General features: G+C 63.4%; 90 protein-coding genes (2 of these 90 cut by a window edge). 54 read left to right on the top strand and 36 right to left on the bottom strand.

From position 1 onward, the window contains the following. From HV773_RS12740 to HV773_RS12705, 8 genes are all read left to right on the top strand, one after another. On the top strand, positions 1–7,337 hold the 3' portion of the coding sequence (locus HV773_RS12740) for a YDG domain-containing protein (RefSeq protein WP_175195285.1). 3,034 nt of this gene lie to the left of the window's left edge; only the last 7,337 of its 10,371 coding nucleotides appear in the window; its start codon lies beyond the left edge, outside the window; the stop codon is at positions 7,335–7,337. A gap of 85 nt (positions 7,338–7,422) precedes the next feature. Then, positions 7,423–9,129 (top strand): ShlB/FhaC/HecB family hemolysin secretion/activation protein, encoded by a 1,707-nt coding sequence (locus HV773_RS12735; protein ID WP_129564096.1) that lies wholly within the window; start codon positions 7,423–7,425, stop codon positions 9,127–9,129. 402 nt (positions 9,130–9,531) lie between these two features. Next, positions 9,532–11,517 (top strand): alkyl/aryl-sulfatase, encoded by a 1,986-nt coding sequence (locus HV773_RS12730; RefSeq protein WP_129564097.1) that lies wholly within the window; start codon positions 9,532–9,534, stop codon positions 11,515–11,517. Between the two features lie 348 nt (positions 11,518–11,865). Next, positions 11,866–13,815, top strand: coding sequence for an SPFH domain-containing protein (locus HV773_RS12725; protein ID WP_227875449.1), 1,950 nt, complete (start codon positions 11,866–11,868; stop codon positions 13,813–13,815). A 40-nt stretch (positions 13,816–13,855) separates the two neighbouring features. After that, positions 13,856–14,926 carry a protease modulator HflC gene (gene hflC / locus HV773_RS12720; RefSeq protein WP_129564098.1) on the top strand — a complete coding sequence of 357 codons (1,071 nt, stop codon included), beginning with the start codon at positions 13,856–13,858 and terminating at the stop codon, positions 14,924–14,926. Then, on the top strand, positions 14,923–16,065 hold the full coding sequence (locus HV773_RS12715; RefSeq protein ID WP_129564099.1) for an SPFH domain-containing protein: 1,143 nt from the start codon (positions 14,923–14,925) through the stop codon (positions 16,063–16,065). The genes hflC and HV773_RS12715 overlap by 4 nt, the downstream gene beginning before the upstream one ends. Continuing rightward, entirely contained in the window at positions 16,062–18,104 is a 2,043-nt protein-coding gene (locus tag HV773_RS12710) for a heavy metal translocating P-type ATPase (protein WP_227875450.1), read from the top strand. The genes HV773_RS12715 and HV773_RS12710 overlap by 4 nt, the downstream gene beginning before the upstream one ends. Before the next feature lie 51 nt (positions 18,105–18,155). Further along, complete coding sequence (locus HV773_RS12705) at positions 18,156–20,123, top strand: alkyl/aryl-sulfatase (protein ID WP_129564100.1); 1,968 nt, start codon at positions 18,156–18,158, stop codon at positions 20,121–20,123. A gap of 52 nt (positions 20,124–20,175) precedes the next feature. Here HV773_RS12705 and HV773_RS12700 read toward each other — a convergent pair whose 3' ends face one another. The 4 genes from HV773_RS12700 to HV773_RS12685 form a co-directional block, all read right to left on the bottom strand. Next, positions 20,176–21,669, bottom strand: coding sequence for a sensor domain-containing diguanylate cyclase (locus HV773_RS12700; RefSeq protein WP_129564101.1), 1,494 nt, complete (start codon positions 21,667–21,669; stop codon positions 20,176–20,178). A gap of 194 nt (positions 21,670–21,863) precedes the next feature. After that, positions 21,864–22,364 carry a hypothetical protein gene (locus HV773_RS12695; protein WP_129564102.1) on the bottom strand — a complete coding sequence of 167 codons (501 nt, stop codon included), beginning with the start codon at positions 22,362–22,364 and terminating at the stop codon, positions 21,864–21,866. 109 nt (positions 22,365–22,473) lie between these two features. After that, positions 22,474–22,962 carry a hypothetical protein gene (locus HV773_RS12690; protein ID WP_129564103.1) on the bottom strand — a complete coding sequence of 163 codons (489 nt, stop codon included), beginning with the start codon at positions 22,960–22,962 and terminating at the stop codon, positions 22,474–22,476. A 4-nt stretch (positions 22,963–22,966) separates the two neighbouring features. Further along, positions 22,967–23,740, bottom strand: coding sequence for a DUF2092 domain-containing protein (locus tag HV773_RS12685; protein ID WP_129564104.1), 774 nt, complete (start codon positions 23,738–23,740; stop codon positions 22,967–22,969). Positions 23,741–24,183: 443 nt separating this feature from the next. Between HV773_RS12685 and HV773_RS12680 the strand changes: the two genes are divergently transcribed. From HV773_RS12680 to HV773_RS12665, 4 genes are all read left to right on the top strand, one after another. Continuing rightward, positions 24,184–24,531 carry a response regulator gene (locus HV773_RS12680; protein ID WP_246282275.1) on the top strand — a complete coding sequence of 116 codons (348 nt, stop codon included), beginning with the start codon at positions 24,184–24,186 and terminating at the stop codon, positions 24,529–24,531. Between the two features lie 139 nt (positions 24,532–24,670). Next, the gene (locus HV773_RS12675) at positions 24,671–26,350 is read left to right on the top strand and encodes an arylsulfatase (RefSeq protein WP_129564106.1); all 1,680 of its coding nucleotides are present in this window, start codon (positions 24,671–24,673) and stop codon (positions 26,348–26,350) included. Between the two features lie 117 nt (positions 26,351–26,467). Beyond that, positions 26,468–27,544: an HAD family hydrolase gene (locus HV773_RS12670; RefSeq protein ID WP_129564107.1), complete on the top strand. Its 1,077-nt coding sequence runs from the start codon at positions 26,468–26,470 to the stop codon at positions 27,542–27,544. A gap of 219 nt (positions 27,545–27,763) precedes the next feature. After that, positions 27,764–28,942 (top strand): anaerobic sulfatase maturase, encoded by a 1,179-nt coding sequence (locus HV773_RS12665; protein WP_227875451.1) that lies wholly within the window; start codon positions 27,764–27,766, stop codon positions 28,940–28,942. A 78-nt stretch (positions 28,943–29,020) separates the two neighbouring features. Here HV773_RS12665 and HV773_RS12660 read toward each other — a convergent pair whose 3' ends face one another. Then, positions 29,021–30,433: a DUF2252 domain-containing protein gene (locus HV773_RS12660; protein ID WP_129564109.1), complete on the bottom strand. Its 1,413-nt coding sequence runs from the start codon at positions 30,431–30,433 to the stop codon at positions 29,021–29,023. Between the two features lie 236 nt (positions 30,434–30,669). On the opposite strand from HV773_RS12660, the gene HV773_RS12655 reads away from it, so the two are divergent. The 3 genes from HV773_RS12655 to HV773_RS12645 all read left to right on the top strand — a co-directional run bounded on the left by HV773_RS12655 (position 30,670) and on the right by HV773_RS12645 (position 35,529). Continuing rightward, positions 30,670–32,172, top strand: coding sequence for a class I adenylate-forming enzyme family protein (locus HV773_RS12655; RefSeq protein WP_129564110.1), 1,503 nt, complete (start codon positions 30,670–30,672; stop codon positions 32,170–32,172). A 344-nt stretch (positions 32,173–32,516) separates the two neighbouring features. Then, positions 32,517–33,131: a response regulator transcription factor gene (locus HV773_RS12650; protein WP_227875452.1), complete on the top strand. Its 615-nt coding sequence runs from the start codon at positions 32,517–32,519 to the stop codon at positions 33,129–33,131. A 400-nt stretch (positions 33,132–33,531) separates the two neighbouring features. After that, on the top strand, positions 33,532–35,529 hold the full coding sequence (locus HV773_RS12645; RefSeq protein ID WP_129564112.1) for a sensor histidine kinase: 1,998 nt from the start codon (positions 33,532–33,534) through the stop codon (positions 35,527–35,529). 52 nt (positions 35,530–35,581) lie between these two features. On the opposite strand, the gene HV773_RS12640 is transcribed toward HV773_RS12645, so the two are convergent. Further along, entirely contained in the window at positions 35,582–36,313 is a 732-nt protein-coding gene (locus HV773_RS12640) for a TetR/AcrR family transcriptional regulator (RefSeq protein ID WP_129564113.1), read from the bottom strand. Between the two features lie 107 nt (positions 36,314–36,420). Between HV773_RS12640 and HV773_RS12635 the strand changes: the two genes are divergently transcribed. The 4 genes from HV773_RS12635 (at position 36,421) to HV773_RS12620 (ending at position 41,444) form a co-directional block, all read left to right on the top strand. Beyond that, entirely contained in the window at positions 36,421–37,332 is a 912-nt protein-coding gene (locus HV773_RS12635) for a TauD/TfdA dioxygenase family protein (protein WP_129564114.1), read from the top strand. 38 nt (positions 37,333–37,370) lie between these two features. Continuing rightward, complete coding sequence (locus HV773_RS12630) at positions 37,371–38,831, top strand: coniferyl aldehyde dehydrogenase (RefSeq protein ID WP_129564115.1); 1,461 nt, start codon at positions 37,371–37,373, stop codon at positions 38,829–38,831. 73 nt (positions 38,832–38,904) lie between these two features. Further along, positions 38,905–40,191 carry an MFS transporter gene (locus tag HV773_RS12625; RefSeq protein ID WP_129564116.1) on the top strand — a complete coding sequence of 429 codons (1,287 nt, stop codon included), beginning with the start codon at positions 38,905–38,907 and terminating at the stop codon, positions 40,189–40,191. Between the two features lie 110 nt (positions 40,192–40,301). Beyond that, a complete protein-coding gene (locus HV773_RS12620) occupies positions 40,302–41,444 on the top strand; it encodes a porin (protein WP_129564117.1) in 1,143 nt (380 codons plus the stop codon). 100 nt (positions 41,445–41,544) lie between these two features. Here the strand turns inward: HV773_RS12620 and HV773_RS12615 are convergent, their stop codons facing one another. Then, positions 41,545–41,958: an RT0821/Lpp0805 family surface protein gene (locus HV773_RS12615; RefSeq protein WP_129564118.1), complete on the bottom strand. Its 414-nt coding sequence runs from the start codon at positions 41,956–41,958 to the stop codon at positions 41,545–41,547. A 378-nt stretch (positions 41,959–42,336) separates the two neighbouring features. Between HV773_RS12615 and HV773_RS12610 the strand changes: the two genes are divergently transcribed. After that, positions 42,337–42,924, top strand: a complete 588-nt coding sequence (locus tag HV773_RS12610; RefSeq protein WP_129564119.1) for a BPSL1445 family SYLF domain-containing lipoprotein — start codon at positions 42,337–42,339, stop codon at positions 42,922–42,924. Positions 42,925–43,104: 180 nt separating this feature from the next. Continuing rightward, positions 43,105–44,034, top strand: a complete 930-nt coding sequence (locus HV773_RS12605; RefSeq protein WP_343052342.1) for a hypothetical protein — start codon at positions 43,105–43,107, stop codon at positions 44,032–44,034. A gap of 31 nt (positions 44,035–44,065) precedes the next feature. Here the strand turns inward: HV773_RS12605 and HV773_RS12600 are convergent, their stop codons facing one another. Next, positions 44,066–45,832, bottom strand: coding sequence for a sensor domain-containing diguanylate cyclase (locus HV773_RS12600; protein WP_227875454.1), 1,767 nt, complete (start codon positions 45,830–45,832; stop codon positions 44,066–44,068). Positions 45,833–46,045: 213 nt separating this feature from the next. On the opposite strand from HV773_RS12600, the gene HV773_RS12595 reads away from it, so the two are divergent. Then, the gene (locus HV773_RS12595; protein WP_129564121.1) at positions 46,046–46,858 is read left to right on the top strand and encodes a transporter; all 813 of its coding nucleotides are present in this window, start codon (positions 46,046–46,048) and stop codon (positions 46,856–46,858) included. 29 nt (positions 46,859–46,887) lie between these two features. Here the strand turns inward: HV773_RS12595 and HV773_RS12590 are convergent, their stop codons facing one another. Beyond that, positions 46,888–48,099 (bottom strand): BamA/TamA family outer membrane protein, encoded by a 1,212-nt coding sequence (locus tag HV773_RS12590; RefSeq protein WP_227875455.1) that lies wholly within the window; start codon positions 48,097–48,099, stop codon positions 46,888–46,890. A 274-nt stretch (positions 48,100–48,373) separates the two neighbouring features. On the opposite strand from HV773_RS12590, the gene HV773_RS12585 reads away from it, so the two are divergent. The 3 genes from HV773_RS12585 (at position 48,374) to mscS (ending at position 51,498) form a co-directional block, all read left to right on the top strand. Continuing rightward, entirely contained in the window at positions 48,374–49,333 is a 960-nt protein-coding gene (locus HV773_RS12585; protein ID WP_129564123.1) for a hypothetical protein, read from the top strand. 60 nt (positions 49,334–49,393) lie between these two features. Next, the gene (locus HV773_RS12580) at positions 49,394–50,509 is read left to right on the top strand and encodes a transporter substrate-binding domain-containing protein (protein WP_160113497.1); all 1,116 of its coding nucleotides are present in this window, start codon (positions 49,394–49,396) and stop codon (positions 50,507–50,509) included. Positions 50,510–50,628: 119 nt separating this feature from the next. Further along, positions 50,629–51,498, top strand: coding sequence for a small-conductance mechanosensitive channel MscS (gene mscS, locus HV773_RS12575; RefSeq protein WP_129564125.1), 870 nt, complete (start codon positions 50,629–50,631; stop codon positions 51,496–51,498). 171 nt (positions 51,499–51,669) lie between these two features. Here mscS and HV773_RS12570 read toward each other — a convergent pair whose 3' ends face one another. Continuing rightward, positions 51,670–52,590, bottom strand: coding sequence for a LysR family transcriptional regulator (locus HV773_RS12570; protein ID WP_129564126.1), 921 nt, complete (start codon positions 52,588–52,590; stop codon positions 51,670–51,672). 285 nt (positions 52,591–52,875) lie between these two features. On the opposite strand from HV773_RS12570, the gene HV773_RS12565 reads away from it, so the two are divergent. Further along, entirely contained in the window at positions 52,876–54,189 is a 1,314-nt protein-coding gene (locus HV773_RS12565; RefSeq protein WP_129564127.1) for an MFS transporter, read from the top strand. Positions 54,190–54,253: 64 nt separating this feature from the next. Next, positions 54,254–55,729: an amidase gene (locus HV773_RS12560; RefSeq protein ID WP_129564128.1), complete on the top strand. Its 1,476-nt coding sequence runs from the start codon at positions 54,254–54,256 to the stop codon at positions 55,727–55,729. 55 nt (positions 55,730–55,784) lie between these two features. Here HV773_RS12560 and HV773_RS12555 read toward each other — a convergent pair whose 3' ends face one another. Next, complete coding sequence (locus HV773_RS12555; protein WP_129564129.1) at positions 55,785–56,609, bottom strand: IclR family transcriptional regulator; 825 nt, start codon at positions 56,607–56,609, stop codon at positions 55,785–55,787. A 181-nt stretch (positions 56,610–56,790) separates the two neighbouring features. Between HV773_RS12555 and HV773_RS12550 the strand changes: the two genes are divergently transcribed. The 4 genes from HV773_RS12550 to HV773_RS12535 all read left to right on the top strand — a co-directional run bounded on the left by HV773_RS12550 (position 56,791) and on the right by HV773_RS12535 (position 61,816). After that, the gene (locus HV773_RS12550; protein ID WP_227875456.1) at positions 56,791–58,140 is read left to right on the top strand and encodes an MFS transporter; all 1,350 of its coding nucleotides are present in this window, start codon (positions 56,791–56,793) and stop codon (positions 58,138–58,140) included. 50 nt (positions 58,141–58,190) lie between these two features. Continuing rightward, positions 58,191–59,345 carry an acyl-CoA dehydrogenase family protein gene (locus HV773_RS12545; RefSeq protein WP_129564131.1) on the top strand — a complete coding sequence of 385 codons (1,155 nt, stop codon included), beginning with the start codon at positions 58,191–58,193 and terminating at the stop codon, positions 59,343–59,345. A 4-nt stretch (positions 59,346–59,349) separates the two neighbouring features. After that, complete coding sequence (locus HV773_RS12540; protein ID WP_129564132.1) at positions 59,350–60,558, top strand: CaiB/BaiF CoA transferase family protein; 1,209 nt, start codon at positions 59,350–59,352, stop codon at positions 60,556–60,558. 406 nt (positions 60,559–60,964) lie between these two features. Beyond that, on the top strand, positions 60,965–61,816 hold the full coding sequence (locus HV773_RS12535; RefSeq protein ID WP_129564133.1) for a 3-hydroxybutyryl-CoA dehydrogenase: 852 nt from the start codon (positions 60,965–60,967) through the stop codon (positions 61,814–61,816). A 36-nt stretch (positions 61,817–61,852) separates the two neighbouring features. Here the strand turns inward: HV773_RS12535 and HV773_RS12530 are convergent, their stop codons facing one another. Continuing rightward, positions 61,853–62,452 (bottom strand): FMN-dependent NADH-azoreductase, encoded by a 600-nt coding sequence (locus tag HV773_RS12530; protein WP_129564134.1) that lies wholly within the window; start codon positions 62,450–62,452, stop codon positions 61,853–61,855. Positions 62,453–62,589: 137 nt separating this feature from the next. Here HV773_RS12530 and HV773_RS12525 point away from each other — a divergent pair, with 137 nt between their 5' ends. Continuing rightward, the gene (locus tag HV773_RS12525) at positions 62,590–63,507 is read left to right on the top strand and encodes a LysR family transcriptional regulator (RefSeq protein WP_175195281.1); all 918 of its coding nucleotides are present in this window, start codon (positions 62,590–62,592) and stop codon (positions 63,505–63,507) included. A gap of 36 nt (positions 63,508–63,543) precedes the next feature. On the opposite strand, the gene HV773_RS12520 is transcribed toward HV773_RS12525, so the two are convergent. The 3 genes from HV773_RS12520 to HV773_RS12510 all read right to left on the bottom strand — a co-directional run bounded on the left by HV773_RS12520 (position 63,544) and on the right by HV773_RS12510 (position 67,088). Next, complete coding sequence (locus HV773_RS12520; RefSeq protein WP_175195279.1) at positions 63,544–65,034, bottom strand: aldehyde dehydrogenase family protein; 1,491 nt, start codon at positions 65,032–65,034, stop codon at positions 63,544–63,546. A 17-nt stretch (positions 65,035–65,051) separates the two neighbouring features. After that, the gene (gene speB / locus HV773_RS12515; protein WP_129564137.1) at positions 65,052–66,002 is read right to left on the bottom strand and encodes an agmatinase; all 951 of its coding nucleotides are present in this window, start codon (positions 66,000–66,002) and stop codon (positions 65,052–65,054) included. A gap of 240 nt (positions 66,003–66,242) precedes the next feature. After that, complete coding sequence (locus HV773_RS12510; RefSeq protein ID WP_175195277.1) at positions 66,243–67,088, bottom strand: helix-turn-helix transcriptional regulator; 846 nt, start codon at positions 67,086–67,088, stop codon at positions 66,243–66,245. A 160-nt stretch (positions 67,089–67,248) separates the two neighbouring features. Here HV773_RS12510 and HV773_RS12505 point away from each other — a divergent pair, with 160 nt between their 5' ends. The 4 genes from HV773_RS12505 to HV773_RS12490 all read left to right on the top strand — a co-directional run bounded on the left by HV773_RS12505 (position 67,249) and on the right by HV773_RS12490 (position 71,871). Further along, on the top strand, positions 67,249–67,593 hold the full coding sequence (locus HV773_RS12505) for a cupin domain-containing protein (protein WP_175195275.1): 345 nt from the start codon (positions 67,249–67,251) through the stop codon (positions 67,591–67,593). 140 nt (positions 67,594–67,733) lie between these two features. Next, positions 67,734–69,167, top strand: coding sequence for an NAD(P)/FAD-dependent oxidoreductase (locus tag HV773_RS12500; RefSeq protein ID WP_227875531.1), 1,434 nt, complete (start codon positions 67,734–67,736; stop codon positions 69,165–69,167). A gap of 18 nt (positions 69,168–69,185) precedes the next feature. Continuing rightward, positions 69,186–70,118: a LysR family transcriptional regulator gene (locus tag HV773_RS12495; protein ID WP_129564141.1), complete on the top strand. Its 933-nt coding sequence runs from the start codon at positions 69,186–69,188 to the stop codon at positions 70,116–70,118. 163 nt (positions 70,119–70,281) lie between these two features. Further along, complete coding sequence (locus tag HV773_RS12490) at positions 70,282–71,871, top strand: purine-cytosine permease family protein (RefSeq protein ID WP_129564142.1); 1,590 nt, start codon at positions 70,282–70,284, stop codon at positions 71,869–71,871. A 105-nt stretch (positions 71,872–71,976) separates the two neighbouring features. Here the strand turns inward: HV773_RS12490 and HV773_RS12485 are convergent, their stop codons facing one another. The 3 genes from HV773_RS12485 to HV773_RS12475 form a co-directional block, all read right to left on the bottom strand. Next, a complete protein-coding gene (locus tag HV773_RS12485; RefSeq protein WP_227875457.1) occupies positions 71,977–72,612 on the bottom strand; it encodes an outer membrane lipoprotein in 636 nt (211 codons plus the stop codon). A 346-nt stretch (positions 72,613–72,958) separates the two neighbouring features. Then, the gene (locus HV773_RS12480) at positions 72,959–73,576 is read right to left on the bottom strand and encodes a hypothetical protein (protein ID WP_129564143.1); all 618 of its coding nucleotides are present in this window, start codon (positions 73,574–73,576) and stop codon (positions 72,959–72,961) included. A gap of 44 nt (positions 73,577–73,620) precedes the next feature. Further along, positions 73,621–74,871, bottom strand: a complete 1,251-nt coding sequence (locus HV773_RS12475; RefSeq protein WP_129564144.1) for a Zn-dependent hydrolase — start codon at positions 74,869–74,871, stop codon at positions 73,621–73,623. 348 nt (positions 74,872–75,219) lie between these two features. Here HV773_RS12475 and HV773_RS12470 point away from each other — a divergent pair, with 348 nt between their 5' ends. Together HV773_RS12470 and HV773_RS12465 are read left to right on the top strand one after the other, a co-directional pair. Next, positions 75,220–76,536: an MFS transporter gene (locus tag HV773_RS12470; protein ID WP_129564145.1), complete on the top strand. Its 1,317-nt coding sequence runs from the start codon at positions 75,220–75,222 to the stop codon at positions 76,534–76,536. A gap of 45 nt (positions 76,537–76,581) precedes the next feature. Continuing rightward, positions 76,582–77,379 (top strand): class II aldolase/adducin family protein, encoded by a 798-nt coding sequence (locus HV773_RS12465; protein ID WP_129564146.1) that lies wholly within the window; start codon positions 76,582–76,584, stop codon positions 77,377–77,379. A gap of 80 nt (positions 77,380–77,459) precedes the next feature. On the opposite strand, the gene HV773_RS12460 is transcribed toward HV773_RS12465, so the two are convergent. The 5 genes from HV773_RS12460 to HV773_RS12440 are packed head-to-tail and all read right to left on the bottom strand — an operon-like array spanning position 77,460 to position 83,664. After that, on the bottom strand, positions 77,460–78,959 hold the full coding sequence (locus HV773_RS12460) for an aldehyde dehydrogenase (protein ID WP_129564147.1): 1,500 nt from the start codon (positions 78,957–78,959) through the stop codon (positions 77,460–77,462). Positions 78,960–78,988: 29 nt separating this feature from the next. Then, positions 78,989–80,719, bottom strand: a complete 1,731-nt coding sequence (locus HV773_RS12455; protein WP_129564148.1) for a thiamine pyrophosphate-binding protein — start codon at positions 80,717–80,719, stop codon at positions 78,989–78,991. Beyond that, positions 80,716–81,678, bottom strand: coding sequence for an HpcH/HpaI aldolase/citrate lyase family protein (locus tag HV773_RS12450; protein WP_129564149.1), 963 nt, complete (start codon positions 81,676–81,678; stop codon positions 80,716–80,718). The genes HV773_RS12455 and HV773_RS12450 overlap by 4 nt, the downstream gene beginning before the upstream one ends. After that, complete coding sequence (locus HV773_RS12445) at positions 81,675–82,325, bottom strand: RraA family protein (RefSeq protein ID WP_129564150.1); 651 nt, start codon at positions 82,323–82,325, stop codon at positions 81,675–81,677. Before HV773_RS12445 ends, HV773_RS12450 begins: the two co-directional genes overlap by 4 nt. Positions 82,326–82,335: 10 nt before the next feature. Then, a complete protein-coding gene (locus HV773_RS12440) occupies positions 82,336–83,664 on the bottom strand; it encodes an MFS transporter (protein WP_217481908.1) in 1,329 nt (442 codons plus the stop codon). Positions 83,665–83,855: 191 nt separating this feature from the next. Here HV773_RS12440 and HV773_RS12435 point away from each other — a divergent pair, with 191 nt between their 5' ends. Then, positions 83,856–84,821: a LysR family transcriptional regulator gene (locus tag HV773_RS12435; RefSeq protein WP_129564151.1), complete on the top strand. Its 966-nt coding sequence runs from the start codon at positions 83,856–83,858 to the stop codon at positions 84,819–84,821. A 20-nt stretch (positions 84,822–84,841) separates the two neighbouring features. Here HV773_RS12435 and HV773_RS12430 read toward each other — a convergent pair whose 3' ends face one another. Beyond that, entirely contained in the window at positions 84,842–85,474 is a 633-nt protein-coding gene (locus tag HV773_RS12430) for a potassium channel family protein (RefSeq protein WP_227875458.1), read from the bottom strand. 235 nt (positions 85,475–85,709) lie between these two features. On the opposite strand from HV773_RS12430, the gene HV773_RS12425 reads away from it, so the two are divergent. Then, positions 85,710–85,904, top strand: a complete 195-nt coding sequence (locus HV773_RS12425) for a MipA/OmpV family protein (protein WP_484555906.1) — start codon at positions 85,710–85,712, stop codon at positions 85,902–85,904. Positions 85,905–85,917: 13 nt separating this feature from the next. Here the strand turns inward: HV773_RS12425 and HV773_RS12420 are convergent, their stop codons facing one another. Both HV773_RS12420 and HV773_RS12415 read right to left on the bottom strand, forming a co-directional pair. Then, positions 85,918–86,676: an SDR family oxidoreductase gene (locus HV773_RS12420; protein WP_129564152.1), complete on the bottom strand. Its 759-nt coding sequence runs from the start codon at positions 86,674–86,676 to the stop codon at positions 85,918–85,920. Positions 86,677–86,718: 42 nt separating this feature from the next. Further along, positions 86,719–87,120, bottom strand: a complete 402-nt coding sequence (locus HV773_RS12415; RefSeq protein WP_129564153.1) for a nuclear transport factor 2 family protein — start codon at positions 87,118–87,120, stop codon at positions 86,719–86,721. A 199-nt stretch (positions 87,121–87,319) separates the two neighbouring features. Here HV773_RS12415 and HV773_RS12410 point away from each other — a divergent pair, with 199 nt between their 5' ends. Together HV773_RS12410 and HV773_RS12405 are read left to right on the top strand one after the other, a co-directional pair. After that, positions 87,320–87,982 (top strand): TetR/AcrR family transcriptional regulator, encoded by a 663-nt coding sequence (locus HV773_RS12410; protein WP_129564154.1) that lies wholly within the window; start codon positions 87,320–87,322, stop codon positions 87,980–87,982. A 152-nt stretch (positions 87,983–88,134) separates the two neighbouring features. Continuing rightward, positions 88,135–88,515, top strand: coding sequence for a hypothetical protein (locus HV773_RS12405; protein ID WP_162497829.1), 381 nt, complete (start codon positions 88,135–88,137; stop codon positions 88,513–88,515). A 148-nt stretch (positions 88,516–88,663) separates the two neighbouring features. Here HV773_RS12405 and HV773_RS12400 read toward each other — a convergent pair whose 3' ends face one another. Further along, complete coding sequence (locus HV773_RS12400) at positions 88,664–89,014, bottom strand: YgiW/YdeI family stress tolerance OB fold protein (RefSeq protein ID WP_129564157.1); 351 nt, start codon at positions 89,012–89,014, stop codon at positions 88,664–88,666. Positions 89,015–89,202: 188 nt separating this feature from the next. On the opposite strand from HV773_RS12400, the gene HV773_RS12395 reads away from it, so the two are divergent. Genes HV773_RS12395 through HV773_RS12385 form a run of 3 tightly spaced genes read left to right on the top strand, consistent with a single transcriptional unit; the run spans position 89,203 to position 91,900 of the window. After that, positions 89,203–89,865 (top strand): response regulator, encoded by a 663-nt coding sequence (locus HV773_RS12395; RefSeq protein ID WP_129564158.1) that lies wholly within the window; start codon positions 89,203–89,205, stop codon positions 89,863–89,865. Continuing rightward, on the top strand, positions 89,862–91,274 hold the full coding sequence (locus tag HV773_RS12390; RefSeq protein ID WP_129564159.1) for an ATP-binding protein: 1,413 nt from the start codon (positions 89,862–89,864) through the stop codon (positions 91,272–91,274). Before HV773_RS12395 ends, HV773_RS12390 begins: the two co-directional genes overlap by 4 nt. 23 nt (positions 91,275–91,297) lie before the next feature. Further along, positions 91,298–91,900, top strand: a complete 603-nt coding sequence (locus tag HV773_RS12385; RefSeq protein WP_129564160.1) for a phosphatase PAP2 family protein — start codon at positions 91,298–91,300, stop codon at positions 91,898–91,900. Between the two features lie 42 nt (positions 91,901–91,942). On the opposite strand, the gene HV773_RS12380 is transcribed toward HV773_RS12385, so the two are convergent. Further along, entirely contained in the window at positions 91,943–92,230 is a 288-nt protein-coding gene (locus tag HV773_RS12380) for an H-NS histone family protein (RefSeq protein ID WP_129564161.1), read from the bottom strand. Positions 92,231–92,565: 335 nt separating this feature from the next. On the opposite strand from HV773_RS12380, the gene HV773_RS12375 reads away from it, so the two are divergent. After that, a complete protein-coding gene (locus tag HV773_RS12375) occupies positions 92,566–95,976 on the top strand; it encodes an autotransporter outer membrane beta-barrel domain-containing protein (protein WP_246282273.1) in 3,411 nt (1,136 codons plus the stop codon). 128 nt (positions 95,977–96,104) lie between these two features. Here the strand turns inward: HV773_RS12375 and HV773_RS12370 are convergent, their stop codons facing one another. The 3 genes from HV773_RS12370 to HV773_RS12360 all read right to left on the bottom strand — a co-directional run bounded on the left by HV773_RS12370 (position 96,105) and on the right by HV773_RS12360 (position 99,254). Continuing rightward, complete coding sequence (locus HV773_RS12370; protein ID WP_129564488.1) at positions 96,105–97,232, bottom strand: aminotransferase class V-fold PLP-dependent enzyme; 1,128 nt, start codon at positions 97,230–97,232, stop codon at positions 96,105–96,107. A gap of 247 nt (positions 97,233–97,479) precedes the next feature. Beyond that, on the bottom strand, positions 97,480–98,646 hold the full coding sequence (locus HV773_RS12365) for a porin (protein ID WP_129564162.1): 1,167 nt from the start codon (positions 98,644–98,646) through the stop codon (positions 97,480–97,482). A 332-nt stretch (positions 98,647–98,978) separates the two neighbouring features. Continuing rightward, positions 98,979–99,254 carry a hypothetical protein gene (locus tag HV773_RS12360; RefSeq protein WP_129564163.1) on the bottom strand — a complete coding sequence of 92 codons (276 nt, stop codon included), beginning with the start codon at positions 99,252–99,254 and terminating at the stop codon, positions 98,979–98,981. On the opposite strand from HV773_RS12360, the gene HV773_RS12355 reads away from it, so the two are divergent. The 6 genes from HV773_RS12355 to HV773_RS12330 all read left to right on the top strand — a co-directional run bounded on the left by HV773_RS12355 (position 99,233) and on the right by HV773_RS12330 (position 105,697). Then, positions 99,233–100,261 carry an ABC transporter substrate-binding protein gene (locus tag HV773_RS12355; protein ID WP_129564164.1) on the top strand — a complete coding sequence of 343 codons (1,029 nt, stop codon included), beginning with the start codon at positions 99,233–99,235 and terminating at the stop codon, positions 100,259–100,261. The genes HV773_RS12360 and HV773_RS12355 overlap by 22 nt on opposite strands. A 126-nt stretch (positions 100,262–100,387) precedes the next feature. Continuing rightward, positions 100,388–101,233, top strand: coding sequence for an ABC transporter ATP-binding protein (locus HV773_RS12350; RefSeq protein WP_129564165.1), 846 nt, complete (start codon positions 100,388–100,390; stop codon positions 101,231–101,233). A 25-nt stretch (positions 101,234–101,258) separates the two neighbouring features. Beyond that, positions 101,259–102,122: an ABC transporter permease gene (locus tag HV773_RS12345; protein WP_129564166.1), complete on the top strand. Its 864-nt coding sequence runs from the start codon at positions 101,259–101,261 to the stop codon at positions 102,120–102,122. Between the two features lie 114 nt (positions 102,123–102,236). Beyond that, positions 102,237–103,679, top strand: a complete 1,443-nt coding sequence (locus HV773_RS12340) for a sensor histidine kinase (protein ID WP_129564167.1) — start codon at positions 102,237–102,239, stop codon at positions 103,677–103,679. A 13-nt stretch (positions 103,680–103,692) separates the two neighbouring features. Then, the gene (locus tag HV773_RS12335) at positions 103,693–104,397 is read left to right on the top strand and encodes a response regulator (protein ID WP_129564168.1); all 705 of its coding nucleotides are present in this window, start codon (positions 103,693–103,695) and stop codon (positions 104,395–104,397) included. 199 nt (positions 104,398–104,596) lie between these two features. After that, entirely contained in the window at positions 104,597–105,697 is a 1,101-nt protein-coding gene (locus HV773_RS12330; RefSeq protein ID WP_377729639.1) for a porin, read from the top strand. A gap of 111 nt (positions 105,698–105,808) precedes the next feature. On the opposite strand, the gene HV773_RS12325 is transcribed toward HV773_RS12330, so the two are convergent. From HV773_RS12325 to HV773_RS12315, 3 genes are all read right to left on the bottom strand, one after another. After that, a complete protein-coding gene (locus HV773_RS12325; protein WP_129564170.1) occupies positions 105,809–107,314 on the bottom strand; it encodes a DASS family sodium-coupled anion symporter in 1,506 nt (501 codons plus the stop codon). A gap of 414 nt (positions 107,315–107,728) precedes the next feature. Continuing rightward, complete coding sequence (locus HV773_RS12320; protein ID WP_129564489.1) at positions 107,729–108,652, bottom strand: recombination-associated protein RdgC; 924 nt, start codon at positions 108,650–108,652, stop codon at positions 107,729–107,731. A gap of 224 nt (positions 108,653–108,876) precedes the next feature. Continuing rightward, on the bottom strand, positions 108,877–109,836 hold the full coding sequence (locus HV773_RS12315) for a LysR family transcriptional regulator (protein WP_129564171.1): 960 nt from the start codon (positions 109,834–109,836) through the stop codon (positions 108,877–108,879). Positions 109,837–109,965: 129 nt separating this feature from the next. Here HV773_RS12315 and HV773_RS12310 point away from each other — a divergent pair, with 129 nt between their 5' ends. Continuing rightward, a complete protein-coding gene (locus HV773_RS12310) occupies positions 109,966–111,132 on the top strand; it encodes a mandelate racemase/muconate lactonizing enzyme family protein (RefSeq protein WP_129564172.1) in 1,167 nt (388 codons plus the stop codon). 157 nt (positions 111,133–111,289) lie between these two features. After that, positions 111,290–112,651 (top strand): C4-dicarboxylate transporter DctA, encoded by a 1,362-nt coding sequence (dctA, locus tag HV773_RS12305; protein WP_129564490.1) that lies wholly within the window; start codon positions 111,290–111,292, stop codon positions 112,649–112,651. Positions 112,652–112,898: 247 nt separating this feature from the next. Here the strand turns inward: dctA and HV773_RS12300 are convergent, their stop codons facing one another. Both HV773_RS12300 and HV773_RS12295 read right to left on the bottom strand, forming a co-directional pair. After that, positions 112,899–113,198, bottom strand: a complete 300-nt coding sequence (locus HV773_RS12300; protein WP_129564173.1) for a hypothetical protein — start codon at positions 113,196–113,198, stop codon at positions 112,899–112,901. 69 nt (positions 113,199–113,267) lie between these two features. Further along, positions 113,268–115,343, bottom strand: partial view of a fused MFS/spermidine synthase gene (locus HV773_RS12295; protein WP_227875460.1) — the 3' portion only. The gene runs 456 nt beyond the window's last position; 2,076 of the gene's 2,532 nt are visible here — the last part of the coding sequence; the start codon falls outside the window, past its right edge; its stop codon occupies positions 113,268–113,270.

The raw sequence follows: 115,343 nt of genomic DNA, 5'->3' as shown, positions 1-115,343 counted from the left end.
AGACCTACGACGGCAACGACACGGCCACGCTCGGGGCCAACAATTACCAGGTGGCCGGCGCGATTCCCGGCGAGTCCATCACCTTGAATCCCTACCCGCCGACGGGCACCTATGCCTCGTCCAACGTCGGCTATTGGAACGTGAGCGCGACCATTCCGTCCGGCGACTACCAGGCCGGCCCGAACACGCTGCTCTCCGACTACGCATTGCCGACCCTCGCGACGGGCATGGGCACGATCGTGAGGCGGCAGATCGGCCCCGGCTCGCTGACGGCGTCGATTACGGATAACCCGACGAAGACCTACGACGGCAACACGACTGCCACGATTCCCGCAGACGGTTTTACGTTTAGCGGCTTCGTCAACGGCCAGGGCGCGACGGTCAACCAGACCATCACCGGGCAGTACGCGGGGAAGGACGCCGGGTCCCAGCCAGTGACGGCGAGTCTCACGCAGTCCGAACTGACGCCGAACGCGGGAACCGACCTCAATAACTATACGTTCCCGGTCGCCGCCTATGGTATGGGCACCATTCTTCAGGCGCCGCTGACGGTCTATGTCTCCGGGCTGCCCAGGAAGGTCTACAACGGCGACACGGTCGCACCCGTGACCGGCAGCAACTTGACGGTCGCCGGCTTCGTGAGCGGCGAGGGCGGCAGCGTGACACCGACCTCGCAGTTCAATTACGCGAGGGCGGGCGCGGGCACCTGGATCGTCAGCGGATCGCTCGTGCCGGGCAACTACACCGCCAACAGCGGCACGCTGCTCAGCAATTACCTGTTGCCCCTCACCGCCTCGGGGCCGGGGATCATCACCCCCGCGCCGCTGTACGTCATCAACGCCTACGCAACCAACAAGGTCTACGACACCACCACGGCCGACACGCTCAATGTCAGCAGCGCGGCGCTCTCGGGCCTCGTGCCGTCCGACGCGGGCAACGTCACGCTCAACACGTCCACCAGCGGCACGTTCGCCCAGTCGAATGTGGGCAACGGCATTGCCGTGACGGCGAACGGCTTCAGCATTTCGGGCAGCGCAGCGGGCAACTACTCGCTGCAGCCGCTTACCGGGCTGGCCGCGAACATCACGCCCGCGCCGCTCACGGTGACTGGCGCAGTGGCGAACAACAAGGTCTACGACGCCACGACCGCCGCCACCATCAACACCAGCGTCGCCACGCTTTCGGGGGTGCTCGGCAGCGACAACGTCACGCTTTCGTCGGGCAGCGCCACCGGCCAGTTCATCACGGCGAACGTAGGCAACAACCTGCCGGTCGCGGCCAGCGGTTTTACCATCAGCGGTGCGCAGGCGGGCAACTACACTGTGTCGCAGCCGTCGGGCCTGTTCGCCAACATCACGCCTGCGCCGCTCACGGTTACGATCACCGGCAACCCGATCAAGCAGTATGACGGCACGACCTCGGTGAGCCTTGGCGCGTCCGACTTCACGATCTCGGGCTTTGTCGGGAACCAGAGCGCGCAGGTCACGCAGACCGCATCGAGCGGCTACCACTCGCCCAATGTGGGCACGAACGTCGGGATCAGCGCGACGCTCGAGCCGTCGGATTACTCGGCGGCGGTGGGCACGAACCTGTCGAACTACAGTCTGCCGACCCAGGCCACCGGCACGCTCGGCGAGATCACGGCGAAGATCATTAACCTGACCGGCCAGCGCGTCTATGACGCCACGACCGGCGCCAACGCAAGCCTGTTCTTGACGAGCAACGGCGTGATCGACGGCGTCAACGGCGAGACACTGGGCTTGACCGGCTCCGGCGTGCTGACCACCAAGAACGTGGGCAATCGGCAACCGTTCGTTGCCGGCGCCCCTGGCCTCAACACGCTGACGCTGGTCGACGGCAGCGGCCTCGCGAGCAACTACACGCTCTTGGGCGGCGTGGACTGGGTGACCATTACGCCCGCGCAGCTCACGGTGCTCAATACGACCGCGGCCGACAAGGTCTACGACGGCAACCGGAACGCAGCGCTGAGCAATGCGCTGTTGAGCGGCGTGCTCGGCACTGACAGCGTGGTGCTCGGCAACGATACGACCGGCCTGTTCAACACCAAGAACGTGGGCACCAACAAGCCGGTGTCCACGAGCATGACGATCTCGGGCACCGATGCGGGCAATTACACGCTCGTGCAGCCCACGGGTATTACCGCGAACATCACGCCGCTGAATGGCGCGCTGATCACGGCCACGGGCCAGGACAAGCAGTACGACGGCACGACTGCCGCGCAGGTTGGATTGAGCAGCACCTCCGTGGTGGCGGGCGATCAGGTGACTTTCTCCGATACGGCGGCCAACTTCTCGCAATCGGACGTGGGCAACAACCTCGCGGTGCACGTGAGCGGCATTACCGCTAGCGGCGCCGACGCGGGCAACTACGTGTTCACCAACACGACTGCGGACACCACCGCGAACATCACGCAGCGCATCCTGAATCTGCAGGGCTCGCGCGTCTACGACACCACGGCCAACGCCGTCTCGACGCTGTTCGGCAGCAGTGGCGTGCTTCAGGGGCAGAACGGAGAGACGCTCACGCTTTCGGGCACCGGCACGCTGGTGGACAAGAACGTGGGCAACCAGAAGGCGTTCTCGACCTCGCCGGACGGCCTTGCGGGCTTCACGCTGACCGGCAACGGCACGGCCAAGGCGAGCAACTATACGCTCGTGGGCGGAACCGACTGGGTCACGATCACGCCCGCGCAACTGGATGTAATCAATACCGTGGCCCACGACAAGGTATACGACGGCAACGCCAATGCGGTGCTGACCGGCGCGACGCTCAGAGGCGTGCTGGGCACGGATAGCGTGACCTTGGGCAACACGGACCAGGGCCAGTTCAACGATAAGAACGTGGGCACCAACAAGCCGGTGACCGCGAGCATGACGATCTCGGGCACCGATGCGGGCAATTACACGCTCACTCAGCCCCAGGACCTCGCTGCGGACATCACGGCGCTCAGCGTCAACGTGGTGGCGACGGCCGACAACAAGGTCTATGACGGCAACACGAACGCAACCGTCCACCTGAGCAGCCCGGGTGTCATTGCGGGCGACAACGTGACCTTCAGCAATACATCGGCCAATTTCGGCACGAAGGACGTGGGCACGGGCAAGCTCGTGACGGTGCTGGGCATCACCGAAGGCGGCACCGACGCGGGCAACTACACGTTCTCGAACACCAGCACCACGACCACGGCCGATATCACGCCCTACGTGCTGAACCTGATCGGCACGCGCGTGTATAACGCCACGACCAGCGCCGACGCAAATCTGTTCAACGGCGGCACGCTCGCCGGCGTGGGCAACGAGACGGTCACCCTGAGCGGTTCAGGAGTGCTGAACGACAAGAACGTCGGCACCCAGAAGCCGTTTGGGCTCGGCACGCTCGCCCTCGGCAACGGCAGCAACGGTGGTCTCGCGGGCAACTACACGCTCGCAGGCGGCACCGACCAGCTGACGGTGACGCCCGCCGCGTTGAGCGTGACCGGCACCACCGCCGACAACAAGGTCTACGACGCCACCACCAACGCGACCCTGCACAATTCGGCGCTCAACGGCGTCTTCAGCGGCGACGTGGTCACGCTGACCAACACCGCCAATGGCACGTTCGCCAGCCCGAACGTCAACGACGGCATTGCCGTCTCCACCAGCTTTGGACTGAGCGGCGCGGATGCAGGCAACTACACCTTGACGCAGCCCACGGGCGTCACGGCGAACATCACACCCTATGTGCTGAACCTGCAGGGCACGCGCGTGTACGACGGGACCGTCGTCGCCGCTCCCACGCTGTTCGGCAACAACGGCGTGCTCACCGGCGTGGCCGGCGAAACGCTCACGCTCTCCGGCTCCGGCGTGCTTTCCTCGCCGAATGTCGGCACCCAGGTGCCGTTCGGCGTGAACGGTACCACGGGCTACATCCTCACTGGCAACGGCAGTGCGCTCGCGGGCAACTACACGCTTGCTGGCGGCACGGATTGGGTGACCATCACGCCCTACGTGCTGAACCTGATCGGCACGCGCGTGTATAACGCCACGACCAGCGCCGACGCAAATCTGTTCAACGGCGGCACGCTCGCCGGCGTGGGCAACGAGACGGTCACCCTGAGCGGTTCAGGAGTGCTGAACGACAAGAACGTCGGCACCCAGAAGCCGTTTGGGCTCGGCACGCTCGCCCTCGGCAACGGCAGCAACGGTGGTCTCGCGGGCAACTACACGCTCGCAGGCGGCACCGACCAGCTGACGGTCACGCCCGCCGCGTTGAGCGTGACCGGCACCACTGCCGACAACAAGGTCTACGACGCCACCACCAACGCGACCCTGCACAATTCGGCGCTCAACGGCGTCTTCAGCGGCGACGCGGTCACGCTGACCAACACCGCCAATGGCACGTTCGCCAGCCCGAACGCCAACAACGGCATTGCCGTCTCCACCAACTTCGGACTGAGCGGCACGGATGCGGGCAACTACACCTTGACGCAGCCCACGGGCGTCACGGCGAACATCACGCCCTATACGCTGGTCCTGCAGGGCACGCGCGTGTACGACGGCACGACCGGCGCCGATGCCCAGCTGTTCGGCGCGAGCGGCGTGCTCACCGGCGTGGCCGGCGAAACGCTCACGCTCACTGGCACTGGCACGCTCGCGAGCAAGAACGTGAATGTGCAGCCGTTTGCCACGATCAACGGCCTTTCGGGCTTCACGCTCGCGGGCAACGGCAGCGCGCTGGCGAGCAACTACACGCTCGGCACCGGCGCGGGCGACTGGGTCAACATCACGCCGAAGGCGCTGACGATCACGGCCGTGGGCCAGAACAAGGTGTACGACGCCACCACGGCCGCCACGCTCAGCAGTTTCACCGTGAACGGCATCGTGGCGGGCGACAACGCAGCCGTCTTTTACAACTCGCCGACCTTCGCCCAGGCCAACGTCGGCACGGGCATTAACATCTCGGTCAGCCTGTACGCCGACGGCACGGACATCCGCAACTACTCGTTCGGCAGCCAGGTGGTGACGACGCAAGCGGACATCACGCCGCGTCCGCTGACGATCACGGCCAGCGCGAACAACAAGACCTACGACGCCACCACCACGGCCACGCTCAATGGTCTGAGCGTGAGCGGCTTCGTGCCGGGCGAGACCGGCACCTTCACGGCCGCCGGCGCGAATTTCGTGACGCCGAACGCGGGCAACGGCATCGAGGTCGACGTGACTGGCATCACGGGCAGCGGCAGCACGCTCTCGAACTACACGTTCGCCAACACCGCGACGACCACGGCGGACATCCTTCCATACGTGCTGAGCCTGCAGGGCACCCGCGTCTACGACGGCACCGTGGGCGCCTCGGCAGGTCTGTTCGGCGCCAATGGGACGCTCACGGGCGTGAATGGCCAGACGGTGTTGCTCACGGGCTCGGGCAATTTGCAGAACAAGAATGTGGGCGACCAGAAGCCGTTCGCCGACTTCGGCTCGCTCGCGCTCGGCAACGGCACGGGCCTCGCCAGCAATTACACGCTGGCTGGCGGCACCGACTGGGTCACCGTCACGCCGAAGGCGCTGACGATCACGGCCACCGGCAACAACAAGGTCTACGACGGCACGACAGTCGCGACGCTCGGCACCTTCAGTGTCACTGGCCTCATTCAGGGCGACAACGCTCAGATCGGCTACGATTCGGCCAACTTCACCACGCCCAACGTCGGCACGAGTATTCCGATCATCGTTGGCCTCACCGGCAGCGGCACGGACCTCAGCAACTACTCGTTCGGGCGTTCGGTGGTGCTGACCAGCGCGGACATCACGAAGGCGCTCCTGACGATCACGGCCAGCGCGCAGAACAAGGTCTACGACACCACGACCAACGCCACGCTCAATGGCTTGACCGTGACCGGGCTGATCGGCAGCGACACCGCCTCCTTCACGGCCGGCAGCGCGAACTTCGTCACGCCGAACGCCGGCACCGGCATCACGGTGAACGTGGCGGGCATCACGGGCACGGGCAGCGACCTCAACAACTACTCGTTCAACACAACCGCGACCACGACCGCCGACATCACGCCGTACATCCTGAATCTCACGGGCACGCGCGTGTACGACGGCACGAATGTGGCCGGCGCGCATTTGTTCGGCAGGAACGGCGTGCTCGATGGCCTGAACGGCGAGACGCTCACGCTGCTCGGCCAGGGCACGATTGCGAGCCGCAACGTCGGCGACAAACTGCTGCTCACGCCGGGCGACCTGAATCACGCGCTGGTCGGCAACGGCTCGACGCGCGCCAGCAATTACACGCTGGTCGGCGGCATCGACTGGGTGACCATCACGCCGCTCGCGGTCAACGTGAGCGCAACCGGCGTGAACAAGGTCTACGACGGCAACACGGCCGCTTCGGTCGGCCTCGCGAGCAACGGCATCCTGAGCGGCGACAACGTGAGCTTCAGCGCGCAGTCGTCGAACTTCTCGACGCCGAACGTCGGCAACGGCATTGCAGTGGCCGTGAACGGCATCACGGCGAGCGGCGCGGACGCGGGCAACTACACGTTCAACACGGCCGCAAGCACCTCCGCGAACATCACGCCGTACATCCTCAGCCTGACCGGCAGCCGCGTGTACGACGCGACCACGGGCGCATCTGCGGGCCTGTTCGGCAGCAACGGCGTGCTCCAGGGCGCGAACGGCGAAACGCTCACGCTTTCGGGCACCGGCACGCTCGCGGACAAGAACGTGGGCAACCAGAAGTCGTTCGCGGCGAACGGCCTTTCGGGCTACACGCTGACCGGCAACGGCGCGGCGCTTGGCAGCAACTACACGCTCGCGGGCGGCGTGGACTGGGTCACGGTCACGCCCGCGCCGCTCACGGTGGTGAATACGCAGACGACCAACCGGTTCTACGACGGCACCGTGCTCGACCCGCTGTCCGGCGCAACGCTTGCGGGCGTGCTGGGCCAGGACAACGTCGCGCTCGGCAACGACACCGTGGGCTATTTCAACAATCCGGCGATCGGCTTCGGCAAGCCGGTGAGCACGGCGATGACGATCAGCGGCGCGGACGCGGGCAACTACGTGCTCCAGCAGCCGAGCGGCCTCACCGCCAACATCATCGCGCCGGAGTCGCCGATCCCGCTGGGCTCGCTCGCGAACGTGCAGGCGCCGCTCGGGCCGCAGGACGTCTCGACGCCGTACGGCACGGCCTCGGACAGCGCGCAGGGCAATTACGCGGGCAACCAGAAGCAGGAAGACCATCCCAATGAGCGCAATGTGGCGCGCTCGGACTTCCATCCGGGGATGGCGCTCACGGTCCTGAACGGAGGGGTCCGGCTGCCCACGAACTGAGCCAAACCCTGAGCCCTCCGGGTGGAGGAGAAGAACAACGCACGCGCAGTAGCGCGACCCAAGGCGACCCAAGGCATTAGATACCATGATCGAGACTCGCTCGAACCGCTTGCGCAAAACACGAACCTGCCTCGCCATCACGCTCGCCACGACGGCGCTGGCCGCGCACGCTCAGGTGCGCCCACCGGCGGCGCCGAACAGCGGCAGCGGCCAGTTGCTCCAGCAGGTGCCGCAGCCTTCACTGCAGCCGCCTTCCTCGAACCTCGGTCTCACGATCGAGCAGCCGAAGGAGGCACCGGCGGACAACACGAAGACGTTCCCGGTCCAGAAGATCGAGATCACCGGCAACACCGAAATACCCACCGAGACGCTGCGCGAGGTGGTCGCGCCGAGCGAGGGCAAGAACCTCACGCTGGCCGACCTGAACGCGCTGGCCGACCGCATCAGCGACGTGTATCACGAGCACGGCTTCCCGCTCGCAACCGCTTACGTGCCTGCGCAGAAGATCGAGAACGGCGTCGTGCGCATCGACGTGGCCGAGGCGCGCTACGGCGCCATCACGGTGAATAACCCGAACGACATCGCGCCGCGCCCGATCAACAGCACGCTCGCGGCGTTGCAGTCGGGGCAGCCGGTCAGCGAATTCCAGCTCGAGCGCACGCTGCTGCTGATGCAGGACATTCCCGGCGCGGAAGTGAACTCGACGCTGCGGCCCGGTCAGCAGGTGGGCACCTCCGACCTGCTCGTCGACGTGAAGCCGCAGCAGCGCGTGACCGGCGACGCGGGCGTGGACAACTTCGGCGACCCGTATAGCGGACGCGTGCGCGGCAGCGGCAACCTGAACATCAACAACGTGTTCAATCAGGGCGACCTGCTGGACTTCAGCGCGTTGACGACGGGCGAGGGCATGACCTACGGGCGCATGGACTACCGCTACCTGCTCAACGGTCAGGGCACGACGCTCGGGGCCACGGTGTCGGCGCTCGACTATCGCCTCGGCAACGACCTCGAGGCGCTCGATTCGCACGGCTCGGCTTTCACTGCGGGCGCGGTGCTCTCGCATCCGTTCATCCGCAATACGCGCGGCAATCTCTACGGACAACTCGAATACGACTTCCGCAGGCTCAACGACAATATCGACATCATCGGACTGCAGAACGATCGCCACACCAACAGCGTGTCCCCCACGCTCGCGGGCGATGAGCTCGATGCGTACGGCGTGTCGAACGCACGCCTTTCGATGACGTATGGCGTGCTCTCGGCGAACAACTGGCAGACCGACTTTGTCGACCAGCTCGGAGCGGACACGGCGGGCCACTACGTGAAGCTGTCGCTGTCGATGTCGCGCCTGCAGCAGCTCACGCGCAACGACGCGCTGTACTTTGGCTTCTCGGGCCAGACTTCGAGCAAGAACCTCGACACGTCGGAGCAGTTCTACCTGGGCGGTCCCAGCAGCGTGCGCGGCTATGACGTGGGCGTGCTGTCCGGTTCGCGGGGCTATCTGGGGACGGTCGAATACCGGCACGATGCAACGTTCCAGAATATTCCGGGGCTCTGGCAGTTTTCGGCGTTCGTGGATACGGGTTGGATCCAGCAATACAAGAACACCTTCGTGCCCGGACCCAACACGGGGCAGTTGAGCAGCGCCGGCGTTGGCGTGCAATGGAACGGCCCGTACAAGCTGCTGGTGAGCGCCAGCGTGGCGTTCCCATTCGGACGCACGCCGGAAATTCTCAGCTCGCGAGCCAATACCTCCGCTCACTGCTGGCTGCAATTGCGCAAGGCGTATTAAAGACTGCCTCCAGCTTTTTCCCCCATTTAAATTCTCCGCCGAATCGACATGCAAATGTCGTTTCGGCGGCATTGCGCTGCGCGGCATCATCGTGTTGCATTAACCGGGCTGACTCGTTTCCATTAGGGCTAATTGCGCCGCTTTTTTATCCATTTCATTTCATGATGTGAATTTATTGCCCTAAAGGGCAATTTAATTTGCCCCGAATACCTATGTCGATTCCCTACGTTGGAGTGACATTCGCCCTTCTATCGTAAGCTTGCTGTTATATTTCTGCGCCGATCGATATTCAAATGTCGACCGGCGCTATTTTCGTCTGACGCCGTGCATCACCAGAAACCACAAAAAGGAACACTAATAGTGCGTAAAGTTACTTCGGAGTTGTTTGGTCTCGGGATTCTCATGCTGAGCGTTCCCTTCGCTGCTGTTGCTCAACAGGCTGACAACTACTCGTTCACGGCGGATTCCAAGGCCGCGACCAGCTTCACGCGCGACGCAAACAAGGCTGTCTACAACCAGCTCGATTTCAACAACAAGACCGCCTTCGAGGACTCCCGCAAGGGCTTGATCGCACCGCTCGCCAACAACGGCGTCATCGATGGCGGCGTGTTCAACGCCCCCGGCCTGAACTTCATGCAGGACAAGCAGGCGCCCGAATCCGTCAATCCGAGCCTGTGGCGCCATGCCCAACTGGCCAACTACGGCGGCCTGTTCAAGGTCACGGACCACATCTACCAGGTGCGCGGCCAGGATCTCTCGAACCTCACCATCATCGAAACGAAGACCGGCATCGTGCTCTACGACGTCGAGTACTCGCCCAAGGCGCTGGCCGCATCGATCGCGCTGTACGAACAGCATCGCGGCAAGAAGCCCCTGCGCGGCGTAATTATTTCGCATAGCCACGCCGACCACTTCGGCGGCATCGACGGCATCTACGCAGCAGGCCTCGCCAAGCCCGAAGACTTCAAGAGCGGCAAGATTCCGCTGATCGCACCGCAAGGCTTCCTGGAAGAAGCGGTTGCCGAGAACGTGAGCGCCGGCAACATCATGGTCCGCCGTGCCAGCTATCAGTACGGCAACGTGCTCCAGCCGGGCGAGCGCGGCATCATCACCGGCGCGCTGGGACCGGCGCTGGCGAACGACAATTCGGGCCTGCCGATACCCAACAAGTCGATCACTAAGGACGGCGAGAAGGTCACCATCGACGGCGTGGACTTCGTGTTCTACCTCGCGCCGCAATCCGAAGCGCCTTCGGAAATGGTCATGTACATCCCGCAATGGAAGGCGCTCTCGATGGCCGAGGATGTCAACCACCTTCAGCACAACATTTACACGCTGCGCGGTGCGCAAACGCGCGATGCGAAGGTGTGGGCCAAGTACATCGGCGAAGCCGTGGCGCGTTGGGGCGGCGACGCGCAAGTCCAGTTCGGCCCGCACACCTGGCCGGTCTGGGGCAACCAGAACGTGGTCGAGTACCTGAAGAACCAGCGCGACGTGTACCAGTCGCTGTACGACACGACCCTGCGCTATGCCAACTACGGCTATCGCCCGGACGATATCGCCGAGCACGCGCAATTGCCGAAGGCGGTCTTCAACCAGTGGGACAACCGCCCGTACTACGGCAACACGCGCAACAACCTGAAGTCGACCTACGTGCGCAATCTGGGCTGGTACGACGGCAACGCCACGGAGCTCGCGCGCTACCCGGATGCGGAGCGCGGCAAGCGCTATGTCGAAGCGATGGGCGGCGAGCAGAAGGTGCTCGACGCAGCATTGGCGAGCTTCAAGAAGGGCGACTACCGCTTCGCGGTCGACCTGCTCAACAACATCGTTGCCTATGACGGCAACAACAAGGACGCGAACTACCTGATGGCCGACGCGTTCGAGCAGTTGGGCTACCAGGAAGAGAACGCGCTGTACCGTAACTGGTACCTGGGCGCGGCGGTCGAACTGCGCAAGGGCGGCATTACTTCGAACGGCCTGAGCACGACCTCGCCGGAAGTGATCGCGGCGCTGCCGCCCGAGCTGTTCGTCAACTACCTGGGCATGCTGGTCGACCAGATCAAGGCCGAAAAGGCCGGCAACGCGACGATCAACCTGAAGCTCAGCAGCGGCGCGAAGTTCGCACTGGATCTGCATAACGGCGTGCTCAACCGCGTGCCTGACTTCCAGGCGCCGAAGGCCGACGCCACGCTGGAAATTTCGCAGGCGGATCTGCTGGCTTTCGCTTCGGGCAAGTCGTCGCTCGACGAACTGGAAAGCGCGGGCAAGGCGAAGATCACCGGCGACAAGGCCGCTGTTGGCAAGCTCAACGGCATCTTCGCGCTGAATCTGAAGAACAACATGAATCTCGTGTTGCCGCTGCAGCCGGAAAACCGCGTGAAGTAAAGCGTTAAACGTTCGCTAGCTGGCAGCGCGCCAGCGCCGGTTCGGGCCAGCCGAAGCGCTTTGAGTCTTCGGCTGGCCCTTTCGCATTCTGGCTATCAGAGCCGCTTTTCTGCCCGCTTTTTCTCGCGATACGGACTCTTTGCACCAGAGGGCAGCGGGTTTTGCCCCGAACCCCTATGGCGACCCCCCGCCATCGGGACGACACTCGCCCTTAATTCGTAAGCCTGCTTTCAATGAGCGACAGCCAGTCGCCGGCATCGGCTCGCGCGTCACCAGCCCATTCAATGTTGTCCCATTTGTTTCAAGCGTTCGATATCCAGGGGAGTGCCGATTCGGAGGGCATGCTGCATGCAGCGTGAAGCTACCGATACGGCGGGTTCGTACCAGCACGCGTCCCGCATGCTTGCGCAGATTGCCTATGCCGGCTTCGCGCTGGCCATTGCATTTGCCGCTGTCGCCTGCTGGCGCGCCACGCGGGCGGATTTCCGCTGGCTCGCACCGATTGCGGCAGCCGCGCTGAACGTCGCGCTGGTTGCGGCGGGCGCCTGCCGCGATACCGCGCAAGGCGGACGCGCGAGCGCGCAAGCGGGCCCTGTTCTGGAAGGCGATGCCGGGCGCGAGACATGGTGGCGCGCCGCGGGCGGTTTCGCGCTGGCGGGTCTGCTGCGCGGGACATGGTGGCGTACCGTGGGTGGTTTCGCGCTGACGCGCTTGCGTGCGATTCGCTGGTGGCCCTGGTGCGTGCTCGCGGGGGCCGCGCTGTCGCTGCTGCTGTGCGCCGCCACCTGGTTGGTGTTCGACAAGCGTGCGCTTGCGAGCGAGCCGCTGGCCTCGCGCATTGCCGCGCTGGCCTGCGTGGCCACCCTGGTGCTGGCGTTTGTGACGCTCGTGGGCGAGCGCTTTTTCGTTGCGCGTGCAACTGAAAGTCATGCGTACGGCGTGCTGGCCGGCGCATTGCGCGTCGCGCTCGGCACCATGCTCGGCGGCGCGGCGTGCGCCGCGCTCGATGCGTGGGCGCGCGTCGATGCGCGCTGGCTGGCTTTCGCTGCCGCGCTGCTGCCCGCAGCTATTGCGTGCGAGTGGATATTGCGCGTCGTGGTCTCATGGTTCATGCCGCCGCGCGCGCTCGCCGCGCGCACGTGGTTTGTGGACAGCGCGATCGCGCAACTGCTGGTGCGCCCGCCGCTCTCGCCCGCCGAGATCAGCGCTTCGCTGCGCGCGCGTTACGGCATCGACTTGCGCCAGAGCTGGGTGATTCACAGCACGCTGCGCATGCTGCCGCTCTGGTGCGTGGCGGTGGTGACGCTCGCGTGGCTGCTGAGCGGCGTGACGATACTCCAGCCCGACCAGCGCGCGGTGTCGGAGCGCTTCGGCGCGCCGGTCGCGGTGTGGCAGCCCGGTCTTCACGTGGGCTTGCCTTGGCCGTTCGGGCGCGCGCGCGTGATCGACAACGGCGCGGTCCATCAAATCGTGGTGTCCGATGTCACGACCGAGGCGCGCGTTGGTGCAGCGCCGCTCATCGCGGCGGACGCCCGCACGCCCGAGCAGCTCGATCGCCTTTGGGACGTCGCTCACCCGTGGGAAACCAACCAGGTGATCGCGGGCGGCGATGCGCAGCATCAGAACTTCGAAGTCGTCAGTGCCGATGTGCGGCTCGACTACCGCATCGGGCCCGGCGACGCAGCGGCGCGCGCCGCGCTCTACCGCGCGTCCGACGTGGCCGCCACGGTGCGCGCAATCGCCGATCGCGAAGTGGTCCGCTATCTCGCTTCACATACGCTCGATGCGCTCATCGAAGCGCGCCAGACCGTGATTGCCGAGCAGTTGCGCCGCACGGTGCAGCAGCAGCTCGATGCGTTTGGCCTCGGCATCGACGTGGTGGCGGTGGTGATCGAAAGCGTGCATCCGCCTGCTGGAGCCTCGGCGGCGTGGCATGGCGTGCAGGCGGCGCAGATCCGCGCGGCCGCGAGCGTCGCGCAGGCGCGCGGGCTGGCGGCGGGGCTCGTCGGCGAAGCCCAGCAGACGGCGCTGTCCACAGTGGACACAGCCAAAGGTAGCGCCGCCGAAACGTTGTCCGCCGCGCGCGTCCAGCAGACCACCTTTGCCGCCGATGTGTCGGCAGCGCAAGCGGGCGGGCGCGCATTCGCGTTCGAGTATTACCTGCGCAACCTCACGAAGGGGCTGCAGAACGCCAACCTGACGGTCATCGACGACCGCCTCGTGACGGGCAACCGCGCGACCATCGACCTGCGTTCATATAACGCGGGCGATGCGGCGGGCGCAAAGCGGCTGTACTGAGCTGTACTGAAGAACCACGCCAACCCCTGTGGAGCAAACGTTGAGCAGTTCACATCATCATCATCACCACGGTCATGCGGGGCACGCGCACGGTCATCACCACCATCATCACCATGGCGATGAAGGGGCGAGCGGCGATGGCAAGGGATTCGTGCGCCGCGCGGTGCTCGCGGTGCTTTGCGTCGCGATTGCTATCGCGATCGCGAGCTTCGTGCAGGTGCGCGAGGGCGAGGCGGCGGTGGTGACGCGCTTTGGCGAGCCGGTGCGCGTGGTGCTCGACCCGGGGCTCGCGTGGCGGCTGCCCGCGCCCATCGAGGCCACGGTGCCCGTGGACCTGCGCCTGCATACGACGTCGAGCGGCCTGCAGGACGTGGGTACGCGCGACGGGTTGCGGATTCTCGTGCAGGCTTGGGTGGCCTGGCGCGTGCCCGCCGACAAGGCCGACGTGAACCATTTCGTGCGCGCCGTGCGCAACGAGCCCGATGAAGCTGCACGCCAGATCCGCTCGCTGCTCGGCTCCGCGTTGCAGACCACGACCTCGGGCTTCGAGCTTGCCTCGCTCGTCAACACCAACGCCAAGGACGTGAAGATCGAGGCGTACGAAGACGAGTTGCGCAAGCAGATCGACGCCCAGCTTTATGCGACCTATGGCGTGCACGCCGTGCAAGTCGGGCTCGAACGGCTGACGCTGCCGGCGGCCACTTTGTCCGCGACGGTCGAGCGTATGCGCGCCGAGCGCGAGACGGTGGCGGCCGAACGCACCGCCGAAGGCAAGCGCGAGGCTGCGCAGATCCGCTCCGATGCGGATCGCGACGCGCGCATTGCGGTGGCCGACGCCAATGCGCAGGCCGCCGGCATCGAAGCGGATTCGCGCCGCGACGCCGCCGCGATCTACGGCAAGAGCTATGCGGGCAACCCGCAGCTTTATACGATGCTGCGCTCGCTCGATACGCTATCTACTGTCGTGAATGCGAATACGAATCTCATCGTGCGCACCGACGCCGCGCCGTTTCGCGTGCTCGTGCAGGGGCCGGCCGGCCTCGATGCGGGGACCGGGGCGAGCGCCAAATCCGCCTCGCACGCGAGCGCGAAGGCGCACGCCAAGCCATGAGCGCCGCCACGCTTCCTTCCCGGCCCAACCCTACGCCCAGTCCCGGCGTGCAGGCGGTGCGCATCGTGTTCTGGTTCGTGACCGTGCTCGCCGTGGTGGCTGCGGCCGCATGGAGCGTCTCGAACGTCCGCCGTGTGCCGGCGGACAGCCAGGCCGTGGTGATGCGCTTTGGCAAGTTCGTGCGCGTGCATGGTGCGGGCCTGCTGCTCGCGTGGCCGCGCCCGTTCGAAACTGTCGTGCTGCTGCCTGGGTCCGCGCGCGTGCTCGAGCAGCGCATTGCCTCGCTCGATCGCGATGCGCGCGCCCGCGCGCTCGACCCCACCCCCAACGCGCCTTCGGCCGATGCATCGCAGGCCGGCGACGACATGTCGTCGTGGGGCTTTCATCCCGATGCCGCGATGGGCACCAACGGCACGCCGTTCTCGGACGCGCTCGCAGGCTCGGGCTATGTGCTCACGGGCGACGCTGCCGTCGTGCAACTCGCGGCCACGCTGTACTACCGCGTGAGCTCGCCCTATGAATACGCGGTGCAGCAGCCGCTGCTCGCCGCTGCGCTCGAACGCATCACGGCGTCCGCCGTGGCGCAGGTGAGCGCGTCGCGCGACCTCGACGCGATTCTCGTCGCGCGCCCTGAACTGCTGGCAGCGGACGCGCAGATGACCGAGCAGCGCGAGCATCTGCGCGTCGACATCGCGCAAGCGGTGGAGCGCCAGTTGCGCTCGCTCGAAGCGCGTGGCGCGGGCCTCGGCATCGAGGTATCGCGCGTCGATGTGCAGGCCAACGTGCCGGCAGCGGCGGTGGATGCCTTCAACTCGGTGCTGAACGCGTTGCAGAGCGCGCAACGCAATATCGCCGACGCGCGCACCGCCGCCGAGACCACGCGCCAGGATGCGCAGCAGCATGCCGACCAGGTCTTGCAAAACGCAAGAGCCAACGCGACCGAGCGCGTGTCGAAGGCCCAAGAGCAGACGCAAACTATTTCGCAGCTCGAAGCATCGCTCGACGCGAACAGCGACCAAGGGCTGCTCGCGCGCGCATACCGCGACCGCATCGAGCAGATTCTCGCGAAGGCGGGCCGCGTGACCACGATCGACCCCTATGACACGTCGAGTCTCGTACTTCCAGGAAAGGCGCAATGAACGCGAACGCCGATTCGTTCCAGCCGGCTGCCGCTGAGATGCATCACGCCATGCATGCAGGCGATGAAGCCGCCCACGCGCACGATGCGTCGCCGGCGAACCTGGCGCAGGCGCCGGGAATCGCGCTCGCGCCGGACGAGCGCCGCGCCATTTCGCGGCGCATCGTGCTGGCGCTCGCCGCAGCGGCGCTGCTGTTGCTGTCGTGCGGCTGGCGCTTTTTCGCGACCCAGGGCGCCGCGCTGGCCGACGTGCTCGCGGGGCTCGCCTCGCTGCTGGTGGCGGGACCGGTCTTCGCGGGCGCCTGGCACAGCCTGAAGTTCCCGAGCCTGCATGGTGTGACGGACCGGCTGATCGCATTGGCCATGCTCGCGGCGTGGGCCACCGGCGACATGGTGACCGCCGCGCTGCTGCCGGTCGTGATGACCTTCGGCCACGCGCTCGAAGAGCGCAGCGTGCTGGGTTCGCAAGAAGCCATTCGCGCGCTCTCGCGCCTCGCGGCCATTCATGCGAGACGCGTGAAACCGGACGGCACGGTGGAAGACGTGCCGGCCGAAGCGCTCGCGTGCGGGGACTTGCTCGAAGTCGCGGCCGGCGCGCGGATTCCTGCTGACGGCGTGGTCATGTCGGGCCATTCCGCCGTCGACAACAGCCCGATTACCGGCGAGTCGCTGCCCGTGGAAGTCGCCACGGGCGACACGGTCTACGGCGGCGCGATGAACGTCGACGGCGCGCTGCGCGTGGAAGTCACGCGCGTGGGCGAGCAGTCGACGCTGGGCCGCATCGTCGAATTGCTTGCGCATGCCGAGCGGGTCAAGCCGCCTATCACCGAGGCGCTCGAACGCTACATGGGCGGCTATCTCGCACTCGTGCTGCTGGTGGCGGCGCTCGTGTGGTTCACGTCGGCGAATTCGGGGGCCATGCTCGCGGTCATCGTGGCGGCGTGCCCGTGCGCGCTCGTGCTCGCCGCGCCGGCGACAGCCATCGCGGGCATCGCGGTGGGCGCGCGTCACGGCCTGCTGCTGCGCAATGCGGCGTTTCTCGATCGCGTGGCCGATCTCGATGCGCTCGTGGTCGACAAGACCGGCACGCTCACGCATGGCGAACTGCGCGTGGTCGACGTCGTGCTGCGGCCCGGCGCGGATGCCGCGCGTGCCAGCGCGCTCGCCGCGCACTTGAGCCGTGGCAGCGCGCACCCCGTGAGCCGGGCGCTGCAACGCTACGCAGCCGAGCAGGGCGTTCATTCGTCGAGCGAGGAAGCGGTGCGCGAACTGCGCGGGCTCGGCGTGGTGTCGCAGACCGAGCAGGGCTTCGCGGTGCTGGGGCGCGAGGCGCTCCTGCGTGAGCACGTTCAGGATCTTGGCGGCGCGCTGCCCGATCACGACGGACCGCTCGCGGGTGTCGCGCTCGACGGCAAGCTGCTCGCGTGGTTCGCCTTCGCGGATGCGCTGCGCCCCGATGCCGCCGAAGCGCTCGCGCAATTGCGCGAACTGGGGCTTACGCGCCAGACGCTCTTGACCGGCGACCGCGAGGCCGTCGCGCGCAGCGTGGCGGCGGAGCTCGGCATCGAACAGGTGATTGCGGGCGCGCTGCCGCAGGACAAGCTCGCGTTCGTCGAGCAGGAGCTCGCCGCTGGCCGCCGGCCGCTCGTGGTCGGCGACGGCGTGAACGACGTGCTCGCGATCAAGGCGGGCGCGACGAGCATCGCAATCGGCGGACGCGGCGTGGACATTGCGGTGGCCGCCGCCGACGTCGTGCTGCTCGGCGACGACCTGCGCCGCATTCCCGCCTGCCTGAAGCTTGGACGCCGCTGCCGGCGCACGGCCACCGTCAATGCCGTGTTCGGCGTGGCGTGGACCGCCGCCGTGATCGCCATTGCGGCAGTGGGCGCGCTCGACGCGGTGTGGATCGCCGTGTTGCACAACATCGGCACGTTCATCGTGCTTGCCAATGCCGGCAGGCTGCTTCGATTTTCGGAAACGGACAGCGAGCGTTCGGTTGCTTCTCCTGCCGCTCAGCCGGAACTTGTTGGTCGCCCGTAACAGGACTTTAGAAAAACGTCGTTGTTTTTTGCTCAACCCAAGAGGAATACTATGAAATCCCGCCTGCTTATCCCGCTTGCCGCCATTCCCCTTTGCGTCGGCATGGTGTTTGCCGCCGAAGCCACGAAGGATGCCACGCCCACGACGGCCCAGGCCAACGCCGATCTGCTCAAGACGCTGCCGATGAGCGATCGCAAGGACTACGAAGACTCCAAGCGCGGCTTTATCGCCACGCTACCGAACATGAACGTCAAGGGCGCCGACGGCAGGACCGTGTGGACGCTAGATGGCTATCAGTTCCTTCAGGGCAAGGACGCACCGCCCACGGTCAACCCGAGCCTGTGGCGCAACGCGCAGCTCAACATGGACAACGGCCTGTTCAAGGTCACGGACGGCGTTTACCAGATTCGCGGCTTCGACCTGTCTGTCATGTCGATCGTCGAGACGGATCACGGCGTGATCGTGATCGACCCGCTGATCTCCACGGAAATGTCCAAGGCGGGCCTCGACCTTTACTACCAGCATCGCCCGAAGAAGCCCGTGGTTGCCGTGATCTACTCGCATAGCCACATTGACCACTACGGCGGCGTGAGGGGCGTGGTGAACGAAGCCGACGTGAAGTCGGGCAAGGTGAAGATTTACGCGCCGGACGGCTTCCTTGAAGAAGCCGTGAGCGAAAACGTGTTCGCCGGCAACGCCATGAGCCGCCGCGCGATTTACATGTACGGCGCGCTGCTGCCGCGAGACGCGAAGGGGCAGATTGACGGCGGCCTCGGCAAGACCACGTCTCTCGGCACGGTCACGCTGATTCCTCCGACCGACATCATCAAGAAGACCGGCGAGAAGCGCACCATCGACGGGCTCGAAGTGGTGTTCCAGATGGCCCCTGGCACGGAAGCGCCGGCCGAGATGCTGTTCTATTTCCCGAAGTACCACGCGCTGTGCGCGGCGGAAGACGCAACCCACACGCTGCACAACCTCTACACGCTGCGCGGCGCCCAGGTGCGCGACGCGAACAAGTGGTGGCAGGCGCTGAACACGACGATCGACATGTTCGGCCCGCAAGTGCAGGTGGTGTTCGCCTCGCACCACTGGCCGACGTGGGATAACGCGTACATCAACGACTACCTGAAGAAGCAGCGCGACACGTACAAGTACATTCACGACCAGTCGCTGCGCCTGATCAACATGGGTTACACCATGGACGAAATCGGCGACATGGTGAAGCTGCCGAAGAGCCTCGATGACAAGTGGTACAACCATGGCTACTACGGCACCGTGGTTCACGACGCCAAGGCCGTCTATCAGCGCTATATGGGCTGGTACAGCGGCAACCCGGCCGACCTGCACCCGCTGCCGCCGGTGGAAACGGCGAAGAACACGATGGACTTCATGGGCGGCGTGCCGGCCGTCATCAAGAAGTCGCGTGACGCCTATGCCAAGGGCGATTACCGTTGGGTCGCTCAGGTCATGAACATGGCTGTCTATGCCGAACCGAACAACCAGGAAGCCAAGAATCTCGAAGCCGACGCGCTCGAGCAACTCGGCTACCAGTCGGAAGCCGGCCCGTGGCGCGACGTGTACCTGATGGGTGCGTATGAATTGCGCAACGGCATTCCGAAGGCTCCGGCGGTGCAGACGGCGAGCCCGGACACGATCCGCGCCATGACGCCGGAAATGGCGCTGGAGTTCCTCTCCATGCATATCGACGGCGACAAGGCCGACGGCAAGAACATCACGGTCAACTGGGTGTTCCCGGACCTGCACAAGCAATATGCCGTGAGCCTCGAAAATTCGGTGCTCGTCTATAACGAAGGCAAGCTCAATCCGAAGGCCGATGTCACGCTGACCATGCCGAAGGACAGTCTCGACAACATCATGTTGCACACGACGAATCTGGACAAGGAAGTGGCGGCAGGCCGCGCGAAGGTCGATGGCGATCGCGCCAAGATTTCGGAACTGCTTTCGCTGACCGATCAGTTCAACCCGCTGTTCCCGATCGTTACGCCGCGTCCGTAACAGACTGGGTCGGGCATCGGCCGCGTGGTTTGCGGCCGATGCCATTTAGCCGTTAACTGTTGTCGATGTCCGACGGCATCGAATTCGAAGCCACCCGATCGCGGCCCTCCGCCTTCGCGGCATAGAGCGCCTCGTCCGCCTCGCGCATCAATGCGTTGCCGTCGCTGTCCAGCGACGGCACGCGCGTGGCCACGCCGATGCTCACCGTGACTTTGCCGCTGGCATTGTCCGCGTGTGGAATATCGCAACGGCGCACCGCCTCGCCAATCTCCTCTGCTATTTCGATGGCCGCGTGCAACGGCGTGCGTGGCAGCACGGCCATGAAAACCTCGCCGTCGTAGCGGCCCGCCGTGCCGCCGGATTGGCGCAGCGCGCGCGTAATCACGCGGCCGACGGTAGAGAGCGTCTCGTCGCCGGCGAGGCGTCCGTAGCGATCGTGGTAGGCCTCGAAGTAATCCACGTCGATGAAGAGCACCGCGAGTTCGGTATTTTCGCGCGCTGCCTGGGTCCACTCGCTGGCGACCGTGTCGTCGAGCGCGCGACGGTTGGGCAAGTGGGTCAGCGGATCGGTCTTGATGGCGCGCTCCAATTCTTCTTCTGCTTGCACGCGCCTGCGCTGCTGCCGGATCAGCATGACCGCCAGCATGAAACACCCCGCGCCGAAGCCGGCCGTCAGGACGCCAACTTGCATGGCGCGCCGCCGCCAGTCCGCGAACATGTCCATGCCCGAGGCGCTCACGACGATCAATAGCGGTGCTGCCGAGATGAACCGATAGTGGTAGAGCCGCGCGCCCGCGGTTACGTCCGAATAGTCGACGAAATCGCCGCCGGGATGCACGATGAAATGCCGGAACACGTCCGCATGGCCAAAGCCGAGATCTCCGCGGACGAACGCATTGCGCATGATCGGCACGCCGTCGTCGCGCAGCACGGCAATGCCGCCTTGCGTGCCCGGCGCGAGATCGGCGAATAGCTGATTGAAGTAGCCGATGTTGATGGCGACGAGCGCGACGCCGGCGAAACGGCCGTCCGCTGCGGAAAGCCTGCGGCTCAATGCGATGGTTCGCGCGCCATCGAGCAGGCATGAGCGAAATGGCGCGCTTATTTGAACGCTTGGCTGAGGGCTCTTGCTGTGAAGTTTGAAAAAGGGCTCATCGGCGAGGCCGACATGGCAGGCCAGAGAATCGGCCGAGTCTTGCACGATGTTGCCGGCAGCATCCATCACCATCGCTTGCGCGAGCTTGCCCGGTGCGGCGGCGCTTTCTGTCGCGACGAAGCGCGCCAGACAGGTATGCATGGCAGGCGTTTCGATTGCCGGCATGGAGGCGTCGAGCGTTTGCAACGCGCGCGTGCAAGCGGAAATGTCGCGCTCAATAATGCGCGATGCGAGCAACACGAGCGTGCGGTTCGCATCGCGCGCATGCTCGAGCGCGGCGCGGCGGCTCTCGTAAAGCAGTTCGGCGCGCACCGCCACGACGAGCGCCGTGGCGATTGCGGCAGCGAGAAGGGCGGTGGCGGCCATGCCGGACCAGCGCGGTGTCTTCATGCGGAAAAGCGCTTTATCGATGAAGCAAAAAAAAGCCCGCACAAAGCGGGCTAATGGTTCGAGGAGACGCGAGGAGTGCGGAACCACCCTCACGGCAAATCATAGGTTCTGTGTGGAGCGACGCATAGCTATCAATATGGACAGGGAGGAGGGGCGAGTCCATGTGCCGATGCGGGCTAGCGTTGTTCCGGCGCTTATCGGATCGGGCCGAGGAACATCTTCTTGAGCCGGCCCTCGCCCAGCGCCCGCGCGAGTTCCGCGATCACGCAATAGTTGAAGATCAGCACCAGCAGCAGGATCTGCACGGCCCAGAAGCGCGGCCAGTTTATTTCCGTGAGCAGCAGATGATTGGCGGCGGCGAAGCCGTGCGCTTCCTTCCAGTAGTCGTAGAGCCGCTCGAGATAATGGATCACCAGCGCGACGAGCGTGTACATCAGCGTTTTCCAGGAAACGTTCCAGACGAGTGGTTTCTCGGGAAAACGGTTGATGAAAGGCAGCATGTCCGCGAGCAGCACGGCCTTGCCGAGAATCAGCGAGGCCAGCAGGATCGAAGCCGTGGTGGGCAGTTCGATGCCGGTTCCCTTGACCATCAGCGAGCGGATCAGCGAGACGATATGCAGGATGACGAAGAAAAAGATCGTCGGCGGAAGCACCTTCAGGAATTCTTCTTTGATCTTTTCTGTTACATGGCTCATGGTGTGCTCCGTCGGCGGCGATATTCGCAAACGCGCCGTTGCGCGAGCCACGGCCCGCGCAACGGCGTTCACCCGCGCGCGGTGCGCGGGTGGCTACAGGGGCGGGCGATCAGTACGGCGAATTGACCACAACGTACTGCGATCCCTGCGGCTGGTACCAGGTGCTGCCGCATTGCTGGTAGACCATCCCGCCGTAGTTCACCGGCACGCAGTTCGACGGCACCGAGCGGACGATGGAGCCGACCACAGCCGACGTGACGGCGACCGTTGCCGTCACGGCGGCAGCGGTGGCGACCGGGTGATAGTCGTTGTCCCAGCCGCCGTGATAGCCGCCGTTTGCGTTCACGTTGACGTTGCGATTCACGTTCACGTTGTTCACGCTGGTGTTGCGAACGTTGTTCGTGCGTACGTCTGCGCGGCGCGAGTTGTTGTTGACCTGGGCTCGGCCACCACCGCCGCCGCCACCGCCGCGCTGGACATGCGCGCCGCCGCCGCCGCCGGGCCTTGCGTTAGCAAGCGGCGCAACGGTCAGGGCGACGCTCGCTGCGAGCGCCGTGACGAGGAGACGGGAGGGAATTTGCCTGATAGCGTTCTTCATGGGCTTACCCCTTATTCTTGACGGGAACGAGTTCGATCTTCTTCGCCCCTGCCGGCGGCCGGAACGTGAATTCGGCATCCTTGAAGCCGGCGTTCGTCGACCAGTCGAGAACCGAAACGGATTGCGGCCGTGCGTCGTCGTCACGTCGCGTGATCACGATCTTGTACGGCAGCGGCTTCGCGCCCGCGCCGATCCAGACCTGCCAGTCGATGTTCTTCTGGCGGAATGCGTAGTGATCGCACAGCGTGTTGCCGATATAGTCCTGGCCCGCATACATTGCCGATTCGAACTGGTCGGTCGACGCCTTGGGCGTGCCCCACTCGAACAGATCGGACAGCGGGAGTTCCACGCCGTAGTTCTCGCTAAGCTTGCCGATCAGATCGTTGATCGTGCCGTCGAACGCGACCGTCGAGTAGTACTTCTGTGCCGGCGTGTAGAGCGTGACGTCCTTACCGTTGAAGACGATCTCGCGCTCGTTGCGCGCGCTCGACAGATCGGCACGAATCTTGTTCGGGCGGTCGACGTCGATCTCGGCCTTCGCGTTGTGCTGCAGCTTCTGGCCGTCTTCCAGCACGCGCTCGCCGGTGAGGTGGGTCGTGACGCTAAAGCGCTTGAGCGACTGGAGGTAAGCGCCCATCTTCTGCAGCGCGGCGACCGCGTCAGGGTCGACCGGATGGGTGGTGGCACTAGCCGCGACCGGCGCGGACGCCTGCGCGAAAACATGCGGCGAGACAAGCGTCGCGGCCAGCATGAGCATGCATGAAACTCTTCTCTTCATCGTTATCTCCCGGCGTGTGAACGAGAAGCCTCACAAAAATGTGAAAGCGCTGACGCAGCACGCGCGTAGCGTTATTGAGCAGCGCACTTGCACTGCGTAATGTAATGGCCGTATTAGGGAAAGGGAAGGTGTCTGCCCGATATTGCCCAAAGGGGAAATAAGTTTGCCCCGAATCCCTATGGAGGGAAGCGCGTATCTGCGCCACGCTGAGCGGGATTTAAGCCATCCAGTTCGCGTATTAACAAAATTACTCAAATGCAACTGAATCGCAATTAAAAAGGGGTGAGTGGAATCGGGCGTGCCCGCATGCTTCCTTTTGCCCCTCGGTGACGTCGGGTTTCCCTGACTCCCTATGGCGCTGCGCGCGCATCTGTTCAACACTCATCAAAGAGGCTATGCGGGATCTATGTGGGCAGCGCATGGATGATAAGCGGGAATTGATCGTGATTGTCGAGGACGATTCCGGCCTGCGGCGCGCTGTCGAGCGCTTGCTCCGGCTATCGGGTTTTCGCACGCGCTCGTTCCACAGCGCGGAGGACAGTAATGTCTTCGAATTCGCCAGCGAAGCGCGCTGTCTCGTCATCGACGTGCAGTTGCCCGGCATTTCGGGGCCGGCGTTCTATGGAACCTTGCATTTGCCACGGCCGCCCGCCGTATTCATGACGGCATACGACGGAGTGCGTATGCGCCGCGCCATTGAAAACGCCGGAGCGCATACGGTGCTGACGAAGCCGTTTCTTGGTGATGCGTTGATCAAAGAGATTCTGAAGGCAACCGGATCACCCCATTAAAAATTGGCGCGATGCGCGATGCGCGATGCATGCGATGCGCCGTGAATAACATTGAAATCCCATTCATTCTCTTCGAGGAAGTTCGAATCGAAGAGGATGGCAAGTCAACTTTAATTCGAGCGATACCTAGGGGTAGTGTATGAAATCTGAATCACGGCTGTGGCGGTTCGCCACGAAGCGGGCGCCGTTCGCGCTGGCCGCAGCGGGCCTGCTGGCTTTGGCGATAAACGGCAACGCGCAGAAGGAAACGCAGCAGAACGCGCACCCGAACATCGTGCTGATCGTGGCCGACGATGTGGGCTGGGGCGATATCGGCGTGTATGGCGGCGGCGAAGGGCGCGGCGCGGCAACGCCGAATCTCGACCGCCTGGCCGACGAAGGCATGACCTTCTTCGACTTCTACGGTCAGCCGAGCTGCACGCCGGGTCGCGCCGCGATTCAGACGGGCCGCAATCCGAACCGCAGCGGCATGACCACGGTGGCGTTCCAGGGCCAGGGCGGAGGCTTGCCGCATGCCGAATGGACGCTGGCATCGGTCCTGAAGCAGGCGAAGTACAACACGTACTTCACGGGCAAGTGGCACCTCGGCGAATCGGATTACGCGCTGCCTAATGCGCAAGGCTATGACGACATGAAATATGTCGGCCTGTATCACCTGAACGCCTACACGTACACGGACCCGAAGTGGTTCCCCGACATGGACGACAAGACCCGCGCGATGTTCGCGAAGGTCACGCGAGGCATGCTTTCGGGCAAGGCTGGCCAGAAGCCGCATGAAGACTTCAAGCTCAATGGCGAATATGTGAATACGCCGGAGAAGGGCGTGGTCGGCATTCCGTTCGTGGACCGATACATCGAGAAGGCGGGCCTCGAGGATATCGACGATGCGGCGAAGAAGGGGCAGCCTTTCTTCATCAACATCAACTTCATGAAGGTCCACCAGCCCAACATGCCCGATCCGGATTACATCGGCAAGTCGGAGGCGAAGACCAAGTTTGGCGATTCGATGGTCGAGCTTGACGCGCGCGTCGGGCGCATCATGGCCAAGCTGCGCGAGAAAGGGCTCGACAAGAATACGCTCGTGATCTTCACGACCGATAACGGCGCATGGCAGGACGTTTATCCGGACGCGGGCTACACGCCGTTCCGCGGCACCAAGGGCACCGACCGTGAAGGCGGCGCACGCGTGCCGTGCATTGCCTGGTGGCCGGGCAAGATCAAGCCGCATCAGCGCAACTACGACATTCTCGGCGGCCTTGATTTCATGGCCACGTTCGCCAAGCTCGGCGGCGTTGCGCTGCCGAAGAACGACCGTGAAGGCAAGCCCATTATTTTCGACAGCTACGATATGACGCCGGTGCTGTTCGGCACGGGTAAGGCCGGTCGTAACGAGTGGTTCTACTTCACCGAGAACGAACTCACGCCGGGCGCGGTGCGCATTGGCCGCTTCAAGGCCGTATTCAATTTGCGCGGCGATGGCGGCGAGGCGACGGGCGGTCTCGCAGTGGATTCCAACCTCGGCTGGAAGGGGCCGGATAGCTACGTGGCGACGGTGCCGCAACTGTTCGACCTGTATCAGGATCCGCAGGAGCGCTACGACATCTTCATGAACAACTTCACCGAGCACACCTGGACGCTTCCGGCGTTCGGCGCAGCGGTCAAGGACCTCATGAAGACGTATGTCCAGTATCCGCCGCGCAAGGCTCAGAGCGAAGGATACGCGGGTCCGATCACGCTCACTCAGTACGAGCGTTTCCAGTATATTCGCGACGGTCTCGCGAAGAATGGCTTTAACATTCCCATGCCCAGCGGGAATTGATGCATTGAGCCATAGCGAATTACGCTAAGGTTGCGGACTACCGGACGGTGTCGCTTATGCGGCATGTTCCGGTTGTCCGCATTTTCTTTTGTGTAACCCCGAATAAACGGATTCACGATGCACGACAGTCAGCTTGCTAAACGTTCGCGCGGCACGATGCTGCGCCTGGCAGGAATCGCGCTTAGCGCGTGCTTCGCGCTCGGCGCTTGTGCCAGCCATGAGCCTCAGGCGTCGTCGCAGCCGATTTCAGCCAGTACGCCCACTGCAGCGGCCTTGCCTTCGTGGCAGGACAGCGCGGCGCGCGCCGCCGTGCTCAAGTTCGTCGCCGACGTAACGAAACAGGGCTCGTCCACCTATGTGCCGCCCGAGGCGCGCATCGCCGTGTTCGACAACGACGGCACGCTGTGGAGCGAGCAGCCGATGCCGTTCCAGGTGTTGTTCATGATCGACCAGCTCAAGGCGGCGGCGCCCCATCATCCGGAATGGAAGAACAACCCGGCCTTCAAGGCGCTGATGGCGCACGACAACGCCGCGCTCGCCAAGAATCAGAATGCGCTGCTGCAATTGCTCGAAACGGCCAACAGCGGCATGACCACCGACGAATACGACGAGTCGATCCGCAAGTGGCTCGCGAGCGCGAAGCACCCCACGCTAGGCAAGCCTTATACGGATCTCGTCTATCAGCCTCAACTCGAACTGCTTGACCTGCTGAAGGCGAATGGCTTCACGGTCTGGATCGTGTCGGGCGGCACTGCGGAGTTCATGCGCGTATGGGCGAGCGAGGCCTATGGCATTCCGCCTGAGCACATGGTGGGCACCGAGGAAAAGCTCAAGTACGAAGTGCGTGATGGCAAGCCGGTACTGGTTCGCCAAACTGGCTTCGACTTCATCGACGACAAGGCCGGCAAGCCCGTGGGCATTTTCCGCGCGATCGGCCGCCGTCCGATTCTCGCGTTCGGCAACTCCGATGGCGATCGCGAGATGCTCGAATACACGACCGGAGGCTCCGGTCCTTCGCTCGGCCTGCTGCTTCATCACGACGATGCGGCGCGTGAATTCGCGTACGACCGCAAGGCGGGATCGGCGTCGCTCGACAAAGCCTGGGACGAAGCGCAGGCGCATGGCTGGGTCGTCGTCAGCATGAAGCAGGACTGGAAGACGGTTTATCCCGCACTGAAGACTAGCGGGCAATAAACGTACAGTAATAGGGCAGTAATCGCGGAACACAACCCAGGGTAGCATGACGGCCATTGGCCGAAATGCCCTGGGTGGCGTGCAATGGTATTGAATAGCTGGGGACTTGAGATGCGCGAAAATGGTGAAGCGGCGGTTGAGGTACCTGTGACCTTTTTCGCGGAACATCCAGCCGGGCCCGAACCGGTAGCGCCCGCGCAAAAAGGGCGTTTTCATGCAATGGCCAAGCCGATTGGCTCGACCTGCAATATCGACTGCACGTACTGCTATTACCTGCACAAGGAGCATTTGCTCGAACAGCATCGCGGGCGCCGCATGGGGCCCACGACGCTCGAACGCTATATCCGGCAATACATCGAAGCGCAAAACGGCGACGAGGTTATTTTCTCGTGGCAGGGCGGTGAGCCGACCATGCTCGGCCTCGACTTCTTTCGCGACATCGTCGAGATTCAGAAGCGCTATACGCCGCCGGGCCGGCGCATTTCGAACGATCTCCAGACCAATGGCACGCTGCTGGACGACGCCTGGTGCACGTTCCTGAAGGAAAACGACTTTCTGGTGGGCCTGAGCATCGACGGCCCGCGTGAACTGCACGACGCGATGCGCGTGGACCGCAAGGGCCGCCCGACGTTCGACAATGTGATGCGCGGCGCCGGCCTGTTGCGCCAGCACGGCGTGCAATTCAACACGCTGACGGTCGTGAACCGGATCAACGCGAAACGGCCTGTGGACGTTTATCGTTTCCTGCGCAACGAACTCGGCTCGACCTATATGCAGTTCATTCCTTGCGTCGAGCCCAAGGATTTTCGCAGCGTGGCCCCGCAGCATTGGCCCGAGAACGGCCAGCCCCTGTTGGGAAGTAGCGCGGCGAAACCCGGTAATGACGACTCGGTGGTGACCGATTGGTCGGTCGACCCAGACGACTGGGGCTACTTCCTCTCGCGAACCTTCGACGAGTGGTACAAGAAGGACGTGGGGCGAGTGCTCGTCAATCTGTTCGAGACCGCGGTGGTGCAGACGATGGGCATGCCGGCGCAAACCTGCATTACCGCCGAGTTTTGCGGCAAGGCGCTCGCTATCGAGCACGACGGCGAAGTGTACTCGTGCGATCACTATGTTTACCCCGACTACGCGCTGGGCAACATTGGCGACACGCACCTTGGCGAAATGGCGTTTTCAGCCCGTCAGCAGAAGTTCGGTTACGCCAAGCGCGATGCATTGCCGGCGTATTGCCGCCAATGCAAGCACCTGAAGCTTTGCTGGGGCGAGTGTCCGAAGAACCGCTTCATTCGGAGTCCGGAAGGAGAGCCGGGGCTCAATTATTTGTGCTCGGGCATCCGCCGCTTTCACGATCACGCGGGGCCGACGCTCCGTCAACTGGCCGCGCGTTCGGCCTGAGGCAGGGGAAGTATGAGAGATGCGAGACGCGCGCGGCGTCTCGCATGGAGCCGGTTGAATCGGCCCTTGCGTCTTGCTTCAGACGCGGAAATCCGCAGCCATGTCTTCGTCGCTGCGGGCTTCGAGCTTGCCCGAGCGGCATGCCTTGATGAACGTCTCGTAGTCCTTCTCGTTTTGCGCGGCGTAGTCGAACGCGTACTCGGTAAGCGCTTCGGCAAAGCGGTCGCCGTTGCCGAGATAGGCGGCGATCTCCACCGCCTTGCCGCTTGCCTTCGCATGGGCGCGGGCGAGCGCCCAACCGCACAGGCGCGCGTAGCCTTGCAGGAGGGTGTTGTTCATGCGCTCGACTTCCGCCGAGATCTTCATGTCGCGCAACTGGCGAACGTAGAAGTAGCGCTTCGCGGGCCCGGTGGTCCAGCCGAGGAATGCGTCGCTGGCCGCCTGGAGCAGCCGCTGCCCGGTCACGACGCGCTGGCCCTGGTGCGCGAGTCCGTCGGCGGTGAAGTGCTGTGCGATTACCGACTCGCGCGCTTCCTTCACCTGCAGGAAGAGCGGCTTGCTGTGACTGTCGATGAGCAGCATCACGAGACAGAAGGTCCCCACGCTGCCGACCCCCACGACCTTGAACGCCACGTCCTGCAGCGCGAATTGCCCGGCGAGCGCGCGGCGCTCGGGCGACAGGGTGCCGAGGTAGTCGTCGAATGCGGCGGCGAGCTTGTTTTCCCACGCTTGCGTATTCGACCATGCGTGGTCCTTGCCGAGCAGCGTATTGGGCCCGCCGGGGTGAAACAGCGCCGGCGGGGCGTCTTGCAGAACCCAGTGGCCATCTCGCTGGGCCGCCATTTTCTCCAGCATGCTTTCGCTGGTGCGTCCCTCGGCTTTTTCTCTGGCCTTGATGATTGCGCGCCGTCCTTCCTCGTTATCGGTGCTTTCGATCATGCGCTCGAACGTGACGATCTCGTGCCAGAGATCGAGCGTGCTGTACTCCGAATATTCGCGTATGCGGTCGCAATACTCGTGCACGGCGGTGGCCACGAATTCGCTGATCGGTCCGCGCGCGATGCCCATGTGCTGGCCCGCGATGGCGAGACTCGCCGTGAGCCGTTTCACGTCCCATTCCCACGGGCCGGTCGCGACTTCGTCGAAGTCGTTGAGGTCGAACACGAGTTGCCGCTCGGGCGTGGCGAAGCCGCCGAAATTCATGAGGTGCGCATCGCCGCAAATCGGAAACACAATGCCCGTGTTGGCGGTGCCGGCCAGATCGTGGGCCTGGATAATCGCGCTGCCGCGAAAGAAGGTAAAGGGTGAAACGGACATGCGCCCATAGCGCAGCGGAACCAGCGCCTCCACGCGTCCCGCGCTGTTTTGCTGAAGCAATGCGATGGGGTCCCGGTCGACGTTGCCGACCTTCGCGTGCATCGATCGCTTCGCATTTTCCCGCGCCGCGCGGCCGATTGCCTGCCGCGTTTCCAAACTTTGTATCTCTGCCATGAGAGCACCTTTATGTTGTTGAGTGCGACGAAACGCGAGCGGTGTGGCTGTGCCTCGCGGCACATTCGGTCCCGTGACAGGCTGGACCAATGGCAAGAAGTCTAGCATCGAACCCTTTCATCGTACTGTGGGCGACGGGCGTGCGGGCGCTTCATGGGAAACCCCTGTTGACCTATAAATGGTACTCTGAAGTATCATTTTGATTCGCTGATACCTGCTCAATCGATTTGCTCCCCATGAATATCGTTTCTCTCTTTGACGACAAGGTCCGCGCACATCCGGACAAGCCATTCGTCCGTTACGCGGGCCGCACCTGGACCTATGCCGAGGCCGACGAGCTAGGCCGCCGCGCCGCGCGTGTGTTCGCGCAGCACGGCGTGGGCGCGGGCGACCGGGTCGCGCTGATGTGCTTCAACACGCCGGGCTTCGTGTTCGCCATGCTCGGTGCATGGCGCATGGGCGCGGCCGTGGTACCCGTTAATCACAAGCTGCAGGCACCCGAGGTCGATTACATCCTCGCGCACGCGCGCGTGAGTCTGGCCATTTTCGATGGTGCGCTGCAACCCGTGGTCGAGCGGCTCACGGCGCCGGGCGTACGCCTTGGCACGGATAGCGCGCTGGCGGGGCATGCGTCGTTCGACAAACTGGTCGAAGCCGCTGCGCCTTTCGAAGGCGTGCTTCCCGCCGACGATTCGATTGCCCAGGTGCTTTACACCTCGGGCACAACCGGGCGCCCGAAGGGCTGTCTGATGAGCCACCATGCTGTGTGCAGTGCGGCAGAGGGCGCGGTTGTGGGCTTGGGCATGACGCCGGACGAGCGCACGCTGATTGCAATGCCGTTGTGGCATTCGTCGCCGCTGAACAACTGGATGGTCGGCACGCTTTATGTGGGTGGCACACTCGTGCTGCTGCGCGAATACCATCCGCAGGCTTTTCTGGAAATCGTGCAGGCGGAGCAGGTGACGCTCTATTTCGGTGCGCCGGTGTCCTATCTGCTGCCGTTGCAGATGGGCCTGAAAATCGAGGACTACGCGCTGGATTCCGTGCGCGCGTGGGTATATGGCGGCGGCCCGATTGGCGCCGATACCGCGCGGCGACTCATGGCCGCGTATCGCAGCGAGCGGTTTTACCAGGTGTTCGGCATGACTGAAACGGGGCCGGCCGGCACGGTTCTCGAGCCCCATGAGCAGGTCGCCAAGGCGGGTTCGATCGGCAGCAAGCCCATGAGTGGCGTTCAGATGCGCGTGGTGCGCGAGAACGGGCAAGAGGCGCGCCCGGGCGATGTGGGTGAAATCTGGCTCAAGGCCGCTTCGCTGATGCAGAGCTATCTTTATGCGCCGGAGGCAACCGCCGAGGCGATCGTCGACGGCTGGTACCACACGGGCGACCTCGTGCGCATGGACGAGGACGGCTATCTATTCGTTGTCGACCGCAGCAAGGACATGATCGTGACCGGCGGCGAGAACGTGTATTCGAAGGAAGTCGAGGACGTGCTGATCGCGCATCCTTCGGTGCGCGACGTGGCTGTGGTGGGGCGCCCGCATCCCGAATGGGGCGAAACGGTAGTGGCCTATGTCGTACCGGTTCCGGGCGAACCGCTCGACGAAGTGGCCATTAACGGATTTCTCGCTTCGCAACTCGCGAAGTACAAGATCCCGCGCGAGTACATCGTGCGCGAAACGCTGCCCCGCACGCCAACGGGCAAGCTGGCCAAGGCATCGCTGCGCAGCGATGCGTAAGGGCTGAAATTACCGCTTGTTTCAGTCCTTTCCAGGCCGGGCCAATTAGACCGGTCTTTGCTTTTTAATTCGGTCCGTTAATGGGCTTCTTTGTGCCTTTTACGCAAAAGATTCCGAATTTTCACAATCGGAGTGTACACTTGCGCCGGTGCTTCCTACCTAGGGTAAGAACGAATAGAGAAATGCCAAGCCCGGCATGCAGATTTTGAATTGCTGATATAAATGCGCGTGTAGCGGCGAATGCCGGGTCGATATGACGTTAGCTTACGACCCGCGTGCTTATCGTCTAAGATTGCGGTGGCATCCGGATGAAATCGGTGCGCCGCACGATATTGGAGAGAGCCGTGATCGAGCCTAAAAATACGGTGATTCACGTTGTTGACGACGACGCGTCGATGCGAGTTGCATTAAGACGTCTTCTTCACGGCGCCGGTTATGACGTGCGCGATTATGCGTCCGCGGGCGAGTATCTCGTCAGCGAACCCGACGCGCGCTCGGGTTGCATTCTGCTCGATCTCGAGTTGGGCGGGCCGAGCGGGCTGGAACTCCAGCAGGCGCTGTTGCGCCATCCGCGCGCGCTGCCCGTGGTTTTCATGAGCGCCTATAGCGACGTTCCCAGAACGGTCAAGGCCATGAAGGCGGGCGCCGTTGACTTCCTGCTCAAGCCGTTCGACCGGCGCACGTTGTTCGACGCGCTCGATGCGGCGCTGCACGGGCCGGCGAACGAGATGCCGCCGCCTGTCGAACAGCCCTGCGTCGACCTCGGCGACCGCGAGAAGGCCGTGCTGCGCGGCATCGTCGGCGGGCTGCGCAACAAGCAGATCGCCGCGCAACTCGGGCTCTCCGAGCGTACGATCAAGAGTTGCCGTGCGGGATTGATGCAAAAGTTCGAGGCCACTTCGCTGGCCGAATTGCTGCGCCGCGCCGAATCGGCGGTGAGCATGCCGCTCATGCAATAGCGTCTTTTCGCGCGCGCCGGCGCGCGAATCCGCTTTGTTTTCCGCAGCGCGAGTATTCGCGCTCGATGCGCCGAAAGACTCTCGCCGGCGCGCCGCTAATTGCCATGTGGAATAAGCTATTCGGCAATCATGGAATTGCGGCGAAGTTTCGACTGCTGAAACGAGTATTGGCACGACTTATTCCGGGTATTTCGTTGCTACTAGCCGTTGCCGCGCATTTAGTCAATTAGTCAATTAGTTTGTTTCGTCCCTGGATCGAACTGGACAACGGCCAATATCCAATTAACATTACGCGATCGGCGTGATCGATGCCGATCGCCTCATTTCCGCGCTGCTCCGGCATGGGGCATCACGCAGTTCAGCGCGATTGCCGCCCGCAGTAATAGCCATTACCGTCCGAATGGAAAAAGCCTTCGAATACCCCGTTGAAGCGCTGCGCGTGCCTGGCGTGCGGTGGAGGCTTTACGCATCGGTGCGTGGGGTGGCTGTGCTGCTGGCGAACGCGATCCGTCTGGGGCTTTTGCTCTGCTGTCTGGGCGTAACCACGGCGTCCGTGGCAGCCGAACCCGCTCGCGTGCTGCTTTTGACCGGCGCCGATCCCAGCCAGCCCGCGGTGTTCGTGCAGATCCGGGCCATTCGCAGCGTGCTCGACGCCGAAATGCCCGGCGGCGCCGAGGTCTATCTCGACTCGATCGATGGATTCCGTTTTGGCGACGAGGACCTCACGCAGGAATTCCTCGCGTTGATGCAAAAGAAGTACAAGGGACAGCGCATCGATCTCATTGTCGTGCTCGGCACACATGCCGCCGACTTCGTGTTGCAGCATCGCGCAAAGCTCTGGCCCGGCACGCCTGTTTTGTTTTCGAGCGTGGCGGAAAACTGGATGGTCGGGCGCACGCTGCCCCCGGAAATCGCGGTGATGCCGTTCGGCACCGACGTCGGCAAGACGCTCGCGCTCGCGCGGACGCTCCAGCCTCGGGCGCACCGCCTCGTCGTTGTGGGCGGAGTGACCGACGTGGATACGGAAATGATCGATCGCGTAATCCGCACGGCGAACCGCGAGCCGGGGCGCTGGACCACGGTGGAACGCTGGGAGGGGCTCGGGCTGGGCGAGATGGAGAAGCGGCTCGCGGGACTCGGGAAAGACGACGTGGTGATCTACACGACCGTCTACCGGGACAAGGAAGGCCATCGCTACTTTCCGTATCAGCTTCTGCCGTCCATGGTGCGGGCGAGCCATGCGCCTATCTATGGCTGGTATTCCACTTATATCGAGGGCGGCATTACCGCCGGAGTCGTCTACGATCTGGCCGAAAACGGCACCAATACGGGGAAAACCGCAGTCGCGATCCTGCGCAACGGCGGGAAATTCACGAACGTCGCGCTGCCGCCCATGCCGTCGCACTGCGTGGCTAACGTAGCCGAGTTCGAGCGTTTTGGCTTGTCGGTCGCGAGCCTGCCCGCCGACTGCCAGCTGGTTAATTTCCCGCCGTCGATCTTTCGCGAGTATCGCGGCACGATGCTGACGCTGCTGGCGGTGGTGATCGCGCAGGCGCTCACCATCGTCGCCTTGCTCGCGCAGCGCCGCAAACGGCGCGATGCCGAGGCCGAGGCCGCTGCGCGCAGCAACGAACTCGCGCGCGCGGCCCGCTTTGCCGCCGCGGGCGAGTTGAGCGCTTCGATCGCGCACGAGGTTGGCCAGCCGCTGGGGGCGATCCTGAGCAACGCGGACGCTGCCGAGTTGATCGTGACTTCGCAGCACGCCGACGTGGGCGAACTCCAGGAGATTCTCTCCGACGTCAAACGCGACGCTTTGCGGGCCAACGACGTCGTGCAGCGCCTGCGCGCCTTGCTGCAGAAGCAGAGCATCGTGTTCTCGCCGATCCCGGTCGACGCCACGCTCAAGGACTCGCTGCCGCTGCTCGAGCCCGAAGCGAGGCGGCGCGCGATTCGCATCGATGCGCAATTCGCGGCTGAAGATCTCGAGGTCATGGGCGACCACGTTCAGCTTCAGCAGGTGCTGCTCAATCTCGCAGTGAACGCGATGGACGCCATGCACGATTCGGCCCCTGCCGACCGGGTGCTGACCCTCGTGACGAGACAGGTGGGCAAGGGCGTTGAAATCGCGGTTTCGGATCGCGGCAGTGGTTTTCGCGTCTCCTGCCCCGAGCAGCTGTTCGAGCCGTTCTATACCACCAAGCCGCACGGCATGGGGCTGGGGCTGTCGATCGTGCGCTCCATCGTTGAAGCGCACGACGGGCGCGTGCGCGCCGCGCTGCGCGGAGGCGGAGGTGCCGAGATCGTGGTCTGGCTGCCGCTCGTGGAGGGCAACCATCACACGCCGCCCGAGGGCGACGTGTCAGATACTCCGGCCCCGATGGACGGCGTTGCGCGCTGAGGCGGCACGCAGGCGATCCGCGCGACCGGCGCAATCCGGTCAATTCGTGTAATCAGGTCTTCTTGGAACCCGCGCCCGATGCGCTCTTTTTTGCCGTATCGGCCGCGCTGTTCGCTACGTAAAGCGTCAGCATTTCGGCGAGCGCGTCGGTCATGGCTGCATCGGCGAGGTGTAGCGGCCCCGGATCGTTGAGCGCAGCATTGACCATCGTGGCGATCATTGCCTGGAACGCCATGGGCAAGCGTTCGCCAGCGCGCCTGCTGCGCCGTAGCTCGGGCAAGCGCAGCAGATGCGCGCTCACATCCATCACGAAGCCGCGCCCGAACTCCTTGATGGGTTGCCAACCGTCCGACGTGTGATCGCGCCGCTGCAGCGACGCGCGTATCACCCCACAGTGGCGCAAATGCCACAAACGCATTGCCTCGACCACTTCATGCGCGCGTTCGGCGAGCGTCGCCGGCGTGCCGCCAGCGCATGCCATCGCATCCACCAACTCTTGCTGGACCCGTTGCGCGTCGTCCAGCGCGAGCCGTTGCAAGGCATGAAAAAAAGCATCTTTGCTTTCGAAGCGGCGATAGAACGCGCCCTTGGTGAGATGGGCCTCGCTACATAGATCGTTGATGCTTAGCGCCTCATAGCTGATATCGATAAGCAGCGTGCGTCCGGCCTCCAGCAACGCATCCGCCGAACGCTGGCCGCTGCGGTAGCGCGGTGCGACAAATCCGTCCCCGCTTTCGAGAGCCTCGGACAGCGGTGGATCGGGTTGAGCGATTGGATTCGGCATGGGAAAACCCTTGGTTGACCCACCAAATGATACCCGATAGCATCCTTTGAAACGATACCCGCCGGTATCTTTTAACGCCGGCGAATTGAATCATTCTGGAGAGAGTCATGCAAGCAGTCGGGAACCCCCTTGCTGAAAGCGCTTCGATCGTGCGCTCGAGCGTCCTGAAGACTTCGTTTAGCGTCGAGCCGATCGCGCCCTCGATCGGCGTGGAGATCGGCAACATCGACCTCACCGCACCGCTCGACGACGACCAGTACGCTGCGCTGCGCGCTGCGCTGGTCGAGCACAAGCTGCTGGTGTTCCGCGATCAGGACATCACGGCGGAGCAGCAAGTCGCGCTGGCGCGCCGCTTTGGCGAGCTCGAAGTGCACCCGGTGTTTCCGCATCATCCCGATCATCCGGAGCTGGTCGTGCTCGGCGGCGACGGCAAGATCCCCGGCCGCGAAAATATCTACCACTCCGACGTGAGCTGGCGCGCACGCCCCTCGATGGGCTCGATGCTGCGTTGTATCGAATGCCCCAAGGTCGGCGGCGACACGATCTGGGTGAACATGGCGGCCGCGTATGCGAAGCTGCCCGAAGCCACGCGCGATGCGCTGGAAGGTTTGTTCGCGGTGCATGATCTGCTGCCCGCATTCGGCACGCGCATGACGCCCGAGGAGCGAGACGCGCGTCGTGCCGCTTTCCCGCCCGCGATTCATCCGGTCGTGCGCACCCACCCCGAATCGGGCGAGCGCGTGCTTTACGTGAACGAGGCGTTCACCACCCATCTGGTGAACTACATGGAGAAAAACGAAGTGCGCTTTGGCTTCGACTTCCGCCTCGCCGAAATGGACCTGCTGCAATACCTGTTCCGCCAGGCTGCCGCGCCCGAGTATCAGGTGCGCCTCAAGTGGCGGCCGAACACGATTGCGTTCTGGGACAACCGGTCCACCCAGCATTACGCGATTCAGGACTATTTCCCGGCGCGCCGGCGCATGCTGCGCGCGACGGTCATCGGTGACGTGCCGGTTTAAACGGCATCGATCTTCCGATATACAGTAGAGCGAATCAAATGAAGTTTACAGAGCAAGAATTGCCACACGCAACGCGCGATAGCGACGAGATCGCCAAGCGCTTTTCGGCGATGCGCGCGGCGTTTGCGGAAACGCCTTTTCCCTCGTATGAGCAGCGGCGCAATGCGTTGCGCCGGCTGCGCGAAGGGTTGCGCACGCATGCGCACGCATGCGCGGTAGCGGCGACGCAAGACTTCAGTGTTCGCGCCACCGCCGAAACCATGCTTGTGGATCTGCTGCCTTCGCTGCTCCACATCGACCATTTGCTCAAGCATCTGCGGCGCTGGATGCGGCCTTCGCGCCGCTCCACGGAATTGCTGTTCGCCACGAATCGCGCACGGGTTCAGTATCAGCCCAAGGGCGTGGTCGGGATCGTGGTGCCGTGGAATTTCCCGTTCTATCTCGCGCTAGGTCCGCTCGCAACGGCGCTGGCCGCGGGCAACCGCTGCATGATCAAGACCTCGGAGTACGCGCCGGCGTCGTCGCGCGCGTTGAGCAAGATGTTGGCCGAAGCGCTGGGTGAGAAGTTCGTTTGCGTGGTGGAAGGCGATGCCGAGTGCGCAAAGCGCTTTTGCGCGCTGCCGTTCGACCATCTCGTCTTTACGGGTTCGCCGGCCGTGGGCCGGCATGTGATGCGCGCTGCTGCGGAGAATCTCACGCCCGTCACGCTCGAACTGGGTGGCAAGTCGCCCGCGATCGTTTCGCGTTCGGCCGATCTGCCGCGCGCCGCGCGGAAGATCGTGCACGGCAAGACCGTGAACGCCGGGCAGATCTGCGTTGCGCCCGACTACGCGATGGTGCCGCGCGAACACGTGGGCGCGTTCGTGGCGGCCGCCGCGAGCGCGTACGCGAAACTCGCCGGCGACGGCGCGGACTACACCGCGATGATCGATACGCGCAGCCGCGACCGCATGTACGCGCTGATCGAGGATGCGCGCGCGCTGGGCGCGACGGTCACGGTGTGCGGCTCGTCAGCACAGGGCAAACCCGGCAAACCCGGCAAGCCCGATGGCCGGCAAGTGCCGTTGCACATCATCACGGGCGTTCGCCCGGAGATGCGCATCGCGCGCGAAGAGATCTTCGGCCCGCTGCTGCCCGTGATGGAATACGACACGTTCGACCAAGCGATTGCGTGGGTGCGCAACGGCGAGCGTCCGCTTGCGCTCTACTGGTTCGGCACGGACAGCAGCGAGAGCGAGCGCGTGCTGCGCGAAACGCATGCGGGTGGCGTGACGCTCAATGACTGGGGCTGGCACGCGATGAATCACGACATGCCATTCGGCGGCACCGGCATGTCGGGCATCGGCAATTACCACGGCGAGGAAGGTTTCCGCGAGCTTTCGCATGCGAAGGCCGTGCTATCCGAACACCGCTGGTTCCCCGTCGAGCTGTTTCATCCGCCTTATGGCGGCATTGTGCAAAAAGCGGTGCTGCGCTGGTACTTCGGCGCACGGTCCTGAACCGGGCAACCGGCCTTTCGATATGCGCGGCGGCGCTTTAGCGGCGCGCGCGCCCTGACACGGAAACTCTGGCATGCAACCCACGTATCAACCCGCTCGCGCGTGGTTCATGACGGCGATGTTGTTCTTGCTTATCGCCATCAACTTTATCGACAAGGTCGTGCTCGGTCTCGTGGCCGCGCCGCTGATGAAAGAGCTGGGCCTTTCTCCAGCGCAGTACGGACTGCTTGCCGGCAGCTTCTTCTTCCTGTTCGCGGTGACCGGCGTGGCCGGTGGGTTTCTCTCGAACCGCCTGCCTACGCGCTGGCTGCTGCTGGTCATGGCCTTGCTGTGGGCCGTCGTGCAATTGCCGATTGCGTATGGTTCGTCGCTCGGCATGCTGATTGCGTGCCGGGTGATGCTGGGCGCGGGCGAGGGCCCGGCGCAGCCCATCGCGATTCATGCCTGCTACAAGTGGTTTCCGGACGAGCGTCGCAATCTGCCAGTGTCCGTGTTCCAGCAGGGCGCCGTGCTCGGCATGGTGGTGGCGGGCATTGCCGTGCCGTGGATCGACGCCAAGTGGGGCTGGCGCACCAACTTCATCGTGCTCGCGGCGCTCGGGCTGGCATGGGCGATCCTGTGGCTCGTGGCGGGTCGCGAAGGGCCGCTCGATGCGCGCGCAACGAAATCCACGGATGAGCGCAACGTTGCCGACAGCGGCGCGCGCATCAGCTATCGTGCGCTGCTGGCCGACCGTACGGTCGCCTGCATTATCGCGCTGCACTTCGCGGCGTTCCTGACGCTTGCGCTCGTGCTCACGTGGCTGCCGGCGTATCTGAGCGAAGGTCTCGGCTATGCGCCGCGCCGCGCAGGTCAGTTGTTCGCCGCGCTGCTGGTGGCAAGCGCGCCGGTTGGGATTGTGCTTTCCGCGCTCTCGCAGCGCTTGATGAAGCGCGGCGTGCCCTCGCGTATCGCACGTGGCGCTTTCGTATGCGTTTGCCTCGCTGTGGGTGGCATGCTGCTCGTGGCGACAGCCGTGTGCGATTTCGGCCCGATCATGAAAGTCGTGCTGATCGCGCTGGCGATTTCCACCACGCCGATCATCTACTCGCTCGGCCCGGCGATGGTCGCGCAGATCGTGCCGCCGCAGCAGCGCGGCGCGGCGCTCGCGATCGAGTATTCGGTGGCCTGGATTGCCGGCATTGTTGCGCCGCCGGCGGTGGGCTGGATGATCCGCGCCGCGAACAACAACGTGGCGGCGGGCTTCGAACAAGGGCTGCTGCTGACGGGTGCGCTGCTCATCGTGCTGGGCGTGGGCGGCCTCAAGATACTGAATCCCGAGCGCTCGCTCGAGCGACTGGCGCGTCGCCTGACCGCTTAAAGATACGCATAACCACATTGTCTGGACGCTATTTGCGCTATATGCGTCCAATACGCTATTCCATTTAAATCGGCGCCAGCCAATAATCTCAAAGTCTTGACGGGGAAGAAATGCTTAAAAGAAAAGCACTACGAAATAAATGCCGAACGGCGGCGCGCGTCACGGCTGCCGTGGCGCTCAGCGGGGCAGCGGCTGCAGCCCATGCACAATCGTCGGTTACGCTGTATGGCTTGATCGACACAGCGGTGCGCTATACGACGCATGCGGACACGGCCGGCGACAGCAAGGTCCAGCTTTCCAACGGCGGCCTGAGCGAAAGCAACTGGGGCATGCTTGGCTCCGAAGATCTCGGTGGCGGCAATCGCGCGGTGTTCCAACTCGAAAACCGCTTTTTCCCGAACTCGGGCATGAGCGATCCTGGTTATCCGTTCTTCAACACCGCGTACGTCGGGCTGGTGTCGCCCAACTTCGGGCGTCTCACGATGGGTCGCCAGACCAATCCGCTCGCCGATGCCGTGCTGAAGACCTTCGTGACTTCGCCCTGGCTGCCGACGGTGTATCAGTTCCGCCCCGAAGTCGCGATGGCCGAGGGCGTGTGGTCCAGCAACATGGTCAAGTACATCGCGCGCTGGCGCGACGTGACGGTCGATCTTTCGTATTCGTTCGGCGGCCAGGCGGGCGCGTTCGGCGCGGGCAGCCAGATCGGCGCGTCGCTCACGTACATCCCGGCATTTCCGCTGAAGCTGGCGGCCGGCTATCTGGATACGCGCGATGCCGTGAACAGCTCGGCGCACTTCAAGGCGTGGACGGCGGGCGGTTCGTATACGTTCGCCGATACGACGGCCAGCTTCGGCTGGGCCATGAACCGCCAGGACCAGGGTTTCGTGGGCAACTACCCGAACGGACCGTTCTCGGCGCCTCAGCTGACCGCGCTAAAGTTCAACACGTTCTCGGAGCGTGAGATGTTCTTCGGCGGCATCTCGCACCAGTTCGGCAATAACACGCACGTTGCGGCCAATATGTGGCGCACGCTGCAAGACGGCAAGAATCAGAGCGGCGATGGCAACGCCACGCAGTTCCAGTTGCTGGCCGACTACAACCTGTCGCGTGCCACGGATGTTTATATCGAAGGCGATTACGCCATGTATCGCGGCGGACTGGTTGGGGCGCAGTTGCAGGGCTTCGTGGGCTTGAGCGCCGCGGCGAAGACCACGCAGCTTGGCGTGATGGCGGGCCTGCGGCACATGTTCTGAGTGCCGGGTTGAGCCTGGCCCGGGGCGATGCCGGATGGCGCGGCCCCGGGCAGCATGTGTTGTTTCTTGCAGTGGACGCCGTGCGACGCGGCGCCTGATCTCACTGCGCTCCTTGAAGCTCCCACTCTGCTTGCGTGGTTCGGCAGAACTGCGGGCGCAGCTTGACCGCATGGGGTCCCGCATTGACCGTCACGGCGACGAACCGGCAGGTTCGCCCGTTCTTGATCGAGGTGCCCTCGGGCGTGATGGTTGCGCTCACCTCGGCGCGATCGGCGGTGGCGGGGCGGCTCCATTGAATGGATTCGCCATCGTCTTTCGTGTTCAGCACCACACTCACGGTGCTGTTGAGCGCGGCGATGTCGTTCTTGTCGAGCTGGCTCATTGGCGTGCTTTCGAGGAAGCCGCCGGGTGCCGACCAGGCGGGCGGCGATGCAAGCGCGAGCAACAGCGCGCCGAGGGCGGCGGCCAGGTGAATTTCCCGTCCGGCCTGGCCGGTCGAGTTGTGGTTCGACATGGTGGATTCCAGTCTCTCAAAGCGCGCAGTGCAAGAGCAGTGCGCAGGCGTTGCTACCGGCTTTTTTACCTGCTTCGTAACCTGCTTTGTTAGCGTCAGGCAGGCGACTCCGACCTGATCGTTTTCCTATTGCAACAGTGTATCCATTCGGGCTTGGGGAAGGGGTGTTGCCCTTTCGGGCAACCGCTTTGCCCCGCACCCCTATGGCATCGTGTGGCGGCGCATACGAAACTTCCGGATAAAGGGCTTGGGCGCAGCGCCTTCGCGCGTTTGCGGAACGCCTGCGAATCAGCTGGCCCCGATTCCCGTATGCTGCCAGATTTGCCGCCTCAGCGGCGTTCAACGACTTGAGCAATCACACCTGATATCGGAGAAAAAATGCGCGGACGTCTCTTCATGCTGAAGACCTCGATTGCCCTCGGGGTGCTGGGCACCGTGCTGGCCGGCTGCACGACCACGGGCAGCCAGTCGTCGACGCAGGCTTCCACGGAAGCGCGCCGCCAGTCCATCGACGCGAGCGTCGACGGCACGCTTTCGCGTCTCTATCAAACGGCGCCCGGCTCGCGCGAGCTCGTAGGCAAGGCGCGTGGCGTGCTGGTGTTCCCGCAGGTGATCCAGGCGGGCATCGGCATTGGCGGCGAGCACGGCGACGGCGCACTGCGCGTGGGCGGCAGCACGACGGGCTACTACGGTCTCTCGTCCGCTTCGGTGGGCGCAACCCTCGGCGTGCAGTCGAAGGCCGTGGTCTATCTGTTCATGACGCAGGACGCGCTCGACAAATTCCGCGCCTCCAAGGGCTGGTCGGCGGGCGGCGACGCATCGGTTGCCGTCGTGAAGATGGGCGCCAATGGCCAGATCGACACCACGACCACCACCAAGCCGGTCGAAGTTTTTGTGCTGACGAACAGCGGCTTGATGGGCGACCTCTCGGTCTCCGGCACCAAGATCACCCATTTGGACCTGTAAGGCCGCAATGCGGCGCAGGGGCGGCACCGCCATGTCTTTCGGCTTGAAAGGATGTGGCGCCCGCTTGGGTGTTCAGGGGAGAAAACCATCATGTCCGTGAGGTCGAGACGCGGTTCTCGACAGGCCCGCGCCCGGCGCGGGCGACTGCATGGCGTCCGAGTTGCGGGCGCCGCTCTGCTATTGAGCGCGCTGAGCTTTGCCCCCGTGGCGGCCACGGCGCAAGCGGCGCCGTCGCTGCCGACCTTTACCGGCCCCGACGTGCAAAAGCGCGCCAACGCCGTGCTCGCGCTGCTGAGCTACACGGTCACACCGGATCTGACCGCGAGCTCGCTGGGCATCAACAACGGCAACACGGGCAACCCGGCGCTGAACATGACCCAGCTTGGCGGCGGCTTCACGCTGAGCCAGAGCTTTCCGCTTTATCTGGAAGGCGCGATTGGCGGGTCGCGCTACGACCCGACCTTCCTCGTCTCGGACGGCAAGGAGCAGCGGCAACTGCCGACGCGCTGGACCAACGTGGCCGCGACGGGCGGCATCGGCTGGGATTTCCCGCTCAACGAGAGCAAGACTCTGGTGATCCGGCCGATCTTCAATTTTTCGCTCGGCGAAGTCGTGAGCGATGCATCGGCGGCCCAGTTCCTGATCAACCGGCATATCGACAAGAACATCCAGTTCATCAAGGACGGCTCGCTGAGCGCCTATGGTCTGGGCGGCTCGCTCATGCTCGGCTGGTACCCGCGCAAAGAGCCTTACGAGTTCGATCTCGAACTGCGCTACACGGACATCTATCTGCAGAGCTTCGGCTCGTCGACTGCCGTGCGAGGCGAGGCCAATGCGCAGTCAACCAATCTCTATGCACGCTGGCGCGCGCCAACGGGGCTCCTGGTGCTGCACCGGCCGCTGCGCTACGTGCTCGAACTGTCGCATTCGACCTATCTCGGCAGCCAGGCCGATATTCTCGGCTTCAATCATTTGACTTCGGTCGGCGCCGGTCTCGAGATCGATACAGGGGCCGTGACGAAGCTGTTTTCGCGGCTGCGCATCGTGGGGCGCTACGCATTCGGCCAGAATGTGTCGGGCGCGTCGCTCGGGATCGCGCTCAGTTTCTGATTTGACTTCCGGTCCGCTGCGCATCAAACGGTTACAGCTCCGCACTCCAGCGCTGAACGCGGTTGCGTCCCGCGTGTTTCGCCGCGTATAGCGCGGCGTCGGCGCGCTTGAGCGTGGCTTCGAGACTGTCTTCCGCTGCGTCGTAACGGGCAATGCCGATGCTGAAGGTTTGCGTGAGCGTGTCGCCATTATCGAGGTCGATGGGCGTGTCCTGCAGCGCATGCCGAATCCGCTCGGCCACCATGTGGGCGCGCTCTTCAGGCGTGTCCAGCAAGATCGCGGCGAACTCCTCGCCGCCGATGCGCGCGGCAAGGTCGTCTTCGCGCAGCGCGTTCTCGAACACCTGCGAGGCCACCTTGAGCACGCGGTCGCCAATCGCATGGCCCCACGTGTCGTTCACGCGCTTGAAATAATCCAGGTCGAGCGCCAGCACTGAAAGAGGGCGTTGATGCCGCCGGGCATGCGCCACCGCCTGCCCGGCGGCCTTTTCGAAGTAACGGCGATTGGCGAGCCCCGTGAGCGGGTCGAAGTCCGCATCCGTTTGCAGTTGCTTGAGCAGCAGATGCTGATGGGTGATGTCGGTGAGCACCACGAGTAGCGGATCGCCGTCGCCCGGGTTCTCCAGCGCTGGAAGTCTCGTGCAGTGAACCAGCATGTGGCGAACGCCCGAACGCGTCTGGAACGGCGCGGGCTCCTTGGTGTCCTCGACTTGCATGCGCGCCCAGTTCGCGTCATCGACCAGCAGGCGCGCAAAGGGCTGGCCCTTGTCGGCCAGGGTGCCGAACACGGCGAGCAAGGCGTCATTGCCAAGCAGGATGCGCTGCGACTTTGCATCGACTACGGCAACGGGCGTCGGCATGCTTTCCACGATGGTCGAAATCGTGCTCACATGGCGTTGCACGCGGCTGTTGAGGTCCCTCTGCCGGCCAATCAGGACAAAGCCGCCGGCCAGCATCACGAGCAAGAGCGCCGTGGCGCCAAGATTGATGTAGAAGCTCGCCCAGAGGCTGTCGCGGAAGGTGCTGATGGCATAGCCCAGATCGAGTGTCCAGTACGCCGAGTCCGACCCGAGCCCGATTCTCTGCTGTGCAACGAGACGCTCGGTGTGATCGCGCCGCCACAGTGCATAAAACGTGCCCTCGATCGGGCCAGCACGTGAATTCTCGTCGCGATCGATTTGTTGCCCGACGGCCACCCCTTCCACCTGCGGGATCCGCGCGACGACGCGTAGCGCGTTGTCGCGCAGAAGCAGGGCAGTGCCGGGAATCAGCTTCACATTCTCGAACATGTGCTGTTCGAGCGGCACGAGATGGATGGTGAGCGCATCGAACTGGCCAGCCGCATTGAAGTGCTTTTCGGCGACCACCAGCGCGCCACGGTTGCCCCACACGACTGGCAGCCACAGCCGCGCGGACGCAGCGGCGCGCACCTGCGCGAAGATCGCGTCGAACCCGGGAATCTCGTTGCGCGCGTTGGGGCGGGAAGCGGCCACCACGCGAGCGTTCGCATCGAATACCGCAATCAAGGAGTCGCCCAGTGACATCTTCAACGTTTGCGTGAGATCGCTCAGCGCATCGTTGGTAGCCTTGCCTTCGTCGACGAGCGCCTGGGTAGTCGACATCATGCCGTCGAGATCGTGAAGGCGGTCCTCGATGAGCCGCGCGACCAGCGAGGTTTGCGCGGTGAGTTGTTCGGCGGCCTGCAGGTCCGCGGCGCGAAAGTCGTGCCACGACTGCCACGCGTTAATGAAGGTATTCGCCGCGACCAGCACCGTCAGCAGGGCCAGTAACTTGCGCATCCATAATTCGCGCGTGACTGGACGCAACGTCCAACTGTGATTCGTGGGAGGCGACGAGGGCATGGGGCGTAGGCGCGTTTCGACTTTCTGGCTGATTGAATGCGGGCGTGAATTTCCCCTTGGGATATTCGAATTGCCCCGAACCCGAATGGTTGCGGCTTGAATATTGTACGAGACTTCGCTACCAGTGAAACTGTAAGCAGGTTTGAAGAAATGATGAAGAAAAAAACCGCAGCCCTCATGGTTGCGGCGTTGGCCAGCGCGTCCGCATTTGCACAAAGCGATGAAGATCTTGCCAAGCAGTTGAGTAATCCCGTCGCGGCGTTGATCAGCGCGCCGCTGCAATTCAATTACGATTCGAATATCGGTCCTGCCCGCGACGGCGACAAATACTACGTCAATGTCCAACCGGTCATTCCGTTTCACTTGAACGCGGACTGGAATCTCATTTCCCGCACGATTCTCCCGATGGCGTCCCAGCATGACGTGGTGCCTGGAGCGGGATCGCAGACGGGGCTCGGCGATACGCTGCAAAGCTTCTTTTTCTCGCCGCAAAAGCCGGGGCCGGGCGGCCTGATCTGGGGCGTCGGTCCTGCGCTGCTGGTGCCCACGGCCACGGACAATCTGCTGGGCGGCGGCAAGTGGGGCGCCGGCCCCACGGCGGTGCTGCTGTGGCAGAACCATGGTTGGACCTATGGCGCATTGGCGAATCACGTCTGGTCGTTCGCCGGCGACGGCAACCGGCCCGGTGTGAGCTCGACGTTCATCCAGCCGTTCCTGAACTACACCACGGCCGATGCGTGGACCTTCGGGCTGAATACCGAGTCGAGCTATGACTGGGAGCGTCACCGCTGGTCTACACCCATCAACGGGACTGTGAGCAAGCTGCTGAAGATCGGCGGGCAACCCGTGAGCATTGGCGCGGGCGTGCGGTACTGGGCAGCAAGCCCGGACAGCGGGCCGCATGGCTGGGGCGCGCGCATGATCGTGACGTTCCTGTTCCCCGAAGGCAAACCGCAGCACTGAATGCAACACAGAATCCCGCGCACGGGTCGTCAGCGCCATGCGCTGCCGACCTGGATATAGAACGCGTTCTGGCCGGGGCCGTGCGCGATGTCGATACCCATCGTAAGACCGAGCTTGCGCGCAATCAGGTAGCGAAAACCCGTGCCGACGCCAAAGGCCGTGGGGGCATCGGAAAACGAGTGCAGGTTGCCATAGGCCCGCCCGACACCGCCGAAGCCGAGCACCGACCAGCGCGGCGTGAGGTAATAGCGCAGTTCCAGTTCCGCGGTCAGCTGATTGCTGTCCTGGAACTTGGCCTGCGAAACGCCGCGCAATTTCACGTAGGGCTGTGCGAAGAACGGAATATCGCCTTGCGAGAAGCCCGTGTCGGCGCGCAGCCCGAGCACCCATTTCGACGAGAACGGAATCCAGTGATAGCCCCTCAGGGCTTCCATTTCGAATGAGCGGTCGCTGCCGAGCGCGCCGCGCGCGATCTCGGCTTCGAGTTCCGCATAGGTGCCGCTGCGCGGATAGAAAATATTGTCGCGCGTGTCGTAGTCGACGACGATGCCGCCCTTGCCGACATTCAGGGTGCGCTCGAAATTGCGGATGGTGTCGGGAACGGCGCCATCGAAGCGCGATGTCGCGTTGAAAAAGGTGTAGCGAGGTCCGACGTACCATGGGCTGTCGCCGAGCCGGAACAACAGTTGCTGGACCGTGCCGAGGCCGCTCAACTGGTACGCGTTCGCGTTCTCGCGCGGCCCATAGTAGTTCAGGTGCAAATCGATCTTGCCGAGCACGCCGAGATAACGGATATGGTCATCGTCCCACGTGTGAAAGTGCAGGAGGCCGGCGGCCCAACTGTCGGTATTCGTGTACATGCCGGCCACGCCCGTGATGTTGGGCGGCTTCATCTTATCGGGCTGCGAGTCGGCGGTGTCGTCCGCTTCGCCGGTGTCGGCGCCGGCGGCGCTATCCGTGCCCATGGCCTTTTTTTCGTCCGCCTTGGCGGCGGCCGAGGTGAAATAGAGCAGCCCGAGCCCGAAGCCGTAGCCGATCGCGGGCTCCGTGATGATGGTCGGAACCGGCAGCACGCCCTTGTGGTGCAGAAGCATTTCGCTGAGGTCGAATTGGCCGTCTTCAGGATCGAAGAACCTGGAGCGGAACGTGTCGTCTGCGCCGTGCGCGAGCGTGGCGATGGCGAGCAGCAACGGCGATAGCAGCCGCAGCTTGCGGGAGACGCGCGGATTCCTGGTGGCCAATTTCTGTGTGCTCTTGTCTGGATGCATATTTCGCATGCCATCGCCATGGACGCAAATAATTGGAAAGCGTCGAACGATTGTGCACTGAAACGCCATTGGTATTCGGGGCAATGCGCCCGCCCTTTTGGGCAATGCGTGCTTGCATCGTACACGCGACAAGGCTTTGGCGATCTGGCGGGCGTTCAGGGGTGTTGCATTTTTTTTGGCGGGCCAGTCAAATCGCGCGGTTCATGCTAGCTTCTACGCCTATTTAGGCTCCCGAGAAAGTGGAGCAATGGCAAATGCAATGGGAATGGAGAACGCGGATGGTATTGAAAAGTTGGCTCATTATGACAAGGCGGAGCGTTTCATGAGTCGTACTGCCAACTTGATTGCCGCTTGTTTGATTGGCGGCGTTTGCGCGCCGGCTTTTGCTGCGGATGTGGCTCCGGCAAATCCAGCTTCAGTCAATCCCGCCACGGCGGATTCACTCCCGGCGGCTCCGGCTCCCGCGCCCATCGATGCAGGAACGGGTTGGCAGTTCGCGATTACCCCTTATTTGTGGCTGCCGAACGTGGGCGGCACGATGCGCTTCACGCTGCCTGGCGGCGGCGCCGACGCTTCTACCGGGCCGTATAACTATCTGGAGAACTTGCGCTTCGCGATGTTTTTGCAAGGCGAAGCACGCAAAGGGGAGTGGAGCGTTTTTGGCGACATGATCTTCCTGAAGTTCGGCCAGCATAGGAGCAACGTCAACACGTTCAGCAACTCGCTCGGTTCGGCCGGCACGCAAAGCGACTTCGAAACGAGCCTGAAGGGCCAGTTGATTCAGGTGGGCGGCGGCCGTACCGTGGTGCAGAGGCCGTGGGGCAACATCGACGCCATCGTGGGGATGCGCTATTTAGGCGTGCAGGAGACCCTGGACGGCGGGGCTTCCGGCGACGTGAACGGCGGTTCGGGGGTGGGTACGAGTATTCATGTGTCGCCGAGCCAGGACATCTTCGACGGCTTTGCCGGCGTGCGCGGGCGCGTCTCGCTGAGCAGCGACGGCCGCTGGTTCGTGCCGTACTACCTTGACATCGGCGCCGGCACTTCGCGGTTCACGTGGCAGGCGTCGGGCGGGGTGGGCTACGCATGGAAGTGGGGCGACGCGAGTCTGACCTACCGATATCTGGCCTTCTATGGCTCGGGCGATCAGTTGGTGCAGACGCTGCGCTTTAACGGCCCAAGCGCCAACGTAACGTTCAGGTTCTAAGCGTTCATGCATGCTCTGAGGGGGCGCGGGACGGGCCCTCGATTTCAGCATGGAGTCATCATGTCCGGAAACATCCTGGCAGCGCTGGCGCTGCGCTGTGCGGCTCTGCTCTTCGTGGCGGGGCTATTGCCGTCGTGGGCCACGCCCGCGTTCGCGCAGGGCCACGCGAGCGTCATTCGTCTCTCCGTCGCGGTAATCCCGCCGGGTGTCATCGAACAGCACGGCAAGCTCACGGGCTTCACGATCGACATCTGGAATGCCGTTGCGGCACGCCTGAAAGTCCAGACGCAGTATCAAGTCGTTTCAGGTACGGCGGTGCTGAACGACTGTTTGCAGAACGGCCAATGCGATCTCGCGATGCCCCAGTTCGTCACCTGGGAGCGCGATCAGGCATTCGACTTTTCCACGCCTGTGCTCACCGCGGGGCAGCGGATCTTGGTGCGCGACACCGGCGATACGGCCGATGGCGCCGTGTCGGGTCCAATATTCGCGTTGTTCCATTTGCTGGGATCGACCACGACGCTGGCTTGGCTGGCCACCGGCCTCGTGCTGATTCTGATTCCCGCGCACATTGCCTGGTTTCTCGACCGGGGCGGCGAAGACGGCATCATTTCCAGCAAAAAGTATTTCCCGGGCATTTTCCAGGCGATTTATTGGGCGGCCACCACGCTGCTGACCCAGGCGGAAGAAGCGCCGCGCCAATGGCTCGCTCGACTGACCGCGGTTTTGCTCATGTTCGTGGGTCTCGTGTTTGTCGCGTTTTATACCGCGCAATTGACGACCGATTTAACCGTCCAGAAAATCAAAGGCTCAATCAACGGTCCGGACGATTTGCCGGGCCGACAGGTCGCGACCATAGCCGGATCCATTTCGGTGGATTATCTGCACAATCGCGGCGCGCGCGTGGCGGAATTCCAGCGGCCATCGGAAATGTACGCGGCGCTTGAGAGCGGCAAGGTCGATGCGGTGGTTTTCGCCGGGCCGGCCCTGCTCTACTATGCGAACCACGAAGGCAAGGGTCGCGTGAAAGTCGTTGGCCCCTCGATTAACCGGTCCGATATTGCGTTCGTGTATCCGGTCGATAGCCCGTTGCGCAGAAAGGTCGATAGCGCATTGCTCGAGTTGCGGGAAAACGGCACGTATGACGCTATCTACAGGCGGTGGTTTGGCGAGTAACAGGTGATAAGCAATGCGCAATGGGCAATTGCATGGATTGCCCGATACCCCGATGGTGTACGCCCCATGTCGATGCGACACTGATTCGCCGTTGGCGTGAGCTTATGGGGTGAACAACCATGGTTGAGATTAAATTCGTTACCGCAGTCGAGCACCTGGTCGACTGGGTTACAAACAACGAAGCGGAAATCGCGAAAGGCGTGCTCGCGATTGTGGGCGCAATCGCCATCCTGTTCCTGGGCATGACGCTTGCGCGCGTGGCGGCCGGCATGCTGCGGCGAATACTCCACCGCAAGGCTGTCGACAAGACCGTCATACAGTTTTCGGTCAACCTCCTGCGCTATGTACTGATCGCGTTTACCGTGGTGGCCGCGCTGGGCCGTCTGGGGGTGGAAACCAATTCGATCATTGCGGTCATTGGCGCGGCGGGTCTGGCCATTGGCCTCGCATTGCAAGGATCGCTCTCGAATTTCGCCGCCGGCATTCTGCTGGTTGCGCTGCGCCCGTTCAAGGCCGGCGAGTATGTCGATCTGGGCGGCGCTGCTGGCACAGTCGAAGAGGTCAACATCTTCTCGACCACCATGTGCATGCCTGATAACAAGGTGGTGGTGGTGCCCAACGGCAAGATCATCAGCGGCAACATCGTCAATTACACCCGCCATCCGTACCGCCGCATCGATATTCCGGTGGGCGTTGCCTATAACACCGACGTCAAGCACGTGAAGAGCGTCTTGCAGGCGGTGGTGCAGCGCGATGTACGCATTCTGCATAACCTGGGCAATACGATTCGCTTGATGGAAATGGCGGCACCGTCCCTCAACTATGTGGTGCGCGTATGGGTGAATAACGCGGACTACTGGGATGTTTATTTCGATCTGGTGGAGAACATCAAGTCCGCGCTGGACGAGCATCAGATTGGCGTGCCTTATCCGCAATACGATGTTCGCATTCATCGCACGCAGACCGACCGCGATTTCGCCGCGGACTGAGCAGAAAAAAGCCCGCTCAAGGCGGGCAGAAGTACGAGGAGACCTGATAAGGGCGACGGGGTATGCCCTTGAGACACACTGTAGCGCACCGCGCGCGGTCCGACACCTATCTGAATGAACAGGGGCGGGAGGCACGTTACCCGGCACGCATCGTGTATTCGTGCAATCGGGTCAGCTGGCCTGCTGCCCCTTGATCGTCAGCCGGCACACGGTCGCGAGCGCGAGCAGATTCGGGTCGCGCTCGCGCCGGCGCAGAAAGCTCAGGCCGATGGTCTGCCGCATGTCGTACTCGGCGCAAAGCGGGATCAGCATGATCTTGTGCGCGAACAGGTCGCGCACGCGCCCCGGCAGCAGCGTATAGCCCACGCCGCCGCTGACGAGGTTGATCAGCGAGAAGATGTCGCTGACCTTCATTACGACGTTTGGCGTGAAGTCCGCAATGCGAAACGCTTCAAGAAAGTCCCCGGACGTCGCGAATCCTTCGCTTAACGAAACGAAGGGCTCGTCGCGGCACTGGCGCAGGTCGATCGCGTCGTGTTGGCCGTATGCGGAGCCAATGGGCGCTGCGAAGAAAATTTCGTCCTCGAACAACTCGATCGATTCGATCTCCGAATCATATGAAGGAACCGCCATGAGAGAGGCGTCGATCGCGCCGCGCTTGAGCTTGTCGAGCAGGTCGGCGTTCGAGCCGAGAATCAGTTCCGCCTGCAGATCGGGGCGCCGGCTCTTGATGACCGTGACGATTTCAGGCACGGCGCGGATCGTCAGCGAGTAGAGCGACCCAATCTTCAGATGTTCCGAACCGTACCCAGCGGCTTCGCGCGTCGCGCGGATCCCGTCGATCATCGTCTTGATGACTTCGCCGGCGACCTCGGCGAGCACCTGGGCCGCGTCGGTCGGGGTCAGGCTGCGCCCTTCGTGGCGGAACAGCGTGCAGCGCATGCCTTTCTCGAGCGAGTGCAGCGCGCGATGGACGCTGACCGTGCTGATGTCGAGCGCCTCGGCCGCCTTGGCCAAGTTGCCGCATTGCATGAACGCGAGCAGCACTTCGAGCTTGCGGAAGGTGATCTCTTCGTCGACGCGGGGAGGCATGGTGGCGTGGCTGATCGGGAGGCGGCAGGAAATTTTGCCCCAGAACACGGGCCGTCGCAATTCGGGGCGGACCGGCCGGCGAGTGTATGCACGACCATCGGCGATTCTTCCCGATCATTAGCCTGAGAGTAACGTTCCGGACGCCAGCGTGATTGATGGGGATGGGCTGCGTATCTAATATCGTTCGACATCCAGCTTTCCATACGAGCAAGGTCGCTCTGCGCCGGCAGCCGCCGGAAAGGGCAGATCGTGCCGCCCCCCGAGACAGAAGGAAGGAGGAGCACCATGCAGATCGATTCACGCGGCACGTCCCGCACCCGGCAGGTCGCCGCCGCCGTTGTCGGCAACGCGCTCGAATGGTATGACTTTATCGTCTACGGCTTCTTCGCCGGCATCATCGCGCGGCTCTTCTTTCCTGCCGACAGCGCTTATGCATCGTTGCTGATGTCGCTCGCAACGTTCGGTGTCGGCTTCTTCATGCGGCCGGTTGGCGGGGTGCTCATCGGTCTCTATGCGGACCGTAAGGGTCGTAAGGCGGCGCTACAACTGATCATCGTGCTGATGACGCTGTCCATCGCGCTGATCACCTGCGCGCCGACCTACAAGTCGATCGGCCCGGCCGCGCCGCTGCTGATCCTGGTCGCGCGTCTGCTGCAGGGCTTCGCGACCGGCGGCGAATACGCGAGCTCGACCGCGTTCCTCGTCGAAACTGCGCCGCCGCGCAAGCGCGGGCTGTATGGCTCGTGGCAGATGATCGGGCAGTGTCTCGCCGTGTTCGGTGGAGCGGGGATGGGCGCGCTGATTACGCAAAGCCTGCCGGCGGCCGCCGTCGATAGCTGGGGCTGGCGCGTGCCGTTTGCGATCGGCCTGCTGATCGGCCCGGTCGGATTGTGGATTCGCCGCCATATGGAGGAGACCGAAGCATTCCGCGATGCGAGCCAGCAGGCCGGGCAGGTTCCGGTCAGCCTTGCGCAGGCGCTGCGCGACAATGGCCGCGCCGTGCTCGTGACGATCGGGATGACCATCATCGGCACTGCGGCGTTCTACGTGATGCTCGTGAATATGCCGACGTTCGCGCACAAGGAGTTCGGGCTGCCGCTCGACAAGGTCTTTGCCGTGCAGATGTTCGCGGTCGGGCTGATGACGCTGATGGTGCCGGTCTCGGCGGCGGTGTCCGATCGCATCGGGCGCAAGCCGGTGCTGATCGGCAGCATGCTGGCGCTGCTTCTGATGATCTACCCGACCTTCTCGTGGTTCGCGGCGGCGCCCAGCGTGTCGCGCCTGCTTGCCATGCAGTTGGGCATCTGTGCGATCATCGGCGCGATCTATGGACCGTTGCCCACCGCCACCGCCGAGCAGTTCGTGACGCGCACGCGCTCGACCGGCCTCGCGCTCGCGTACAACCTCGCGGTGATGCTGTTCGGCGGTTTCGCGCCGTTTATCGTGACGTGGCTGACCCGTGCGACCGGCTCGCCGGTGGCGCCCGCCGGCTATGTCGTGTTTGCTTCTGTGATCGGGTTGTTCGCCGTGCTGCTGATGCACGAGGGCGCACCCGCTGTGCTCGAGCGCCGGCGTGGTGCGCAAGTGCTGAGCGCGTAACAGCACGGTAAACCACGAAGCTCACCGATCTCCATTCACCCTCATTCGTTCAAGACAGTCACGCATGAATCAGGCATCGCCTTCTCCCGCCCAGCCCACGCAGGGCGAAATCGTCGCCGCCAGCGCGCTCGAACTCTCGCAATGGATCCGCCTTCGCAAGGTCTCCTGCCGCGAAGTGATGAGCGCCTTCCTCGACCACATCGAGCGCGTGAACACGCCGGCCAATGCGATCGTCTCGTTGCGCGAGCGCGCCACGCTGCTGGCCGAGGCTGGCGAGCGCGATGCGCAACTCGCGCGCGGCGAATACCTCGGCTGGCTGCACGGCATTCCGCAAGCGCCCAAGGACCTCACCGCGACGGCGGGCATTCCCTCCACGCAGTGCTCGCCGATCTTCCGCGACGAAGTGCCGAAGGCCGACGCGCTCGTGGCCGCGCGCATGCGCGCGCAAGGCGCGATCTTTATCGGCAAGACCAATTCGCCGGAGTTCGGCCTGGGCTCGCATACCTACAACCAGGTGTTCGGCACCACGCTCAATGCTTACGACCCCACGCGCAGCGCGGGTGGCAGCAGCGGCGGCACGGCGGTGGCGCTCGCGCTGCGCATGCTGCCGGTGGCGGACGGCAGCGACATGATGGGCTCGCTGCGCAATCCAGCGGGCTGGAACAACATTTTCGGTTTCCGGCCTTCGCAGGGGCGCGTGCCTTCGGTGCCGGCCGTCGACGCGTTTTACAACCAGCTTGGCTGCGCGGGACCGATGGGCCGCAGCGTGCCCGACGTGGCCATGCTGCTTTCCACGCAGGCGGGTTACGACGCACGCGCGCCGCTCTCGATTAGCGAAGATCCGGCGCAATTCACCGCTCCGCTCGCGCGGGAATTTAGTAGCGCGAAAATCGGCTGGCTCGGCAATTACGGCGGCTATCTGCCGATGCAAGACGGCGTGCTCGCCCTGTGCGAAACCGCTCTCAAGGACTTCGAAGCAATTGGCTGCAAGGTCGAGGCCACGCGCCCCGACTATGCGATGGAAAAGCTTTGGGACTGCTGGATCACGCTGCGCCACTTCTCCGTGGCGGGCACGCTGGGCGCGCTATATCGCGATCCGGCGAAGCGCGCGCTGCTCAAGCCCGAGGCGCAATGGGAAGTGGAAGGCGGCTTGAAGCTTTCGGGCGAGGATGTGTGGAACGCCACGGTCGCGCGCACGCAGTGGTACACCGCGCTGCTCGCGCTGTTCGAACGTTACGACTATCTCGTGCTGCCGAGCGCGCAGATCTTCCCGTTCGATGCGAAGGAGCACTGGCCGAAGGCCATCGCGGGCCGCACGATGGACACTTATCACCGCTGGATGGAAGTGGTGATCGGCGGCACGCTCGCGGGCTTGCCGGTGATGTGCGTGCCGGCGGGCTTCAACGCGCAAGGGCTGCCGATGGGCTTGCAGGTGATCGGCAAGCCGCACGCGGACTTCTCCGTGCTGCAACTGGCGCATGCCTACGATCAGGCCACGCAATGGGTGGCGCGGCGGTTGCCTGCGGTGCTCGCTGCTTGAGGGGCTTGGTCACGCCAGGGCCGCGCGAAGCAATGCGCGGTCCGGGCGGTTTGCATCAACGCAATCCCATTTGCCTGTCCGCGAGGCTCACCAGTTGCACGAGTTCCGGACCGAGCGTTTCATGCAGGTCCCTCTCGCTCATGCGCAGGCCGGGAACGGCGCAATTGAACAAAAGCCTTCTCGGCCCGTAATGGATTCGCGACGCTACGCCAACCGCGAGCACGCCGAGGCCCGAGTCGCCCATGTTGATCGCATATCCGCGTTGGGCGTAGCCCGCCACGGCGTCCATCGCGCGCTTGTGGGTGCGGGCATAGCTTTCGGGGCGAAGCTGGCGGGCGTGTTTGAGGAATTCCTGCCGCTCGGGCGCGGCCAATTGCGCTAGCCACGAGCGCCCCATGGCCGTCTCCAGCACGCCGTTCACCGCGCCCACGCCGGGGCGCTTGAGCGTGCCTTCCTCGTAAGCGCAGGTCTCGAGATACACCACGTCCAGATCCATCGTTACGCCAACCGAAACGGCGCCCTCCACACGATCGGCCAGCGCCTGCATGGCCGGGCGCACGAGCGCCAGCATCGGCGTCTTGATCAGATACGGATACGCGAGCGTCACGGCCGCCGGGCCGATGAAATAGCGGTCCAGCCGTTCGTCATGATCGAGAAAGCCCAGCGCATGCAGGGTTCGGCATAGCCTCGAAACCGTCGGGCGTGACAGTCCCAGCCGGGCCGCAAGCTCGCTGTTGGCGTGGGCGCGCGGCTCGCTCACGAAGCACTTCATGATCAGCAGGCCCTTGGCCAGGGTGCCGGCAAAGTACGGGTCGTCTTCCTTCACGCGGCGCAGATCGGTTTCGTCCTGCATCGAATAAGCGTTCAGCGATTTGCGCATACGAATCCCTCGAAGTGGTCCTGACCTGCCCGTTGCAACCGGGTTTCAATATTTGAAATTCTAGTTCATTCCTGGTGCCGCTCACGCGTAGAGTCGCCGCATTGGTCGGGCGCGTCACCGCTGACGCATCCCCTATCACCTGCCAAGACCGGTGAAGCCCGTCCCCATGAAGGAGACATCGTTGAACACCGCAAAACTCGTCGCCGCAACGGACGATGCCCATACGCCCGCCGACGTCGACGCCACCTATCGAAAGATCCTGTTCCGGCTCTTGCCGCTCCTGATTGTTTGTTACGTCTGCGCGTACCTCGATCGCGTGAACATCAGCTTCGCGAAGCTGCAGTTCATGAGCGACCTGGGCTTTAGCGAGGCGGCATACGGACTGGGCGCCGGATTATTTTTTCTCGGCTACGTACTGTTCGAAGTCCCGAGCAATTTGCTGATGCAGCGTATCGGCGCGCGCCGCACTTTGCTGCGCATCATGGTGACGTGGGGCGTGATCTCCAGCGCGACGATGTTCGTGAAGACACCCATGCAGTTCTATGTCCTGCGGGTGCTGCTCGGCGTGGCCGAAGCGGGCTTCTTTCCCGGCGTGCTGTTCTATCTGACGATCTGGTTCCCCTCCGAGCGGCGCGGGCGCGTGACCGGCTATCTGATGGCCTCCACGGCGATCGCCGGCATTGTCGGCGGTCCGGTTTCCGCGTGGATCATGGTGCACATGGCGGGCCTGCTCGGCTTGAAGGGCTGGCAATGGCTGCTGCTGGCCGAGGGACTGCCGTCGTTGCTGCTAGGGGCGCTGGCCTTCCTGATCCTCAGCGACCGTCCGGCCGACGCACGCTGGCTCAACGACAAGGAAAAGGCGATCGTCCTCGACCAGTTGCGCGCCGACGAGGGCAGCGGCACGCGGGGGCATGCGGCGGGGCATGCGGCGGGGCATGGGGTCCTCAAGGTGCTTGGACAACCGAGAATCTATGCTGCGATAGTCGCCTATTTTTGCGTGATCATGCCGTTCAATGCGATCGGTTTCTGGACCCCGACCATCCTCAAGGACATGGGCATCAAGAACCTGATTCACGTGGGCTGGCTCTCGAGTCTGGTGTTCGTTGCCGCCGCAATGGGAACCTGGATTCTGGGCGCGAGTTCGGACCGCTTCAAGGAACGCCGCTGGCACTTGCTGATCAGCAGCGCTGTCATGGCGGTCTGCTTTGGCTTGCTGCCGCTGGCGCTGCATAGCCAGGGCCTCGCCATCGCCATGCTCGGCGTGGCCGCGGCAGCGTCGTACGGAGCGTTCGTGGTGTTCTGGACGATCCCACCGTCGTTCCTCGACGGCGACTCCAAGGCCGGCGGGATTGCCTTGATCACCAGCATCGGCGGCACGGGCGCTTTCGCGAGCCCGACGCTCGTGGGCTGGATCAAAACCAGCACGGGCAGTCTCTACCCGGCGTTGATTGCGCTAGGGCTTATCGCAGTCGCCGGCGCCATCCTTATGATGGTGACGGTACGTCCCGCATCGCCGCGCGCACGAACCTGATTTCACCTTGACGTCTCAATCCCTATTCACGCCTTTCGGGAGTTCGATTCGTGATCCGAAATAATGAAAATCTTGAAACCCTGATTGCCGACGTTCGCGCCTTCGTGCGCGAGCAATGGCACCCCATCGAAGAACAGGTTGCCCGCGACGACGTTGTGCCGCCGGAGATGGTCGATACGCTGCGCCGCAAGGGCTATTTCGGCTGGAGTATCCCGGAGGCCTACGGTGGTCTGGGCCTGACTACGGAAGAACTGGTGCTGTGCGCGATGGAGTTGTCGCAAGCATCCGTGGCGCTGCGCGCCCGCGTCGGCACCAATACCGGCATCGGCTCCGAGGCGCTGGTGGCCGATGGTACCGAAGAGCAAAAACAACGCTGGCTGCCGCGCATGGCGACGGGCGAACTGACGGGCTGCCTCGCCCTGACCGAGCCGGAGGCCGGCTCCGAAGCGAGCAACGTGCAGACCACGGCGCGCAAGGACGGCGATTATTACGTGCTGAACGGCACCAAGTGTTTCATCACGAACGCCCCCGTAGCGAACGTGTTTACGGTAATCGCCCGCACCGAAGAAGGCACGCAGGGCAGCACGGGCCTCTCGGCGTTCCTGGTCGAGCGCAGCGAGGGCCTCACCACGGGCGAGCCTTATCGCAAGATGGGCCAGGCCGGATCGCCGGTGTCCGACGTTTATTTCAAGGACTGCCGCGTGCATGCGAGCCAGTTGATCGGCGGCCGCGAAGGCGTCGGCTTCCAGACCGTGATGAAGGTGCTGAACAAGCAGCGCCTGCATCTTGCGGCACTGTGCACGGGCCCCGCGATGCGCATGCTCGAACTCGCCCTCGGATACGTCACACGCCGCTCGCAATTCGGCCAGCCCGTGGCCAACTTCCAACTGGTCCAGGCGATGATCGCGGACAGCCGCACTGAAATTTTCGCCGCGCGCTCGATGATCGTCGAAGCCGCGCGCGCGCGTGACCGGGGCGAGGACGTCGCACTCTCGGCATCGATGTGCAAATACTTTGCGTCCGAGATGTGCGGGCGGGTTGCCGACCGCGCGGTCCAGATGTTCGGCGGCTCCGGCTATGTCGCGGACTTCAGTCCGATCGAGCGCTACTACCGCGACGTGCGCCTGTTCCGCCTCTACGAAGGCACCAGCCAGATCCACCAGTTGAATATCGCCAAGCTCGTGTTGCGCGGCGAGGGGAAGTAGGGCGATGGAAACCGCACATTACCCGCTGCACGGCGTGCGCATCCTGGACATGGCAACGGTATTCGCCGGTCCATTTTCGGCAACGCTTTGCGGCGACCTGGGCGCGGAAGTGGTCAAGCTGGAATTGCCGGGAGGAGGCGATTCCCTGCGCACGCTGGCGCCGGTGCACGACGGCATTCCGCTTTTCTGGAAGACTGCCAATCGTGGCAAGAAGGGCATTTCGCTCGACGTTCGCAAGCCTGAGGGGCGCGCGCTTTTTTTACGCCTGATTCGCGACTTCGATGTGCTGGTGGAAAATTTTCGCACCGGCACAATGGACAAGTGGGGGCTCGATCTCGCGACGTTGCATGAGCACAACCCGCGCTTGATCGTGCTGCGCATTACGGGCTTCGGGCAAACCGGGCCGTATGCCCGCCGCCCTGGCTTCGCCCGTATTTTCGAATCGATGAGCGGCTTTGCGAACCTGACGGGAGAACCGGATGGTCCGCCGCAGCACATGAATTACCCGCTGGGCGACGCGGTTGCGGGCCTGTTTGGCGCGTTCGCCATCTCTGCCGCGCTGGCCGAGCGCAACGCGTTGCCGGCCGCGCAGCAGAAGGGCGTGGAGATCGACCTGTCCGCTACCGAGGCGATGCTGCGCCTGCTCGACCCGCTGGCGGCCGAACATCGTTATACGGGAGAGGCGCGGACGCGCACGGGATCGCGCGCGACTTATACCGCGCCGTCGAACGTCTATAAGACGGCGGACGGCCATTGGGTCACGCTGGTCGGAACCGGCGATGCTATTTTCGCGCGTGTATGCCGGGCGATGGACCAGCCTGAATTGACACAGGATCCGCGCTTTCTGACCAACACGAACCGGGTTGCGAATCTGGTCGAACTGGATCGCTACGTGGAAACGTGGTTCAGATCCTTGCCGTACCCGGAGATCGCAAAGCGGCTCGAAGAGTGCGAGGTGCCGTTCAGCAAGATCTATACGATTGCCGATGTCGAGGCGGACCCGCATTTTCAGGCGCGTGGCGTACTCGTCGAATTGCAGGACCCTGAATTGGGTACGGTTCCCGCGCCGGCGCCCGTGCCGCGTTACGTGGGAAGAACCCCGGCCGCAATGACGACGGGACCGCAGACAGGGCAGCACAATCGGGAAATCTACGCACGTCTTGGCATGGACGAGGCTCAGCTCGAAGCGTTTCGCGCGGCAGGAATTATTTAAGCCGTGTGAGCTGTGTGGCGCGTTAAAAATAAGCCTTTCACATACTTGAATTCGATCGAAAAAAAGCCCGCATAAGCGGGCAAATTCGCCACTCAGGGATACCGGACCGTGCCAATTGCCCGGCACGAACATCGTAACCCGCGCAGACCCATTGCAGTGCTGCCCCAAACCCTGAGAGATGGAGGGCCCGCGTGCCTTCGCGCTGGATCGGGCCGATTTCAATGCAGCCAGCCATCGGGCACGCCATGGCCAGATTTGTCACTAGACCGGCAGGTTTGGCCAGGCCAGCCATTTCCCTGCGATGCTAGGATCTGCGAGTTTGCCGCCATTGTCTGGACCGGCTCGTAATAAACCGCAAAGCAGCAACGCAGCAACGCGCGACCGTGCGCGCAGGAGAAACTTGCGAATGAAAATCGAAACATTGGGCGTCATCGGCGCTGGAACGATGGGCGCTGGTATTGCCCAGGTCGCCGCTGTCGCGGGCCTCAAGGTCATCATGATCGACGTAACCGATGCGGCCCTGACCAAAGGCGTCGCTGCGCTCAGCAACAGCCTCGGCCGTCTCGTGGCGAAGGGCAAACTGGAGGCGGCCGCGCAAGACGCCGCGCTCGGCCGTATCGAAACGTCCACCGATTATCAGCGTCTCGCGGGCGCGGATCTCGTGATCGAGGCGGCCACCGAGAATCTCGATCTGAAGATTCGCATTCTTAAGCAAATCGAATCGGTTGTGGCGCCCACCGCCATTGTTGCTTCCAATACCTCGTCGATTTCGATCACGACGCTGGGCGCTGCGCTTGCCGACCCGGCGCGTTTCGTCGGAATGCACTTTTTCAACCCGGTTCCGCTCTTGCCGCTGGTCGAAATCATTCGTGGCCTGCAGACCAGCACCGCCACGGAAGAAGCGATTCGCGAACTGACCACGCGGCTCGGCAAGTCGCCCATCAGCGTCAAGAATTCGCCGGGCTTTGTCGTCAACCGCATTCTTGTGCCGATGATCAACGAAGCGTTTTTCCTGCTGGCCGAAGGGGCCGCGACCGCCGAGGAAATCGATGCCGGCATGTGCCTGGGCGCGAATCATCCCATCGGGCCGCTCGCGCTGGCGGATCTCGTTGGTCTCGACGTTTGCCTTTCGGTGATGGACGTCTACCTCAAGGACTTTGGCGATCCTAAGTATCGTGCGTGCCCGCTTCTTCGCGAGCTGGTGTCCGCGGGCCGGCTGGGACGCAAGACCGGCCAGGGTGTTTACAGCTACGCCTGATGACCAGGCTCGGGCACTCCGTACGCTGGTTTGAACTCAGGCGTGGAGTGCCTGCATTTGCTCGCGAGCGTTCGCGAGTCCCGCCTCTACGCCATGGGGCTTGATGTCGAGCCCCTCGGCGTAAACGAACTGCACGTCGGTAATGCCCATCAGGCCCAGCACGGCGCGCAGGTACGGCGTCACGGCGTCGGTGTCCTGACCCACGTGTACGCCGCCGCGCGAACTGAATGCGATGGCCTTCACGCCCTCGACCAGCCCTCTCGGGTAGGTGGCCGTGTACTCGAAGGTCACGCGCGCACGCGCGACCAGATCGAACCAGTTCTTCAACTGGGTCGGCACATTGAGGTTGTACATGGGCGCGCCAATCAGCAACAGGTCGCTGCTCTTGAGCTCCGCCACGAGCGTGTCCGATAACGCCACCACTTTGCTAGCCCGCTCGGTCGGGTTTTCAGCTCCCCGCAAAGCATGAAACAACTCGCTGTCGAGAACCGGCAGGTCGAGACTCGCGAGATCGCGCACGACGATTTCGTCGCGATGGCCCAGCGCCTTGCGCTGCGCGAGGAAGTCGTCGATTAGCGCGCTGGTTTGCGACTTGCCGCTCATGATGCTGGATTTGAGTACGAGAATTCGGGTCATTTCGAGCCTTGGTGCATTGCCATATCGATGAATGGATCCGATCGTAACACCCGCTATTTTTCCCGGAAAGCGATAAAATCGACCATTAATGTGGAATTTATTTCCCGAATTATCCGATCGAGCGGGAGCAATCGGCGATGCGAAATCCCTTGAAGGGCATTGATGTCTTTGTGGCCGTGGTGGAAGCGGGCACCTTCACGCAAGCGGCCGAACGGCTCCATATCACGCGGTCGGCCGTGGGCAAAAGCATCGCTCGTCTGGAAGAGCGGCTGGGCGTGATGCTGTTTCAGCGCACGACGCGCAGCCAAAGCCTGACCGAAGAGGGCGCGCTCTTTTACGAGCACTGCTTGCGCGCTGTCGAGGAGATTCAAACGGGCGAGACGCTGCTCGAAAGCGGAAAATGGCAGATGAGAGGGCGCTTGAAGGTGTCGATGCCGGCGCTCTTCGGCCATTTGTGCGTGGCGCCGCTCCTGATCGAGCTGGCCGAAGCGAACCCCGAGTTGAATCTGGAGCTATCGTTCAGCGACCGGACGGTCGATCTCGTGGAAGAGGGCTTCGACCTGGCGATTCGCATCGGCCTCTTGCCGAACAGCAGCGCGCTCGTAGCTCGGCCGCTGGGCGAGCACAAGATGGCTTTCTGCGCTTCGCCGGCTTATCTGAAACGTTTCGGTATCCCAATCACTATCGAAGACATGGACCGGCATAAGGCACTGGCCTACACGCGTTTTGGCCAGGTGCACCGCTGGCAATTCCTTGTCGACGGCCAGCGCGAGGAGCGGCTACCCGAAGTGCGCCTGCTCTCCGACGACTTGCGCGCGCTAATGGACGCCGCTATGGCTGGGCTGGGCGTGGCCTGGCTGCCGTACTGGCTGGCTCGCGACCTGCTGCGCAGGGGCAAGCTGAAAGAGTTGCTGGCCGATCAGCCGGGCGTGAGCTATGCGATCAACGCCGTGTGGCCATACAACCAGCATCTACCGTTGAAGGTCCGGGCAGCCGTGGATGCGCTGGTGGACAAGCTTCCGGCACGATTGGCCGCGGTCGAGGCGCGCGCTTGACTGCCGCGCGCCCAGCCTACTTTCCGTTGCCAGCCTTTAGCTAGCGTCCGCAAGCGCGTGCCGCAGTTCCTGATAGCTGCGCAGTCCGGCCAGACCGAGCTCGCGCCCGATACCGCTGAGCCCCAGTCCGCCCCAGCAAATTTGCGGGAAGATCAGTTGCGGCGTGTTGATCCACACCAGCCCGGCCCGCAGTTGCGTTTTGTAGCGGCGTGCTGCTTCGCGGTCGGCGGTCACGACGGTCGCGACCAGCCCATAGCGCGTGTCGTTGGCAAGCGCGATGGCTTCTTCATCGCTGCGGAAGGACTTGACGCACGCCACCGGCCCGAATACCTCGTCGGTCCACAGCAGGTTGTCCGCCGGCGGCTCGGCAATCACCACGGGGGCCATGAAAAAGCCATCCGCGCAGGCTTGATCGAGCCTGCCCGAGAACGCGATGGACGCACCGGCTTCCACCCCTTGCTCCACGAGCGACTGCACGCGCGTGCGCTGCGCCGCGCACACGAGCGGTCCCATCGAGACATTCGAAGCTTGCGGCGGTCCGACCACGATGGCGCGCACCGCGGTTTCGAACGCGGCCATGAACTTGCGGTACACGTCGTCGTGCACGAGGATGCGCGCGGTGGCCGAGCACATCTGGCCAGCGTTCGTGAACGCGCCGCTCACGGCGAGCATCACCGCGTGGTCCACGTCGGCGTCGGCGCGCACGATAAGCGCGGACTTGCCGCCGAGCTCCAGCGTGACGCGCTTCATGTCCTGCGCGGCCGTCTGCATCACTTTCTTGCCCGAGGCCGTGCTACCCGTGAACGAGATCTTGTCGACGAGCGGATGCGCGGTGAGCAGCGCGCCCACTTCGCCGCCGCCGTTCACGAGGTTGATGACGCCGTCGGGCACGCCCGCTTCGCTGATGATCGCAGCGATCATATGCTCGACCGGCGACGTGATCTCGGAAGGCTTGAGCACCACCGTGCAGCCGGCGGCCAGCGCGGGCGCGATCTTCCACGCCGTGGTGACCATCGGGAAGTTCCACGGCACGATCAGCGCCGCCACGCCAACGGCTTCATAGAAGCGCTCGCCGGTCACGCTGTCGTCGGGCAGTGCGAGCGTTTCCGGCGCGAAGGCCTTTTCGTCGAGGCACAGATCGGCGTAATAGTTGAACGTGGCTGCCGCGTCGCCCACGTCGATGTCGGCTTCCACAGGCGGCTTGCCGCTCACCTGCATCTGCATCTCGCTCAGGCGTGCGCGGTCCGATTCGATCAGTTCTGCGATCTTTTTCAGCAGCTTGCCGCGCGCGGCAGGCGTGGTGGCGCGCCACGAGGCGAGCGCGGCGTGGGCCGTGCGCACCGCTTTGTCCACGAGCGCTGCATCGGCCTGCTCCTGCCAGCCGATGGTCGCGCCCGTGGAGGCGTTGAAAATGGGCGTCGCGTCAGGCGCACCGTTGCTCACGGGCGCGCCGGCAATGGTCGCGGCCGGCAAGACGAAAGCGTCTTGCTGTTCCGCGGGTGTCGCAATCGAGGGTATCGTAGCCATCGTAAGGTCTCGTTGGATCAGCGGTATGCCACGCCCGGCATGATGCAGAGCATTTCGAACGCGAGGTTTGCGCCCACGAGCGCGGTCGTGCCAGCCTGGTCGTAAGGCGGCGAGACTTCGACGAGGTCGGCGCCCACGACATTGAGGCCCTTCATGCCGCGAATGATTTCAAGGCCCTGCTGCACGGTAAGGCCGCCAATTTCGGGCGTGCCGGTGCCGGGCGCGAACGACGGATCGAGTCCGTCGATATCGAAGCTCAGGTACACGGGGGTATCGCCCACGCGCGCGCGCACTTCCTCCATGAGCGGCGCGAGCGACTTGTTCCAGCAGGCTTCGGCCTGCACCACCGTGAAGCCCTGCTTGCGGCACCAGTCGAAATCCTCGGCGTGATAGCCGGTGCCGCGCAGACCGATCTGCGTGACCTTATCGCACTGGAGCAGGCCATCTTCCACCGCGCGGCGGAACGGCGTGCCGTGCGCGATCTTCTCGCCGAACATGGTGTCGTTCACGTCCGCGTGCGCGTCCACGTGAACCACGGCCACCTTGCCGTACTTCTTGTGCAGCGAGCGCAGGATCGGCCATGCGATCGTGTGATCGCCGCCCAGCGTGATCGGGCGGCAGCCATTGGCGACGATCTCGTCGTAGGCCGCTTCGATCAGGCGGATCGAGTCCGTGAGGTTATAGGGGTTGGTCGCGACGTCGCCAATATCGGCCACTTGCAGCGAATCGAACGGCGCGGCGCGCGTCGCCATGTTGTACGGGCGCAGCAGCACCGACTCCGAGCGGATCTGGCGCGGGCCGAAGCGCGCGCCCGAACGGTTCGAGGTGCCGATGTCGAGCGGCACGCCCACGAAGCAGGCGTCGAGGCCTTCGGTGGAGGTTGCTTGCGGCAGGCGCATCATGGTGGCGATGCCGCCGAAGCGCGGCATCTCGTTGCCGCCGAGCGGCTGATTGAATTCGCTTTGCATGGACCGTGTCTCCGTTTGGTTAATGCGAGTTAATGCGACTTGATGCGGGTTGATGCGATTGCGCCGATGGTAGGCGACACGCCGCCAGTGCAAATAACGAAGTTGAGATGTTTACATCGACGCCGATCGATATTGGCGAGGTGTTACGCCGACGATGAGAGAGGGTATCAGGGATTAACCTGGGGGAATAAGCCAGGGGAATAACCCGGCTGCGCGACTGCAGCGGAGGTGCAGCGGATGTTAGGGCGCTTGCAGACGAGCCGGCGCATCGCCCCATGCAACCAGTTCGCGCTTGGTGCGCACGCCCAGCTTCGCGAATGCGCGCTTCACATAGGTTTCGGCCGTGGCGGCCCGCACGCCAACGATTTCCGCCGCTTCGGGCACGGTCTTGCCCTCGATGAGGTGCGCGCAGATTTCGTATTCGCGTTTCGAGAGCCGCACGCCATCGGCCGCGATGCGCGCGTCGAATTGCGCGAGCGGGTGCAGATACGAGGTGGGATGCGCCACGCGCCGCGCCGCACTGGTCGACGCATGCAGTTCGAGCAGCGGAAACAGGAATTCGCTCACGTTGCGAAACAGGTTCATTTCCGCGAGCGAAAACGGCGGTTCATGAAGCGCGCGCTCGATAGCGATGGAGTGCTGGGCGTGGCGCGTGCCGCGCGCGAGCACGCATTCATGGGCGATAAAGGCTTCGTCGAACAGCCGCTGGCGAAACTCGCCGGGCGGGATCGCGCCGATGTCGCGCACCACGAGCAGGGTGCCGATCTTGCCGCGTATGCCGGCGAACAACGGATCGATTTCATGGAACCGATCGTAGTAGAGCGTCATGACCTCGGAGATCGCGCCGGTGTCCATGCCCACGCCGCTGCTGCCGATCCATTCGCACAGAAAGCCGTTGGGCATGGTGCTGTCCGCGCGCGAGCGCTCGAGATGCACGACGTTCAGCGGGATGACTTCGTTGAGCAGCAGCGTGAGGCGCCGCACGAAATCGGGCGTGCCGACGGCCTCGATAACGTTGCCGAGCGTCTTGAACGACAGCGGGAAATTCGACGGATCGCTGGTGTGGGTGGGGACGGAAATCTGCATGGCGTGCCCCAATTGAAAGGCGAACTCATTATAGCCGAAGCCTTGCGCACCCCCTGAAAGCCGTCAAAACGCATGTTGTCCCCCCTGAGGGAGGGCATACCGGGACGCCGCGAATCGGTAACTTTGGCGCACCGTTTCAATTCAACAAATCAGGACACACATGAGCAAGCTGATTCAAGACATCGTGCAACTGGGCGCAGGCCTGGGCGAATTCACCAAACTCGATTTCGGCATGGACGAAAGCGACTGGCGCGCCGCTGAGGGACAGAGCGGTAAGTACGTGATCGGCTGGTGGGAAGGCAAGGTCGGCTCGGTGGAGTTCCCCGAGACGTCCGCCGACGAAGCCGTGTGGCTCGTCGAAGGCAAGATCGCGCTGACCGACGTAAACGGCGGCCGCAAGGAATTCAAGGCGGGCGAAGGTTATCTGCTGCCGGCGGGCTTTGCCGGCCGCTGGGAAACCCTCGAAGACGCCAAGAAGTTCTACGTTCTGCTCGAAAAGCAATAAGCCCTAAATAGGCTTTAAGCCAGCAATTAAACCCGGAACCGCGTCAAGCCGTGCCGTCCCTTGCGGGGCGGCATCGTCCCCTCACGCCTCAAGCAGTGAAGTCCATCATGAGTAAAAGCGCGCAACTCTACGAAGCCGGCATGCCGGCGCCCGCCGCCGCGCGTCAGGCGGCACGCAAGCCTGACGCGTTGAGCGTCGAAGATGCGCTCTCGCGCACCAAGCTCTCGCCGTACTGGCTCGACAATCCGGACCAGCCGCCGGCCGAGCCCAAACTCACGCGCGACACCAAGGCGGACCTGCTGATCGTGGGCGGCGGCTTCACGGGCTTGTGGGCCGCTGTGCAGGCGAAGGAGCAGATGCCCGAGCTCGACGTGGTGGTGATAGAAGCCGGCCGCGTAGCTCACGGCGCGTCGGGGCGCGCGGGCGGCATCATCTCCACTTCGGTGATGCACGGCCTGCCCAACGCGGTGCGCGTGTTCCCGAACGACATCGACCAGCTCGAGGAATTCGGCCATCGCAATCTGGACGGTTTCGAAGAAACGCTCAAGCGCTACGGCATCGACGCGGACATCGAATGGAACGGCGAAATGACGGTGGCGGTGGACCCCGACCACGTCGAGCATCTGCGCGCCGACTACGATCTGCACAAGCAGCACGGCCACGACGTGGTGCTGCTGGGCGAGCAGGCCACGCGCGAGCAACTGGATTCGCCGTTGTTCGCGGGCGCGCTGTGGTCGCGTAACCGCAGCGGCATCGTGCATCCCGCCAAGCTTGCGTGGGGCCTCAAGCGCGCGGCGCTTGCGCTCGGCGTGCGGCTTTACGAGTACTCGCCGCTCACGAGCGTGAAGGATGAGGGCGAGACCGTCTTCGTCAAAACGCTCGACGGCAGCGTGCGCGCGCCGCGCGTGTTGTTCGGCAGCGGCACGGCCAAGGTCGGCATTCCCGATATCAACCGGCGCGTGCTGCAGGTGCGCGATCACGTGCTCGCCACCGAGCCGCTGACTGAAGAACAGCTTGCGCGGATTGGCTGGAAAAACCGCCAGGGCATTTACGACACGCGCACGCAGCTCAATTATTTCCGCCTCACCAAGAACAACAACATTATCTTCGGCGGTCTCGTGAGCTATCACTTCGATGGCGATCCGAATCCGGCGCAGGACGGGCAGCGCGAAACCTACTACCGGCTCGCGGAAGCGTTCTACAAGACCTTCCCGCAGCTCTCCGACGTGCGCTTCTCGCACGCCTGGGGCGGCCCGATCGACTATTGCTCGCGCGGCTCGGTGTTCGCCAAGCGCTACCTCGGCGGCAAGGGCGTGTTCGTGGCGGGCTACACGGGTTTTGGCGTGGCGGCCAGCCGCTTCGGCGCGTTCATGGGCCTCAATATCCTGTTCGGCCGCAGCAGCCCGGAGCAGGAGCTCGATATCGCCAAGCTGAGCCCGACCTATATTCCGCCCGAGCCGGTGCGCTGGCTGGCGGCGAAGGTCACGTTCCATGCGTTCGATGGCGCCGATGCCGAAGGCGGCTGGAAACGCGCGTGGATCAAGGGCATCAAGGCCATGGGCTTTCCGATGTAAGTCGCGATGTGAGTCGGCATGTTTTCCAATACCTCTGACCTCGACCTGCGCCTCGTGCGGGTCTTCCTCGCGGTGGTGGACGCGCGCGGTATCACCGCCGCCGAAGCCACGCTCGGCGTGCGCCAGTCGACTATCAGCTCGCAGCTTTCCGCGCTCGAGGCGCGCGTAGGCTTCACGCTGTGCGAGCGCGGGCGCGGCGGCTTTCGTCTGACGTCGAAGGGCGAGCGCTTCGTGGCTTCGGCGCGCGCGCTGCTGGCGGCGACTTCGCAATTCGTTGCGCAGGTGCGCGACATCGACCGCAAGCTCGTGGGCACGCTCTCGATCGGCTTGATCGGGCAGGCCTCGCAGGTGGAGAACGCCCGGCTTGCCGAGGCCATCGGCGCATTTCGCAAGCGCGATCAGGCCGTGCGCTTCGCGATGCGGGTCGCGCCGCCGCAGGAACTCGAAGAAAGCCTCGTGAATCAGCAGCTCGATCTCGCGATTGGCTACTTCTGGCACCGCGTGGCCGGGCTCACTTATACCGAGCTATTCAGTGAGCGCCAGGTGATCTGCTGCGGGCGCGGGCATCCGCTCTTTCACGCGGAGCCGCACGTCACGCTCGACGACCTGCGTGCGCACGACTGGATCTGGCGCAGCTACCCGGTGCCCGAAGAGCTTGCGAGCATCGGCGAGCGGCAGGTGACCGCCATCGCGGACAGCATCGACGCCGCCACCGTGCTGATTCTCTCGGGCAGCCATATCGGCTATCTGCCCGAGCATCACGCGCAGAGCTTCGAGCAGCGCGGGCTGATTCGCGTGCTCGGGCGTTCGGCGTTCGGCTTCGACGTGCCGCTGCATCTCGCGATCAAACGCGGCGCGGCGGACAAGCCGATCGTGCGCGCCTTCTGCGACGACCTGCTCAATGTGTACGGCGCGCGCGTCCTGGAGCAAGAGGAACCTGCGTGCGCGTGAAGTGCTCGGCAATACATCGCGCAAGCACGAAGTGAACATTCTAAATACGCAATATGGCGCGCACTCGGCTCATTTAGAGTGACCGCCTGAGACTTGCACCGGCCGGCTCTCGAGCGATCCTCGGGGCGCGGTACCGTGCCGGTGCTCCAAGGAGTGAGACATCATGGCTGAAAATACCAGTATTACGCAGATCGAAGCATTCGGCTTCGAACGCATTCCCGATGCTTCGCGCTATGCGCGCCCCATCGATCTCTTCCGGCTGCTGTTCGGCGGCTGCAATACTTTCTCCACTTCGGTGCTCGGCAGTTTTCCCGTGCTGGTGGGCCTCTCGTTCAAGGCGAGCGTGTGGGCGATCGTGCTGGGCGTGCTCGTGGGTACCTGCATTCTCGCGCCCATGAGTTTGTTCGGGCCGCGCAACGGCACGAGCGATCCGGTTTCCTCGGGCGCGCACTTCGGCATTCACGGACGGATCGTCGGCTCGTTTCTCGCGCTGCTGACTTCGATTGCGTTCTTCTCGCTGGCGGTGTGGAGCTCGGGCGATGCGCTCGTGGGCGGCGCGCACACCCTCGCGGGCGTGCCGGTGAACCGTTGGACGCTCGGCACCGCGTACATGATCTTCGCGGTGCTCGTGCTGGTGGTCTGCATCTACGGGTTCCGCTTCATGCTGTGGGTGAACAAGATTGCCGTGTGGGCCGCGAGCCTCATGTTCATCGTCGGCGCGTTTGCGTTCGCGGGCACGTTCGACATCAACTACGCGGGCACGCTGCAAGAGGGCGGCGCGGGCTTCTGGGCCGCGTTCGTGGGCTCCGTGCTCGTCGCGCTGAGCAACCCGGTTTCGTTCGCTTCGACGCTCGGCGACTGGGCACGCTACATTCCCGAAACCACGCCGCGCCATCGCGTCATGGGCGCCGTATTCGCTGCGCAGATCGCCACCTTCGTGCCGTTCTTCTTCGGCCTCGCCACGGCCACCATCATCGCCACGCACGCGCCCAGCTATATCACCTCGAACGATTATGTGGGCGGGCTGCTCGCGGTTTCGCCGCGCTGGTTCCTGTTGCCGATGTGCCTGATCGCCATCATCGGCGGGATGTCGACGGGCACCACCGCGCTGTACGGCACGGGCCTCGACATGTCGAGCATGTTCCCCAAGCTGCTCGACCGTGTGCGGGCGACGCTGCTGATCGGCACGCTTGCTATCGGCTTCATCTTCGCGGGCCGCTTCGCGTTCAATCTGGTGGAAAGCGTCTCGACGTTCTCGACGCTCATCGACACCTTTAGCTGCCCTTGGATGGCGATCATGGTGATTGGCTTCCTGCAGCGCCGCGGCTTCTATCTCGCCGACGATCTGCAGATCTTCAATCGCGGCGGGAGCGGCGGCCATTACTGGTTCACGCGTGGCTGGAATCTGCGTGCGATGGGCGCGTGGCTGCCGGCTGCGTTTATTGGGCTGTCGTTCGTGAATCTGCCGGGGCAGTTCGTCGGGCCGCTGGGCAACCTCGCGGGCGGCTGTGACCTGAGCGTGCCGGTTTCGCTGATCGTGGGCGGCGCGCTGTATCTGGCGCTGCTGTGGATGTTCCCGGAACCCGATGCGGTGTACGGGCCCAACGGACGCCGCTTCGTGCGCGGCATGCGGGGGCAGGCATTTGCCGCCACGCCCGCACCGGCTGCGGTAAAAGCGCTGGATGAGCGCGATGCGCGCCGCGTGCCTGAATACGCAGGCAATCGCGAGTACGTTGAGGAGTTTGCCGAGTAATAGGACTACTGCGAGGAATACTGCGAGGAATACTGCGTGGTGGCATGGCTGCCCGGCGGCCACGCCATGAGCCATCCCGCGTTCACGCGTTCACGCGTTTTTACGTCAATAGCGCGAAAGCTGGCTGCCATTCACCTGGACGCGGTCGCCGGGGTGCAGGTCACCCGGCGTCGGCACGTCGAACGAGCGCATCGAATTGTCGCTCAGTTGAACGTCGATGCGATAACCCGCGGGCTGACCCATGCGCTGGCCGACCTGGTTGCCCGCATAGGCGCCGCCTAGCGCACCGACAACCGTCGCCACATCGCGACCGTGGCCGCCGCCGAACTGATTGCCCACCACGCCGCCCACCAGCGCGCCCACCACGGTGCCGGCGATGCCCGAAGCGCCCGTGGCGTTGCTGACTGCGCGAATGTTCGTGATGGTGCCGTACTGTGTGCCGTATTGGCCGCCGTTCTGATTGCCATACTGCGAGTCGTACTGGCCGTTGTTTTGTGTGTCGTACGGTTGCTGATACTGCTGCTGTTGCTGTTGATAGGGCTGCTGCTGATACGGCTGTTGCACGGTGCCCGGTTGCGCATAGACCGGCTGGCCCTGGTAGCCTTGCTGCGCGCCGTACGGCGTATAGCCCTGCGGATAACCGGGCGCGACGCACGCCGAAAGCGAAAGGCTGGCGGCGGCAGCAAGGGCGACGATCAGGGTGGACTGGGTAGAGAGCATGGTCATGGGTTTGGTGTGCATCGGCGTCGCATTGGGCGCGGCGAGCATGATCAGGAAGGCAGATGCGCGGGAGTATAAGGAAAGCTCGGCGGTCCGTCCGCTGCCCGCGTGTAACGACGTGTAAAGTTTGTTGCGGCGTGGTTGAGGGTGCGAGTGCGGATGCTCGCGAGCCACTCTGCGCGGGCCCGCTAAAATCCCTGCCGAACGGTTTCGCCCCGCAAGCGGGGCTAGTTCTTCTGCTTGCCGGACGGAGTCGATGCGTGGGGGGAGTGCAGCAAGTTGGCGATTTATGCGTGGGGTGCTCTGGAACTCGTTTTCGCCATCTCAACCGCTGAATCAGTTGCGCTTGCGCGCCGCTGCATCAGATTCACTGATCCGAAGAGTGGCTGGCCGTTCCGCCCTTGATGTCCATGAAAATCCGGCGCTTTTCACGCCAGGCCTTGAGTTCCGCATTGTTTTCCTTGATCTGCTGCCGCATGGCCTCGGTGAACTCCACCCCTTCTCTTGGCTTCTGAGGCGCCCTGGCGAGGTTCGGCAGCAATTCGTTCAGCGCGAGAACTTCCGCTTCCTTTTTACCCACATATTCGTCGACAAGATCGTGACGCTCCTTGAGCTTCATGAAGCCACCGGATTCGATAAAGTTCGTCATCGTGTCGAGATTGCTTTGCTTGCCGGTTTGCGAGCGGTGAAACGCTTCGTCCAGGAAGGCATAGACCTGATAAGCCTTTTTGCGCGACACCAGCATGCACTTTCTGATGAGGACCGTGTAGATCAGGAGTACGCCGGTGCGATGGTTCCCGTCGTCGAAGTATTGCCGGGTCACGATTGCGTGCGCGGCCTGGCAGATGTTGGCAACGTTCGCGCTGATCTCTCCGCCGCCGAAATACGCAGTGAGGTTGTGCTGACCGCGCCGGCTGACACTCAGGTTGCCGTGCCCCGTGATGACGCGATTGCAATCGACGACGTCCTGGTATCCAAATCCCATAAGATTTTTCCTTGTCTCGACGGCGGAAATCCTATCTTAGGTGATCAAGCGGGGAGGGTATCGGGAAGTGAGCAACCTATGCGGGCGAGCACCGCGTTGAGCAGCACATCTGCGCCGCGGGTGCAGTCTTCCGGCAGTGCATCTTCCGCTTCGTTGTGACTCAATCCGTCCACGCACGGAATGAAGATCATCGCGGTCGGGCAATGCTTGGCGACGTGAATGGCATCGTGTCCCGCGCCGCTGACGATACGCTGATTCGGATAGTCGAGCGCCGTGACGGCGTCCTGTACGGCGGCCACGCACACCGCGTCGAACGGCATGGCGGGGCTGACCCAATGCTGCGCAATTTCCACGGCGACGCCGCGGCGTCCGGCGATGGCCTGGAAGCGATCGCGCACGGCCGCTTCCATGGCTTCGATATGGGCGTCTTCATGGTGCCGGAGATCGACGGTGAACGTGAGGTCCGCGGCGATCGTATTGCGCGATGCATTGCGCACGCCGATTTCACCTATGGTCACGAGACCGTTCGGCGCAAACTCTGTCGCGAGCGCTTCGAGCGCGAGCGCCATTTCGCTGGCGGCGAACATCGCGTCGCGCCTGAATCGCATCGGCGTCGTACCGGCGTGCGCTGCCTGACCTTTGACCCGGACATCGAGCCAGCGAATGGCCTGACCGCCTGTGACGACGCCGATCGGCACACCGCTTTCCTCGAGAATCGGCCCCTGTTCGATATGGGCTTCGAAATAGGCATCGAACACGGCGCCCGGCACTTCACGCTCGCCGCAATAGCCGATGGCGCTCAGTGCCTGCGCGACCGACACGCCGCTTGCGTCCTGTGCGGCCAGCGCCTGCTCCAGCGGCATCACGCCGGCGTACGCCGCCGAGCCGAGCATCGCAGGCGTGAAGCGCGCGCCTTCTTCATTCGTCCACACGACGATCTCAAAGGGCTTGTCCGTTTCGATGCCCGCATCGTTCATCGTGCGGACGACTTCCAGTGCGGCCAGCACGCCATAGACGCCGTCGAAGCGACCGCCTTCAGGTTGCGTGTCCAGGTGGCTGCCGCTGGCGACCGGGCTGGCGTTGGCGGATCGCCCGGCCCGGCGGGCGAACAGATTGCCGACCCGGTCGACGCTCAGCGTCATGCCGGCTTCCAGGCACCATTTCGAGAACAACATCCGGCCTGCCGCATCCTCCTCGGTCAGTGCGAGACGGCGCACACCGCCGATTGGCGTGCCGCCTATCCGGGCCATTTCCATCAGCGTCGACCACAACCGGTCGCCGTTCACTTTCAGCATTGCTTGCTCTCCTTGCATGGTCGCGTTCGCCCAATACATTTGGCGAGCAAGCTTTATCCGCTAACAAAAATGCGCCGTCTAATTCCGAATTTTTATTCGACGTATAAATCCGGCGAATGCGGAGCGCGCGGCGACGTACGGCGGCCGATCTTCTTATCGAGCGATGCCCAAGAATAAATCTGCGTTATAGGCCGAATAAGAAAATAGAATTTTACGCAGCTATTTTGACATCAGATAAACAGGCCTTCCCCAATTTTTCGTGGTCATGCCGTCGCGTTGCGCGTCCCATGTCGCGCGTACGGCGAGCGGCATGACCGGCAGCCAGGCCATTCCTGAATCAGGTGCCGCATGTCCCACTCCGAGCAAGCCCAGCAGTCGCAACCTGTGCGGGCGGCAACAGCCGCTTTCATTGGCACGGCCGTCGAATTCTACGATTACTACACGTATGCAACCGCGGCCGCGCTTGTGCTGGGCGAGGTGTTCTTCCCCAGCTCGAACCATTTTCTGAGCACGATGGCATCGTTCGCGACGTTCTTCGTCGGCTTCATCGCACGGCCGCTCAGCGGCGCCGTGTTCGGGCATCTCGGCGACAAGATCGGCCGCAAGAAGATGCTGATCCTGACGATGTTCATGATGGGCGTCGCCACGACGGCGATCGGCTTCCTGCCTGGCTACGCGACAATCGGCGTCTGGGCGCCGATCCTGCTCGTGCTGCTGCGTATCCTGCAGGGCGTCGCGGTTGGCGGCGAGTGGGGCGGCGCGGTGCTGATGGCAAGCGAGCATGCGCCAAAGGGACGAAAAACCTTTTTCGCGTCGCTGCCGCAGATGGGCAGCCCGGCCGGCCTGATCCTGTCGCTGCTGTCGTTCCGGCTGGTCTCGTCGCTCGACCACGAGAGTTTTGTTGCATGGGGATGGCGCCTGCCGTTCCTCGCGAGTTTCATTCTGCTCGTCATCGGCATCGTGATACGTGTCGGTGTGAATGAGTCGCCCGAGTTCGAACGCATGAAGAAGAACCGCGAGGAGGTGAAGTTCCCGGTTGCGGAAGTGCTGCGGACCGCGTGGTATCCGATTCTGCTCGCCGCGATGGCGACCACGATTGGATCGGCGGGCTTTTTCTTCACGAATACCTTCATGATCTCGTACGTCACCACGTACCTTGGCATGTCGAAATCGTTCATTCTCGACTGCCTGTTCGCCGTAACGATCATCCAGCTTCTGTCGCAGCCGGTCTCCGCGCTGCTTGCCGAGCGCCTGGGCGAGACGCGCTTTCTCACGCTTGCCGCGCTGCTGTGCATGGCCGCGCCTTATCCGATGTTCATGCTGGTGCGCACCCAAAGCCCGGTTCTGATCGTCATCGGCATTTCGCTGGCCGTGGTGACGCTGTCCGCGGTCTATGCCGTGATCGCCGGATTCATGACGCCGGCGTTCCCGACACGCGTGCGGTATTCCGGCATCTCGATCGCGTATCAACTCTGCGTGACCATTGCCGGCGGTACCACGCCTCTGATCGGCACGATGGTCGCCGACCGCTACAAGGGCGAATGGCTGCCGCTAGCGGTGTTCTTCACGATCCTCTCGGCGATTTCACTGATCGGCATTGTCGGCCTCGGCCGCTATCGAAACGGCAAGCGTACGGATGAGACGGGCGCGGTGCTGGCGAATTGATCGCCTGTCGGCTGGCACGGCGTTCCTCAACTTCTGGATTATCAAATGACCTTCACGGATACCCTGAATCACGCGAGCGGGCGTACGCCATCGATGACCGATGTGGAATGGCAGGTCCGCTGCGATCTGGCCGCGCTCTATCGTCTCATCGCGCATTTCCGCATGACCGACATGATCGATACGCACATCACCGCGCGTATTCCGGGCGACGAACCGGCGTTCCTGATCAACCGGTACGGCGTGCTGTTTCATGAGATGCGGGCGTCGGACCTCATCAAGATCGACCTGCATGGCAATGTAATTGACGAAAGGGCGGCGGAAGATTCGGAGTACTTTGCGGTGAACGCCGCCGGTTTCACGATTCATTCGGCGGTTCATGCGGCGCGCGACGATATGCACTTCGTCGTTCACACCCACACGGCGGCGGGGTCGGCCGTGTCGGCGCAGGAGCAGGGTCTGCTGCCCATCAGCCAGCATGCGCTGAAGTTCTACGGCAAGCTGGCCTATCACGACTACGAGGGGATCGCGCTCGATCACGGCGAGCGTGAACGGCTGGTGCGGGATCTCGGCACGCACCGGGCCATGATCCTGCGTAATCACGGATTGCTCGCGGGCGGCGAGTCCGCGGCGGCGGCGTTCCATGAGATCTACTTTCTGGAGCGTGCGTGCCAGATTCAGGTTCAGGCGCTGGCCGGTGGCGCGCGCTTGCGGATTCCATCCGATAAGGTATGCGAACTGACCGCGAGTCAATTCAATCGTGAGGAATCGCCGTTGATTGCGGAGCGGGCGTGGCGAGCGGCGCTTCGATTGATTGTGAATGCAGAGTCCGATTATCGGACTTGAGCGCGCTGGAATGCAGTTGAGTTCGGACCGGGCAATGCCCGGTCCTATTTCATTGCGTGACTGTTCTTACTCAGTCACGATCAGTCACGAAGATCGATCCAGGTGGTTTTGAGGTCGCTGTACTTGTCGAGCGCATGCAATGACTTGTCGCGACCGAAGCCCGACTGCTTCACGCCGCCGAACGGCACCGTGATGTCGCCGTCCGCATAGCAGTTCACCCAGACCAGTCCGGCGCGCAACTTGCGCGAGAGCCGGTGCGCACGGCCGACGCTGCGCGTCCACAGGCCCGCGCCCAATCCGTAGACGGAATCGTTCGCGAGCCGGATGGCATCGTCTTCGTTCTGGAAGCGCTGGACCGCGAGCACCGGGCCGAACACTTCCTCGCGCACGATCGACAGATCCTGCGATCCGCATTCGAATACGGTGGGCTCGATGTAGAACCCGCCGCTTTCCGTATTCAGACGCCGGCCGCCGGTGCGCAGCTTCGCGCCTTCATGCGTGGCTGCTTCGATCCGTTGCAAGATCGACGTCATCTGGCGTTCGTCGACGATCGCGCCCATCGGCGCGGCCGGGTCGAGCGGATGGCCGGGCGCCATCGCTTGCGCATGCGTGATCAGCTTGTCCATGAACGCGTCATAGATGCCATCCTGCACATACAGGCGCGAACCCGCGATGCACACCTCGCCCTGATTCGTGAAGATCGCCTGCGCGGCGACCCGCGCGGCGCGATCGAGATCGGGGCAATCGTCGAATACGAGGTGAGGGGATTTGCCGCCGCATTCGAGCCACACGCGTTTCAGATTCGAGTCCGCCGAATAGCGCATGAAGCGCTTGCCGGTTGCCGTCGAGCCGGTGAATGCGATGCAATCGACGTCCGGATGCAGACCGAGCGCCTGGCCCGCGACGGCGCCGGTTCCGGGCAGCACGTTGAAGACGCCCGGCGGGATGCCGGCTTCGTGCGCGAGCGCGGCGAGCCGCAGCGCGCTCAGCGACGCCTGCTCCGCAGGCTTCAGGATCACGCTGTTGCCCATGGCGAGCGCCGGCGCGACCTTCCACGCGGCCATCATCAACGGGAAATTCCACGGGACCACGGCGGCGACCACGCCGACCGGCTCGCGCGTGATGGTCGCGAGCGCGCCGTCGCCGGTGGGCGCGATTTCGTCGTACTGCTTGTCGAGCGCCTCGCCGTACCACGCGTAGCAGTGCGCGGTTTCCGGGATGTCGAACAGCAGTGCGTCGCGCACGGGTTTGCCCATGTCGAGGGACTCGATCAACGCAAGGTCTTCGGCATGCTGCTCGATCAGCGTCGCGAGTCGTTGCAGGCGGCGCTTGCGCTCGCGCGGTGCGAGACCGCGCCAGACGCCGTCGTCGAATGCGCGGCGCGCGGCGCGGACCGCGCGATCGACGTCGGCTTCGCCGCATGCCGCGAGGTCCGCGAGCTTGCGGCCATCGATGGGGCTGAAGCAGGCAAAGGTGGCGCCGTCGGCCGCCGGCGTGAAGCTGCCGTCGATATACGCGAGGCCGTCGAAGCGCAGGCTCGCGGCGCGCGCCTGCCAGTGTTCGTGTGTGTGTTGTGACATGTGGGTACGCAGGTCAGATCAGATCAGGTTCATTCGGCGGCGCTTGCTTGTCGCTGGCGCGCCAGAGCCGCGTCGCGGATCGCGGACAGCGTTTCGCCCGGGGCGATGCCATTGGCGTCGTAGCGCACCTCCAGCAGTGCCGGAAGATTCTCGCGGTTCGCGAATTCGCATGCGCGCGCGAGTGCTGCGGCGAAGTCCTCGGTGCGTTCGACGACTTCGCCCTGGCCGCCGTAGCAGCGCACGAGCGCGGCGAAATTGGGGTTTTCGAAGCTGAGCGCGATGTCGCGGCCGGGGAACTCGCGTTCCTGATGGGCGCGAATCGTGCCGTAGATGCTGTTGTTGAACACGAGCACGACCACGCCGACCCGATACTGGAGCGCGACGCCCAGCTCCTGCAGGTTCATCTGGAAGCAGCCGTCGCCGGCATAGCAGACGACCGTGCGTTCGGGCTGCTCGAGCTTGGCGGAGATCGCCGCGGGCAGACCGTAGCCCATCGAGCCGACGGTCGGCACGAGACTCGTGCCGGGGCCGGTATAGCGGCGATAGCGATGCGGATAGAGCGCGTAATTGCCGGCGCCGACGGTGATGCACGCGTCGTGCGGCAACTGCTCGCTGGCGATCGCGGCGATCGCGTCGAGCGACAGCGGCCCCGGCGACGGCAGCGGTTCAAGGCTCGCGAGATAGTCGGCGTGCGCACGCTCGACCCAAGCCGCGCGTTGCGGATGAACGGCGGGCGATAGCTTCGCCACCGCGCTCGCGAAGCTCGCGACGTCGGCAACGATGGCTTGGGCCGGCGTGAACACGCGTCCCAGCTCGCTCGCCTCCGGATACACATGGATTAGCTTTTGCCGCGGCATCGGGCTTTCGATCACGCTATAGCCTTCCGTGGTCGCCTCGCCGAGCCGCGTGCCGACAGCGAGAATCAGATCCGCGTCGCGCACGCGCTGGCGCAATTCGGCCGTCATCGCCCAGCCGACGTGGCCGGCCGCGTTCGGATGGCGCTGGTCGAAGCATTCGAGACGACGCCACGCAGTGCCGACCGGAATCTGGAAGCGCTCGGCAAAACCCGCGACGTCGCGCATGGCGTCATGGGTCCAACCGGTGCCGCCAACGATCATCAGCGGACGTTCCGCTTGCTCGAGCAGCGCGGTCATGCGCGCGAGATCGGACCCGCCGGGGTGGCTGTGCACGCGCTGGTAGCGCGGCAGGTCGTCGACTTCGGCGGTGCCCCACAGCGTGTCTTCGGGCAGTGCGAGCACGACCGGGCCGGGGCGGCCGCTGGTCGCGACCGTGAACGCGCGTGCAATGTATTCGGGGATCCGGTCGGTGCGGTCGATCTGCGCGACCCACTTCGCCATCTGCCCGAACATCCGCCGATAGTCGATCTCCTGGAATGCCTCGCGCTCGTAGAAGTCGTTGCCGACCTGGCCGATGAACAGAATCATCGGCGTGGAATCCTGGAACGCCGTATGCACGCCGATGCTCGCGTTGGTCGCACCGGGGCCGCGCGTCACGAAGCAGATGCCCGGCTCGCCGGTGAGCTTGCCATACGCCTCGGCCATATAGGCCGCGCCACTTTCCTGACGGCAGACGATGGGTTCGATCGCATCGCGATGTTCGTTGAATGCATCGATGCACGGCAAATAGCTTTCGCCGGGAATCATGAACAGGCGGCGCACGCCATGGATGCGCAGTTGCTGCATCAGGATCTGGCCGCCGTTGCGGCGGGGGCGCGAAATTTCGGTGAGGCTGGACGTCAAGAAAGTTCTCCTTGGGAAGACGCGGACCGAATCGTGTCGGCCCACGCCTGGAATTCGGCGGCGCGCACGAGGCGGCGCCGGGCCGTATGGAAATCGGGGGCATCGATGCGCGGTTCGATGTTCTGTTGCGCGGCCTGGGGTGAGGTCTGGGGTACGGCCTGGAAGCGCGCAACGATGTCGCGCGCTTCGCTTAGCTGCGCTTCGGACGGTGTCAACGCCGCATGGATCGCGTGCACCTGTTCCGGATAGACGGAGCATTTCGCGCGCAATCCGATCCGTCGCGCCCACGCCAGATCGGTGGCCAGGGCGTGGGCGTCGCGGTAGTTGAACGGACAGTCGATCGCGATGCGGCCCGCCGCCGTGCACTCGACGTGGAAGCGCCCGCGCAGGTGCGCGAGCTCCACGCCATCTGGGCCGCGCTCGGCGCCGAGATCGGCGCTCAGGTCCTCGGCGGCCAGCAGGGCGGCGCGAATGCGCGGGCTGGCGGCAAGGATCTCCTGCACGCGCACGAAGCCGAGCGCGGACTCGATCGTCGGCACGATCTCGGTCGAGCCTGGCGGCAGACCGAGCGCGGCCTCCGATTCGTCGAGCGCGTTCGCGAGGTTGACGATGTCGTCGCGGCCTTGCACGTGGGGCAGGAAGATCGCGTCGGGCTGGCCCGGCATGACGCCATGGAGATCCGCGAGACCGTCGTCGGCAAGCCGGTTGATGCGGACCGCGCCTACCGTGCCGGCAGCGCGGCAGCGCGCCATCAGCGCCGCGATGCGCGGCCGCGCGGCCGGACGTACGGCGGCCGGCGTGAACTCCTCGAGATCGGCGACGATGACGTCCGCGCCGCTGTCGAGCGCAGCCTGGTGTGCGTCGTCGTCGTTGCCGGCGGTGAACAGCCAGCTTCGGCGCAGGTGCACGGGGCGGCGAAGGGGGGGCGATGAGGTGGTCGATGCGGTGGTCGATTTCATCGGCTCAACTCCGCGGGTTCGGCGCTTGCGCCGTGCAGCACCGCCGCCGCCGGCTCGCCTTGGCGCAGACGCTCGAGTATCGCGGGCTCCGCGCGATCGGATTCGAGCGCGGCGTCGATCACGCTTGCGAGCGTCGAGGCATCGGTGAACAGCAGGCCGTTGTCGTCGCCGAGCACGATCGCGCCGGGTTCGACCACGACGCCGCCGCATTGCGCCGGCACATCGAACAGGCTCGTGCCGCAATCGAGCCGCTTCGTGGTCAGCACGCTCGTGCCGCGCGCGAACACGGGCAGGCGTGCAGCATGCAACTCGACGAGATCGGTCACGACGCCATCGACGACGATGCCCGCCGCGCCTGCATGCAGCGCGGCGGTGACGGTGACCGCGCCCACCGGCGCATGCTGGTGGTCGCCGCACATGTCGATGACCAGCACGTCGCCCGGTGTCAACCGCGCGAGCGCACGATTGACGGCGATTGCGTCGTGATGCTGAAGCTTCAGCGTGCGCGCGCGGCCGATCATCTTCACGTTCGGCAGCAGTGCGCGCAGCCGATAGTCGGCGAATCCGGTTTCGAGAAAATGGCCGAGCGTGGGGAAGCTGACGGTTTCCAGTTGCCGCGCCAGCACGGGATCGATAGTGTTCGACATCGCATGCTCCTCAGTGCGAGCCGGTGGCCGCGATGTCGGTTTTCATCGTCTCGGTCAGCAGCAGCAAGGCGATTGCCGACACGAGGGCCGAGCCGATCATGTACCACGCGACCGACGAGCCGCGGCCCGTTGCGGACAGCAGGGCGGTCGTGACGATTGGCGTCGCCGCGCTGCCGAGCAGGCCCGACAACATGTAGCTCACAGAAAGACCGGAGTAGCGCACACCCGTGCCGAACAGCTCGGCGAGAAACGTTGCGATGGGGCCGTAGTTGGCGGCGAAGGCCGTCATCATCAGCAGATAGCCGACCAGCGCGAGCGCGAACGACTGGGTATCGAGCAGCCAGAACATCGGAAACGCGAACAGCGCTTCGGCGATGATGCCGCCGACGATCACCGGCTTGCGCCCGATCTTGTCGGACAGCCGGCCGAACAAGGGCAGCAGCGCGATGCAGAGTGCACACGAGATCAGTGCGATGGCGAGCATCGCGGTGCGCGTGAAATGCAGCGTCTGGGTGCCGTAGGTCAGGCCGAACGCGACCATCAGATTGAACGACGTGCCGGTCGACATGGTTGCGATGCCGCCCAGCAGCACTTCCTTCCACGAACGGCGCATCACATCGGCGATGGGCAGCTTCACTTGCGCGGACGTGTTCTTGATCTTCTTGAAGGAAGGCGTTTCGGAGGTATTGAGCCGGATATAGAGGCCCACGCCGACGAGCAGCGCGCTCGCCACGAAGGGGATGCGCCAGCCCCACGACAGCAGGTCGGCCTGCGAGATCACCGCGCTGCACAGCAGGAACACGAGGTTCGCGATCAGCGTGCCGGCCGGAACGCCGATCTGCACCCACGAGCCGTAGAGCCCGCGCTTCGAAGCCGGCGCGTGTTCGACGGCCATCAGCACCGCGCCGCCCCATTCGCCGCCGAGCGCGAGGCCCTGGATAATGCGCAGCGTCAGCAGCAGCACGGGCGCCCACATGCCGATTGCGCCATAGTTCGGCAGCAGGCCGATCGCGAACGTCGCGCAGCCCATCAGGATCAGCGAGAACAGCAGCATGGATTTGCGGCCGAGCCGGTCGCCGAAATGACCGAACAGCGCCGCGCCGACGATCCGCGCGAGATACGCGGACGCGAACGTGCCGAATGCGAGCAGTGTGCCGATCAAGGGTACGAAGCTCGGAAAGAACACCTTGTTGAATACCAGCGCCGAGGCGGTGGCGAACACGAACAGGTCATACCATTCGACGGTGGTGCCGATGACGCTGGCAACCGCGATCTTCCGCATGTCGCTGGAAGCGGCATGATCGTCGCTGGACGCGGTGATGGGGTGTAGGGTGGACATGATGGACTCGGACAGTGGCAAGGGGCCGGGGATTGAATGCCGCGTCGGCTGATGCGGAACAGGTGCCTTTATCCGGTTCCAATAAAGATAAGTAAAATTCTGGTTTCTTATCCCGCGTATTAATTGAATCAATACGCTCGCCGGCGCAAGCCGGATGGGGACTTTACGAAGCATGAACGACGAGACTCGCCATGAACAAAGGTCGAACCGACACCTATCTGAATGACCGTCTCGACTGGAATCTGCTGCGCACGTTTCTCGTCATTGCGCACGAGAAGAGCGTGAGCCGGGCGGCGACGCGCCTGCACCTGACCCAGCCCGCGGTGAGCCAGGCGTTGCGCCGGCTCGAAGATCAGATTGGCGTGCGCCTCGTCGATCGGGGCGGACCGCGCCTCGAGATTACCCCCGCCGGACTCGAAGTCCGGGCGATCGCGGAGGAAATCTATGGGACGATCTCGCGCCTTTCGCTAACGGACGTCGATCACCAGCAGGACGTTGCGGGTCTGGTGCGGATCGGCACGGTGAGCGGCGTGGAATTTCCGGCTTACGACGACTTTCTCGCCGCGTTTCACCGCACGCATCCACGCATCGAGTTCGAGAGCCAGGTGATGCGCAGTGCCGACGTCGTGAACAGTCTGCAGCAAAAGGCCGTGACGATTGGCCTGACGCCGCGGCGCACGCTGCCCAAGCGTATTAATGAACGGATATTTCTGCGCCAGCATTACGCGTTGTTCTGCGGGCGGCATCATCCGCTATTTGGCCGCGAGGACCTGCGAGTCGCGGATCTCGCTGGCGAGTCGTTCGTGTCGTTTGCCGGTGACAAGGTTGGCGATCACTTGTCGCCATTGACGATTTTCCGCGACGAAATGGGCTTCACGGGCCGCGTCGTGGCATCGTCGTCGAATATGGCCGAGATCAAGCGATTCATTTTTGCGGGGCTCGGCATTGGCTGTCTGCCTGAGCACATCGTCAGAGACGACGCGTCCGATGGACGATTTCAACGCCTCCCGCCTGGCGAAGGCGTGGCCGATCTCGACGTTTATCTCATCTGGTCGGAGGACCGCAAACTCAATGCAGCCGAGTCAGCATTTCTGAATGCGCTACACGCATTTCTCGATGCGCAGGACCCGCTTCCGAAAGTGCCGGAGGCACCGTGAAACGTAACCCCCTGCGAATATTAATTGCCGTTGGTGCGGTCCGGCCTTTGGCGGTTTTGCGGCGGGTAGACGCCCGCGAGCCGCGCAATCAAGATGGCGACGAATAGCGCGCCAACGATTTGCTCGACGACGCAAATCCCGCGCGCCGGGCGGCTAAATGGCGTGATGTCGCCGAATCCCGTGCTGGTCAATACCGTGAAGCTGAAATAGACGAGGTCGTAAAATGTGGCCGAGGTCCGGCTGCCAAACAGGAAGAACGAGTCCTTGTAAAAATAATCGACAAGGGAATAGAGATAGGCCCAGAAAAAACCAATGAGCAGATAGGCCGAAGCCGCGCCAAAGAGCTTGTCTGCCGTCATGACCTCTCGCTGGAACACATAGCGCAGCAGGTAGACAATCGTTGCGGCGTAGAGCAGGGCATCAAAACATAGCGACTTGACGAGCGCACCCGGGTCGGCGCCGGATAACGCAAGCCACTGGAATGCCAGCGCCGGAACTGCCAGCACAACGGCAATCGTGAATGGAAGTGTGGAGCGGCCAACCGAGGCTACGGCGGCGACGATAATCAATGTGCTGGCAACGCTGATCGCAAAGCGCCCAATCGCCGTAGGTTCGATGAACGGCACGGCGACGATAAAAAGCATCAGCACCATGAAGAGATAAAAGCAGCGTTGGAAGAAAATTCGCCCAAATGCCGCACCTACATGACGGAGCACCATATTGAAAAGGAAAATAGACCAAGAATGGTGAAGGTGACGCCTGCTTCGATCAGTATATCTTAGCCATCCATTCGACTGCCGCATGGCTCCTTATTTGAACGATCCTCGTGAAAAAACTCAGAAGCGGTTGCCGAGCTGGAAATAGACGTTATAGAACGCGGCGTCGGGCTTGCCGCAGTACGCAACGGGTTCCGGCGTGCGCGATCTGCATATGACGTTCTACGCGTCACACGATTTTTCGAAGCACTGGGTGGGCTCGGTGAATGCGACGCTTGGGCGTTTGCAGCACTATGCCGCCGCCAGCCCAATCACCGAAAGCCGCCGCGAACTGACGACGTTCGCGGCGCTCGACTACCGGCTTTAACGGCTCTAAATTTCTACGCCTGGCTGAATAGCGCCACGGCCTGCGTATTGAACTCGTTGACGAAGCCATGCTCGTTCGCGCCCGGATTCGCACGGAACGGCTTCGCGGCTTCCACCAGCACCTCGTTCGCATCGGTGCCGAGCACGGCCATGGTTTCCGCGATGAAGGCGTCGAGCGGCATCGCCTGCTCGGCCTCGCGGCTGTTCATGAGGTCGGTGCGCACCCAGGGCGGGGCGATCTCCAGCACGCGCACGTTCGTGTCGCGCAGCATGAAGCGTTGCGAAAGAATGTACGAATGCAGCGCCGCCTTGGTCGACGAATACACCGCCGTCACCGCCATCGGAACGAAGGCGAGCACCGAACTCGTATAAGCCACCACGGCGTCGTTTCGTGTCTTGAGATGGTCGATCAGCGCCGATGTCATGCGGATCGGCCCCAGCAAATTCGTGGTGGTGGTGGCGACCAGCAGGGCGTCGTCGATGTGGCCCGCAGCGTTGTCGGGCTCCATGATGCCCGCGTTGTTGATCAGCACGTTCAGATCGGGGTAGTCCGCGATCAGTTGCGCCGCAATGCGCTCGATGCTAGCCGGGTTGGTCATGTCGAGCTCGACGGCGGCCATGCCCGGATTGGCCGCGACCACCGCGTCCAGATGGCTGCGCCGCCGCCCGCTGATGATGACCTTGTTGCCGCGCTGATGGAGCGCTTCGGCGAGTGCGCGGCCAATTCCCGAGGTGCCGCCCGTGATGAAGATCGTGTTGCCGGTGAGTTTCATGATCGTACTCCTGAGTAAATGATGTGAATCAGGCTGCAAGGGTCAGACAGGGAAACGTTCGCCGAACATCGGCAGGCCGCTCGCGGATTCGGCTTGGGTCGCCTCGTCCTGAAGCACGTCCCAATGCTCGGCAAGCTTGCCGTTTTCGAAGCGGACGATGTCGGCCGCGATCCATGCCGCCGGTCTGCCGTGTCCCGAGAAGCGGCCATGAGCAATCACGTAATCGCCTTCGGCCACGATTAGTTGGTTCCGGTAGTTCAACGAGCGAGGCAAGGTGCGCACCAGATCGAACAGGCCGCCGCGTCCCGGGGCGATGTGGGCGCTGTGCTGAATGTAATGCTCGGACCAGAAACGCTCGGCCGCAACGTAGTCGCGTTTATTGAACAAGGTGTCGAATGCTTCCAGCACGAGCGCCTTGTTCTGTTCAGGCGTGGTCTTCGTCATGATGATTCCCTCTTGAAAGGTTCATGCAAGGGCACAAAGCCGGTTATACTCAAGACAATGGTGATCAACATCGTCACTGAGGGCCATTGTGGTCGTGCGCGCCGGTCATGTCAATGGTGATCACCATTGTATTTTTCGATGAATCCGATTGGGATCCGATCAGCGATCAGGCCGATGGCGGCCAGAGAAAGAGGGCAATATGGGCGTTTCCAGAGAACAGGCGGCGGAGAACCGGCGCGCGATCGTGGCCGCCGCCGAGAAGCTGTTTCGCGAGCGCGGCGTCGATGCGGTCGGGCTGGCCGAGTTGATGAAGGCGGCGGGCTTTACCCAGGGCGGTTTCTACAACCACTTCAAATCGAAGGACGCGCTGGTGGCCGCCGTGATGGACAAGGCGCTGGCGGAGGGCGGCGAGACGGTCGCCGCCGTCGTCGATCAGGCAAGGTCGGCGGGCGCCGATGCACCGGGCGTCGATACGCCGGGCGCCGATGCGCTCGAGCAGCACATACGCACGTATCTGTCCCCAGAGCATCGCGCGGATATCGACGCGGGCTGCCCTTTGTCGGGCTTCGCGGGCGACGCGCGCCGGTTGGACGACGAATCGCGCGCGGCCTACGCGGGTGGGCTGGCGGCGTATCTCGACCAGATCGCGACGGTGTTTGAAGCGCGCGGCGAAAAAAGCAGTCGCGCAAAGGCGATTGCGCTGTTCAGCGGGATGGTGGGGACGCTGGTGCTTTCGCGTGCCGTTGCCGATGTCGCGCCCGCGCTCGCCGACGAAATACTCGGCGAAGGGCGCCAGCATCTGCTCGACACCACCGCTTTGCAACAGGGGAAACACGGTCGTGCACGCTCGCGCACACGTTGATTCATCTGCCCCTGAGCAGGCGTACTGTAGGGTTTGAAACTGGGCAAAACCGGCCCGAAACAGCTTTTACAGACGATTACACATCTGACGCGTGCGGGCGAAATCGACGCTCATACAATTCCTCATCGAACAGGATTTTGGGGGAGAAGAAGATGGCAAAAGTACGAGCGATCGTTGTGGTGTCCGCCTTTCTGATGGCTTGCGCAAGTGCGTCGGCATTCGCGAATGCCGGCGGCGGAGGCAATGGTGGGGGTAATGGCGGCGGCAACGGTGGAGGCAATGGCGGCGTGGGCGGCGGCATGGGCGGCGGCCACGCTGCGGGCGGCATATCGGGCGGTCATATGAGCGGCAAGGGCGAGGCCAACACGAACGGCCACATGTCCGCCGATCGCGATTCGGGCCATGAACGCGCCGCCGATCGCGCGAGCATGCACGCGGCCGCGCATCCGGGCAAGCATGATGGCAAGCACGTCGGCAAGCCGGGCAAGCGCGGGGAGAATGGCGAGCACCTCGCTGTCGGCCAGAAGGTCTGAGGCCCAGCACGAACGAAGCCGCGCGCCATCCAGGGCGCACGGCTTCGCGCACGATCCCGTGCGCAATCTCCCGCTTAAGGAAAGGGCGCGGCCTCTTTCCGTCACATCGCACGATAATTTGCATTCCTGATGGAATGCACCACGGGGCTTACTGCACGACCTTCACGTCGTGAACCTTGACCTTCGGCGTGCCGAACATTTCCTTGTCGTACTTGCCCGTGAGTTCGACCGTGGTGGCGTCGTTCACCGGCTGCCCCGATGGCCAGCGTTTGGCGTCGATCTTCACCGGAATCTCGCCGGTGCTGTCCTTGAACGTGTATTTCTCGTCGCCGAGCGATTTCACCACATGACCGCGCAGCACCACGCGCTGGTCGTCCTTGCCCGTGCTGGTCAACTGCTGGACCGTCGTGGCCGCGGGCTGCTCGCCCGGGCCCGTATACTGGGCATGCGCCGCCGCAGCGAAGGTTGCGATCAGGCCGGCGATAATGAGCTTTTTCATCGGTTTTCCTTGTTCAAAGGTGCGGCCCCCGAGGCCGCGACAGGAAACAGTCTACGAAAGCGAGGCTGAAGCCCGCGTGAAGTGGCGGCAGCGGCGCGGTCCATCGCGTTAATGCTCCGTTAACCTGCGCAAAGGTAAGCTCGTGGGCCCTTTTGGGGGAACCGGCCAGAACAGGAGATGACGACGGCATGCGAATACTGCTGGTTGAGGACGACCCGCTGATCGGCAATGGGCTGCGCATCGGCCTGCGCCGGGAGGGCTTTGCCGTGGACTGGGTGCAGGATGGCGACGCCGGTGCGCTGGCGCTGCGCACCACGGACTATGGGCTCGTGCTGCTCGATCTGGGCTTGCCGAACCAGGACGGCATGACGCTGCTTGCCGCCTTGCGCAAGCGCGATGACTCGACTCCCGTGATCGTCATTACCGCGCGCGACAGCGTGCCGGATCGCGTCGCGGGGCTCGATGGCGGCGCCGACGATTATCTCGTCAAGCCGTTCGCTCTGGAGGAACTGCTGGCGCGCATCCGCGTCGCGAACCGCCGCCAGGCCGGGCGTGCCCAGGCCATGCTGACGGCGGGCGCGTTGCGGCTGGATCCGGCCCGGCACCGGTGCTGGCTCCACGACCAGGAGGTTTCCATCACGGCGCGCGAATTCGCGCTGCTCGAAGAGCTGATGCGCGATCCGGGCGCCATCGTCACGCGCGAGCAACTCGAAGAGCGCCTGTATGGCTGGAACGAGGAAATCGAGAGCAACGCCATCCAGGTGCACGTCTACAACCTGCGCCGCAAGCTGGGCTCGGACGCCATCCGCAATGTGCGCGGCGTGGGCTACGGCATCGGGAAGATCGAATGACCACGTTGCGTGCGCGGTCCGCGCGCTGGTTCATGTCGTCGCTGCGTCGGCGTTTGTTGTTGTGGCTGTTGCCGTCCATGCTGCTCGCCGGCGTGCTGGCGAGCGCAGCCACCTGGTGGGGTTCGCTTGGCGAGATCGACGAAATCCTCAACGACCAGATGAAGGCGATCGCGCGGCACGTGGTGGTGGACGGCGACGGTCGGCTCTCGCTTACGGGCACGGACCGCAAGGGCCGGCTCTCGGGCAAGCAATCGCATGGCGTGCTGCTGCAAGTGTGGGAAGACCGCAAACTCGTGTTCAGCAGCGACCCCGACTCCAGGCTGCCCGCGCCGCAAGGCCCGGGCTATGCCGACGTGACCGTCGACGGCCAGGTCTGGCACACCTATGCGAGCACGAGCGGGACCACGCTGGTGCGCGTGGCGCAGGCGCGCCTCGCGCGCTGGGAGGCGCTGGCCGAGGTCTCGATGCATCTGTTCTGGCCGGTGCTCTCGCTGGTGCCGGTGGTCGCGTTGCTGCTGTGGTTCGGGATCGGCTACGGTTTGCGGCCGCTGCGCGAGGTGGCCTCCGGGCTCAAGCGCCGCGACGCGAACAACATGCACACGATAGAAACGTCGCAGATGCCCAACGAAGTCAAGCCGCTCGTGGATGCGCTCAACGACCTGCTGGTGCGGCTCGATCATGCCTTTACGCTGCAGAAGCATTTCATCGCAGACGCCGCGCACGAATTGCGCACACCGATCATGGGGCTTGGTTTGCAGGCCGAACTATTGCCGAAGGCGGAAAGCGTGCAGGAGCGCGATGAAATCGTCATGCAGATCCGCTCGGGCACGGAGCGTCTCGCGCATCTGGTCGCGCAATTGCTCACGCTCGCGCGGCTCGATCCCGATACGGGCCGCGACGCGAGACAGGAGGTGGATCTGACCGCGCTCTCGCGCTCGGTGGTCGCCGAGCGCGTGCGGCTTGCCGAGGCGAGCCAGATCGACCTCGGGCTCGCGAGCGAGCAGGCGGTGAGCGTGAGCGGTTATGGCGAGAACCTGCGCGTGCTGCTCAACAATCTCGTCGATAACGCGATTCGCTATGCCGGCGCGCACGCGCGCGTCGACGTGGTGGTGCGCGAGGAGGGCCCGTGCGCGGTGCTCGAAGTCAGCGACAATGGCCCAGGGATTCCCGAGCGGGATCGCGCGCGTGTATGGGAGCGCTTTTATCGCGGCAGCGGCCATGCGGCCCAGGCGATTTCGGGCAGCGGGCTGGGGCTTTCGATCGTGCGGCGCATTGCTGAGCAGCATCAGGCGAACGTTACGCTCGATAGCGGGTCCGATGGACGAGGCCTCACAGTCCGCGTACGCTTTCCGGCCCGGCAGCGGCTCGCACAGCCGGGCGCGCAAGCAAGCCCCTGTACTTCAACCTGAAATCGACTTACACGACTTTTGCAATGGAATCACTCGAAGCATTGAACCGTTCGCTTTTTCTCGCAATCAACGGCACGCCGGCCACGCCGCACTGGCTCATCAAAACGGCGCTCGTCGTCGCAAACGACTTGATCTTGCTGGTGCCGCTGGCACTGGTGCTGATGTGGCTGTCCGGCGATGCGCGCAAGCGCGCCATCGCACTTCGTGTGTGCGTGGTCACGCTGGTCACGCTGGGCGTCAACCAGGCAATCGGCCTGGCCTGGCCTCATCCGCGGCCATTCGTGATCGGGCTTGGGCACACCTTTTTCGCGCACGCGCCCGACTCGTCGTTTCCGAGCGATCACGGGACCGTATGCTCGGTGTTCGTTCTCACGCTGCTGTTGGGCGGCATGGTGCGGACCGGTCTGGTCGCGCTGGTCGCGGGGGTGGCGATTGCCTGGTCGCGAGTCTTTCTTGGCGTGCACTATCCGTTCGACATGATCGGCGCGCTCGTGGTCTCGTGCCTGGTTTACGCCGTGATTACGCCGGTCTGGAACGCTTGCGGCGCGGCGCTCATGCAGTTTGCCGTCACGCTGTACCGTTCGCTGCTCGCGCTTCCCATTCGCCAGGGTTGGCTGCGCCCCTGAGTCACGCAGGGCATCGAGCCGGCCGCTGAAAGTCACTGAAGATCAGTGGCTAATCAGAAACTTCGTGCGGTCCGGCTCGTCCTTGATCCAGTTCGGCGGCTTGCCGCGCCCCGACCATTCGGCGCCGGTTGCCGGGTCGCGATACTTTGGCGGCGCCTTGTTGGCCTTCGCGGCTTGCGCAGGGCCGCGAATTTCATCGAGCGTGATTCTGTGGAGCTTCATCTTGCGGATGATCTCATCGAGCACGTTCACGCGTTCTTCCTTGAACGCTTCCTGAAGCTGGGCTTCGAGTTGCTCGCGCTGGGCGATCAATTCTTTGTAGCTGGACATCGGTGGGTGGGGTGAGGGTAACGCCCATATTTTAACGCGAGCGGGCGCGTACTCGATTTAATAGCTGCGCACCGTTAATCGAGGGGCGCGTGAAGCTGTTAATAGTATGACTTTGTTGTGCGTCGAGTGCCGAGCCGCATTTTTGTCCGCGGCATGCTGGCGGACAGTCAATTTTCCCGATAATACCTGAATCACGTTACTAAAGCGCCATCGTTTATTTGACGGGTGATATTGGCGACATCATTTAATCCTGCCTTGCGATAATCGATCAGCCGGTGATATAAACCGAACCACGCACTAACGCCTCCGTAACGCTCGCTAACGTGGATGAAAAAATGAAAAGAAATGCGTGGAATGTGAGTCTTGGAGGCGTGGCCATTCTCGTCAGCGCGGCGCCATCGGGTGTCTACGCGGCTTGTTCGAGCAGCGCGCCGGCGAGCAACGCCACGGTTGTCTGCACGGGCGCGGGCATTCCGCCGGTCAACGCGCAGGCAGGGAGCCGCAACGTCACGATCGACCTCGACAGCACCGCAACGGGCAGTTACGTGCTGACGAACACACCTGTGCCGTTTTCCGTCGATACGTCGAGCGCAATCACCAATAACGGCAGCGTCTCGTTAACGGGCAACGGCACCGGGGTCGCGAATCGCGGCGCGATGTTACTTGGCGTGAATGACGGCAACACGATCATTAATGGCGTGAGCGGCGTGATTTCCACTACGGGCGCGTACAACGACGGCCTCGCCGCGAACGGCAATAACAATACGCTCATCAACAACGGCAAGATCACGACGACGGGCGCGAATTCCTATGGCCTGACTGCCGCGTGGGGGCAAAGCAATCTTGGCGCGTCAGGCAATGAACTGATCAACACTGGCACGATATCGACATCGGGCAGCAATGCGCGCGCGGCTTCGATTCTGGGCGGCAGCGGCAAGATCGAGAACAGCGGCACGTTGAGCACGGCGGGCCGGGACAGCACGGCCGTGTACATGCAGGGCAACAACGACACGCTCGTCAACAGCGGCACGATCCAGACCACGGGCAGTGCGTCGAGCGGCGGCAGCGTGGACGCCGTGATGTCGAATACGCTTGGCAGTTCGTTCACGGCAACGATCACGAACGAGGCGGGCGGCAAGATCATCAGCAATAACGGCATTGGCGTGCGCTCGACCAATGGCAACACAACCATCACCAACGCCGGCCTGATTCAGGGCGGCGGCGGCACGGCCATCAAGAACGGCAGCGGCAACGACACGCTGATTCTGCAAACGGGTTCGCAGATCGTGGGCGCGGCCGATGGTGGCGGCGGCAATAACATCGTGCGGCTGGAGGGCAGCGGCACTGCGTCGAACGCCTTCATGAATTACCAGAGCCTGACGATGGAGGGCGACGACTGGAACTGGGAAGGCACCGGCACGTTCTCGAGCGCGCACGTCAAGACCGGCACGCTGAATCTCATTGGCACGCTCGGCACGACTACGGCTTCCGTGGTTGCGACCGTCGATAGCGGCGCGACCTTGCAGGCGAACGCCGCAAACCTGCCCCTTGCGGTGACCGACAACGGGCGCGTGCGTTTTCAGCAGGACACCGACGGCAATTACACGGGGTCGATCGGCGGCTCGGGCGAGGTGGAGAAGACCGGCACGGGAACGCTGACGCTCGCACCGTCCGCGCCCGGCGGCAACACCTGGTCGGGCGGGACAACTATCACGCAGGGCACGCTTTCTACTGCGTCCGATACCGCGCTGGGCGCATCGTCAGGATCCCTGACCTTCAACGGCGGCACGCTGCAATTCGGCAGCGGCTTCGACCTCGCGCCAGGCCGCGCCATTTCGATTACCGCGAACAACGGCACCATCGACACGCAGGGCTTCAATTCCACGATTGCGCAGAACATGACGGGCTCGGGTTCGCTCACGAAGCTCGGCGCCGGCATCCTGACCTTGAACGGCGATAACAGCTACACGGGCGGCACGAATGTGAACGCGGGCGTGCTGGTCGTGGGCGACGGTGGTGGCGACCCTCCCGCGCTGTCCGGCGGCGGTCCCGTTGCGGTTGCGGCCGGCGCGACGCTCGCTGGCTATGGCAGCGTGACGGGCGCTGTCTCGAACAACGGCACGATCTCGGTCGCGAACGCGCTCGCGAGTCTCGCGGGTGGCGCGGTCGGCAATTTCCAGATCAACGGCAATCTCGTGAACGCAGGCCTCGTGCAGCTTGGCGGCAGCGGCGTGGGCAATGCGCTCACGGTGGCGGGCAACTATGCCGGCCAGAACGGGACCATCGCGCTGAACACGTATCTGGCCGGCGACGGCGCGGCGTCGGACAAGCTGGTTGTGAGCGGCGGCGCCGCGAGCGGCACGAGCACGCTGAAGGTGACGAACGCGGGCGGTCCGGGCGCGGCCACGCTCACCGACGGCATTCAGGTCGTGCAGGCCGCGAACGGCGCCACGACGGGCACGGGTGCATTCACGCTCGCGGGGCGGACGGTCAAGGCGGGCGCATACGACTACTACCTTGCCAAGGGCGGAGTGAGCGCGGGAACGGGCGAGAGTTGGTACCTGCGCAATACGATTCCGGCAGCGCCCGAAGTCACGCCGCCCGCGACGCAGCCGAGTTCGCCCGCAACGCCGCCAGGCAATCCGCCTTCGCCCCCGTCCGCCACGACGCAGACGCCGATCGTAGCGGCGCCGGGCACGCCGGAGCCGATCGTCGAGGCGCTTGCCAACGCGCAAGCCAGCGCGCCGTCCGGCGTGAGCGCGAAGGCCGGTGCCAGCGCCGCGGAGGTGCCAGTCTATCGCCCCGAGGTGCCGCTCTACGCCGAAGCGCCGAGCGTCGCGCGGCAGTTAGGCATCCTGCAGATCGACACTTTTCACGACCGTCAGGGCGAGCAGGGCTTGCTGACCGAAAGCGGCTCGGTGCCGGCATCATGGGCGCGCGCGTGGGGCGCGTACAGCAACATCGCGCAGGGCGGCGACGTGAAGCCCTCGTTCGACGGCTCGGTATGGGGCATGCAGGTCGGCCAGGATCTCTACGCCGACCACCAGCCCGGTGGCGCGCGCAATCATTACGGCTTCCTTGTCGGCTTCTCGCGCGCGGTGGGCGACGTGAACGGGCTAGCATTGGGTCAGTACGACTACGGTGCGGGCTCGCTGCAGGTCAACGCGTACAACCTGGGCGCTTACTGGACCCACATCGGCGCGGGCGGCTGGTACACCGACGCCGTTGCGATGGGCAGCGCGCTCACGGTGCGCAAGCAGTCGAACGACAACGTGGGCGGCTCGACCGACGGCAATGCCTTCACCGGCTCGATCGAAGCGGGCCTGCCGATTGCCTTGGGGTCCGGACTGACGCTGGAGCCGCAGGCGCAATTCGTGTGGCAATGGCTCGCCCTCGACAAATTCAACGACGGCATTTCCGATGTCACATGGAATAACGGCAACACGTTTCTGGGCCGCGTCGGCGCGCGCCTGCAATGGGCGTTCGACGCGAGCGGGGTGAACTGGAAGCCGTATCTGCGCGTGAACGTGCTGCGCTCGTTCGGCGCCGACGACAAAACCACCTTCGGCGGCGTGACCACCCTGGGCACGCCGGTGGGGCAGACGATGGGGCAGGTCGGCGCGGGCGTCGTCGCGCAACTCACGAAGCGCGGCAGCGCGTTTGCGACCGTGAGCTACCTGACGAACTTCGGCGGCGAGCACCAGCGCGTGATCGGCGGCGACGTTGGGGTGCGGTGGGCGTGGTGATTCGGGGAGCGCGCCGCTACGTACTCCAGCGACTGCGCGTGGCAAGAGAAATACGCTTGCCACGAAAAGGTGTAAGCGGGTGTGAGCAGGCAGCCGCGAGAGCGGCCACCTGAAACCGCAAACCCGCTTTACAGAATGCGCTCCAGCGCGTTGGCGAACCTGGCGAGCGCGCCGTCGACATCATGCAGTTTGTCGAGGCCGAAGAGCCCGAGGCGGAAGGTCTTGAAGTCTTCGGGCTCGTCGCATTGCAGCGGAACGCCGGCGGCGACCTGCAAGCCGACATCGGCGAACTTCTTGCCCGAGCGGATGCCGTCGTCGTCGGTGTAGCTGACCACCACGCCCGGCGCCTGAAAACCTTCAGCCGCCACACTCCTGAAGCCCTTGCTCTCCAGCAGCGCGCGAACGCGCTTGCCAAGTTCAAGCTGCTCGGCCTGCACCTTGTCGAAGCCGTATGCCTCGGTTTCCTTCATTACGTTGCGCAATGTCGTGAGGCTGTCCGTGGGCAACGTGGCGTGGTAAGCGAACCCGCCGTTCTCGTAGGCTTCCATGATCTGCAGCCACTTGCGAAGGTCGCAGGCGAAGCTGGTGCTGGTGGTGGCGTCGATTCTTTCGCGCGCGAGCGGGCTGAGCATGACCAGCCCACAGCAGGGCGAGGCGCTCCAGCCCTTTTGCGGCGCGCTGATCAGGACATCGACGCCGCATGCCTGCATGTCGACCCAGATCGTGCCCGAGGCGATGCAATCGAGCACGAACATGCCGCCGACCGCATGCACGGCGTCGGCCACCGCGCGCAAGTAGTCGTCGGGCAGGATCATTCCCGATGCGGTTTCGACATGCGGGGCAAAGACCAGATCGGGCTTGTGTTCCTTGATGGCGGCGACCACTTCTTCAATTGGGGCCGGTGCATAGGCGGCCTGCGTGCCGGATTCGACCGGGCGGGCCTTCAACACGATCGATTCGGACGGAATGCTGCCCATGTCGAAAATCTGCGACCAGCGGAAGCTGAACCAGCCGTTGCGGATGACCAGACATTTCTTGTTGGTCGCGAATTGGCGGGCGACGGCTTCCATGCCGAAAGTCCCGCTGCCCGGGACGACAATGGCCGCCTTCGCGTTGTAGACCTTTTTCAGAATGCTGGAAATGTCGCGCATGACGCCCTGAAAGAGCTGCGACATATGATTGATCGAGCGGTCGGTGTAGACCACTGAATATTCGAGGAGTCCCTCGCGGTCGACATTGGGGAGTAAACCTGGCACGCTCGCCTCCGGTATCAGATGAATGAGGTAAGCAGTATTTGCGATTCGATACCACAGCAACAACACAAATATGCTTTTAGCCTCGATGAAAGCAAATTCTAGCGAAAGCGGCCGGCCGATTGGGGCATATTTTTTACGCTTAGGGTATTCCAGACAGAAAAAAGCCCGCGCGAGGCGGGCAATCGGAGTTACAAAGAAGAACGGCGGGCAGGCGCGGCGCCTGCCCAGGGCCATACCGCGAGGCCGGTTAGAAGCGGTGACGGATACCGCCGCTCACAACCACCTGGCTGCGGCTCGTCGACGGTGCTGCCGTACCGTTGACCTGCACGACGTTGAAGCCAACCTGGTTGTTCGCGCCGACGAAGGCCACGGCCTCGCCATAGAGGTCGGTGCGGCGCGACAGAGCGTAGTCAGCCTGCAGGCCGAACTGGTTCCAGTGCGCAGAGAGGTTGTTCGACGTGCCGCTGGCCGGGGTATTGCGCAGGCCTTGCGTGTACGCGTACTCCGCGCCCAGCGAGAACGCCGGCGTGAAGTTGTATTTGCCGTTGACTTCAAAGTTGTTGTAGCGCAGCGAGATATTGGCGATCTGGTCTTGCAGACGGGTCTGCGTGAACAGGAGGCCAACCACCGCCGGGCCGAACGCATAGTTGCCGCCCACACCCCACGTGCGCTGGTTCTGGAGGCCCGGCAGATTGGCCGTGTTGAAGGTCGGCAGATCCTGCACCGAACCATTGGCGTTACCGGAATTCAGCCCTTGAAGTTGCAGGTAGGCGGCGCCGAATTTAAAGCCAGCGTATTCGTAGCCCGCACCAAAGCTATACGCGCGATTGTCGGCAAAGCCCGTGCTGTTCGAGAAGCCGTACAAGGCGTTCGCCGAGAAGCCTGCGAAAATCGGGCTCTGGTACTTGACCGTATTGCTCAGGCTGAACGAGCTATTGAGGTTGTCGTTGTCACCGGGGTGAGCGAAGTAGGTGCCGCCCCACGTGCCGGTTGCCGAAAGCGGGCCCAGATAATCGACCACCGAATCGTACTGGCGACCGAGCGTCAGCGTGCCGTAGTCGCTATGCGAGAGGCCGACAAATGCCTGACGATTGAAAAGCGCACTGTTCACGGTGGTGCCGTTCGCGACATTGAAACCGCTTTCGAGGTTGAAGATCGTCTTCAGGCCGCCGCCGAGATCTTCAACGCCGCGCAGCCCCCAGCGGCTTTGTTGCACGTTGCCGCTGGTCAGGCCAACCGCCGCCTTGCCACCGGACAGCCCGTTCTGGGTAATGGTGGATTGCCGGCTTACTTCGTTGCTTACATAGGTCAGGCCTGCGTCGACGATACCGTACAGCGTCACGCTGCTCTGCGCATGGGCTGCGCCTGCAAAAGCCGCAGTCACTGCAGCAAAAACCAGGGTCTTCTTTTTCATCGTCGTCAATTCCTGTACAGGGTGGAGTAAACAGCTAAATTCATGCGCCACGAATACCTTCGATATTCACGTTGCAAAACATTTGCATAGCGAAATACAGGAAATGCATAAGCGGCTTTTATGCCTGCATTTAAGCCGCTTGCGCGGAAATTTAACGGCTGCGTGTAATTCGTATCTTATCGGTTCTCAGGGTAAGGCCGCATTCAGTTTCTTCCAATATCGAGCGCCGCGGCAATGGTTTGTTGTTAAGCGGCAACAATAAGAAAAGCGAGATTATTTCAATAAGCGGATTGCATATTTTCTTATGAAAAAAGCGCTGGTTAGCATAATCGTTAATCGTTTAAAAACATTTCAATCGGAATGGGTGACTGCACATTCGCTTCGAGGTCCGGTGCGAGAAGTGAATTGTTGAATGAAAGTGATTCCTGTTGAGAGAAAACATGCCGCCGAAGCCCCCGTTTCATGGAAATCCCCCATATTTTGCCGCCTGGCGCGAAAGCATCGAGAAGGGTTCCGCTGGCTAGAATGCCGCCATTCATCGAGGCAAGCGGTATCGTGCCGCCGCCCAAAATAATGGAGACAGTCGATGCAACCCACTTCCCGCGCATTACGCCGTCGTTTGCCCGCCGTGGCGATCGCCTGCGGTCTTTTGGCTGGCGCCGCGCTGCAAAATGCGCAGGCCGCCGACGCGCCCGGCAAGATCACCATCATGGTGGGCGGGATCACGAAGCTCATTTATCTGCCCGCAAAACTCACGGAGCAGCTCGGCTACTTCAAGGACGAAGGGCTCGACGTCGAACTGCTTTCGCAGCCGGCAGGCGTGGACGCCGAGAACGAACTGCTGGCGGGCGCCGTGCAAGGCGTGGTGGGTTTCTACGACCACACCATCGACCTGCAGACGAAGGGCAAGGACGTCAAGGCGATTGCCGTGTTCGGCCAGGTGCCGGGCGAAGTGGAGGTGGTGTCGTCGAAGTCCGCCGACACGATCAAGTCGATGGCCGACGTCAAGGGCAAGACCCTCGGCGTGACGGGTCTGGGCTCGTCCACGAGTTTCCTCACACAGTATCTCGCGGGCCAGCACGGCATTGCGTCGACCGAATACACGATGCTGCCCGTGGGCGCCGACGCAAGCTTCATCGCGGCCATCAAGCAGACCCGCATCGATGCGGGTATGACCACGGAGCCCACCGTCTCGCGGCTCTTGCAGACCGGTGACGCGAAGGTGCTGGTGGACATGCGCACCGTGGAGGGCACGCGTGCGGCGCTCGGCGGCACCTATCCGGCGGCGAGCCTCTATGTGCAGGACGCGTGGGTGGCTTCGCACAAGGCCGAGGCCACGAAGCTCGCGCACGCGTTCGCACGCACGATGGAGTTCATCCATACGCATAGCGCCGAGGACATCGCGGCCAAGATGCCCGCCGACTACCAGAAGGACAAGGCGCTCTACGTGACCGCGCTCAAGGCGTCGCTGCCGATGTACACGGCGGACGCGAAGATGCCCGCCGACGGTCCCGCCACCGTGCTGAAGGTGCTCTCGGCGTTCAATCCGTCGGTCAAGGGCAAGCACGTCGATCTGGCCAGGACGTACACCAACGAGTTCGTCAGCGCGAAATAACGGCGTCTCGACGTCGTTACGGCAAGGCGGTCCGCGTGGACCGCCGCGCTGCTGCTTTCCTCTGTTTTGTGGCTTCGGCGCCGGCTTCTGTTCTGGCCGCGTCCGAACAATCGTGAGATGTCCTTGATGAAGCAAGCTCCAGTTCAATCAGGTGCGCGAATTTCCGCGCAACATGCCGCGCAACCCGCTGTGCAACCCAGCACGCCGGCTATCGAATTCCGTAACGTCTCGTGCCGCTTTATCGCACCCGACGGCAAAGCCACCGTGGCGCTGCGCGATTTCAGCATGTCTGTCGCTCAGGGCGAATTCATTGCCATCGTCGGCCCCACGGGCTGCGGCAAGTCCACCACGCTCAGCATGATCACGGGCCTGCTCAAGCCGACCACGGGCGAGGTGCGCGTGATGGGCGCGCCGGTGAACGGCATCGACCCGCGCATCGGCTTCGTGTTTCAGGCCGATGCGGTGTTTCCGTGGCGTTCGGTGCTCGACAACGTGGCCGCCGGCCCGCTGTTTCGCGGCCGCTCGAAAGACGCCGCCTACGACGAGGCGAACGAGTGGCTGCGCCGCGTCGGCCTCGACAAGTTCGGCAAGCACTATCCGCATCAACTCTCCGGCGGCATGCGCAAGCGCGTGGCGCTCGCGCAGACCTTCATCAACAAGCCCGAAATCCTGCTGATGGACGAGCCGTTCTCGGCGCTCGACATGCAGACGCGCACGCTGATGCAAGACGAGTTGCTGCAACTGTGGGGCGGCACGGGATCGGTGGTGTTCGTCACGCACGATCTTGAAGAAGCCATCGCGCTCGCCGATCGCGTGTTCGTGCTCACGGCGCGGCCCGCGACGCTCAAGAAGGTCTACGAGATCGACCTGCCGCGCCCGCGCATTACGTCGGAAATCCGCTACGAACCGCGCTTTATCGAAATCTCCCGTGACATCTGGCACGACCTGCGCGAAGAGGTGCAAATTGCCTGAAACGCTCCAACTCCGGAAACCGTCCATGACTGCTCCTGCAACTGTTTCAAACGCGGCCGCACTCGAGCGCAACTCGCTCGCGCAAGTCGAGCGCTTGGCGCAGCGTCGCATCCGCCAGCGCCACGCGCTCGTGATCAGCCTGCGCGTGCTCGTGCTGGTCGTCGTGCTCGGCGGCTGGGAACTCGCGGGACGCAACAAGTGGATCGACCCGTTCTTCTTCTCGATGCCCTCGCTGATCTTCGAGCAGATCGTCGACTGGTTCGTGAACGGCACGTCGCAAGGGCCGCTGTTGCTGCAGGTGTGGGTCACGCTTGAAGAGACCGTGCTGGGCTTTCTGATCGGCGCCGCGGGCGGTGTGGTGTGCGGCGTGGTGCTGGGCCGCAACAAACTGCTGTCCGACGTGTTCAGCCTCTACATCAAGATCGCCAACTCGATCCCGCGCGTGGTGCTGGGCTCGGTGTTCGTGATCGCGCTGGGCCTCGGCATGGCGTCGAAGGTGGCGCTGGCCGTGGTGATGGTGTTCTTCGTGGTGTTCGCCAATGCGTTCCAGGGCGTGCGCGAAGCGGACCGCTACATGATCGCCAATGCGCAGATTCTCGGCGCATCGCGCCGCCAGGTGACCACCTCCGTGGTGATTCCGTCGGCACTCTCGTGGATTCTCGCGAGCCTGCACGTGAGCTTTGGCTTCGCACTGGTCGGCGCCGTGGTGGGCGAGTTCCTCGGCTCGAAGCAGGGCATCGGCTTGTTGATCTCGACGGCGCAAGGCGCATTCAATGCGAGCGGTGTGTTCGCGGCGATGATCGTGCTCGCGGTAGTTGCGCTCTCAACCGATTACCTGTTGAGCTCGCTGGAAAAGCGCCTGCTCAAATGGCGGCCCTCCGCATTCTGAGCGCTTTGAGCACTTGAAGGGCCAGGCCGGTGAGCGCTCCGGCAGGCGAGGTCCGAAGCGTTCTAACGTCGTCCCGCAGCGCGGGACGGTTTCTTTTGTACTGGAGAACGTGACATGGTGCATAGCCTGCGTGCGCGTCTGCTGTTGTGGTTGCTGCTGCCGCTGGCGGCGTTCACCGTCGTCACGGGCGCAATGTCTTACGATGCCGCGCGCCAGACCGCGGATCTGTTGCAGGACAATTCGTTGCTCGCTTCGGCGCGCACGATCATTGAAGACGTCGACTGGGAGAACGGTGCGCTCGTCGCGAACATTCCGCCGGCGGCGCTGGAGATGTTCGAGTCGCCGTATCAGGACCGGGTGTTCTACAAGGTGCTCGCCGGCGATGGCCGGTTGCTGGGTGGCGCGCCGGAACTCGCGCCGCCGTCCGCGAGTGCGCAGTCATCCACGCAGTTGCCCGCGTTCTACGACAGCCAGTACGACGGCGCGCCCATTCGCGCGGTGGCCTACGAGCGCATGCTCTACGATTCGGGCCGCGCCGAGCGCGTCACGGTGATCGTCGGCAAGACCGTGGCCTCGCGCCAGGCCATGATCGACGGCCTCTGGCGGCCGCAGTTGATGCGCCAGTGGCTGATGCTCGCGCTCGCCGCGCTGCTCGTGCCGCTCGGGCTCACGCTCGAACTGCGCCCGCTCATGAAGCTCAAGAACGACGTGGCCGACCGCGAGCCCACCGAGCTCGAACCTATCCGGCCCGATCATTTGCCATCGGAACTGAGGCCGATCGTCGACGCGATCAATCAGTGCATTGCGCGCCTGAAGGTGCACGCTTCGACCCAGCGCCAGTTCATCGCCGACGCGGCGCATCAACTGCGCACGCCGCTCACGCTGCTTGCCACGCAGATCCAGTTCGCGAGCCAGTGCGATGCCCAAGACCCGGCGCTGTTCGTTGCGCTGAACGGCGTGCGCCGCACGAGCCAGAAGATGGCGGAACTGACGAGCCAGTTATTGCTGCTCGCGCAGGCCGAATCGATGGCGCCCGCACGTATGGGCACGTGCGTGGATCTCGGCGCGGTGGTGTCCTCGGTGCTCGAAGAACTGATTCAGGCGGCGCAGCAGCGCGATATCGATCTGGGCGCGGAACTCGACAGCGGCGTAGTGGTGGCGGGCAACGCGGGGCTGCTGGCCTCGCTTGCCGCCAATCTGGTCGACAACGCGATCCGCTACACCCAGGCGGGCGGCAACGTGACGGCCATCTGTCGCCGCGAGGGCGACGAGGTTGTCCTGCAGGTGGTCGACAACGGCCCCGGCATTCCCGCCGAGGCGCGCATGCACGTGTTCGAACGTTTCTATCGCGTTGCAACGGACACCGAAGGAACCGGGCTTGGGCTCGCCATCGTTCATCAGGTGGCGCGCTCGCATGGCGGCACGGTAAGCGTGGGGCCCGGCGCGGGACGGATCGGACTCGTCGTGACAGTGCGCCTGCCGGTGTGGCGCGAGGTGGCGGCGCGCAGCGGCGGCTCGAAGGAGCGACACGGAATGCTGGAAACAGCGCTGACGTGAACAAGGAACAACAATGAAGCTGATGCTCGTGGAAGACAACGCCGAGCTCGCGCACTGGATCGTCAATCTGCTGCGCGCCGAGAATTTCACGGTCGATTGCGTGGCCGACGGCGAGGCCGCGGATTCGGTGCTGATGACCCAGCGTTATGACGTCGTGCTGCTCGACATGCGCTTGCCGCGCATGAGCGGCAAGGACGTGCTCAACCGCTTGCGGCGCCGGCGCGACAACGTGCCGGTGCTGATGCTCACCGCGCACGGCTCGATCGACGACAAGGTCGCGTGCTTCAGTGCCGGCGCCGACGACTACGTGGTGAAGCCCTTCGATGCCCGAGAACTGGTTGCGCGCATCAAGGCGCTGATACGCCGGCAGGTGGGCGACAAGTCGGGCTGGCTCACATGCGGCGATCTGCATTACGTTTCCGACACGCGCGAATTCCGCCACAACGAGGAACCGCTCGCGCTGCGCCGCCGCGAGCACGCGATTCTGGAAGCGCTGATGCTGCAGCAGGGCAAGACCGTGTCGAAGCACACGCTCATGGAGCGTGTGTACAGCCTCGACGACGAACCGAGCGCGGACGCCATCGACATCTATATCCACCGGTTGCGCAAGCACCTGGCGGAGTCGAGCGCGCAGATCATGACCTTGCGCGGCCTTGGCTACATTCTGCGTGCGAAGGACGCGCCGCCGCGCGAGCAAAGCGCCATTTCCGCGGTTTAAGTATTGGTGAATCCACTAAGCGATACGAACCATTCGCGAAAGGAGCGCGAAGGATTGAGCGCTCTACGATTCGTACCATCCGTTGAATGTCATGCACGCCGAAAGCAGCAGCCGGCCGGAACAGGGCAACGGAATAAACAGAACTTCAATGCAGTTATCTGAGGAGACAATCTTGAAGAAGAAGCATCTCGCATTCGCCATGGCGGCCGGCACTCTGGCGGCGAGCGGCGCGCACGCCCAGTCGAGCGTTCAACTCTACGGCCTGATCGACCTGAGCGTTCCCACCTACCGAACGCACGCGGACGCCAACGGCAACCACGTGATCGGCATGGGCAACGACGGCGAGCCGTGGTTCAGCGGCAGCCGCTGGGGCCTGAAAGGCGCTGAGGACATCGGCGGCGGCACCAAGGTGATCTTCCGGCTGGAAAGCGAATACACCGTGAGTAACGGCGCGATGGAAGACCCGGGCCAGATCTTCGACCGCGATGCATGGGTGGGCGTGGAAGACGAGCGCCTCGGCAAGTTCACGGCCGGCTTCCAGAACACCATCGCGCGCGATGCGTCGGCCATCTACGGCGACCCGTACGGCAGCACGAAGCTGACGACGGAAGAGGGCGGCTGGACCAACTCGAACAACTTCAAGCAGATGATCTTCTACGCGGGCAGCGCAACCGGCACCCGCTATAACAACGGCCTCGCGTGGAAGAAGCTGTTCAGCAATGGCATCTTCGCGAGCGCGGGCTACGCGTTCGGCAACCAGACGAGCTTCGGCAACAACGCAACCTACCAGTTCGCCCTCGGCTACAACGGTCCCTCGTACACGGCATCGACGTACTATAGCCACGTGAACCTGAACGGCAACACGAACCAGTCGTTCTCGGTCGGCGGCAACTACACGCTGGGCATCGTGCGTGCCAATGCGGGCTACTTCCGCTACTGGGGCAACCAGGGCGCGCTGGGCCAGCGCCAGGACAATTCGTGGACGGTGTCGCTCAAGGTCGCGCCGAAGGGTGCGTTCGACTACGAACTCGGCTATCAGCAGATGCGCGTGCATAACGCCGCGTACAACTCCGATGGCGATATTCCGAACGCTAACCTGGGCACCTTCGATCCCACCAGCGGGCTGCATAACGGCTTCAAGGAAACGCTCTACGCTTCGGTTTTCTATCACCTCTCGAAGCGCACCGAGCTGTATCTGGCGGGCGACTACATGAAGCTGCACGGCGGCTACACGGTCGGCACGACGTTTGGCGCGTCCAACCAGCTCGAACTGACCACGGGCGTGCGTACGCGCTTCTAAGCGGTTTAGCTTTTGGTGGCAAGGCCTGGCTTGGCGCCAGGCCTTTTTTATTTCGGGTATTCGTATTCCACGGTTGATTTGTTGTTGTGTGGCGCAGAACGGCCTACTGCTTCACCAGTAGCCAAGCAACTTCCACCAGAGGCCGCCGACCACCGTGAAGATCAGCAACTCCACCACGCACATCACAAAACCGACGCGCCACCAGGTTCCCATCGGGACATAGCCGCTACCGAAGATGATCGGCGAAGTGCCCGTCGCATAGTGGGTCAGCGTCATCATGATCGCCGAGCCGGCCGCCATCATCAGCATGAACAGCGGCACATATTCGGGGGGTATCAGATGGACCCCGACCGTCAGGAATGCGAGCATCATCGCGCTGATGTGCGCCGTCGTGCTGGCGAACAGGTAGTGTGAAAAAACGAATGCCATTACCAGGATCGCGGCAGCGGCGCCCCAGCCGATGCCGCTGGCAACGATCGCGTCCTTCATGGCATTTGAGAACCAGGTGATCACGCCTTGCTTGTTCAGTTGCTCGGCCAGCATGATCAGCGCACCAAACCACACCAGCGTGTCCCAGGCGCTCTTCTCCGACAGCACGTCGTCCCAGTCAATGGTGCCGGTGACGATCAGCAATAACAGGCCGACGAAGGCGACCACGGTCGGATCCAGGATGAACGACGGACCGAATACCATCGCCGGCACATCGGCCCACAGCAGCAGCAGCAGCGCGAAGGTCCCCAACATGACCATTTCCTTCGGCGACATGGCACCCATCTTCGCCAGTTCGGCGTGCGCATACTGTACTGCGTTGGGTGTGGCATTGATCTGCGGCGGCGCCAGCACATAGATCACAAGCGGCATGATCAGTATGCATAGCAGGCCGGGCAGCAGCATGCACAGCGCCCAGCTCGTCCAGGTCAGATGCAGACTCTGATTGGTCGCCTTGGCGATGTAGTCCACCACCAGCGGATTGGGCGCCGTGGCGGTCAGAAACATCGCCGAAGTGATGGGGTTGGCGTGATAGTTGACCAGCGCCAGGTAGGTGCCGACCTTGCCCTCGGTGCCCTTGGCCGGATCCGAGTCGAAAGCGTTGGCGATCGACTTCATGATCGGATGCACGATGCCGCCACCGCGCGCGGTATTGCTTGGTGTGAACGGCGCCAGCACCAGTTCACAGACGGCCAGACCATAGCCGATGCCTACCGTGCGCTTGCCGAGCAGCGAGATGAACATCAGGCCGATGCGGCTGCCCAGGCCGGTCTTCTTCAGGCCGCGCGAGATCAGGATCGCCACCACGATCAACCAGATTAGCGGACTGTCGAAGGCGGTCAGCGCATCGGCGATCGCCCCCTTGGACGAGTTCGAGGTCACCTGCGACAGCGAGAGGACTACGATTGCCATCACCGCCATCACGCCGATCGGCATGACCTTCAGAATGATCGCAACGATAGTTGTCAGAAATATGGCAACCAGGCCCCAAGCCTTGGGCGTCAGCCCTTCGGGCACAGGTAACAGCAACAGGGTCACCAGCACGGCCGTTGTGATCAGCGCGGGACCAAGTCGGAACGGGACAACGCTGTTGAAGTAACGGAACGTCGATTTTAGTCTTGTGAGCATTCTGTGATCCTTCGTGGAACAGTTGGTCCGTCCGCTGGAACATAGTTCAGAGCGGTCCGTTTGGCAATGGGCAGCCTGCCCCCTTTCAGGAAGACGCAGACAAATCGATCTGTCGTGACATGCACGCCGCATGCATACGGTTCAACGCCGGAAGGAAGCGTGGCGATGCGTATGGCGATGGACAGCATCAACGGGATGCCGGCTTGCTGAGCATGGCCAAGGAATTATTAACTTGTGCCACCTCACTGCGGCGCCGCCGGATTCAAGCTGCCAGCGCGCGAGATAGCTGCCGGCTCCGCGCTGTGAACGTCTGCTGTCCACGTATGCGACTGGCGGCGACGGTCCTCCTCGAACTGCTGCGCCGGCGCGAAACCGTACCGGCGCGGTGCGATGGTCCTCGCCAGCCGACGGAGTTCAGGCTGCTGCCGCCTGATGCGTCGCGTCGTGTTGATCGCCGCCCAAGATATCGACAAGATTGGTCAACATCCTCCCCAATTCACCCGTCATCAGCGTGACATCTGACTCGAAGCGTTCGTCGTCGTTTTGCGCGGTGGGATCCGCCGCCTCCTTGATCACGTCGAGCGGTGTGACACGCTTGATTGTCAGCGACGGCGTCAGTACGAAGGAGACCCGGTCGTCCCAAGTCATCGCGAGGCGCATGCATTGTTTGCCGGCTTCGATGTGCCGTCGCATGTCGTTCGCTTCGAGCGCGTGGCCGACGTATCGCACCGTGGCGCCGCCTTCGCCGCTCGAGCGCAACTCGGCGTCCTGGTCCACGGTGAATCCACCCGGTGCCTCGCCGGACATCAGCCATTCCGTCATCGCGGCGACCGGCGACAGCGCCACGCGAACGCCGGCGAGCGGCAACTGGTCGATAGATTTCACGAGCAGGCCGCGAACGTCGTCGGCAAGCGCCTGCGCAGCCGCATCGATGACAAGCCAGCCATTCGCCGTATCGATCCAAACGCGGGTATCGCGCTGAATGGTGAACGCGCGCGGCAGGAGTTCGTCGGTAACCTGCTCCTTGAGTTCACGCAGCTGTTTTCGCCCTGGCTTGAAGCCCTGCTGCTCCTCGACTTCAAGCGCCCGAGCCTTGGTCACCTGATTGACGACTGACGCCGGGAGCAGCCTCTTTTCGGCACGAAACACGAGAAGCATCTGTCGGTTGGTCGAATATACGAGCGAGCCGTCGTCGCGCGGCGATGCCCATCCGAAGCTCTGCATTTCGACGCTGCTGCCCGGCTGAAACGCGTGGGGCGTCAGCCATTTTTCCATCTGATCGGGGGTAACGGCCCAAGGTGCCGGAAGACGATGAAGCTGAAGGTTTTTGAACCACATGGGAGTACGGGCAAAGCGCATCATTCTAGATGATGGTGACGCTTCCCGGCCACAATCAGCCGCTCGCCCTTACGCGACGAGCGCCCCTGTCGCATTCTAAAACGGTCAGTTATGGGTTCGGCCGGAATGCATTCAGCGCTGTGCCAAAAAGCCGCCTCGGACTCTGCACGAGGCCACGATTGAAAACCGGCATTCTTATAACCACAAACCTCGTTCCCACATCGTCAGTTCCTTGCTCGACCAGATCTCTTGCGCTCCGGAGCCGTCTTGCTCACATCCACCGGAACAAATGGCGCCTCGAAGTGCTTGATGAGAAAGTCGATGAACGCACGAGCGCGTGTGGATTCGTTGCGTTGGCCCGGATAGTAGACGAACAGGTCCGCAGACGGCAGAACGACATCGGGCAGCACCAGACTTAGCCTCCCGCTCTGGATGTATTTGGCGAGATCCCACTCCGACCGGATCAGGATGCCGTGACCATCCAGCGCCCACCGCAGCACGATATCGCCGTCATTGCTGGAGAGCGAGCCGTTCACCTTCAAGGTCTCCAGATGATCGTCCTGCACGAATCTCCAGGCGCCGAACGCATCGTCGTTTTGTGTGTGGATGATGCATCGGTGATTGACCAGATCCTCGATTCGCTGCGGAACGCCGTGCCGCTCCAGATACTTGGGAGAGGCACACAGAAAGCGGCGATTGCTCATCAGGCGGCGAGCTCTCAACCGCTGGTCCGGCAACTCGCCAAACCTTATCGCCATATCGAAAGCCCCTTCGACCAGATCGACGGGGCGGTCCGTGACCACGAACTGGATATCGACGTGCGGATAGCGTTTCGCAAATTCGGACACTAAAGGCGCAATGGTTGTTCGCCCGAACCCCAAGGTTGCGTTCACGCGCAGGCGTCCGTGCGGATCGGCTGGCGTCCCGGCGATCGCGTCCTCCATCTCCCGCATCTGGTCGAGAATCTGCGCGGCATACCGCGCATAGGTCTCTCCTTCCGGAGTCAGGCTCACGCTGCGCGTCGTCCGATTGACCAGCCGGGTGCCAAACCGTTCTTCGAGGATGCCCAGGCGCTTGGTCGCCGCCGGAGGCGTGAGACCCAGTGAGCGCGCCGCGCCAGAAAGGCTCTTCAGCTTCGCCAACTGGACGAAAAACTCGAAGTCGGTCGTGGAGTCAGTTCTCACTTTTGGTAAAGAATGAAATGAATGTAGGTGAAGTATAGGCCGTTCTCCCGGGGCTATGCTACGTCCCATTGCAACAGCGCGCATGCAATTCAGACATCCAGCAAACGTGTCAGACCAGGAGACACCACCATGAGAATCGTCGAGATTCGCGAAAAAACTGTTCCGATCAGCTCCCCGATCCGCAACGCCTACATCGATTTCAGCAAGATGACGCTGAGCCTCGTCGCCGTAATCACCGACGTGATCCGCGATGGCAAGCCGGTCGTCGGCTACGGCTTCAATTCGAATGGCCGATACGGTCAGGGCAAGCTCATGCGAGAGCGCTTCATCCCGCGTATTCTCGAAGCCGATCCCACTTCGCTCGTCAATGATGCGGGTGACAACCTCGACCCGCACAAGGTCTGGGCGACGATGTTCACCAACGAGAAGCCGGGTGGCCACGGCGAACGTTCGGTCGCCATTGGCACGATCGACATGGCGGTGTGGGACGCGGTCGCGAAGATCGAAGGCAAGCCGCTATTTCAACTGCTGGCAGACCGCTACGGTGACGGCCAGCCGAACCGCAAGATCTTTGTCTACGCCGCGGGCGGTTACTACTATCCGGGCCAGGATCACGAAAAGCTTAAGGACGAGATGCGCAGCTACATCGACCGCGGCTATACGGTCGTGAAGAAAAAGATCGGCGGCGCTTCGCTTGACGAAGATCTTCGCCGTATCGATTCGATCCTGAGCGTGCTCGGCGACGGCCAGAAACTCGCTGTCGATGCGAACGGCCGCTTCGATCTCGATACCGCGATCCAGTACGCGAAGGCGCTCTCGCAATACGACCTGTTCTGGTACGAGGAACCGGGCGATCCGCTCGACTTCGAACTGCAGTCGACGCTGCGTAACTACTATGACAAACCAATGGCCACCGGCGAAGACCTGTTCTCGATGCAGGACGCTCGCAACCTGATCCGCTACGGTGGGATGCGAGCGGACCGCGACTGGCTGCAATTCGACTGCGCACTGAGCTATGGACTCGTCGAGTATCTGCGCACGCTCGACATGCTGCGTCAGCACGGCTGGTCGCCGAGCCGCTGTATCCCGCACGGCGGCCACCAGATGTCGCTGAACATTGCGGCAGGCCTCGGCCTCGGTGGCAACGAGTCCTACCCGGATCTCTTCCAGCCGTACGGCGGCTTCCCCGATGGTGTGAAGGTCGACAACGGTTACATCAACATGCCTGACCTTCCTGGGATCGGTTTCGAAGGCAAGGCCGACCTCTTCGCAGAAATGCAGAAGCTGTCTGCCTGAAGCCAACCTCATGCGCCGGCCTGGAATGGCTGGCACTTCCTTCTCCCGAAGAACGGATGAAAGCAGCAAAGCCGCGACCGGAAACACAATCGCCGCACGCACGGCGGTTGGCGGTCGCCCAGATTCATGTGGATGGCGCCATGCTCAGGAGACAGACATGCGGTCCTCAAAACTCAAAAAGACGCTTTCCAGGCTCTACGTACAGGTCTTGATCGGTATCGTGGCCGGCATTCTCGTCGGCCATTTCTACCCGAATATCGGCGCCGATCTCAAACCGCTCGGCGACCTGTTCATCAAGCTGATCCGCATGTTGCTCGCGCCGATCATCTTCGCATCGGTCGTAGTGGGCATCGCGCGAATGAATGACCTGCACGAAGCGGGCCGCGTCGGCGTCAAGGCGGTGCTCTACTTCGAAGTGGCCTCGACCATTGCGCTCGTCGTGGGTCTGTTTGTCGTCAACATGATCAGGCCCGGCAGCGGCATGAACATCGACCCGGCGCACATCGACAGTTCGGCGATCGCAAGTTACGCTCACGTCGCGCACGAACACACGGCGCTCGGGTTCCTGATGAGCATCGTGCCGAACAGCATCGTCGGCGCTTTTGCGAACGGCGAAATCCTGCCAATCATTTTCTTCTCCGTGCTGTTCGCCATCTCACTGGCGAAACTCGGCCCACGCACCGCTCCACTCGTGGATATGCTCGACATGTTCCTGCAAGGGATGTTCGGTGTCGTGCGCATCGTCATGTACGTAGCGCCCGTTGGCGCGTTTGGCGGCATGGCATTCACGATCGCGAAGTACGGCCTCGGCACGCTGGCGTCGTTCGGACAACTCATGCTTTGTTTGTACCTGACGTCGATCTTCTTTGTCGTGGTCGTACTCGGCATCGTCATGCGACTCTGCGGTCTGTCGCTCTGGAAGTATCTCCGCTATATCCGGGATGAGATTCTGATCACGCTCGGCACGGCGTCGACCGAGGCCGTCCTGCCTCAAATGCTCATCAAGATGGAAAACCTCGGATGCTCGCGCCCCGTCGTCGGCATGGTGCTGCCGACCGGCTATACGTTCAACGCTGATGGGACCGCGATTTACCTCACGATGGCGGCGATGTTTGTTGCGCAGGCGATGAACATCCATCTGACGTTGCTCGATCAGCTCGTCGTGCTCGGCGTTCTGCTCCTGACCTCGAAGGGGTCCGCTGGCGTGGCGGGGGCGGGTTTCGTCGCACTCGCAGCGACACTTGCCTCGATGCACAAAATACCGGTCTCGGGTCTCGTGCTGCTTCTGGGCGTGGACCGCTTCCTGAACGAAGCTCGCGCCGTCACGAACCTTATCGGCAATGGCGTGGCGACCATCGTGGTCGCACGCTGGGAGGGTGCAATGGATGTCAATCGGGCGCGTGCGGTCCTGAATCGCGATCTCGACTTCAGCGTTGTTGACACCTCTCAGGAAAAGCTGGAATCCATAGGCATCTCTTTGCCGGTTGGCGAGCCTGCAACAGGCGCCAGAAATCGCTAAAGAAGAGACAAGGCTTCGTGTTCCGGATGGCGGGCCAAGCGAGATTCCGACGCCCGTTGCAATGCGACGTCCGTTCCTCGACGCAGAGCGGACGTCCCAAGAATCACACCGGTTGTCGCCATCGGGTCGAAATGTGTCCGCCAAGCGCCGCACGGTTAGCGCGCCCAATTTTTGCGATGCAACAGAGAGAGCCCGGCATCCACGCGCATATGCGGATACCCTTTATGCCTTCACAGGATTGCGCATTTCAATCCGCATTCACGCAAGCCACGGTAGGCGCGGTGTAATCCGACGGGTAATCCGAATACGGCCCGCTGAGCAGCCGCAGGCGCTGCGTCGCCAGCACCTCGGCCTGGTCCTGCTCGCGGCGTGTCAAAACCGCCGGTTCGCCAGCGGGCGGCGTTTCATTCACGCTGCACAGCAGGTGTTTCCCGCTCGATAGCTGAACCGTGGTCTGGTACGCCGCGCCGGGCAGGGTGGCCACAGCGCAGATACTCCATAACGCATCGGCGACGCCGGCTGCGTACCTGAGTGGCACGAATTTCATGGCGCGCTCCTCAATGGCGATAGCCTATCTTCTGCCAAAGCCACGGCGCGCGCCAGCGCGAATTGCGAACTACTGGCCTATGCCGGTGAACCAGTCGTAGTAAGGATTGAGCGGATCGGCCAGGGTGACTTTCCCGATCGAGCGGGACCAGCCTTGGCGGTCGCCGGAATAAGCGTCGAGCGACGCGTGGTAGAACATCTGCAGAATCGCGCTCTGGTTCGCCACTTGGGCGCGGAATGCCGCGTCGGCGCCCACGAGCGGTGGATTGACGGCGAGTTCCATGAGGTGGGCGAGCGTCTGCGGGAATTCCTCGCGCCGCAGCCAGTTCGCGTATTCGATGCGGGGCCGGTCGTCGGTGACGGGCAGCGCGTCGGCTGCGTAGTACTCGAGGCCGGCGCGGTCGGTGATGTAAGTCGCCATCAATGCCGCTGGCGAGTCGATGCCCACCGCGCTCAATGCTTCGGAAACCGAAGGATCGGCGAAACGCGCGCTAATGCGCGGCACGTTCAGCTCGATGGGCTGCAGCGAGCCAACCAGCAGCATCTCGTGCAACTCGGTGGTCCAGAGCGTCGCGTGCGGAAACACCTGCACGAAGCTGCGGATCAGCGCGCGCGTATCGTTCTCGTTCTGGGTCGCGAGCGGCAGCCATTGCGCGACCAGCCCGCCCGGTTGCAGCCGCGCGGCCGCGAGCCGGTAGAAGTCGGTCGAGTACAGATTGACGACGCCGGCGGCTGAGGGCGGCGGCGGCTCCAGTGTGATGAGGTCGTAGCGCGCGGGATTCGCGAGCAACTCGCGGCGGCCGTCACGCTGATGAATCTTCACGCGAGGGTCGCGGGTCACGTCGAAGTTGCCGTCGAACTGGCCCGCGGCGCGCACCACGGCCGGCAGCAGTTCGGCAATCGTGCGCGTTTCGAGTCCCGGATAGGCGAGCAGCGCGCCGCCCGTGATCCCCGTGCCGAGCCCGATGACAAGCGCCGAGCGCGGCGTTTCGCGGTCGATCAGCAGCGGGAGCAGGGCCTGGAGGCGCATGTAGCGCTGCGAGGTCATCGCGTCGCCGGAATTGGACACGCCCTGAATGTAGAGGCGCTTGAAGTGGTGCTTGCCCGCCGTCTGCTCGAGCACGGCGACGGTGGAGCCGGCGCTTTCCTCGTAGGAGACCAGCGTGCCGCCGCGCGTCTTCGCGAGCAGCACGGCGAGCCGGTCGACGGGCGTGAGCAGCGACGCGGCGACGGTGCCGAGCACGAGCGCGCCGACGGCCCAGCGGCCCACGTTGCGCACGCCGGGGCCGTTGATAGTCGCGATCACGCCGAGCGCGGCGGCGGCAACGGCGAGCACGGCCAGCGTGCGCACGACGCCGAGCGACGGCACGAGGACGAAGCCGGTGAGCATTGCGCCGACTATGCCGCCCGCCGTGTTGAGTGCGACCAGCGCGCCCACGCTATGGCCTACGCGGGCCTCGCGCGCCGAGAGGCGCACCGCGAACGGAAAGGCCGCGCCGAGCAGCAGCGTCGGCACGAACACCACGAAAAACGCCGCGAGCGCGAAGCGCGCGCACATGGCGGCGAGCAGGCTGCCGGTATGGTTCAGCACGGTTTGCGCGAGCCCGGCTTGCCACTGCGGCAGCCACGCGCCCACGGCGGCGATTTCGAGCAGCGAGACGAGTCCTGCCGCAATGATCAGGATGGCGAAGCGGCTCCACGGATCGGGTGAGCGCGCCGCGCTGCGAGTCGCGCAGGCGCTGCCGAGTGCGAGACCGAGCAGATAGGTGGCGAGCACGACGGCGAAGGCGAACGCGCGCGTGCTGATGAACTGGACGATGGCTTGCGACCAGACCACCTCGTAGCCGAGCGCAATGCCGCCGGCCAGCGCGTAGAGCGCGAAGGCAAGGCGCGCCGTGCCGGATTCGGCGCGCGCGCCCGCTTCGGGGCTGGCGGCTTGTGTGGCTTGAGCGGGCTGCGTGGCTTGAGCCGCGCGAGTGTCGTTGTACGTGTCGTCCTGCGCGGCCGCCGGCTTGCGGCGTGCGAGAAGCAAAGCCAGCACGCAGGCCGCCGCGTTCAGCAGCGCGGCGCAGCAGGCGCTCGTTTGCACGCCCAGCGCGGGAATCAGCGCGAACGGCGCCACCAGCGTGCCGAACACGGCGCCTGC

Source organism: Paraburkholderia caffeinitolerans (genome assembly GCF_902859945.1).
GTDB lineage: Bacteria > Pseudomonadota > Gammaproteobacteria > Burkholderiales > Burkholderiaceae > Paraburkholderia > Paraburkholderia caffeinitolerans.
This window is presented reverse-complemented; position numbering and strand designations above follow the sequence as displayed.

Excerpts from the sequence above, each read along its gene's own strand:
- HV773_RS12660 (WP_129564109.1), bottom strand. The coding sequence starts at position 30,433 with ATGGCAGAGATACAAAGTTTGGAAACGCGGCAGGCAATCGGCCGCGCG.
- HV773_RS12595 (WP_129564121.1), top strand. The coding sequence starts at position 46,046 with ATGATGAAGAAAAAAACCGCAGCCCTCATGGTTGCGGCGTTGGCCAGC.
- HV773_RS12495 (WP_129564141.1), top strand. The coding sequence starts at position 69,186 with ATGTTTTCCAATACCTCTGACCTCGACCTGCGCCTCGTGCGGGTCTTC.
- HV773_RS12415 (WP_129564153.1), bottom strand. The coding sequence starts at position 87,120 with ATGACGAAGACCACGCCTGAACAGAACAAGGCGCTCGTGCTGGAAGCA.
- dctA (WP_129564490.1), top strand. The coding sequence starts at position 111,290 with ATGCGGTCCTCAAAACTCAAAAAGACGCTTTCCAGGCTCTACGTACAG.
- HV773_RS12300 (WP_129564173.1), bottom strand. The coding sequence starts at position 113,198 with ATGAAATTCGTGCCACTCAGGTACGCAGCCGGCGTCGCCGATGCGTTA.
- HV773_RS12360 (WP_129564163.1), bottom strand. The coding sequence starts at position 99,254 with ATGCGCGGGAAGTGGGTTGCATCGACTGTCTCCATTATTTTGGGCGGC.
- HV773_RS12520 (WP_175195279.1), bottom strand. The coding sequence starts at position 65,034 with ATGGCTACGATACCCTCGATTGCGACACCCGCGGAACAGCAAGACGCT.
- HV773_RS12705 (WP_129564100.1), top strand. The coding sequence starts at position 18,156 with ATGAAATCCCGCCTGCTTATCCCGCTTGCCGCCATTCCCCTTTGCGTC.
- HV773_RS12730 (WP_129564097.1), top strand. The coding sequence starts at position 9,532 with ATGCTGAGCGTTCCCTTCGCTGCTGTTGCTCAACAGGCTGACAACTAC.
- HV773_RS12310 (WP_129564172.1), top strand. The coding sequence starts at position 109,966 with ATGAGAATCGTCGAGATTCGCGAAAAAACTGTTCCGATCAGCTCCCCG.
- HV773_RS12410 (WP_129564154.1), top strand. The coding sequence starts at position 87,320 with ATGGGCGTTTCCAGAGAACAGGCGGCGGAGAACCGGCGCGCGATCGTG.
- HV773_RS12400 (WP_129564157.1), bottom strand. The coding sequence starts at position 89,014 with ATGAAAAAGCTCATTATCGCCGGCCTGATCGCAACCTTCGCTGCGGCG.
- HV773_RS12505 (WP_175195275.1), top strand. The coding sequence starts at position 67,249 with ATGAGCAAGCTGATTCAAGACATCGTGCAACTGGGCGCAGGCCTGGGC.
- HV773_RS12450 (WP_129564149.1), bottom strand. The coding sequence starts at position 81,678 with ATGAAATCGACCACCGCATCGACCACCTCATCGCCCCCCCTTCGCCGC.
- HV773_RS12445 (WP_129564150.1), bottom strand. The coding sequence starts at position 82,325 with ATGTCGAACACTATCGATCCCGTGCTGGCGCGGCAACTGGAAACCGTC.
- HV773_RS12355 (WP_129564164.1), top strand. The coding sequence starts at position 99,233 with ATGCAACCCACTTCCCGCGCATTACGCCGTCGTTTGCCCGCCGTGGCG.
- HV773_RS12345 (WP_129564166.1), top strand. The coding sequence starts at position 101,259 with ATGACTGCTCCTGCAACTGTTTCAAACGCGGCCGCACTCGAGCGCAAC.
- HV773_RS12435 (WP_129564151.1), top strand. The coding sequence starts at position 83,856 with ATGAACAAAGGTCGAACCGACACCTATCTGAATGACCGTCTCGACTGG.
- HV773_RS12405 (WP_162497829.1), top strand. The coding sequence starts at position 88,135 with ATGGCAAAAGTACGAGCGATCGTTGTGGTGTCCGCCTTTCTGATGGCT.
- HV773_RS12335 (WP_129564168.1), top strand. The coding sequence starts at position 103,693 with ATGAAGCTGATGCTCGTGGAAGACAACGCCGAGCTCGCGCACTGGATC.
- HV773_RS12700 (WP_129564101.1), bottom strand. The coding sequence starts at position 21,669 with ATGAAGACACCGCGCTGGTCCGGCATGGCCGCCACCGCCCTTCTCGCT.
- HV773_RS12640 (WP_129564113.1), bottom strand. The coding sequence starts at position 36,313 with ATGCCGAATCCAATCGCTCAACCCGATCCACCGCTGTCCGAGGCTCTC.
- HV773_RS12645 (WP_129564112.1), top strand. The coding sequence starts at position 33,532 with ATGGAAAAAGCCTTCGAATACCCCGTTGAAGCGCTGCGCGTGCCTGGC.
- HV773_RS12490 (WP_129564142.1), top strand. The coding sequence starts at position 70,282 with ATGGCTGAAAATACCAGTATTACGCAGATCGAAGCATTCGGCTTCGAA.
- HV773_RS12630 (WP_129564115.1), top strand. The coding sequence starts at position 37,371 with ATGAAGTTTACAGAGCAAGAATTGCCACACGCAACGCGCGATAGCGAC.
- HV773_RS12350 (WP_129564165.1), top strand. The coding sequence starts at position 100,388 with ATGAAGCAAGCTCCAGTTCAATCAGGTGCGCGAATTTCCGCGCAACAT.
- HV773_RS12695 (WP_129564102.1), bottom strand. The coding sequence starts at position 22,364 with ATGAGCCATGTAACAGAAAAGATCAAAGAAGAATTCCTGAAGGTGCTT.
- HV773_RS12625 (WP_129564116.1), top strand. The coding sequence starts at position 38,905 with ATGCAACCCACGTATCAACCCGCTCGCGCGTGGTTCATGACGGCGATG.
- HV773_RS12385 (WP_129564160.1), top strand. The coding sequence starts at position 91,298 with ATGGAATCACTCGAAGCATTGAACCGTTCGCTTTTTCTCGCAATCAAC.
- HV773_RS12440 (WP_217481908.1), bottom strand. The coding sequence starts at position 83,664 with ATGTCCACCCTACACCCCATCACCGCGTCCAGCGACGATCATGCCGCT.
- HV773_RS12615 (WP_129564118.1), bottom strand. The coding sequence starts at position 41,958 with ATGTCGAACCACAACTCGACCGGCCAGGCCGGACGGGAAATTCACCTG.
- speB (WP_129564137.1), bottom strand. The coding sequence starts at position 66,002 with ATGCAAAGCGAATTCAATCAGCCGCTCGGCGGCAACGAGATGCCGCGC.
- HV773_RS12380 (WP_129564161.1), bottom strand. The coding sequence starts at position 92,230 with ATGTCCAGCTACAAAGAATTGATCGCCCAGCGCGAGCAACTCGAAGCC.
- HV773_RS12325 (WP_129564170.1), bottom strand. The coding sequence starts at position 107,314 with ATGCTCACAAGACTAAAATCGACGTTCCGTTACTTCAACAGCGTTGTC.
- HV773_RS12735 (WP_129564096.1), top strand. The coding sequence starts at position 7,423 with ATGATCGAGACTCGCTCGAACCGCTTGCGCAAAACACGAACCTGCCTC.
- HV773_RS12565 (WP_129564127.1), top strand. The coding sequence starts at position 52,876 with ATGCAGATCGATTCACGCGGCACGTCCCGCACCCGGCAGGTCGCCGCC.
- HV773_RS12475 (WP_129564144.1), bottom strand. The coding sequence starts at position 74,871 with ATGCTGAAAGTGAACGGCGACCGGTTGTGGTCGACGCTGATGGAAATG.
- HV773_RS12690 (WP_129564103.1), bottom strand. The coding sequence starts at position 22,962 with ATGAAGAACGCTATCAGGCAAATTCCCTCCCGTCTCCTCGTCACGGCG.
- HV773_RS12685 (WP_129564104.1), bottom strand. The coding sequence starts at position 23,740 with ATGAAGAGAAGAGTTTCATGCATGCTCATGCTGGCCGCGACGCTTGTC.
- HV773_RS12675 (WP_129564106.1), top strand. The coding sequence starts at position 24,671 with ATGAAATCTGAATCACGGCTGTGGCGGTTCGCCACGAAGCGGGCGCCG.
- HV773_RS12330 (WP_377729639.1), top strand. The coding sequence starts at position 104,597 with ATGGCGGCCGGCACTCTGGCGGCGAGCGGCGCGCACGCCCAGTCGAGC.
- HV773_RS12670 (WP_129564107.1), top strand. The coding sequence starts at position 26,468 with ATGCACGACAGTCAGCTTGCTAAACGTTCGCGCGGCACGATGCTGCGC.
- HV773_RS12710 (WP_227875450.1), top strand. The coding sequence starts at position 16,062 with ATGAACGCGAACGCCGATTCGTTCCAGCCGGCTGCCGCTGAGATGCAT.
- HV773_RS12530 (WP_129564134.1), bottom strand. The coding sequence starts at position 62,452 with ATGACCCGAATTCTCGTACTCAAATCCAGCATCATGAGCGGCAAGTCG.
- HV773_RS12715 (WP_129564099.1), top strand. The coding sequence starts at position 14,923 with ATGAGCGCCGCCACGCTTCCTTCCCGGCCCAACCCTACGCCCAGTCCC.
- HV773_RS12635 (WP_129564114.1), top strand. The coding sequence starts at position 36,421 with ATGCAAGCAGTCGGGAACCCCCTTGCTGAAAGCGCTTCGATCGTGCGC.
- HV773_RS12665 (WP_227875451.1), top strand. The coding sequence starts at position 27,764 with ATGGCCAAGCCGATTGGCTCGACCTGCAATATCGACTGCACGTACTGC.
- HV773_RS12465 (WP_129564146.1), top strand. The coding sequence starts at position 76,582 with ATGACCTTCACGGATACCCTGAATCACGCGAGCGGGCGTACGCCATCG.
- HV773_RS12655 (WP_129564110.1), top strand. The coding sequence starts at position 30,670 with ATGAATATCGTTTCTCTCTTTGACGACAAGGTCCGCGCACATCCGGAC.
- HV773_RS12430 (WP_227875458.1), bottom strand. The coding sequence starts at position 85,474 with ATGGTGCTGATGCTTTTTATCGTCGCCGTGCCGTTCATCGAACCTACG.
- HV773_RS12535 (WP_129564133.1), top strand. The coding sequence starts at position 60,965 with ATGAAAATCGAAACATTGGGCGTCATCGGCGCTGGAACGATGGGCGCT.
- HV773_RS12480 (WP_129564143.1), bottom strand. The coding sequence starts at position 73,576 with ATGGGATTTGGATACCAGGACGTCGTCGATTGCAATCGCGTCATCACG.
- HV773_RS12390 (WP_129564159.1), top strand. The coding sequence starts at position 89,862 with ATGACCACGTTGCGTGCGCGGTCCGCGCGCTGGTTCATGTCGTCGCTG.
- mscS (WP_129564125.1), top strand. The coding sequence starts at position 50,629 with ATGGTTGAGATTAAATTCGTTACCGCAGTCGAGCACCTGGTCGACTGG.
- HV773_RS12460 (WP_129564147.1), bottom strand. The coding sequence starts at position 78,959 with ATGTCACAACACACACACGAACACTGGCAGGCGCGCGCCGCGAGCCTG.
- HV773_RS12340 (WP_129564167.1), top strand. The coding sequence starts at position 102,237 with ATGGTGCATAGCCTGCGTGCGCGTCTGCTGTTGTGGTTGCTGCTGCCG.
- HV773_RS12525 (WP_175195281.1), top strand. The coding sequence starts at position 62,590 with ATGCGAAATCCCTTGAAGGGCATTGATGTCTTTGTGGCCGTGGTGGAA.
- HV773_RS12600 (WP_227875454.1), bottom strand. The coding sequence starts at position 45,832 with ATGCGCAAGTTACTGGCCCTGCTGACGGTGCTGGTCGCGGCGAATACC.
- HV773_RS12500 (WP_227875531.1), top strand. The coding sequence starts at position 67,734 with ATGCCGGCGCCCGCCGCCGCGCGTCAGGCGGCACGCAAGCCTGACGCG.
- HV773_RS12725 (WP_227875449.1), top strand. The coding sequence starts at position 11,866 with ATGCAGCGTGAAGCTACCGATACGGCGGGTTCGTACCAGCACGCGTCC.
- HV773_RS12510 (WP_175195277.1), bottom strand. The coding sequence starts at position 67,088 with ATGCAGATTTCCGTCCCCACCCACACCAGCGATCCGTCGAATTTCCCG.
- HV773_RS12375 (WP_246282273.1), top strand. The coding sequence starts at position 92,566 with ATGAAAAGAAATGCGTGGAATGTGAGTCTTGGAGGCGTGGCCATTCTC.
- HV773_RS12395 (WP_129564158.1), top strand. The coding sequence starts at position 89,203 with ATGCGAATACTGCTGGTTGAGGACGACCCGCTGATCGGCAATGGGCTG.
- HV773_RS12365 (WP_129564162.1), bottom strand. The coding sequence starts at position 98,646 with ATGAAAAAGAAGACCCTGGTTTTTGCTGCAGTGACTGCGGCTTTTGCA.
- HV773_RS12320 (WP_129564489.1), bottom strand. The coding sequence starts at position 108,652 with ATGTGGTTCAAAAACCTTCAGCTTCATCGTCTTCCGGCACCTTGGGCC.
- HV773_RS12555 (WP_129564129.1), bottom strand. The coding sequence starts at position 56,609 with ATGCGCAAATCGCTGAACGCTTATTCGATGCAGGACGAAACCGATCTG.
- HV773_RS12560 (WP_129564128.1), top strand. The coding sequence starts at position 54,254 with ATGAATCAGGCATCGCCTTCTCCCGCCCAGCCCACGCAGGGCGAAATC.
- HV773_RS12580 (WP_160113497.1), top strand. The coding sequence starts at position 49,394 with ATGTCCGGAAACATCCTGGCAGCGCTGGCGCTGCGCTGTGCGGCTCTG.
- HV773_RS12610 (WP_129564119.1), top strand. The coding sequence starts at position 42,337 with ATGCGCGGACGTCTCTTCATGCTGAAGACCTCGATTGCCCTCGGGGTG.
- HV773_RS12620 (WP_129564117.1), top strand. The coding sequence starts at position 40,302 with ATGCTTAAAAGAAAAGCACTACGAAATAAATGCCGAACGGCGGCGCGC.
- HV773_RS12585 (WP_129564123.1), top strand. The coding sequence starts at position 48,374 with ATGGCAAATGCAATGGGAATGGAGAACGCGGATGGTATTGAAAAGTTG.
- HV773_RS12540 (WP_129564132.1), top strand. The coding sequence starts at position 59,350 with ATGGAAACCGCACATTACCCGCTGCACGGCGTGCGCATCCTGGACATG.
- HV773_RS12470 (WP_129564145.1), top strand. The coding sequence starts at position 75,220 with ATGTCCCACTCCGAGCAAGCCCAGCAGTCGCAACCTGTGCGGGCGGCA.
- HV773_RS12420 (WP_129564152.1), bottom strand. The coding sequence starts at position 86,676 with ATGAAACTCACCGGCAACACGATCTTCATCACGGGCGGCACCTCGGGA.
- HV773_RS12570 (WP_129564126.1), bottom strand. The coding sequence starts at position 52,590 with ATGCCTCCCCGCGTCGACGAAGAGATCACCTTCCGCAAGCTCGAAGTG.
- HV773_RS12485 (WP_227875457.1), bottom strand. The coding sequence starts at position 72,612 with ATGCACACCAAACCCATGACCATGCTCTCTACCCAGTCCACCCTGATC.